This is a genomic window from Pseudomonas sp. Irchel 3H3, from assembly GCF_900187635.1.
Classification (GTDB): domain Bacteria; phylum Pseudomonadota; class Gammaproteobacteria; order Pseudomonadales; family Pseudomonadaceae; genus Aquipseudomonas.
The window spans coordinates 57,672-149,803 of sequence record NZ_FYEC01000013.1 but is presented as its reverse complement, the minus strand read 5'-3'; the positions used below and the strand labels follow the sequence as shown (position 1 = coordinate 149,803).

87 protein-coding genes and 1 pseudogene are annotated in these 92,132 nt (G+C 61.7%); 37 read left to right on the top strand and 51 right to left on the bottom strand.

Annotated elements, in window-relative coordinates:
* On the top strand, nt 1-908 hold a 908-nt coding region (locus CKW24_RS16070), incomplete at its 5' end, for an AMP-binding protein (protein ID WP_143501215.1).
* Nucleotides 909-1,061: 153 nt separating this feature from the next.
* Here CKW24_RS16070 and CKW24_RS16065 read toward each other — a convergent pair.
* Together CKW24_RS16065 and CKW24_RS16060 are read right to left on the bottom strand one after the other, a co-directional pair.
* Entirely contained in the window at nt 1,062-1,436 is a 375-nt protein-coding gene (locus CKW24_RS16065; RefSeq protein WP_095169164.1) for a tautomerase family protein, read from the bottom strand.
* 6 nt (nt 1,437-1,442) lie between these two features.
* Nucleotides 1,443-1,778, bottom strand: a complete 336-nt coding sequence (locus CKW24_RS16060; protein ID WP_095169163.1) for a carboxymuconolactone decarboxylase family protein — start codon at nt 1,776-1,778, stop codon at nt 1,443-1,445.
* Nucleotides 1,779-1,885: 107 nt separating this feature from the next.
* On the opposite strand from CKW24_RS16060, the gene CKW24_RS16055 reads away from it, so the two are divergent.
* Nucleotides 1,886-2,773 carry a LysR substrate-binding domain-containing protein gene (locus tag CKW24_RS16055; protein ID WP_095169162.1) on the top strand — a complete coding sequence of 296 codons (888 nt, stop codon included), beginning with the start codon at nt 1,886-1,888 and terminating at the stop codon, nt 2,771-2,773.
* Nucleotides 2,774-3,218: 445 nt separating this feature from the next.
* Here CKW24_RS16055 and CKW24_RS16045 read toward each other — a convergent pair whose 3' ends face one another.
* The 8 genes from CKW24_RS16045 to CKW24_RS16010 form a co-directional block, all read right to left on the bottom strand.
* Entirely contained in the window at nt 3,219-4,457 is a 1,239-nt protein-coding gene (locus CKW24_RS16045; RefSeq protein ID WP_095169160.1) for a serine hydrolase, read from the bottom strand.
* A gap of 5 nt (nt 4,458-4,462) precedes the next feature.
* Nucleotides 4,463-5,419, bottom strand: coding sequence for an ABC transporter ATP-binding protein (locus tag CKW24_RS16040; RefSeq protein WP_095169159.1), 957 nt, complete (start codon nt 5,417-5,419; stop codon nt 4,463-4,465).
* A 24-nt stretch (nt 5,420-5,443) separates the two neighbouring features.
* Nucleotides 5,444-6,475, bottom strand: coding sequence for an ABC transporter ATP-binding protein (locus tag CKW24_RS16035; protein ID WP_095169158.1), 1,032 nt, complete (start codon nt 6,473-6,475; stop codon nt 5,444-5,446).
* Nucleotides 6,475-7,359 (bottom strand): ABC transporter permease, encoded by an 885-nt coding sequence (locus tag CKW24_RS16030; RefSeq protein WP_095169157.1) that lies wholly within the window; start codon nt 7,357-7,359, stop codon nt 6,475-6,477. The genes CKW24_RS16035 and CKW24_RS16030 overlap by 1 nt, the downstream gene beginning before the upstream one ends.
* Nucleotides 7,356-8,372, bottom strand: a complete 1,017-nt coding sequence (locus tag CKW24_RS16025; RefSeq protein WP_095169156.1) for an ABC transporter permease — start codon at nt 8,370-8,372, stop codon at nt 7,356-7,358. Before CKW24_RS16025 ends, CKW24_RS16030 begins: the two co-directional genes overlap by 4 nt.
* A gap of 184 nt (nt 8,373-8,556) precedes the next feature.
* The gene (locus CKW24_RS16020) at nt 8,557-10,107 is read right to left on the bottom strand and encodes an ABC transporter substrate-binding protein (RefSeq protein WP_095169155.1); all 1,551 of its coding nucleotides are present in this window, start codon (nt 10,105-10,107) and stop codon (nt 8,557-8,559) included.
* 223 nt (nt 10,108-10,330) lie between these two features.
* Complete coding sequence (locus CKW24_RS16015) at nt 10,331-11,158, bottom strand: helix-turn-helix transcriptional regulator (protein ID WP_095169154.1); 828 nt, start codon at nt 11,156-11,158, stop codon at nt 10,331-10,333.
* A gap of 481 nt (nt 11,159-11,639) precedes the next feature.
* Nucleotides 11,640-12,533 carry a LysR family transcriptional regulator gene (locus CKW24_RS16010; RefSeq protein WP_095169153.1) on the bottom strand — a complete coding sequence of 298 codons (894 nt, stop codon included), beginning with the start codon at nt 12,531-12,533 and terminating at the stop codon, nt 11,640-11,642.
* Nucleotides 12,534-12,627: 94 nt separating this feature from the next.
* Here CKW24_RS16010 and CKW24_RS16005 point away from each other — a divergent pair, with 94 nt between their 5' ends.
* Entirely contained in the window at nt 12,628-13,794 is a 1,167-nt protein-coding gene (locus tag CKW24_RS16005) for an MFS transporter (protein ID WP_095169152.1), read from the top strand.
* 61 nt (nt 13,795-13,855) lie between these two features.
* Here CKW24_RS16005 and CKW24_RS16000 read toward each other — a convergent pair whose 3' ends face one another.
* A complete protein-coding gene (locus CKW24_RS16000; protein WP_095169151.1) occupies nt 13,856-14,347 on the bottom strand; it encodes an RES family NAD+ phosphorylase in 492 nt (163 codons plus the stop codon).
* Nucleotides 14,347-14,820: an antitoxin Xre/MbcA/ParS toxin-binding domain-containing protein gene (locus tag CKW24_RS15995; protein WP_095169150.1), complete on the bottom strand. Its 474-nt coding sequence runs from the start codon at nt 14,818-14,820 to the stop codon at nt 14,347-14,349. The genes CKW24_RS16000 and CKW24_RS15995 overlap by 1 nt, the downstream gene beginning before the upstream one ends.
* 626 nt (nt 14,821-15,446) lie before the next feature.
* Between CKW24_RS15995 and CKW24_RS15990 the strand changes: the two genes are divergently transcribed.
* Nucleotides 15,447-16,178 carry an ABC transporter substrate-binding protein gene (locus CKW24_RS15990; RefSeq protein ID WP_159987301.1) on the top strand — a complete coding sequence of 244 codons (732 nt, stop codon included), beginning with the start codon at nt 15,447-15,449 and terminating at the stop codon, nt 16,176-16,178.
* Between the two features lie 437 nt (nt 16,179-16,615).
* Here the strand turns inward: CKW24_RS15990 and CKW24_RS15985 are convergent, their stop codons facing one another.
* Nucleotides 16,616-17,311, bottom strand: a complete 696-nt coding sequence (locus CKW24_RS15985) for a helix-turn-helix domain-containing protein (protein ID WP_095169148.1) — start codon at nt 17,309-17,311, stop codon at nt 16,616-16,618.
* Nucleotides 17,312-17,414: 103 nt separating this feature from the next.
* Between CKW24_RS15985 and CKW24_RS15980 the strand changes: the two genes are divergently transcribed.
* Both CKW24_RS15980 and CKW24_RS15975 read left to right on the top strand, forming a co-directional pair.
* Nucleotides 17,415-18,356: a carbon-nitrogen hydrolase family protein gene (locus tag CKW24_RS15980; RefSeq protein ID WP_095169147.1), complete on the top strand. Its 942-nt coding sequence runs from the start codon at nt 17,415-17,417 to the stop codon at nt 18,354-18,356.
* A gap of 71 nt (nt 18,357-18,427) precedes the next feature.
* The gene (locus tag CKW24_RS15975; protein ID WP_095169146.1) at nt 18,428-18,862 is read left to right on the top strand and encodes a GFA family protein; all 435 of its coding nucleotides are present in this window, start codon (nt 18,428-18,430) and stop codon (nt 18,860-18,862) included.
* A gap of 64 nt (nt 18,863-18,926) precedes the next feature.
* On the opposite strand, the gene CKW24_RS15970 is transcribed toward CKW24_RS15975, so the two are convergent.
* Nucleotides 18,927-19,898 carry a TerC family protein gene (locus CKW24_RS15970; RefSeq protein ID WP_095169145.1) on the bottom strand — a complete coding sequence of 324 codons (972 nt, stop codon included), beginning with the start codon at nt 19,896-19,898 and terminating at the stop codon, nt 18,927-18,929.
* A 268-nt stretch (nt 19,899-20,166) separates the two neighbouring features.
* Here CKW24_RS15970 and CKW24_RS15965 point away from each other — a divergent pair, with 268 nt between their 5' ends.
* Nucleotides 20,167-21,084, top strand: coding sequence for a universal stress protein (locus CKW24_RS15965; protein WP_095169144.1), 918 nt, complete (start codon nt 20,167-20,169; stop codon nt 21,082-21,084).
* A 33-nt stretch (nt 21,085-21,117) separates the two neighbouring features.
* Here the strand turns inward: CKW24_RS15965 and CKW24_RS15960 are convergent, their stop codons facing one another.
* Nucleotides 21,118-21,561, bottom strand: a complete 444-nt coding sequence (locus CKW24_RS15960; protein WP_095169143.1) for a tautomerase family protein — start codon at nt 21,559-21,561, stop codon at nt 21,118-21,120.
* A 95-nt stretch (nt 21,562-21,656) separates the two neighbouring features.
* Here CKW24_RS15960 and CKW24_RS15955 point away from each other — a divergent pair, with 95 nt between their 5' ends.
* Entirely contained in the window at nt 21,657-22,631 is a 975-nt protein-coding gene (locus CKW24_RS15955) for a GlxA family transcriptional regulator (RefSeq protein ID WP_095169142.1), read from the top strand.
* Nucleotides 22,632-22,729: 98 nt separating this feature from the next.
* Here CKW24_RS15955 and CKW24_RS15950 read toward each other — a convergent pair whose 3' ends face one another.
* The 6 genes from CKW24_RS15950 to pstS form a co-directional block, all read right to left on the bottom strand.
* Nucleotides 22,730-23,365, bottom strand: a complete 636-nt coding sequence (locus CKW24_RS15950; RefSeq protein WP_095169141.1) for a hypothetical protein — start codon at nt 23,363-23,365, stop codon at nt 22,730-22,732.
* The gene (locus tag CKW24_RS15945) at nt 23,365-24,063 is read right to left on the bottom strand and encodes a hypothetical protein (RefSeq protein ID WP_095169140.1); all 699 of its coding nucleotides are present in this window, start codon (nt 24,061-24,063) and stop codon (nt 23,365-23,367) included. The genes CKW24_RS15950 and CKW24_RS15945 overlap by 1 nt, the downstream gene beginning before the upstream one ends.
* A gap of 100 nt (nt 24,064-24,163) precedes the next feature.
* Complete coding sequence (pstB, locus tag CKW24_RS15940; protein ID WP_045058436.1) at nt 24,164-24,925, bottom strand: phosphate ABC transporter ATP-binding protein PstB; 762 nt, start codon at nt 24,923-24,925, stop codon at nt 24,164-24,166.
* A gap of 76 nt (nt 24,926-25,001) precedes the next feature.
* Entirely contained in the window at nt 25,002-25,895 is an 894-nt protein-coding gene (gene pstA / locus CKW24_RS15935) for a phosphate ABC transporter permease PstA (RefSeq protein WP_095169167.1), read from the bottom strand.
* The gene (pstC, locus tag CKW24_RS15930) at nt 25,895-26,860 is read right to left on the bottom strand and encodes a phosphate ABC transporter permease subunit PstC (RefSeq protein ID WP_095169138.1); all 966 of its coding nucleotides are present in this window, start codon (nt 26,858-26,860) and stop codon (nt 25,895-25,897) included. The genes pstA and pstC overlap by 1 nt, the downstream gene beginning before the upstream one ends.
* Nucleotides 26,861-26,935: 75 nt before the next feature.
* Entirely contained in the window at nt 26,936-27,967 is a 1,032-nt protein-coding gene (gene pstS, locus CKW24_RS15925; protein WP_095169137.1) for a phosphate ABC transporter substrate-binding protein PstS, read from the bottom strand.
* Between the two features lie 180 nt (nt 27,968-28,147).
* Between pstS and ppk2 the strand changes: the two genes are divergently transcribed.
* Nucleotides 28,148-29,065, top strand: a complete 918-nt coding sequence (gene ppk2, locus CKW24_RS15920; protein WP_095169136.1) for a polyphosphate kinase 2 — start codon at nt 28,148-28,150, stop codon at nt 29,063-29,065.
* A 501-nt stretch (nt 29,066-29,566) separates the two neighbouring features.
* Here the strand turns inward: ppk2 and CKW24_RS28185 are convergent.
* The 5 genes from CKW24_RS28185 to katG all read right to left on the bottom strand — a co-directional run bounded on the left by CKW24_RS28185 (nt 29,567) and on the right by katG (nt 38,433).
* Entirely contained in the window at nt 29,567-29,743 is a 177-nt protein-coding gene (locus CKW24_RS28185; RefSeq protein WP_159987299.1) for a hypothetical protein, read from the bottom strand.
* 107 nt (nt 29,744-29,850) lie between these two features.
* Nucleotides 29,851-31,302, bottom strand: a complete 1,452-nt coding sequence (locus CKW24_RS15915) for an efflux transporter outer membrane subunit (RefSeq protein WP_095169135.1) — start codon at nt 31,300-31,302, stop codon at nt 29,851-29,853.
* Nucleotides 31,299-34,475, bottom strand: coding sequence for an efflux RND transporter permease subunit (locus CKW24_RS15910; protein WP_095169134.1), 3,177 nt, complete (start codon nt 34,473-34,475; stop codon nt 31,299-31,301). The genes CKW24_RS15915 and CKW24_RS15910 overlap by 4 nt, the downstream gene beginning before the upstream one ends.
* Entirely contained in the window at nt 34,472-35,638 is a 1,167-nt protein-coding gene (locus CKW24_RS15905; protein WP_095169133.1) for an efflux RND transporter periplasmic adaptor subunit, read from the bottom strand. Before CKW24_RS15905 ends, CKW24_RS15910 begins: the two co-directional genes overlap by 4 nt.
* A gap of 515 nt (nt 35,639-36,153) precedes the next feature.
* The gene (gene katG / locus CKW24_RS15900; protein ID WP_095169132.1) at nt 36,154-38,433 is read right to left on the bottom strand and encodes a catalase/peroxidase HPI; all 2,280 of its coding nucleotides are present in this window, start codon (nt 38,431-38,433) and stop codon (nt 36,154-36,156) included.
* A 390-nt stretch (nt 38,434-38,823) separates the two neighbouring features.
* Between katG and CKW24_RS15895 the strand changes: the two genes are divergently transcribed.
* Nucleotides 38,824-39,423, top strand: a complete 600-nt coding sequence (locus tag CKW24_RS15895; RefSeq protein ID WP_095169131.1) for a hypothetical protein — start codon at nt 38,824-38,826, stop codon at nt 39,421-39,423.
* 127 nt (nt 39,424-39,550) lie between these two features.
* Here CKW24_RS15895 and gstA read toward each other — a convergent pair whose 3' ends face one another.
* Nucleotides 39,551-40,180: a glutathione transferase GstA gene (gstA, locus tag CKW24_RS15890; protein ID WP_095169130.1), complete on the bottom strand. Its 630-nt coding sequence runs from the start codon at nt 40,178-40,180 to the stop codon at nt 39,551-39,553.
* 120 nt (nt 40,181-40,300) lie between these two features.
* Between gstA and CKW24_RS15885 the strand changes: the two genes are divergently transcribed.
* Both CKW24_RS15885 and CKW24_RS15880 read left to right on the top strand, forming a co-directional pair.
* Nucleotides 40,301-40,663, top strand: coding sequence for a helix-turn-helix domain-containing protein (locus tag CKW24_RS15885; RefSeq protein ID WP_095169129.1), 363 nt, complete (start codon nt 40,301-40,303; stop codon nt 40,661-40,663).
* A 95-nt stretch (nt 40,664-40,758) separates the two neighbouring features.
* Nucleotides 40,759-41,259 carry a GNAT family N-acetyltransferase gene (locus CKW24_RS15880; RefSeq protein WP_095169128.1) on the top strand — a complete coding sequence of 167 codons (501 nt, stop codon included), beginning with the start codon at nt 40,759-40,761 and terminating at the stop codon, nt 41,257-41,259.
* 7 nt (nt 41,260-41,266) lie between these two features.
* Here the strand turns inward: CKW24_RS15880 and CKW24_RS15875 are convergent, their stop codons facing one another.
* Both CKW24_RS15875 and CKW24_RS15870 read right to left on the bottom strand, forming a co-directional pair.
* Nucleotides 41,267-41,641 carry a cytochrome c family protein gene (locus CKW24_RS15875; RefSeq protein WP_095169127.1) on the bottom strand — a complete coding sequence of 125 codons (375 nt, stop codon included), beginning with the start codon at nt 41,639-41,641 and terminating at the stop codon, nt 41,267-41,269.
* Nucleotides 41,642-41,707: 66 nt separating this feature from the next.
* On the bottom strand, nt 41,708-42,667 hold the full coding sequence (locus CKW24_RS15870) for a GlxA family transcriptional regulator (protein ID WP_095169126.1): 960 nt from the start codon (nt 42,665-42,667) through the stop codon (nt 41,708-41,710).
* Nucleotides 42,668-42,820: 153 nt separating this feature from the next.
* Here CKW24_RS15870 and CKW24_RS15865 point away from each other — a divergent pair, with 153 nt between their 5' ends.
* The 16 genes from CKW24_RS15865 (at nt 42,821) to CKW24_RS15790 (ending at nt 59,688) form a co-directional block, all read left to right on the top strand.
* Nucleotides 42,821-43,369, top strand: a complete 549-nt coding sequence (locus CKW24_RS15865; protein ID WP_095169125.1) for a thioesterase family protein — start codon at nt 42,821-42,823, stop codon at nt 43,367-43,369.
* A gap of 75 nt (nt 43,370-43,444) precedes the next feature.
* Nucleotides 43,445-44,116: a GntR family transcriptional regulator gene (locus CKW24_RS15860; RefSeq protein WP_095169124.1), complete on the top strand. Its 672-nt coding sequence runs from the start codon at nt 43,445-43,447 to the stop codon at nt 44,114-44,116.
* A gap of 114 nt (nt 44,117-44,230) precedes the next feature.
* Nucleotides 44,231-45,163, top strand: coding sequence for a 4-hydroxyproline epimerase (locus CKW24_RS15855; protein ID WP_095169123.1), 933 nt, complete (start codon nt 44,231-44,233; stop codon nt 45,161-45,163).
* Nucleotides 45,160-46,275, top strand: coding sequence for an FAD-binding oxidoreductase (locus CKW24_RS15850; protein ID WP_095169122.1), 1,116 nt, complete (start codon nt 45,160-45,162; stop codon nt 46,273-46,275). Before CKW24_RS15855 ends, CKW24_RS15850 begins: the two co-directional genes overlap by 4 nt.
* Nucleotides 46,268-46,504 (top strand): (2Fe-2S)-binding protein, encoded by a 237-nt coding sequence (locus CKW24_RS15845; protein ID WP_095169121.1) that lies wholly within the window; start codon nt 46,268-46,270, stop codon nt 46,502-46,504. The genes CKW24_RS15850 and CKW24_RS15845 overlap by 8 nt, the downstream gene beginning before the upstream one ends.
* A complete protein-coding gene (locus CKW24_RS15840; RefSeq protein ID WP_095169120.1) occupies nt 46,501-47,757 on the top strand; it encodes an FAD/NAD(P)-binding oxidoreductase in 1,257 nt (418 codons plus the stop codon). Before CKW24_RS15845 ends, CKW24_RS15840 begins: the two co-directional genes overlap by 4 nt.
* 74 nt (nt 47,758-47,831) lie before the next feature.
* Nucleotides 47,832-48,581, top strand: coding sequence for an AraC family transcriptional regulator (locus tag CKW24_RS15835; RefSeq protein ID WP_095169119.1), 750 nt, complete (start codon nt 47,832-47,834; stop codon nt 48,579-48,581).
* Between the two features lie 441 nt (nt 48,582-49,022).
* Nucleotides 49,023-49,841 carry a transporter substrate-binding domain-containing protein gene (locus CKW24_RS15830; RefSeq protein WP_095169118.1) on the top strand — a complete coding sequence of 273 codons (819 nt, stop codon included), beginning with the start codon at nt 49,023-49,025 and terminating at the stop codon, nt 49,839-49,841.
* Nucleotides 49,842-49,851: 10 nt separating this feature from the next.
* On the top strand, nt 49,852-51,630 hold the full coding sequence (locus CKW24_RS15825) for an aconitase X (RefSeq protein WP_095169117.1): 1,779 nt from the start codon (nt 49,852-49,854) through the stop codon (nt 51,628-51,630).
* Nucleotides 51,623-52,288, top strand: coding sequence for an amino acid ABC transporter permease (locus tag CKW24_RS15820; RefSeq protein WP_095169116.1), 666 nt, complete (start codon nt 51,623-51,625; stop codon nt 52,286-52,288). Before CKW24_RS15825 ends, CKW24_RS15820 begins: the two co-directional genes overlap by 8 nt.
* Before the next feature lie 10 nt (nt 52,289-52,298).
* Complete coding sequence (locus tag CKW24_RS15815) at nt 52,299-52,949, top strand: amino acid ABC transporter permease (RefSeq protein ID WP_095169115.1); 651 nt, start codon at nt 52,299-52,301, stop codon at nt 52,947-52,949.
* Nucleotides 52,942-53,664, top strand: a complete 723-nt coding sequence (locus CKW24_RS15810) for an amino acid ABC transporter ATP-binding protein (RefSeq protein WP_095169114.1) — start codon at nt 52,942-52,944, stop codon at nt 53,662-53,664. The genes CKW24_RS15815 and CKW24_RS15810 overlap by 8 nt, the downstream gene beginning before the upstream one ends.
* Nucleotides 53,665-54,444: 780 nt before the next feature.
* Nucleotides 54,445-55,473: a proline racemase family protein gene (locus CKW24_RS15805; protein WP_095169113.1), complete on the top strand. Its 1,029-nt coding sequence runs from the start codon at nt 54,445-54,447 to the stop codon at nt 55,471-55,473.
* Between the two features lie 113 nt (nt 55,474-55,586).
* Nucleotides 55,587-56,504 carry a dihydrodipicolinate synthase family protein gene (locus tag CKW24_RS15800; protein ID WP_095169112.1) on the top strand — a complete coding sequence of 306 codons (918 nt, stop codon included), beginning with the start codon at nt 55,587-55,589 and terminating at the stop codon, nt 56,502-56,504.
* 71 nt (nt 56,505-56,575) lie between these two features.
* Nucleotides 56,576-57,967, top strand: coding sequence for a fosfomycin efflux MFS transporter AbaF (gene abaF, locus CKW24_RS15795; RefSeq protein ID WP_095169111.1), 1,392 nt, complete (start codon nt 56,576-56,578; stop codon nt 57,965-57,967).
* A 134-nt stretch (nt 57,968-58,101) separates the two neighbouring features.
* Complete coding sequence (locus tag CKW24_RS15790; protein WP_095169110.1) at nt 58,102-59,688, top strand: aldehyde dehydrogenase (NADP(+)); 1,587 nt, start codon at nt 58,102-58,104, stop codon at nt 59,686-59,688.
* 226 nt (nt 59,689-59,914) lie between these two features.
* On the opposite strand, the gene CKW24_RS15785 is transcribed toward CKW24_RS15790, so the two are convergent.
* A complete protein-coding gene (locus tag CKW24_RS15785) occupies nt 59,915-60,922 on the bottom strand; it encodes an Ldh family oxidoreductase (RefSeq protein WP_095169109.1) in 1,008 nt (335 codons plus the stop codon).
* Between the two features lie 106 nt (nt 60,923-61,028).
* Nucleotides 61,029-61,859, bottom strand: a pseudogene (locus tag CKW24_RS15780) (aldo/keto reductase); the annotation flags it as partial.
* Nucleotides 61,860-61,889: 30 nt separating this feature from the next.
* Here CKW24_RS15780 and CKW24_RS15775 point away from each other — a divergent pair.
* Nucleotides 61,890-62,654, top strand: a complete 765-nt coding sequence (locus tag CKW24_RS15775; RefSeq protein WP_095169107.1) for an alpha/beta hydrolase — start codon at nt 61,890-61,892, stop codon at nt 62,652-62,654.
* 30 nt (nt 62,655-62,684) lie between these two features.
* Here CKW24_RS15775 and CKW24_RS15770 read toward each other — a convergent pair whose 3' ends face one another.
* Together CKW24_RS15770 and CKW24_RS15765 are read right to left on the bottom strand one after the other, a co-directional pair.
* Nucleotides 62,685-64,241: a TerC family protein gene (locus CKW24_RS15770; protein ID WP_095169106.1), complete on the bottom strand. Its 1,557-nt coding sequence runs from the start codon at nt 64,239-64,241 to the stop codon at nt 62,685-62,687.
* 573 nt (nt 64,242-64,814) lie between these two features.
* Nucleotides 64,815-66,218 (bottom strand): MFS transporter, encoded by a 1,404-nt coding sequence (locus CKW24_RS15765; protein WP_095169105.1) that lies wholly within the window; start codon nt 66,216-66,218, stop codon nt 64,815-64,817.
* A 129-nt stretch (nt 66,219-66,347) separates the two neighbouring features.
* Between CKW24_RS15765 and CKW24_RS15760 the strand changes: the two genes are divergently transcribed.
* Together CKW24_RS15760 and CKW24_RS15755 are read left to right on the top strand one after the other, a co-directional pair.
* Entirely contained in the window at nt 66,348-67,280 is a 933-nt protein-coding gene (locus tag CKW24_RS15760; protein WP_095169104.1) for a LysR family transcriptional regulator, read from the top strand.
* Between the two features lie 56 nt (nt 67,281-67,336).
* Nucleotides 67,337-67,978 (top strand): alanyl-tRNA editing protein, encoded by a 642-nt coding sequence (locus CKW24_RS15755; RefSeq protein WP_095169103.1) that lies wholly within the window; start codon nt 67,337-67,339, stop codon nt 67,976-67,978.
* Between the two features lie 122 nt (nt 67,979-68,100).
* Here the strand turns inward: CKW24_RS15755 and CKW24_RS15750 are convergent, their stop codons facing one another.
* The 4 genes from CKW24_RS15750 to CKW24_RS15735 form a co-directional block, all read right to left on the bottom strand.
* Entirely contained in the window at nt 68,101-68,697 is a 597-nt protein-coding gene (locus CKW24_RS15750; RefSeq protein ID WP_095169102.1) for a LysE family translocator, read from the bottom strand.
* Nucleotides 68,698-68,748: 51 nt separating this feature from the next.
* Entirely contained in the window at nt 68,749-69,585 is an 837-nt protein-coding gene (locus CKW24_RS15745) for an AraC family transcriptional regulator (RefSeq protein ID WP_095169101.1), read from the bottom strand.
* 88 nt (nt 69,586-69,673) lie between these two features.
* Nucleotides 69,674-70,108 carry an MAPEG family protein gene (locus CKW24_RS15740; RefSeq protein WP_095169100.1) on the bottom strand — a complete coding sequence of 145 codons (435 nt, stop codon included), beginning with the start codon at nt 70,106-70,108 and terminating at the stop codon, nt 69,674-69,676.
* Nucleotides 70,105-70,431, bottom strand: coding sequence for a DUF2834 domain-containing protein (locus CKW24_RS15735; protein ID WP_095169099.1), 327 nt, complete (start codon nt 70,429-70,431; stop codon nt 70,105-70,107). Before CKW24_RS15735 ends, CKW24_RS15740 begins: the two co-directional genes overlap by 4 nt.
* A gap of 115 nt (nt 70,432-70,546) precedes the next feature.
* Between CKW24_RS15735 and CKW24_RS15730 the strand changes: the two genes are divergently transcribed.
* Nucleotides 70,547-71,368 carry a helix-turn-helix domain-containing protein gene (locus tag CKW24_RS15730; RefSeq protein ID WP_256585484.1) on the top strand — a complete coding sequence of 274 codons (822 nt, stop codon included), beginning with the start codon at nt 70,547-70,549 and terminating at the stop codon, nt 71,366-71,368.
* A 638-nt stretch (nt 71,369-72,006) separates the two neighbouring features.
* Here CKW24_RS15730 and CKW24_RS15725 read toward each other — a convergent pair.
* The 5 genes from CKW24_RS15725 to CKW24_RS15705 form a co-directional block, all read right to left on the bottom strand.
* The gene (locus CKW24_RS15725) at nt 72,007-73,107 is read right to left on the bottom strand and encodes a polyamine ABC transporter substrate-binding protein (protein WP_095169097.1); all 1,101 of its coding nucleotides are present in this window, start codon (nt 73,105-73,107) and stop codon (nt 72,007-72,009) included.
* Between the two features lie 236 nt (nt 73,108-73,343).
* Nucleotides 73,344-74,468 (bottom strand): agmatine/peptidylarginine deiminase, encoded by a 1,125-nt coding sequence (locus CKW24_RS15720; RefSeq protein ID WP_095169096.1) that lies wholly within the window; start codon nt 74,466-74,468, stop codon nt 73,344-73,346.
* A 29-nt stretch (nt 74,469-74,497) separates the two neighbouring features.
* On the bottom strand, nt 74,498-75,601 hold the full coding sequence (locus CKW24_RS15715) for an extracellular solute-binding protein (RefSeq protein ID WP_095169095.1): 1,104 nt from the start codon (nt 75,599-75,601) through the stop codon (nt 74,498-74,500).
* Nucleotides 75,598-76,512, bottom strand: a complete 915-nt coding sequence (gene aguB, locus CKW24_RS15710; protein ID WP_095169094.1) for an N-carbamoylputrescine amidase — start codon at nt 76,510-76,512, stop codon at nt 75,598-75,600. Before aguB ends, CKW24_RS15715 begins: the two co-directional genes overlap by 4 nt.
* Before the next feature lie 3 nt (nt 76,513-76,515).
* A complete protein-coding gene (locus tag CKW24_RS15705; RefSeq protein WP_095169093.1) occupies nt 76,516-77,568 on the bottom strand; it encodes an agmatine/peptidylarginine deiminase in 1,053 nt (350 codons plus the stop codon).
* 134 nt (nt 77,569-77,702) lie between these two features.
* Here CKW24_RS15705 and CKW24_RS15700 point away from each other — a divergent pair, with 134 nt between their 5' ends.
* Nucleotides 77,703-78,566 carry a LysR substrate-binding domain-containing protein gene (locus tag CKW24_RS15700; RefSeq protein WP_095169092.1) on the top strand — a complete coding sequence of 288 codons (864 nt, stop codon included), beginning with the start codon at nt 77,703-77,705 and terminating at the stop codon, nt 78,564-78,566.
* A 7-nt stretch (nt 78,567-78,573) separates the two neighbouring features.
* On the opposite strand, the gene CKW24_RS15695 is transcribed toward CKW24_RS15700, so the two are convergent.
* Nucleotides 78,574-79,239 carry a M24 family metallopeptidase gene (locus tag CKW24_RS15695; protein ID WP_095169091.1) on the bottom strand — a complete coding sequence of 222 codons (666 nt, stop codon included), beginning with the start codon at nt 79,237-79,239 and terminating at the stop codon, nt 78,574-78,576.
* Between the two features lie 143 nt (nt 79,240-79,382).
* Between CKW24_RS15695 and CKW24_RS15690 the strand changes: the two genes are divergently transcribed.
* Nucleotides 79,383-80,033 (top strand): TetR/AcrR family transcriptional regulator, encoded by a 651-nt coding sequence (locus tag CKW24_RS15690; RefSeq protein ID WP_371917595.1) that lies wholly within the window; start codon nt 79,383-79,385, stop codon nt 80,031-80,033.
* 12 nt (nt 80,034-80,045) lie between these two features.
* Here the strand turns inward: CKW24_RS15690 and CKW24_RS15685 are convergent, their stop codons facing one another.
* Together CKW24_RS15685 and CKW24_RS15680 are read right to left on the bottom strand one after the other, a co-directional pair.
* Entirely contained in the window at nt 80,046-80,438 is a 393-nt protein-coding gene (locus CKW24_RS15685; protein WP_095169089.1) for a GFA family protein, read from the bottom strand.
* Between the two features lie 104 nt (nt 80,439-80,542).
* Nucleotides 80,543-81,013, bottom strand: coding sequence for an Lrp/AsnC family transcriptional regulator (locus CKW24_RS15680; RefSeq protein ID WP_095169088.1), 471 nt, complete (start codon nt 81,011-81,013; stop codon nt 80,543-80,545).
* A gap of 124 nt (nt 81,014-81,137) precedes the next feature.
* Here CKW24_RS15680 and CKW24_RS15675 point away from each other — a divergent pair, with 124 nt between their 5' ends.
* Genes CKW24_RS15675 through CKW24_RS15665 form a run of 3 tightly spaced genes read left to right on the top strand, consistent with a single transcriptional unit; the run spans nt 81,138 to nt 86,222 of the window.
* Nucleotides 81,138-82,337 (top strand): methionine gamma-lyase, encoded by a 1,200-nt coding sequence (locus tag CKW24_RS15675; protein ID WP_095169087.1) that lies wholly within the window; start codon nt 81,138-81,140, stop codon nt 82,335-82,337.
* A gap of 12 nt (nt 82,338-82,349) precedes the next feature.
* On the top strand, nt 82,350-85,040 hold the full coding sequence (mdeB, locus tag CKW24_RS15670) for an alpha-ketoglutarate dehydrogenase (protein WP_095169086.1): 2,691 nt from the start codon (nt 82,350-82,352) through the stop codon (nt 85,038-85,040).
* Between the two features lie 48 nt (nt 85,041-85,088).
* The gene (locus CKW24_RS15665; RefSeq protein WP_095169085.1) at nt 85,089-86,222 is read left to right on the top strand and encodes a branched-chain amino acid ABC transporter substrate-binding protein; all 1,134 of its coding nucleotides are present in this window, start codon (nt 85,089-85,091) and stop codon (nt 86,220-86,222) included.
* Between the two features lie 274 nt (nt 86,223-86,496).
* Here CKW24_RS15665 and CKW24_RS15660 read toward each other — a convergent pair whose 3' ends face one another.
* The 6 genes from CKW24_RS15660 to CKW24_RS15630 form a co-directional block, all read right to left on the bottom strand.
* Nucleotides 86,497-87,513, bottom strand: a complete 1,017-nt coding sequence (locus CKW24_RS15660) for a succinylglutamate desuccinylase/aspartoacylase family protein (RefSeq protein WP_095169084.1) — start codon at nt 87,511-87,513, stop codon at nt 86,497-86,499.
* An 18-nt stretch (nt 87,514-87,531) separates the two neighbouring features.
* A complete protein-coding gene (locus CKW24_RS15655) occupies nt 87,532-88,503 on the bottom strand; it encodes a DMT family transporter (protein ID WP_095169083.1) in 972 nt (323 codons plus the stop codon).
* A complete protein-coding gene (locus CKW24_RS15650) occupies nt 88,503-89,201 on the bottom strand; it encodes an ABC transporter permease (RefSeq protein WP_095169166.1) in 699 nt (232 codons plus the stop codon). Before CKW24_RS15650 ends, CKW24_RS15655 begins: the two co-directional genes overlap by 1 nt.
* A gap of 5 nt (nt 89,202-89,206) precedes the next feature.
* Nucleotides 89,207-89,920, bottom strand: coding sequence for an ABC transporter permease (locus CKW24_RS15645; RefSeq protein ID WP_095169082.1), 714 nt, complete (start codon nt 89,918-89,920; stop codon nt 89,207-89,209).
* Nucleotides 89,921-90,204: 284 nt separating this feature from the next.
* Entirely contained in the window at nt 90,205-90,987 is a 783-nt protein-coding gene (locus tag CKW24_RS15635) for a transporter substrate-binding domain-containing protein (protein WP_095169080.1), read from the bottom strand.
* Nucleotides 90,988-91,014: 27 nt separating this feature from the next.
* On the bottom strand, nt 91,015-91,776 hold the full coding sequence (locus CKW24_RS15630) for an ATP-binding cassette domain-containing protein (RefSeq protein ID WP_143501217.1): 762 nt from the start codon (nt 91,774-91,776) through the stop codon (nt 91,015-91,017).
* Between the last annotated feature and the right edge of the window lie 356 nt (nt 91,777-92,132).

The window sequence follows — 92,132 nt, the reverse complement described above, 5'->3', positions numbered from 1 at the left end:
AGGTCAATATCCTCTACACCGCGCCGACCGCGATCCGCGCGATGATGGCCTCCGGCACTGCCGCCTGCGAAGGCACCGATGGCAGCAGCCTGCGCCTGTTGGGTTCGGTGGGCGAGCCGATCAACCCAGAAGCTTGGGACTGGTACTACAAGAACGTCGGACAATCGCGTTGCCCGATCGTCGACACCTGGTGGCAGACCGAAACCGGCGCCACCCTGATGAGCCCGCTGCCGGGCGCTCACGCCCTCAAGCCAGGCTCTGCGGCGCGTCCATTCTTCGGCGTGGTGCCGGCGCTGGTGGATAACCTGGGCAACATCATCGAGGGTGCGGCCGAAGGCAACCTGGTGATCCTCGACTCGTGGCCAGGCCAGGCCCGTACCTTGTACGGCGACCATGACCGTTTTGTCGACACCTACTTCAAGACCTTCCGCGGCATGTACTTCACCGGCGACGGTGCTCGTCGCGACGAAGACGGCTACTGGTGGATCACCGGCCGGGTGGATGACGTGCTCAACGTCTCCGGCCACCGCATGGGCACCGCCGAAATCGAAAGCGCGATGGTCGCCCACCCGAAAGTCGCTGAGGCCGCGGTAGTCGGCGTGCCGCACGACATCAAGGGCCAGGGGATCTATGTCTACGTCACCCTCAACGGTGGCGAAGAGCCGAACGAAGCGTTGCGCCTGGAACTGAAGAACTGGGTGCGCAAGGAGATCGGTCCGATCGCCTCGCCGGATGTCATCCAGTGGGCGCCAGGACTGCCGAAAACCCGTTCGGGGAAAATCATGCGCCGGATCCTGCGCAAGATTGCCACGGCTGAGTACGATGGCTTGGGTGACATCTCGACCCTGGCCGACCCGGGTGTGGTGCAGCATTTGATCGATACTCACAAGACCATGAACGTCGCGTAGGCTTTCTCAAGCTATCAGCCGGCGTCCATTTCGCTCGGTAAATCACCGCCTGAGTAGTGGACGTCGGTGCAGTCGGTCTCGAAGGCCAAGCGGCGCAATCTCCGGGGGAGTTCAAAGACCGCCTTTCGCTCGCAGATCTGGTGAATGCGCCCGCTAGTTACCCCGCCCTCCTCCAAACGACCACTCATCGCCGGCCGTAGTGGTGATTACTACCATGACATCCTCCGCGTTCAGGCCCGTCGCCCGCCCCAATTTTTCAACCAGATCGCGGTAAAACCGCTGTTTGGTCCCGACACTTCGAGGACGGCCTGCGGTAATCGCGATGAGCACAAAGTCATGGCTGCGCGGCCCGCCAAGGTAGTGGGGATCAAATATCAGCTCGCCGACCTCATGCTGGTGAATGGCCTGGAAACGATCTGTCTTCGGTACTTCGAAGCTCTCGACCAAGGCGTCGTGCAAACCTGCAGACAATGCCTGTAGATACTCGGCCGACTTCCCGCGGTGCAGTGAAATTCGTGCAAACGGCATCAACGGCTACTCCTGATGTTCTGGAAGACGAGCTTGAAGCTCACTAAGCACGTTCAGTGCCGAGGCAGCCGTCGGCCAACCGGAATAAAACGCCAGGTGGGTGATGACTTCGGACAGTTCGTCGACACTCAAACCGTTATCGAGTGCACGTTGAAAATGGAACGGCAATTGCTCAAGCCGGTACATCGCCACCAGCGCGGCCACCGTCGCCAGACTGCGTTCGCGGGGCCTCAATTGCGGACGTGTCCAGATGTCGCCAAACAATACGTTGTCAGTCAGTTCGGCAAACTTCTGCGGGTAGTTGCCCTGCTGTTCCCGCCCAGTGACCTTCGATGCACTCATGATGATTTCCCCTGATGTCCCAATTGACGGGAGAAAACTATCAAGTCGCAACAATTCCGAATATCAGATTTAATTGCAGCAATCATCCTGAATTAGTGGACTATTGAATGCGCCGTCCAACCTTCGATCTTGACGTATTGCGCACCTTCGTTACCGGCGTGGAGTACAACAGTTTTGCCAAAGCGGCGGATCGGCTCGGTCGATCGACGTCTGCCGTAAGCGCTCAATTGAAGAAACTCGAGGAACAGGTCGGTACGCCGGTACTGGCCAAATCCGGTCGCGGGCTGGTCTTGACCCCCATGGGAGAAACACTGCTCAGCCATGCCCGCCGGTTGCTGGAACTGAACGACGGCATTTTCCAGACGCTGCACGAAAACCAGACCGCCGAGACCATACGCCTCGGGCTACAAGAGGACTTCGGGGAACATTTTCTGAGCGATATCCTGCGAGGCTTCGTCAGGACTTACCCAAGGGTGAATCTCGAAGTCCGGATCGCCCGTAACACCGAGCTGCTTGCTCTGGTCGAAAGTGCAGAGCTGGACCTGGCTCTGACCTGGGACACCGGGCACATGTCGCCCTATGCCACGCGCCTGGGCGAAACCCAGATGCACTGGATCGGAGCCCCCGATACGCCAGTGCCGTCAGGCCTTGATGACTCACCGTTGCCATTGATCATGTTTGACGCGCCTTGCGTAATGCGCAGCGCTGCCACCCTGGCGCTGGATGCTGCTCACATACCCTGGCGGATTGCCCTCACCAGCCCCAGCGTGGGTGGAATCTGGGCGGCCGTCACCGCCGGATTGGGCCTGACGCTTCGCACCCGGATCGGACTGCCGCGCCATCTCACCGTAGTTCCTGGCCTGCCACCCGTGCCAAGCCTTGGCTACGTGCTGCACAACGGTGGCGACGACCCGACACCTGCCACCCAACTATTGGCGGCATTGATCAAAACCGGCCTGCAAGAACAGATCTTTCGTTTCACGATGACGAAATAATCGAAGGTACCAAGGGTTCATACGAGCGATACGAATGGAAAACAACGAAGCACTGAGGGGGGGCCCAGTGGAGGAGTATGGGGCGTTTGCTGCACCCCACGAAGGGCAGCTGTCGGCCAGGAGCGGCCATTCGCAGCTCCAGCAGCAAGGACCGTTCGTTGTCGAGCCACTGGGTCTGGATAGCAACTTAGTGTTTTCAACGCACAACGCCTACTTTTCGGCTCGCAACAAGCACTGATCAATGATCGTTTGGCTCAGTTGAGTGCAGCGTGAATTCGCATAGGCATTGAGCAGGAGTTGGGGGCAGCAGTCGGGGTGGGTGGTGTCGCAGGTACGGCCATGAATAATGTCGTATCAAAATGTTCAGTACAACGAGGTTGCACATGGCACCTCTTCACCAAGGCTAGGAGGTGCCTGACAAGCCGCGTTCATTCATACTCCCGCGTCAGCTGCGTTGCAGCTCTTCAACCACCGCGGCACAAGCACGGAAGGTATTCACCGTCCATTCTGGATTGATAAAGTCCGGCCAACTGGATAGTTTTACGATTGCCACTTCAGAAGCCGGATCCCAATAGATACTCTGCCCAAATACTCCGCGCGCCGAATAGATACCCTGTCCACTGTCCAATACCCAGCACTGATTACTATAAGCCGCACCCGGAAAGTGCTTGGTATAGTGGCCATAGAGGACTTCAAAAGCCGGTGTGGAACCACGGCCGCATGCACGCACAAACTCCTCTGGAACAATTTGCTCGCCGTTGAAACGCCCACCCTGAAGATACATCTGGGCAAAGCGCGCCAAATCACGCAGCGTGGCGCTCATCCCGCCATCGGCCAACGCAGTGCCAACACCATCTAGGGTGACGCTCGCGTCTTGTTCCGTGCCCAGCTTGGACCAGATCTCCCGACTGAGTAAAACTGGGAGCCGTTCGTCACAGGCCCGCTCACAGACCCAAGCCAACATATCGGTATCCACTGAGCGATACTCAAAGAACTGGCCATGTTCACGGTCTTTGCCCAGCGACTTCAACAAACCATAGATGCTATCAGGTGACTTGCTCTCCCCTCGTTCCCGCCAGCCTGAAGCGATATCCAGCTGGATGTACTCGGCATCTAGGTCGGTGTAGTCCTCCCTGAATCTCACCCCTGTGCGCATATCGAGCAAATCCTGCACGCGTGCATCGCCATAACCACTTGTCGAAAGCTCGGGTACATAGTGGCTGACCTGCGCGTGAGGGTCGATCCTGCCCTGACCAATCAGCCTGCCCACCAGGGCGCCAATGATGCTCTTGGACACGGACTGCAATAGGTGCAAGGTGTGCGGCTGCATACCGTTGAAATACTGTTCCGAAACCACCTTGCCTCGATGAAGCACCAAAAAACCATCGGTATAGCTATCGGTCAAGAAGGTCGCCAGATCGGTTTGCTCGCCGTCGACCCGCTGGAAATGTATGTCGTCCAGTGAGCGTTCGTTGCGCTCGAGTTCGGTAACCGTTCCGGGACTGCGATGAATAGCGGCAACCGGAAACAGCTGGCTCATGTGCTGGAACGACCAGCGGTTATAGGGCGGGCTGTCCCAGTTATGCTGGCCGACTTGCTTTTCCCGGGGCGGCGGATTGCCCTGCATCAGCCTTAAGTCCTGATAACCAATGCCGGGGGCGGTCATGTCTTTTTTATTGTACATAGGGTTCAGTTCTCATCGTTCAGAGGGTGGTGGCAAGAAAAGCGGTGGCCGTGAACCTCAGTCTCGGTTGGCACCTCTCGGCGACAACGCTCACTGACCCTCGGGCAACGGGGCGCGAAGTGGCACCCGGCAGGCCGGTTCAAAGGGCTGGGGATCTCGCCACTCAGGGTTTGCAACTGGTCACGGCGTTCCGGGTCGATGGAGGGCACTGAATTGAGCAGCGCACGAGTGTAGGGATGACAAGGTCGGCCGAACACCTGCTCCACAGGCCCAGCCTCGACGATGCGCCCCAAGTACATCACCAGCACCTGCTGCGCCAGATACTCGACCGTCGCAAGGTCGTGACTGATAAACAGGTAGCTAAGACCATTGTCGGTCTGCAGCGCCTTGAGAAGTTGCAGCACCTGGGCTTGGACCGACACGTCCAGCGCCGCGGTAGGCTCATCGAGGATCAGCAGTTTTGACTCCAGCGCTAGGGCCCGGGCGATAGCGATACGCTGCAACTGGCCACCGGAGAATTCATGGGGGTAGCGCTCCATGTGCTCCTCGCCCATCCCCACATTTCCAAGCAGCGTGAGAATGCGCGCGTGCAAGGCGCTACCGCGCAAACCAAAGGCAACCTTCAGCGGCTCGGCAATAATCGCCTTGATCGTCATTTTCGGGTTCAGCGAGGCGTAGGGATTCTGGAACACCATGCTCAAGCTCCGGCCCCGCGCCCTGGCATCAGTGGGCAGCGGCTGACCTTCTACCAGAATTTGCCCACTATCGGATGACAGCAGACCGAGCAAGGTCGCGGCCACCGTACTTTTGCCACAACCGGATTCCCCCACCAACGCGACCGTCTCACCTACCTGCACCTCCAGGCTGATGCGGTCGATGGCGGTCACCAGTCCGCTGCTGGTGGCGAAGGTCTTGTGCAGCTGATTAACGCTCAGCAGTGCGGGCTGTTTGTTGTTATTCATAGCCGTTTACCTTTCAAAGAAGCCTCACACCGTGACTAACGTGTTGTGGCAAGCTGCCCAGTGTCCATTGCTGATGGTCACCCTCGGCGCAGCCTGATGGCAGCGTCCGGTGGCCCGCTCACAGCGCGGATTGAAGGCGCAGCCTGCCGGCGGAGCCGCCATGTTCGGCACCTGCCCCGGGATGAAGTCCAGGGACTGTCGACCCTGTCCCAACTTGGGCACGGTCCCCATCAACTTGAGGGTGTAAGGATGTGCCGGTCGTTTGAACACCTGGCCCACCGGGCCACTCTCCACGACTTCTCCGGCATACATCACCGCCACCCGGTCGCAGAGCGAGGCCACGACACCTAGGTCGTGGGTGATAAACAGAATTGCCAATTCCTGCTCCCGTGCCAGCTTGCGCAGCAGGGCGATGATCTGAGCCTGCACTGTCACATCCAGCGCGGTGGTCGGCTCATCGGCGATCAGCAATTTCGGCCGACAGGCCAGCGCCATGGCGATCACCACCCGCTGCAGCTGACCGCCCGACATCTGGTGCGGATATTTGTTTAGCGCCAAATGGGGATCGGGCATGCTCACCGCTTCCAGCGCGCTCTGAGCCTCCGCACGGATTTGTGCCTTGCCGAGCGACCGATGGCAGCCGATCACATCGCACATCTGCCGCCCGACAGTGAAGAATGGGTTGAGCGCCTTCATCGGATTCTGGAAGATCATCGCCGCACCACCACCCCGCAATGCGGCCAGTTGTGACTGCGACGCGCCATTGACCTGCTGTCCCGCCACCTTGATGCGCCCTTCCAGCCGGGCTGACTCCGGCATCAATCCCAGGCAGGACATCGCCGTCATGGACTTGCCCGAACCCGACTCACCCACCAGCCCAAGGATCTCGCCGCGCTTGACTGTCAGGTCGATGCCCCGTACAGCTTTGACGGTTTGGAACAAACCAGGGAAGGACACGGTTAGCCCTTCCACTTCTAGTACAAGGTCTTCAGCCGCATCGGTATGCGTAGCGACGAGAGGCTCAAGTGCAGGGTGTAGCAAGGATTGTTCGATCATCAGCGAGTCCCCTTTTTCGGATCGAGCACATCGCGCAGACCATCACCCACCAGGTTTACGGCCAACACCAGGACAAAAATCGCCAGCCCTGGAAACAGCACCGTCCAAGGACTCTCCAGAAACTGCGAGCGCGACGACGCAGCCATCAGCCCCCACTCGACCATGGGTGGCTTGGCCCCCAACCCGATAAAACTCAGCGAGGCGGCCGCAAGAATGGTGTAACCAAAGTCCATGGAGCCCTGCACGATCACAGGCGTGGTGGCATTGGGCAGGACGTGGCGCAGCAGGATACGGCCATGACTGACACCCATGGAACGGGCGGCCTGGATGTAGGTTTCTGACCGAACCCGTACTACCGCACCACGCATGATCCTCGCGTACCAGGGAGACCAGGAGACAGCGAGCGCTAACATGGCGTTGGCCAAACCCGATCCCAGCGCAGCAGTGATAGCGATCGGCAACAACAGCGGCGGAAAGGCCAGGAACACATCTGAGAAACGCATAAGCAGCGTATCAACTCGACCACCGAAGTAACCGGAAGCAAGCCCAATCGGAATGCCGATCAGCATCGCAATCAGAGTCACAGTCACTCCGATGATCAGCGAGGTGCGTGCGCCGTAAAGCACCCGTGAAAGAATGTCGCGACCAAACTCGTCAGTGCCCATCCAGTGTGCCCAGTTGGGTGCCAGCAATTTCTGGGAAAAGACAATCTTGTTCGGTTCATAAGGCGCAAGCCAGGGGGCGAAGAGTGCCGCCAGGATGATCAGGAGCAATAACAGTGCACCGAATACAAACAACTTGTTATCGCTGGCAAACGCCCGGGTCTTGATACGCCATGATGGGGCTCGCGAGTGCATGGATAAGGAAACGTGTTGGATACTCATTGGACTCGCAACCTCGGATCAACAAGGTGATACAAGAGATCAACGATCAGGTTGATCGACAGATACGCCGTGGCCAACACCAGGGTGGCTCCCATCACGGCGGGGAAATCATTCTGGGCAATCGAAAACACCACGAAGCCGCCCAGGCCAGGCCAATCGAAAACGAACTCAACGACTACCGCACCGCCAAGTAGGTAACCGAAGGTCAGGCCCACCACGGTCAGGAGCGGAATCATTGTCGCCTTCAGGGCATAGGCGTAATGGATACGCCACTTGGGTACACCGTAAGAAACGGCGGTACGGATGTACTCCTCCGATAGCACCTCCACCATCATGTTGCGAGTAATCCGGGTGACAGTAGCCAAGGTCACGATGACCAGGGTGAGCACGGGTAACGTCAGGTGTTTGATCGCGCTCCACAGTGCTACGAAATTACCGGCCAGCAGAGTGTCGATCAGGTAAAAGCCTGTCACGCGTTCAAAGGGGGTATCGAGAAGAATGGAAGCATCTATACGGCCTTGCAGGGGCAGCCAGTTGAGTTTGCCGTAGAACACCAACTGCAAGCCCATGGCCAAGATGAAAACTGGAAACGCCATCCCGGCAATGGACCCCGCTCGTGCCGCATTGTCGATCACTGAGTTCTGCCGCGCCGCGGAGATCACACCGATAGGAACGCCCAGCACCACCACCCAGAACATCGCCAGGAATGTCAGTTCAAAAGTCGCGCCAACCCGCCTGGTCACTTCCTCCAGCACCGGCCGCCCGGTGCGCAAACTGGTACCAAAATCGCCCTGGAAGAGATCACCGAGGTAATTCAAATACTGGATCGGCATCGGCTTATCCAGCCCCAGCGCCGTGCGCGCGACAGCAATTTGCTCCGCCGTGGGGTGGTTCCCCAGCATCATCTCTACCGGCGAACCGGGAAGAGCCCGGCTCAGCGCGAAGGTGATGGTCAACACTCCCAGAAGAATGAAGAACATCATCATCAATCGCTGCGCTATAAACTTCGCCATTTGGTATACCCCTTGTGGCTAACTGAACTTGACTCTGAATTATTGCGCCCAACATGGAGCCACCAAGGTTTATCAAACCTTGGTGAAGCAACCAGGAAAGTTGACTGACATGTCCGGTTTATCCAGTGGCGTGGCGAATCAAAGGTGAAGCGGCGAATGCAACTTCACCTCGGAAAATTCACAACTAACGGCGCAAGCCATAGTAGAAGATCGCCTCATACGCAGGATTCAGGCTCCTCTGCATACCCTCGATGTCTTTGCGGGAGACGCGAATCTGCTGCAGGTCGGCGTACCAGATCGCAGGAGCGTCCTTGATCAGTTGCTGTTGTGCCTGCACGTACTTTTCAGTGGCCTGAGCCCGATCACTGCCTTCTAGTGCCGCCCCCTCTTCGATCAACTGGTCAAAGCTGGCGTTGCTGTAGTGCGAAAGATTGAACAGCGTCGTTTTCTCAGTATGGAACTCGCTGAACAGCCAATCGCTAGGGGTTGGATAAGCCGGCCACCAAGCCATGGACTGCATGTTGGGGGCGGTCTCCAGTTTCTTCGCCTTATCCCAGATTACGCCCCATTCGCCGGGGCGCAACTCCACCTCAACGCCGAGCTGAGACGCCGTCGCCTGGAACAGTTCGGCCGCGTTGGCGTAGTCCGCCTTGCCACTGATGTACTGTATCGAGACCTTCCAGTCCTGCTTGGGAACTCCGGAGGCTTCGAGCAACTGGCGGGCCTTGTCAAGATCATAGGAGGCCATGGGCACGCTGGCATGCCCCCAGATACTGGTAGGTAGAGGCCCCTTGGGAACACTGCCGTAGCCATGCAAAACATCTTTGGTGACACTTTCATAGTCCCAGAGGTACTGCAGCGCCTGACGGAACGCCAGGTTGTCCGTCGGGTATTTTTGAGTATTGATCAGGAACTGGTAGTTCTTCCACGAAGGCGCGGAGGTCACAGTGATGGCGGGGTCTTGCCCCAGCAGCTTGAGCTGATCGAGCGGGATATCCCAGGCGACACCGGCCTCGCCATTTTTTATCATTTGCGTACGAGTGGCGGCTTCGGACACCACCTTGACGATGACTCGATCAAACTGCCCTTCCTTCCAGCCACCCCAGTAGTCATCGAACCGCTCAAGGACCACTTGCTGCCCCTGCTCGACCTGCCCGAGCTTGTAGGGACCGGTACCGATGGCGTTGGGAGCCATCATCCAGTCATGCCCTTTATCGACCGCTGCCGGGGCAATGATGTAAGACGCATACTGACCTGCTGCGATCAAATTGGCCGGCGTGGGACTCTTGAACTTGAGCACTACCGTATCGTCAGCGAGGGCCTCGACGGTATCCAGACTTTTCCATACATACGCAGCGCCCTGTTTCAGCCCTTTGACGTAATCAATGGACTTTTTGACCGCTGCGGCATTAAAGGCCGAACCGTCATGAAATTTAACGCCCTGCCGCAGCTTGAAGGTCCAAGTCTTGCCGTTGTTGCTGCTTTCCCAGGACGTGGCGAGCCCGGGGGAAAACTCCTCCGCACTGCCTGGCGCGTTATATACCACTAGAGTCTCGTAGATATTGCCCAGCACCCGCACTTCTTCCGAAAAAGCCGAGGCCGGATCCCAATCCTTGAAAGAGGCTCTATCAGCGACAACCAAGGTATTGTTTGCCGCACACGCCAAACCACTGGTCAACGGCGCAGTAACGGACAGCGCCATCACCCCCGCAATCAATGTTCTTTTTACATTCATCGGTGTTCCTCTTATTTTTATGATAGGCGCAGCGGATCACTTGTAAAAACAGGCACTTATTAAAGTGGAATGAATGAAGTGAATGGCCGTTAGCGAAACTGACTTTTGAGTGGTGTAAGCCATTATTGATCTGGTGCACGGCCAACTCAATTTCGCGAGCGAGAAGCAAATAACGCGCAATGACGCCCTAAAGCGTCACCTAGCGTCTATTTTTAGAAAAAGGCTAAAACAGCGGAGGGACAAGGTTGAACTCACCTTCTGATGGACGTACCAGCAGCCGCGCCCTCACCTCGTCGGGAATCTCAGGGGCATCAATCGGAAAACAGCCGCAACTGGTGAGCGCGTTACGCAGGTCGATTAACTCGCCCAAGTGCTCAAACACAATCTGCGCACCAAAAGGACGGCGGAAATTGTCACCCGAAACACCCAGCACCAAGCCGTTGAGAAAACGGAAACGGCTGCGGTAGGAGGGATAAAGCGCCGACCAGATATAGCCCCGGGACGAGAGGTACTCCCGCTCGACGATGTAAATCAGATCCGATGAGGCAAAGCAGAATCCCCGATACTTATTGATACCGAAACTCTTTTGCTGACCATCACCCAACCTCATCCGCTCGTAGGTTTTACTCAGCATTTTGTTGCCAGAGCGGGTCAAGCGGGTAATCGACTTGATCACCTCCCCCGGCGCGGAAGGCGACATCAAATAGACAAAGTAATAACCCTGATACTTCGACAACGCCTGCGCGGAGCTCGGAAAAAAATCGGCTGGCACCGCGCAGTCAAGCTCTCGCCCCGTGCGCTGCCTGTTGAGCAAAGCGCGGAAGGCCTCATGTTCGGTGAATATCTCCTCCTCATCTACCCCAAAAAAAGCGCAGATCTTGCGCAGGGTAAAGGATGAAGGAGTCGCCTGCGCCCCCAAGTATTTGTTGAACTGCTGGCGGTTGATATCAAGGGAGCGGCACACCTTCGCCACCGATTTATAATATCCGCAGAGAAGGCGCAAGTTTTGACTGAAGTCTTGCGTCGACTGGGATGAACTGGAACTCACCATAAAGAATATTCCTAACGCCACAATTGACAACACGCTGAACTAATCATCGCTTGGGGTCACGGTTTCAAAAGCTGAGTGCAAGACAGTGGCGCAGATACTCGGCATTGCCAACCCGTGATCGACGTGAACATTGAGCCCGACCATAGCGCCTGGATGGTGGAATATTCAACAAATACACAAACTTATCCAGCGATTCCTGGTGCATCGCCGGGATTATCATCGGTTTCATCGACCGGTTGAACCCACAGTCGAATGCTGCCTGTCGCCACCGGCAGCGTTGGGTCGTTTTCTGCCCCTCACAATGGTCAGAAAACGGCCATTACCTGCCATTTACGACGTGCAGACGAGGCACCAATGCAATGGCGCCCTACTGTTCCATTCAAGGCCCCCCCCTGATAGCGCGCCCAACGATGTTTTGCTCACTACTTGCTTAACGCGAACAGCATCACGAGCCCCCTGAATGATCAGATGACGCAAGCGCTCACATCCGGTGATGTTCCAGCAAGAAATCCACGAACAACCGCACCCGCGCCGGCATTGTCGAACCCCCTACGAACACCGCATGAATCGGTTCCTGATCGCCTGGGTTCCAGGCTTCCAGCAGCGGTATCAGGTCGCCGCGTTGCAGATCCTCGCTCACGCTGAATTCGCCGATACGCGCAATGCCGGCACCTACTCGCGCGAGTTGTGCCAGCGCTTCACCACTGCTGCATTCGATGTTGCCGCTGACCTTCAGGGAAAACTCACGTGCGTCGCGGATGAACGGCCAATTGGGTTCTGCACGTCGGAAGTTGAAGCGTAGGCAGTTGTGCCGTAGCAGGTCTTCTGGTTCCTCGGGGATGCCGTGGCGCTGCAGATACTCGGGCGATGCCACCACTACCTGGCCGGTGGCGCCGATCCTGCGGGCGGTCAGCGGGCTGTCCGGCAGATGGCCAAAGCGTACCGCCACGTCGGCCTGACCGCCGAGAATGTCGACGACTTCGTCGCCGAGGGTGAGGTCGACGACGATGTTCGGGTAGCGAGCGCTGAATGCTGCCACCAAGGGAACGATGGCCAGCCGCCCATGGCCAAGGGCCGCGCTGACCCGCAATCGGCCCCTTGGTACGCCCTGGTCGGCGATGGCTTCTTCGACCTCGGCCATGTCGGCCAGGATCCGTCGGGCGCCCCGCAGGAACGCCTCGCCCTCTGCGGTGAAGGTGATCGCTCGGGTGGTTCGCAACAGCAGGCGGGTACCAAGACGTTGCTCGGTACGCGCGATGATCCGACTGACCGCCGAGGGTGTCAGCCCCAATGCACGCGAGGCGGCCGACAGGCTGCCTTCCTGCGCCACGGTGGCGAACACGGCCATTTCACCCGACTTGCCGCTGAAGTCCATTTGTGCCCCTTACGCAAAGGTGATTGCCAAAAATGCTATCTACCGCTTGAAAAGGCTGGATCGTAGCATTGGCAGCATAGATAAGGAGCCTTCCATGCGTATCAATCCACCACTAGTCGCACTCGCCATAGGTGCCTTTGGCATTGGCGTTACCGAGTTTGCCCCCATGGGCATGTTGCCGGGTATCGCTGCCGATCTCGGCGTTTCCATTCCCGCCGCAGGTCTGTTGGTCAGCGCTTACGCCCTGGGCGTACTGCTCGGCGCGCCGCTGATGACCCTGACCACCGGCAAGATTCCCCGGCGCTATCTGCTGATCGGACTCATGGCGATTTTCACCCTGGGTAATCTGATGTCAGCCCTGGCTACCGATTACTACAGCCTCATGGTCGCCAGGGTGGTGACCTCGCTGAACCACGGTGCGTTCTTTGGCGTTGGCTCGATCGTCGCCGCCAGCGTGGTCGCCCCTGAGAAGCGTGCCGGGGCGGTTGCGGCAATGTTCATGGGCCTGACCCTGGCGACCATCGGCGGTGTGCCGCTTGCCGCCTGGTTTGGCGAACTGTTCGGCTGGCGCACCGCATTCTGGGGTATCACCGGCCTCGGCGTGGTGGCCATGGCGGCGTTGTGGTTCGCCCTGCCCAACCTGCCGGCGCCGAAAAGCGTCGGTGTACTGGCCGAGATTCGGGCACTGGGCCGTGGCCCAGTGTTGGGGGCGTTGGCCCTGACCGTAGTCGGCTCGGGGGCAATGTTTACTGTCTTCACCTACATCGCGCCCATCCTCAGCAGCGAGACCCACGCGTCCACCGCTTACATCACAGCCATGCTGGTGCTGTTCGGTGTGGGGTTGACGCTGGGCAACATGTGGGGCGGGAGGGCCGCCGACCGCTCGATAGATCGCACCCTGATCGTTTCGCTGAGCGTACTGATTCTGGTCTTGCTGGCGTTCACCGTGCTGATGCGTTGGCCGCTGCCGGCCGCTGTGACCATCTTGATATGGGGTATCGCCAGCTTCGCCCTGGTACCGCCGCTACAGATGCGCGTCATGGAAGCGGCCAAGGACGCGCCCAATTTGGCCTCTGCGGTGAACATCGGAGCGTTCAACTTCGGCAACGCGATTGGTGCGGCGCTGGGCGGCGCGGTGATCAATGCCGGGTTGGGTTATCCAGCGATCTCCCTAGCCGGAGCGGCTATGGCGGGTCTGGGGCTGCTGATGGTGTTGGCGTATGCCTGGCGCTCCAGAGCGATTGCCGCAGCGCTTGTGTGACGATGATGTGAGGGGGCTGTTAGTCGCCATGGATGAGTGACGGCTAGCGGCCAGACACAACCTAGGGAGGATTGAGCCTGGTGTCCAAAGCGAATTGTTCTTGGCTAACGAGTTCAAACAGATCCTGCGCAGCAGCGGGATTCATCAGCACATTCCAGCTGTGCCGAGAAACCGCCGAAGGTATCAATACGAAGGGATGCTGAGCTAGGAGGCCGTCACCGAACTGCTGTTGGCCGCGGCCGGGGGAGCCTGGAAATAGCCAGTTGGCATTCGGTACCGAGTTCGGCATCACCCGGTGAACCAACTTGATTTTTTTTACCCGGGCACACGTCAAGACGTGTGGGACAGTGTCCAATGCCTGAAAGCCTTTATGCACCGCCACCTCAAGAATTGCCGTGGAAGGATCCGCCGAGCAATACACAGCCTTGCAACCTTTAGAGTTCCACCGGCCGCCGGCAATTTCAGCGCCTATACCGGACGACCAGGTGGACGCATGCTTCTCCTGATCAAGACGCCACAAATACAACTCACCATTGCCTGGCACTATCGTCATCAGGAATACACCCCATACTCCATGCGCGTCAAAAAGTCCTCGACAAGCTCGAAGCCCATTTGCGTGGTCAGAAGATCTATAGGCGCCTTCCCTTCAAGCCCCATTGCTGGCGACGTCATCCAATTAACCGCTTGCTGACGATCACCCAACACTTCTTCAGCCTTGCTCAACACCGTAGCCAAGCGCCAGGTGCCGTTTGTTTGTTCAGCGGTCAGCGGCTCAGGACTCTTGATCCGACGCTGCACCGTACGATCAGACAGGCCAATGATCTTAGAAAAAACGTGATGGTCACGGAACTGGCTGTACGATTGAACAAACGAGATGACCAGGTCCGACGGAAAGCCTTTCTCCATGAGCGCGTGAAGCTCAAATGCGCTGGTGGCTTTGAGCTTTTTCCCCTCACCGAACAGCAATTGCAGCGGACGTATTGGGTCGTACGCTATTGGATAGGACTCTTTGCCTGCAGCAATCATGATCGCACTCCTCTGCCATATGGCTAAAATATAGCGCCACTTGACAGAAATTGCCAGCTACGTCGAAAGAGGTCACTTCCCGATGATAGGACCGAAGGGGGACGGATTTATTAATAGGGCAGGCAGTCGCCTTTGGCCGATAGCTGCCCGTTACGAAGGGCCCCAATCGACCCATTGCTGCCAGTCGTGGCTGGCAGTCAATGATAGGTTTCAGGAAGGCTTTACATTCAATGCACCTAAGATTTGATCAGCTACGCTTGGTGTAAGACAAACTTCAAGGATGATGCTGTCCAACTGGCTAACCCAACCTCTGAAGGTGGCTCGAATTTGTCCTCGCGTGCTCAAGCACAATCTATTTCTTTGAATAAATACCCTCCGACCGTTTGCACTTGCTGACGAGATTAGACGAGGCTTCAGATGGCACCCGTTAGAAGACATTGGCATTCTGTCGCCGTTCGATGGGAATCGGAGGCCCAATCTGAGTGCCTGAAAACGCTGGCACCAATCGATGACCGTAGGGCGAGTTGTCGATGCTCACTGTCCACTTTAATCATCTGGTGACGCGTTTATAGTGACTCGAAGGATGAACAGGAGCAGCCCGAGTGGGATGTATGAAAAGGAGGATGTTGGCCGCGATTCTGGCTTTCAGCTCATCCCATGTTCTGGCCGATGAGTGGCAGGTATTGACGCACAGTACCGGCCTTGAGGTGTCCCGTACGAGCGGGAGCCTGCGCGGCGTGCCACATAGTGGGAAGCGCGCCTTCTACCTAGAGCTGGTACGAGCGTTGTTGTCAGAGCTCGGCGAGCCTATGGAGATTACCGAAGTGCCACTGGCTCGAGGCTTGGCGCTGGTACAACAAAACGAAGGCATTGCCTTTTTCAATGTAAGCCGAACGGCGGACAGGGAATCGACCGTCAATTGGGTAGGGCCGATTTCCAGCGAAACGGATCGGCTATATGAAAGCGCCGAACATCCAACCGGAATCAATACGCTATCTGATGCTCGCCATTTACCCGTCTGTGTGCTGAACCACAACGTGGATGATACTGCCCTTGTGAGCCAAGGTTTTACTGCCATCATCCGTAGCAATAGCTATTCGGGTTGCTTCAAGATGCTGCAAGCGGGCAGAGTGCTGCTTGTAGCTTCATCGATATGGGGCTTACAACATAAGCTGGCCGAAGCCAAGGTCTCTGCCTCTGCATTGCGTCTAACGCCGGTGACGATCCTCACCTCCGATGGATACATAGCACTGTCCAAAAGCACACCTGGTTCGGAAGTGGCTCGATGGCAACGGGCCCTCGACCAGATCAAACAGAGCGGCAAATATGACGACATATTGAGTCTTTATGCGGATTGATCGGGCTGTACGAGATCTATCCTACCGAGAAGAAAGCAGGCACAAAGGAAACGATTGATCTGAACTGATTTAACCGGTCGCGCATTTCACCAGAAAGGCTGGAGGATGCAGAAATCTAGATGTTTATTGCTCCGTGTATCGACGTCCAGCGCCAAAAAAAGCCTTTTAAATTGGCCTGTTGGTACTTCAATATCAACTTCAAACCATAGCCTGCGAAAACGCAGAGTGGGTGGCTCTGGTCATTGTCGACAAGCTCGGTGGGCTCTGGCGATCACATTCTTAGGTGTATTGTTCTACAACATGAGGATCTGCGAGCTACCCGGCTCAAGGTGCGAATTCGTGTTTACCTGAGTGACCGCTATTGGCCGATTGCTGCCCGATACTACAGGCAGAAATCGGTCAGAAGTGAACGTTCGAGTGCTTGCTTTTCTCGACGGCTATTGCAATGGCCCGATTGCAGCGCTGCGGGTCCCGGCGAACGCACTCGTGCCAAGCCAGCGCCATATGTTTTGCGCATCCTGTACAGCCCCGTCTACACGCAGTTCTTGCGACTGAAGAACCTCCCTTGGTGTTCGGTCGCCCGCCCAGACCTCGGTCAACGCGCGCACGCTAGAGTCCACGACGAGGGTGAGCTCGCGTCCGGGATCGTCGCGGCACAGATCTGCCACACCGTGTTCGACCACCAGCCACCAATCTTGCTCGCCGGCCCGCGCGTCGCGGAATCTGAAATGGATGACCACTGTCCTGGGCGGGAACATCTCGATGCGTGCGAACCGGCGCACGTCCCACATGAGCAAGCCCGCGTCGAGTTCGTTATCGCGAAGGCGACTGCCTATCCAACGCGCGCCCCAATGGCCAAGCGCCATAATGATCGGGCGCAACTCCTCGCCGGCCTCAGTCAGGCTGTACTCCCAGACGTTGCCTGTGGCCGTGCGATGTACGACACCGATATCTTCCAAGTGGCGCAACCGCTGTGCCAGCAAGCTGGTGGACATCCGGGGTACGCCTCGACGCAATTCATTGAAGCGCTTACTGCCGCATAGCAGCTCGCGCACGACCAAAGGCGTCCAGCGCTCACACAGTGCTTCAGCACCGCGCGCGACGGTGCAGAACTGACCGTAGCTTTCGTCCATCGCCTGTACTCCGCAACTCAACGCTTCAGATTCTGAACTAGTCCCGCGACGTCGCCGCGCGCACGCTGAACTCCTCGATAGCCCACCGCCACAGGAGAACGTCATGACCAAGATAGCCATCATTCAGCGCCCGCCAGTGCTGCTCGATCGCAGCGCGACGATCGCTCGAGCCGTGCAATCGGTCGCGGAAGCTGCGCAGGCGGGAGCCTCGTTGATTGTGTTGCCCGAATCGTTCATTCCCGGTTACCCGTCGTGGATCTGGCGGCTAGCGGCGGGAAAAGACGGCGCGACAATGGGCCAGTTGCATACGCGCCTGCTGGCGAACGCCGTTGATATCGCCAACGGAGACCTGAAGGAATTGTGCGAGGTCGCCAGCGCTCACGCCGTGACAATCGTGTGCGGCATCAATGAATGCGAGCGGCATAAAGGAGGCGGCACGCTATATAACAGCGTAGTCGTTATCGGTACCAACGGCGAAGTACTGAACCGCCATCGCAAGCTGATGCCAACGAACCCCGAGCGCATGGTCCATGGTTTCGGCGATGCGTCGGGGTTGCGTACGGTCGATACACCCGTCGGCCGCATCGGTACGCTCATCTGTTGGGAAAACTACATGCCCCTGGCGCGCTATTCTTTGTATGCACAGGGCGTGGAAATCTACGTCGCCCCCACGTACGACACCGGCGAGGGCTGGATTAGCACGATGCGTCACATTGCACTCGAAGGCCGTTGCTGGGTGCTCGGCAGCGGTACGTCGTTGCGCGGTAGCGACATTCCTGATGACTTCCCATCTCGTGCGCAACTGTTTCCCGATCCGCAAGAGTGGATCAACGACGGCGACTCGGTGGTGGTCAACCCTCAAGGCCGCATCGTGGCCGGCCCATTACACCGAGAGATGGGCATTGTGTATGCGGACATCGATGTCTCGCTCGTGGCGCCAGCACGGCGGACGCTTGACGTCACCGGGCACTATGCGCGCCCTGACATTTTCCAACTGCAGGTTCGACGCACGCCAGCAACTGCGGTGCACTACATTGACGGGTGAAGCCCGCTAACACGTTGACGGCCCCTCCCCACTCCGGCGGCAGCCGTAACCACTGATCAAGGAGTCATTCCATGAGCATAGAAAAGTCTTACAACGGCCGTTGTTTTTGCGGCGCGGTCGAGTTCACCGTCAGCGGTGAACCGGCCGCCATGGGCTATTGCCATTGCGAGTCGTGTCGACATTGGTCAGCGGGGCCGGTCAACGCGTTCACACTGTGGAAACCCGAGGCAGTGCAAGTCACTCGGGGTGCTGAGAGCATTGGCACCTACAACAAGACACCGCGCAGTTATCGCAAATGGTGCAAGCAGTGTGGCGGGCACCTCTTCACCGAACACCCGGAAATGGGGCTCATCGACGTGTATGCCGCGGTGATCTCGGATCTCGCGTATTCGCCAAGCGTCCACGTCCACTATCAGGAGACCAGACTGCCCATCAAAGATGGGCTGCCCAAGCTCAAGGATGTCCCCAGCGAATTAGGGGGATCGGGCATCAGCGTGGACGAATAGAGTTCGCACGGTAGCGTGGGGCGTGCCAACCTCGCTTGGGCCCGCCCTCGCCTCACATTCATCATTACTCTGGCGTAACTCGGGTTTTGCCCTGCGTCAAAGCCAGGCTCAACAGGACCGAAATCAACAGGATGCCGCCGACCATGGCCAGCGACCATTGGACCGGCAGATGCCACCACGGCGCGACCAGCATCTTGCTGCCGATGAACACCAGTACGACGGCCAGGCCATATTTGAGCAAGTGGAAACGGTAGGCCATGTCGGCAAGCAGAAAATACAGTGCGCGCAGGCCCATGATGGCGAAAATGTTCGAGGTGAAGACGATGAAGGGGTCGGTGGTCACGGCGAAGATCGCCGGGATGCTGTCGACCGCGAACACCAGGTCACTGGCCTCGATCAGGACCAGCACCAGGAACATCGGCGTCGCCCAGCGCAGGCCGTTCTGGCGCACGAAGAAGCGCTCGCCGTGAAAGCCGTCGGTGATCCGCAAATGGCTACGTAGCCAGCACAGCAAAGGGTTTTTATCGAGATCGGGTTGCTGGTTGGCGAAGATCAGCATCTTGACGCCGGTGATAACCAGGAAAGCGCCAAAGACATACAGCAGCCAGGCAAACTCCTGCACCAGCCAGGCACCGGCGAAAATCATCCCGGCGCGCATGATGATGGCGCCGAGCACGCCATAGAGCAGGACGCGGCGCTGCAACTCTGGCGGCACGGCGAAATAGCCGAAGATCATCACGAAAACGAACATGTTGTCGATCGACAGCGACTGCTCGATCAGATAGCCCGTGAGGAATTCGAGCGTTGTACGCTGGGCCACTTCGGCGCCGAACTGGCTGCGCAGATACCACCAGAGCAGCCCCGCGAAGACCAACGCCAAACTGCTCCAGGCGATGACCCAGGACAGCGCTTCACGCACCGAAACACGATGCGCCTTGCGCCCGCCGAAGACGAAAAGGTCCAGCGCCAGCATGGCGAGAACGAATCCGATGAAGGCGGCCCACATCCAGGACTGGCCGACGCTGATGGCGGTCATTCAACTATCCAGGTTTGGTCGATACTCATGCAGAGCGGCGCGATTACTCGCCTAATGTCAGTGATCATGCTATCGGGCATGTCGCAACAACAAAAATCGTTTATTCGTGGCTTGTTGTTCGTTTTTTCCGAAGTATTAAAGCCGGCAGTGCAGGCCTATATTGAATAGTGTCGATCCAGTTAGTTGACGCGTTAAGAGATCGCCAAGGGTGGACAAACGACAGTGCTGGGGGCGCTAGCGGATAACCCAGAATGTTTGGAGGTGCCACATGAGGAAGTATCAACAACTCTTTCTGATCGCAGGTTCAACCATGCGTCACTCGCCAGCGATGGAGCGGGCAATCGCACTGGCCGATGCCACCGGTGCAGCGCTGCATATCGCGGTGTTCATCGAAGACTTCGACCATATGCGGTTAATGAGCAACAGCGAACAACTGCATGAGCGTTGCCGGCAGGAGAACCAGCAGTGGTTGGCGGATGAGGCCGAACTCATGCGCAGCAAGGGCATCAATGTGACCACCGAAGTTGCTTTGACCCGCGACCCGCTGCAAGAGATCCTTGAACATGTGGCTCAAATGCAGCCCGACCTGGTGATCAAGGACGTCCATCATGAATCAGCGCTCAAGCGCGTATTCGTCACGCCTTTGGATTGGCAGTTGTTGCGCGATTGTCCGACGCCTGTACATCTGGTCAGCGAAGTCAGGTGCCCGCTTCCTCGGGTGATAGTGGCCGCGGTTGATCCATCGCATCCAGAGGGACAGATCCGCGCAATCAACGACAGCATCATTCAGGCGGCGAACGAATTGGCGGCGCAATGTGCTGCTCAGGTGCACCTGCTGTATGCCTATGAACTGACACACACCCATTTCTCTGATGCAGGTGCTGGTGCCGTGACGATGCCAGGCTTCAGCAACGACGTGCGGCGGTCACTTGAGAAGTGCTTCGTTGCCCTGGCTGAACGCTACGGCGTGCCACCTGAGCGCCAACACTTTATTGCGGGGCCGCCCACCAAAGCGATGGTCGACTTTGCGGCGCATACGCGAGCGGATGTCTTCGTCATGGGAAATACCCATCACCAAGGGGTGGCCAAGCTGCTTGGCAGTACCACGGAGCATGTCCTGTATCAGGTGCCCTGCAGCGTTTTGGCGATCAAGGTAGAAGGAGCAAGGAAAGCGGCCCGATGCTGACTACAATGTTGCTCTTTTGGGAATGCCATGACCCTACTGAGCGAGATGTCCATATCCAGCCGCGCGGGTGAAGTCGGCCAACTGCCAAACATCACCGTTCGCCCCCCACGTGCCATCAACCACATCCTGGATTTGTATTGAGGTCAGCAATTGGCGTTGATCGTCCGGCGCAAGGCTCGATTTTATTGCTCCGTGCAGTCCACGCACGTAGCGCTGGCGCATCGGTGCATCAAGGACGCCGGCAGGCACCTTGACCATGACAATGCAGGGGACAACATGGGCATGAGGACCCACGCCTCCACACAGCCAATTATCTGCCTGGACTTCTTCGATAAGCACCCAGCACAAAGCACGCTGCTGTGGGGCGTCACCCATCTGTTCATTATCCATCGCCACGTCACTCACGCTGCGGAGCAGTTGTTGGCGCTGAGTCGGATTGAACGCTTCGGTAGGCACCTTGATCAGGATGTTCGGCATGACAAAACCTCGTTGTTATCTGGAGGCGCCATTGAACCCGTTCCTTGTACTCAGGATAAGTGACCGATTCGTCTTCTTTCGGGCATAATCGGACAATGTACGATTTCACTATTGTGGTCATTCCCGGGGCGTTCGCCTCAAGTGTCGCGGCCACTCTGGATATCCTTTCCACCGCTGCGACACTTGCAGTGCGGCAAGGTTTTGCTGTGCCACGCTGGCGAGTGTGTGGACCACGGCCAGGGCTGATTCCCCTTGGGCAAGGCATGCTCCTGCAGGTCGACGAACTGACTACAGACGTCGAGGACAATTCCTGCTGGGTTATTCCCGGCCTTGGTATCAGCGATGTCGACGCGCTGCGCAACCGTCTTGAGGAAGACTGGGTACTTCAAACACTGCCCGCGCTGAGGGCACATGCGGCCCAAGGCAAGGACATTGCAGCTTCATGCTCGGCGGTTTTTCTGCTGCATGCCGCTGGATTGCTGAAAGGCCGACAGGTTACGACCACATGGTGGCTCGCCCCACAGTTGTCGAGCATCGCGCCTGACTGCCTCGTCGACCCCAATGTCATGGTTCTCTGCGATCCACCTCTGACAACCGCTGGTGCCGCCTTCGCGCAGACCGACCTGATGCTACATCTACTGCGCAGGCGCCTATCACCCGAGCTCGCCGACTATGTGGGCAAGATCCTTCTACTCGATGGTCGACAGTTGCAGTCTCCGTTCATCAACCCCGCGATCATGGCCCTGGGCAATTCGCTTGTCGCCAACCTCACCACCTACATAGAAGCACGGCTGCCCTATCCGCCCAGTGTCCCGAGTCTTGCGGCATACGCCGGCATGTCTGAGCGAACGTTGTCCCGCCACCTTCGAAAAGCAACCGGTCTTTCAACCCAGCATTTGATCCAGCGTGTGCAGTTGCACAGGGCCCGCGTGCTGCTGGAAACCAGCAGATATTCCGTTGAATCTATCGCCGAGCAGGTGGGCTACCAGGATGCCACGGCCCTACGGCGTCTGATGCGCCGCCTGTTGAACGTTTCGCCAAAACAACTGCGCCCGTCAGCGGGCATCTGATACATGGCAAAATTGCTGCGTGAGCCTGTCCGTCTAGCGGAGGGGGTTCAAGGTGGCGCTCTGGACGAAATGGCGTTGGATCGTGGATGTATCGAAACTCAAGAAGACAATACTTGCGAGTGTTGTTGTGCTGGGGCCTCGTGTCTGAGCGATTGCTGCCAGGTTAGCTGCTCCCGAACTTTAGCTACTGCATCCAAGACGCTCTGTGCCCAGTTCTCATCTTCAGGATGCACGACAACCACGCGAAAACCGTGATCATGCCCTTCAGTCCGCACGCCGTCGGAATCATCGACATGCAAGTCGATATCGAAGGCTGGCGGAAATTTCGAGGGCGAGTTCGCAAGCCCATGCGCCGTCAGGGCGTGGTAATGCCGAACACTGTTGACCACGCCATCGACGCGGATACCGTAGAGCAATAGCCAACGCCGGATGTAGGACGGAGTGCGGCCGGACGAGGTGTAGACCCAGATGCTGCAACCCTGGCGACGTAACTCTCGGGTCAGGGAACGCGTTCCGATACGCAACGGCTCCCCCAGCCAACGATGAACACAGGCCGGCAGCCAGCTTTTTTCAACTGCGCAGTGGTGCAGTTGGCAAGCCAGCGTGTCATCAATATCGAACGAAATCCGTATGCGCTGACGTCTGAACACGTGCATCGGGATGACACACTGGATTGCTTGCCATACCCGGCTACCGGAAGTTCGGCATTTTGCGAGCGTTGGATACCAGTTCATCAATGCCCTCTCTGATAGACGGGCGAGGGTTTGTCGCTCAGGAAAAATCTCATTGAATCAGGCGCCTGCTCTTCCAGGAAAGCTGCATACTTTTTCTTGATCTTGGGCAATTCGTACAATGCCTTGACACCATGCTTGGCGGAGTTTCGTATGACCGATGACGGGTTGAAGTAACCCTCGGCGTTGTCCAGTGCCAGCACGAACGGCGGCAGTCCTGCGCGCATCAGCAAGTAGCTGACGATCAGTGACCCGCTGCGGTTATTACCTTCAATGAACAATTGCGGCTTGCTGAGGATACGTACATAGACACCGGCCGCACGCTTCCAGACTGATTCGCTGCGATACGCGCCGTACCAATTGTATAAGTCCTTGATTCCTCCCTCTACATTGTTGAAGAAGTGCTCCTCAGTCGCAGCAAGATGCTGGGCATACTCCCGTCGGCGCGCTGGGTTTCGACCGCAGAGAACGGTGGCATTGATTTCCAGCATCAGGTTCAGTTGCTGAAGATCAAACAAGTCGACGCCACTTGCAACGTAGTCGTCGATCAGCGCATAGCCCTCGAGCACATTGTGCAGCACTTCATCAGTCAAGGGGTCACGCGCCTCTGTAAAGTGCCTGCTTAGCTCGGCAAAGCGGCTTTGCACCTCACGCAGTGCGTGCTCAATCGCTGGCAAATCAAGACGGCGCGTTGCAGACATTGGCAATCCCGAGAGACGGTAGAAAAGAAGGAAAAACGACCGGACGCCTCCAAAGCACTTTGACTTTTGGGGACATACGGTCTTGACCGGACGGTGTTACTTAACTGAACTTCCCGCTGATGTAGTCCTCAGTCATTTGTTCGCGCGGGCTGCCAAAAATCTGGGTCGTTGGGCCCATCTCAACTAGATAGCCGGTGCGCGTACCCTGAGAAATATCCACCGAGAAAAAAGCCGTCGTATCGGCAACACGGATCGCCTGCTGCATATTGTGGGTCACCAGAGCAATGGTGTAATCCTTCTTCAATTCGACCATCAACTCCTCGACCCGGCGGGTGGCGATCGGATCAAGCGCCGAACAGGGTTCATCCAGTAACAGCACTTCCGGTTCGGTTGCGATAGCGCGGGCGATACATAGCCGTTGTTGCTGCCCACCGGAAAGTGACAGGCCGCTGACCTTGAGCTTGTCCTTGACTTCATCCCACAGTGCGGCGCCTTGCAAGGCGTGCTTTACGCGGTCGCCCAGATCACCTTTGTAGCGATTGAGGCGCAGGCCAAATGCAACATTGTCGAAAATGCTCATCGAGAACGGGTTCGGCTGTTGAAATACCATGCCGATGTAGCGGCGCACGACCACCGGATCAACGCCCTTGCCGTAGACGTCTTGCCCGAGGAAATGCACATGACCCTCAAAGCGAAAGCCTTTGACCAAGTCGTTCATCCGATTGAGGCTGCGTAGCACGGTGCTCTTGCCACAGCCGGAAGGACCGATGAAGCCTGTGATCTTGTTTTTTTCGATCGGCACATGGCTGTCACGTACCGCCATGAAGTTGCCATAGAAAATCTTGTCCAGTTTGCAGTCCATGACCACAGGCGCCTTGGTGACAACCGGAGCGGCTTTTTGCGCAATTGATACGTTCAAAATTCAGATGCTCCCGCTCTCAATACTTGGGCTTGCCGAAAATACGGCTGATAACGTTCACGACCAACACGATCATCACCAGCACCAGCGAGGCCGCCCATGCGAGTTCAAGTTGGTTATCGAAGGGCATGCCGGAGAAGTTGTAAATCAGCACGGCAAGCGATGCCGTCGGATTCATCACCGCAAGGCTGCCATCGTGGTAGATCCAATAGTTGCTGAACAGCGCGGTAAACAACAACGGCGCTGTCTCACCCGCGGCGCGTGCCACGGCCAGCATCACGCCGGTGAGGATCGCCGGCAGGCCGGTAGGCAAGACGATTTTCCAGATCACCTGCGAGCGGGTGCAGCCCATACCATAGGCGGCATCCTTCATGATTTTGGGCACCATGCGCATCGACTCTTCGGCTGTCAGCACGACAATGGGCAGCATCAGTACCGCCAGGGCCACACCACCCGCAGGTGCCGAGTAGGTACCAGTGGTCATCACCACCAGGGCATAGGCAAATACCCCAGCCAAAATGGAAGGCAGTCCTGTGAGCATCTTGGCGGCAAAACGCGCAGCGTTTGCCAGCTTGCTGTCCGGCCCCAGTTCAGCCAAGAAGATGGCCGCCATGATGCCGACCGGCACCGCGATTGCGGCCGCGATACCGACCATGACAAAGGTGCCTGCCATCGCGTTGCCGAAGCCACCGCCAGTCTCGAAACCCGTCGGCGGCAGCTCGGTAAACACCTCCAGGCTCAGACGAGCCCCTCCACGCATAATCAGCATGTAGAGCACGGAAATCAGCGGCACGCTGGCAAGTAGAGCGCCGCCCCAAACCAGCGTGGTCAACACCAGGCTGCGCAGGGCGCGACCTTCAAACTTACGCTGAAGGCTTGGCAAATCGGTTATAGGGGAAGTGAGGTCAGTCATCATTTAGTACCACGTTGGGCATAGACCATAATCATGGAACCGATGATGTTCACCAGTAGCGTGATCAGCATCAGCACCAGTGCGGCGTACATCAAGACCTCGATCTCGTTTGGCCCGGCTTCAGGGAAATTCAGCGCCAGCAAGGCCGCCAGCGTATTGGCCGGAGCAAACAGAGAAAGGGAAATATTGTTCGCGTTGCCTACCAGCATGGCCAGGGCCATGGTTTCACCCAGCGCACGGCCCAGACCCAGTACCAGGGAGCCGAAGATTCCAGTGGCGGCGGATGGCACCATCACCTTGAGAATCGCTTCCCAATGGGTGGTTCCCATGCCATAGGCGGCCTGCTTGGTTTTCATCGGCACGCCGGTGAGGGCGTCCTGCGAGACAGCGGCGATGGTGGGCAGGATCATGATGGCCAGCACTAATGCCGCAGGGAGCAGTCCCGGCCCGCTCAAGGACGTGCCGAAAAAAGGTATCCAGCCCAGCTCACTGTTCAACCACGCCGTCAGCGGTCGAATCGCCGGAATCACCACATAGATCCCCCACAGCCCATAAACCACGCTGGGAATGGCGGCGAGTAACTCGACAATGGTGCGAAAAACGGCGGCAAGCTTGGCGGGCAGAAAATCCTGGGTCAGGAAAATCGCCATGCTGACGCCGAAAAAACCAGCAATCACCAGGGCGATCAGGGCGCTGTAGAGCGTGCCCCAAATGGCGGGCAGAATGCCGTACTTGCCTTGATTCACGTCCCAGACAGTGCCGAAAACGACGTCCAGACCGTGCTTGTCCATGCCCGGAATAGCCTTGCGCCCCACCTCAAATACCAGCGCAAACACCAACGCCAGAACGAGAACCACGCCTATGCGTGAGAGCGCACGGAAGGTGCGATCCACCAGATAGTCCTTCGTAGAAGGTGGTTGGCAGGCAGAGTCCGGGTTAACCGGTACGACAAAAGGTTTGCTCATTGGTTAATTCCGGAACAGGGGGAGGAACTCTCCCGGCATGAGTGACATGCACATACCGAAAGAGACTCACGAGCGTTACTGGATGTTGGCGGAAGCTTTACGAACCTGGTCGATGACCGATTGTGGCAAGGGGATGTAACCCATTGAGTCGGCAATTTTCTGCCCCTCGGTCAGGCTGTACTCGACCATTTCGCGCATGGCCTTGGCCTTAGCCGGATTCTCGTTCTGCTTACGGAAGATCATCCAGGTATAGGAAGTGATCGGGTAGGATTTGGCACCGTCCGGATCAGGCAACCAGGCCACCAGGCTCTCCGGCATCTTCACCGCCGCCAGAGCCTCGGCACCACTTTCGGCGTTTGGTACAACGTACTGGCCGGCTTTGTTCTGCAGTTGGGCAAAGTCAACCTTGGCCAGCTTGGCAAAGCCGTATTCGATGTAGCCAATGGCGCCCGGGGTCTGGCGTACGGTGGCGGTCACACCATCATTCTTGGGTGATTTGATGAATTTGTCGCTGGCAGGCCAGTTGACGGTGTTGCCCTCACCCAGCGCCTGCTTGAACTCTTGATTGATCGCCGCCAGGTGCTTGGTGAACACCGCAGTGGTACCGCTGGAGTCTGCGCGCACGACCACGGTGATCGGCGTGTCGGACAGTTTCAGGTCCGGGTTGGCTGCGATGATCTGCGGATCGTTCCAGCGAGTGATCTTGCCGAGAAAAATGTTGGAGTAAACGTCGCGTGGCAGTTTTAGCCCCTTAGGGTTGCCCGGCAGGTTATAGGCCAGCACGATTTCACCCGCCGTCATCGGCAGTAACTGAGCACCCTCGGAGACCTTGGCAATGTCTTCGTCTTTCATGGCCGAGTCACTGGCAGCGAAATCAACGGTTTTGTTCAGGAAGTCCTGTACACCCGCACCACTGCCCTTGGATTGGTAATCCACCGTGACACCTTCGGTTTTCTTGCTGAAATCTTTGAACCAAGTGAGGTAGATCGGTGCCGGGAAACTGGCTCCGGAACCTGTTAGGCGGACGCTCTCACCAGCGAAAGCCACCGAGGTGGCACAAAGAGAAACCGTAATAGCGAGCGCAGCAGACTTCATCAAACATTTCATTAAAAAACTCCTTGTCATGACGGGCTCAGGGAGTCTGCGATAATCCTGTTACGTTTTTATGAAAGACGATGGCAAAACACTAGCCCGCCCCCATACCGTCGCCGCAATGCCTTCTGATGTAATTACTCCGTAACAAATTGCGACTAAGACTTTTCCATCCCTTACGACGGAATTTCTCCCATGTTCTCAACTGAAGAGACCCTGATACAGCGCATCCACCGCGAGCTGCTTGATCACAGTGACGAAGAACTGGAACTGGAATTATCCGAAGACGGGCACGACCTGAATGCACTGTTCGATGAACACGCTCAGGAAGGAAGTGCACGGGAGGCCCGACGACTTTATTTCAGCGAACTGTTCCGCCTGCAAGGTGAGCTGGTGAAGCTGCAAAGCTGGGTCGTCAAGACTGGCCACAAAGTAGTGATCCTGTTCGAAGGGCGCGATGCCGCCGGCAAAGGTGGCGTGATCAAACGCATCACCCAACGACTCAATCCACGGGTATGCCGTGTCGCGGCCCTGCCTGCGCCCAACGACCGCGAACGCACGCAATGGTATTTCCAGCGCTATGTTTCGCATCTGCCAGCAGCGGGCGAAATCGTGTTGTTCGACCGAAGTTGGTACAACCGCGCCGGGGTCGAAAAGGTCATGGGGTTTTGTGATGACGATCAGTACGAAGAGTTTTTCCGTACAGTGCCAGAGTTCGAGCGGATGCTCGCTCGCTCCGGTGTACAACTGATCAAATACTGGTTCTCAATTTCCGACCAGGAACAGAACTTGCGTTTTCTCAGCCGCATTCACGACCCGCTCAAGCAGTGGAAACTCAGCCCAATGGATCTGGAGTCCCGTCGGCGTTGGGAGGCCTATACCAAGGCCAAGGAGATCATGCTCGAACGCACTCACATTGCCGAAGCGCCGTGGTGGGTGGTGCAGGCTGATGACAAGAAGAAAGCGAGGCTCAACTGCATTACCCATCTACTGGCGCAAATGCCCTATGAGGAGGTGGAACTACCGGTGATCAATTTACCGCAACGTGAGCGGCAGGAAGACTACTTTCGTAGTCCAACGCCAGCCGAAATAATCGTGCCTCAGGTTTACTGATATTCATTACCGGATTGTTATATCAGCTTTGCGAGTGACTGCACTGTCGTGCAACAAATGAACGGGTATTGCCAGGGTTCTGCCAACCTCCCTTCTAGACGCCGCGATCTAACTCGAATCGCCTTCACTGGCGCGTAACAAGGGTCACCGGAGATTGTCTTGAAAGATTCATGCAGTCTATTTTGTGGCAGATTTGTTTTAAAAAGATCCATCTCACATGCCTGCTGGATAAAGTATTTTTAATGAAAAGGGTTAGAAGGCAGCTCAGTAACATACTTTAAGTAATATTGGCTCGAGGACTAATTTTATTTGGCCAACGCCTCGTAAACAGGAACCTCATTGGAAATGCAGCACGAAGGCAATTCCCCCTCCCCCTCCTGCTCAACCTCCGCTGGAACTGCCTGGCTGCGCGATGCCTCGGCCAGGCAATAGTAAGCACATTTGGTGTTCACCCCGCCGATGGCTGAACAACGGCGAGGTGAAGTTGATGGAGCGAAGGCTTCAGGACGCGGCGGGAACCGTCACGAGGAAAGGCACTGTACGAATCTTGTCGCCGCCCTTGAATTGAATCCACAAGGCATAGGGCCCCGCATGCGCAGGTTTGGCATGCAGCATCAACTGCGCCGACACCGCGCCTGGCACCGCCAGGCCAACGGTCAGAACCTGTTTGGTATCCATATGGGTGACTCCTCATTCGATAAATGGTGGCTGGCGACAGGAAATCTGCCGCACAGCCGTCCTTCGCCGAACACCGCAAGCACAGCGCTCGCGGACAATAACGATGTCTAACGCAGCGCGGCGGCACCGCTGCACACCTGCCCTGCCTGCTCGCAGATTTGCCAGCCACCACCCAGTGCCTTGTAGATGCCGACCACCGCCAAGCGCTGCTCCGTGCGTGCCACGGTCAGTGCGCGGCGGCTGGTGAAGTCCGCTCGCTCGGCCTCCAGCACGTCCAGATAGATCCCCTCACCTTCCGTGAAGCGCGTGCGTGCCAGGTTCGCCGCCTCGCGATTGGCCGTTGCCTCCAGCAGCCGCAAGCCCAGAGTACTGCCCGCGCTGCTGTTGGCCTGGAACGCGTCATCGGTTTCCTGCAGGGCGCGCAATACGGTCTGGTCGTAGGTAATCAACGCCGCCTGGGTACGCGCCTCGCTGGCGGCGATCCGCGCGCGCACGCGACCGGTGTCCAGCAGCGACCAGCGAATGACCGGAGCGATAAAGCTCGACTGCATGCCTGCATCGCCCAAGGCGCCGAGGCTTCCCGCCAGCAGCCCGATAGAACCCTGCACCTGGATATCCGGATACAGGCCGGCTGTTTCCACGCCGATCTGCGCGGTCTCGGCCGCCAGCGCACGTTCGGCCGCGGCGATATCGGCGCGCCGGGCCAGCAAGCCGGCCGGATCGCCCACCTGCAGGGTGCGCAGGTTCAAGGTCTCTCGACCGGGGCCGGCCAGCGGTGGCTTGAACCCTTGCGGCGCTTGGCCCAACAGCACGGCCAACGCGTTGGTGGTCGTTACGCGACGCTGCTCAAGGCCGGGTGCTACCGCCTCGACATTGCGCAGCAATGCCTCGGCACGCAGCCGATCAAATTCGGTGGCGGCCCCTACGCTGACCAAGTGCTCCACCAGACCCAGGCTGTCGCGCTGGCTTTGACTGATGTCCGCTACCACCGCCTGTTCGGCTTCGATCCCTTGCAGCTCGAACCAGGTCGCGGCGACGGTGGCGGCGACGCTCGCCTGCACGCTGCGCAGTAGCGCCTGACGCGATCCCGCCTGGGCCTGCGCGGCCTCCACCGAGCGCCGGACGCGGCCAAACAAGTCGATTTCCCAGGCGGCATCTACTGCCGCACGAGTGGTTTCCACTGAGCGCTGCTGGCCGAACGGGGTCTCGACTTCGCTGCGCTGTCGGTGCTCATAACCGAGGGCTGCACCGCCGCTGGGCAAGAATCCCTGGCGGCTCTCGCGCAACATTGCCTTGGCTTCGTCGAGCCGCGCGGCGGCGATGCCGATATCGTGGTTGGCCGCCAGCGCCTGCTGGATCAATTGGCTGAGTGCGGGCTCATCAAACACACGCCACCACTGCACCTCGACATCGCCCGTACCGAGGCCGGCGATGGGCGCACCGAAACTCGCCGGCCGTTGCGCGGCGGGCAGCACGGGCGCGGAATAATCAGGCCCCACCGCAGCGCAGCCGGACACCAGGAGCGACGACAACAGAAACGCTTGATAGGCCAGTTTCATGACACGCGCTCCTCCATCTGCACCTTCGGACTCGAACCCTTGCGCTCCAGGCGCAGCGCAAGGCTGCGCATCACCACGTAGAACACCGGCGTCAGGAACAGGCCGAACAGCGTCACCCCCAGCATGCCGGCGAACACTGCGACTCCCATGGCATGGCGCATCTCGGCCCCGGCGCCGCTGGCGAATACCAGGGGCACCACGCCAGCGATGAACGCCAGCGAGGTCATCAGGATCGGCCGCAGGCGCAACTGGCACGCATGGATAACCGCTTCCAGCGGGCTGGCACCTTCGGCTTCAAGGCTGCGCGCGAACTCGACAATCAATATGGCGTTTTTCGCAGCCAGGCCGACCAGCACCACCAGCCCGATCTGCACGAACACATTGTTGTCGCCGTCCACCAGCCAGACCCCGATGATCGCGCTGAGCAGGCACATGGGCACAATCAGCAAGACCGCCAGGGGCAGCAGCCAGCTGTTGTATTGCGCGGCCAGGATCAGGTAGGCCAGCAACACACACAACGGGAAAATGAACAGGGCCGATGACCCTGCGAGCTTCTGCTGGTAGGTCAAGTCCGTCCATTCATAGGTCACGCCTTCGGGCAGCACCTCTTGCGCCAGACGCTCCATGAGTGCCACGGCCTGCCCAGAGCTCACACCGGGCATCGCTCCGCCGGAGATGTCGGCCGAGGGATAGCCGTTGTAGTGAATCACCCGATCGGGGCCGGACCCCGGGGTGACGGTGACAAACGCCGACAACGGCAGCATGTCCCCGTCCGCATTGCGCACCTGCAGGCGGCCGATGGCTTCGGCTTGCATGCGGTGGTCCGCATCCGCCTGGGCGGTCACTTTGTAGGTGCGGCCGAAACGGTTGAAGTCGTTGACGTACAGCGAACCGAGGTAGACCTGCAACGACTCGAACACATCCGCCAGGCGCACACCCTGGCTCTTGACCTGGGTGCGGTCGATATCAACATTCAACTGGGGCGCGTTGACGTCCAGACTGGTCATCAACCCGACGACCTGACCCGACTCGGTGGCTTTCGTCATCAGCATCTGGGTCTGCTGCACCAGCGCCTGGAGCCCGACCCCGCCACGGTCCTCGACCTGCAGCTTGAAGCCTCCGGTGACCCCAAGGCCGGGCACTGGCGGCGGCGGGAACACGCCGAGGAAACCGTCGGGAATGCTTGCGAATTTGGCTTGCAGGCGCCCGGCGATGGCGACCGCCGTCATGTCGGGAGAGGTACGCTCCTTGAACGGATCGAGCATGACGAACATCACCGCGGCATTCGGGACATTGACGAAGCCGTTGACCGACAGCCCAGGGAACGCCACCACGCTTTCGACTCCCGGTTCATCCAGGGCGATTTTCGACATCTGCCGCACCACCGCATCGGTTCGATCCAGCGAAGCCGAATTGGGCAACTGGGCGATGCCGACCAGGTAGTACTTGTCTTGCATCGGCACGAAACCGGCCGGTACAGCACTGAAGCCGAACCAGGTCAGCGCCAGCAACCCGGCATAGACCAACAACGCCGCGCCGCGACGGCCCGCCACCTTGCGCACCGTGTTGCCATACGCCTGCGGTGCGCGGTGAAACGGCCGGCTCAGCACCTGCACCAGGTGCGCGGCGCGACCGCGCAGGCTGCGCGGGTCATGCACCACCGCTGCGCCGCGCGGGCGCAACAACAGTCCGGCCAGCGCCGGGCTGAGGGTCAAGGAGTTGACCGCCGACAGGATCGTGGAAATCGCGATGGTCAGCGCGAACTGCCGGTAGAACTCGCCTTGCAGGCCACTGAGGAACGCCGTGGGGATGAATACGGCAGCGAGTACCGAAGTGATAGCGATGATCGGTCCGGTCACCTCGCCCATCGCTCGCCGCGCCGCCTGCGCAGGCTCCTCGCCATTCTCGATATGCCGCTCGACGTTCTCGACCACCACGATTGCATCGTCGACCACGATCCCGATCGACAGCACCAGGCCGAACAACGACAGGGTATTGAGGGAAAAACCCATCAGGTGCATGACCGCGAAGGTGCCGATGATCGACACCGGCACGGCCATCAACGGGATCAGCGACGCGCGCCAGTTACGCAGGAACACCACCACTACGAGGACCACCAGCAGGATCGCTTCCATCAGGGTGATGGCCACTGACTCCAGCGATGCCCGCACAAACACGGTCGGGTCGTAGGCAATCCGTGACACCAGCCCCTCGGGGAAGTTGGCCTCCAGGCGCTGCATGGTATCGCGCACCGCCTGCGCCACATCGAGCGCGTTGGCGCCCGGGCTCTGGATGATCTGCAAGGCAACGGCCGGCTCGCCATCCAAAAGGCTGCGCAGTGCGTAGGCATCGGCGCCCATTTCGATGCGGGCCACATCGCGCAGACGCGTCACCTGGCCGTTATCGCCGGTGCGGATGATGATGTCGCCGAATTGTTCCTCGTCCGTCAGACGGCCGAGGGTATTGACCGTGACCTGGAATGCCGCGCTGGAATCAGGCGCCTGGCCGACCGAGCCGGCCGCCACTTGCACGTTCTGCTCACGCACCGCCGTAATCACATCGCCTGCGGTCAGGCCACGCGCGGCGATCAGGTCCGGGTCGAGCCACAGACGCATGCTGTACTCGCCCGCTCCCCACACCAGCACGTCGTTGATTCCCGGTATCCGCGACAGCTCGTCGCGCACCTGGAGGTAGGCATAGTTGGAAATGTAGAGCGGGTCATATCGTTGATCGGGCGACAGCAGATGGACCACCATCAGGATGTCTGGGGACGTCTTCTGCGTCACCACGCCCAGGCGCTGTACCTCTTCGGGCAGGCGCGGCAGGGCCCGCGAGACGCGGTTTTGCACCTGGATCTGCGCCATGTCCGCGTTCGTGCCCTGGGCAAATGTCGCGGTCAGGATCATGCGGCCATCGGTCGCCGATTGCGACGTCATGTACAGCATGCCCTCGACCCCGGTGATCACCTGCTCAAGTGGCGCCGCTACCGTCTCGGCGATCACCTGTGGGTTGGCGCCCGGATAAGAAGCGGTCACTTGCACAGTGGGCGGCGTCACGGCCGGGTATTCGCTGAGCGGCAAATGAAAGAAGGCGACGATGCCAGCGATCATCATCAACACCGACAGCACGATGGCGAAGATCGGCCGGTCAATGAAAAAGCGTGGGAAGTTCATTGCACGCCCCCCAGGACCAGCGGCGCCTCCAGCAGCGCCCCCTCAATGCTGGCGGCCAGCGGTGTCACCTGCATGCCGGGGCGCACCAGCCCCTTGACGACAATGCGGTCCCCCGGTTGCAGGCCCTGCTCAATCACCCGCAGGCCGTTGGCCATCGGCCCCAGCTCGACGGGACGGTACTCGGTCTTGTCACCTGCGCCGACCACCAGCACATAGCGGCGGCCTTGGTCAGTGCCAATGGATTGGTCGGCCACCAGCACCCGGGGTTGCGGCGCGCCAGTGTCCAGCTTGACCTTGGCGAACAGCCCGGGCGTCAGGCGCCCATCCGGGTTGTCGACCACGGCACGCGCGCGCACGGTGCCGGTCTTGCGATCGGCCGCGTTCGCCAGGAAGTCGACACGCCCGGCCCGTGCATAACTTGCATCGTCGAGCATCGCCACCATGACCTTGGCGGCCTTCTCCCCTTTCGACGCGGCAACCTCCCGAGTCGCGGCAAGCGAGCGCAGGTAGGTGCGCTCGTCAACATCGAAATACACATGCAAGGGGTCGATGGAGACGATCGTCGTCAGCGGCGTCACCCCACGGGTGACGTAGTTGCCCTCGGTGACAAGGGCACGATCGACGCGGCCGCTGATGGGCGCGGTAACGCGGGTATAGCTCAAGTCCAGTTGCGCGGCGTCCAGTGCAGCTTTGGCGGCGTCGACCTGAGCCCTGCCCGCATTCAGCGAGGCAATGGCGGTGTCGAGGCGATCCCGTGCCACCACTTTCTTGGCGAACAGCTGCTCGGCCCGGCCATGCTCGGCCTGGGCCAGCAACGCGTTGGCCTCAGCCTCACGCAAACGCCCCTTGGCAGCGTTCAGCGCCGCCTGAAACTCCCGCGGGTCAATCACAAATAAAAGACTGCCCCTGGCTACCGATTGCCCCTCAGGCACGCTGACACTTTGCAGGTAACCACTGACCCGCGGACGCAGTTCAACCTGATCAATCGCGGTCAACGAACCGGTGTATTCGACAAACGGAGTCACCGCCTGCGCAACCACCTCGGCCACCGGCACGCCAGGCGGCCTGGCAGCCTCGGCCGCAGGCGCGCCCTCCTTGCAGCCACCCAGCGTGAACACGCCCGCTACCGCCACAGCGACCAGGGTTAATCGCTTGCCATACATCGCGTACCTCCTTGTGATTTTCAGGACGAACCTAGATTTGAGGTTTTATCCGGCTTGTCATTAGGGAAAGGTCAAGCGGTATGCGGATGGGGGTGTTTGGCAGCAGCCAGGGGCGAAACGTGGCCGCAACTGCAGTTCTCTTTCTGGACAGGTCTACGACCTAGCGAACTGATCGCCCTGGAATGGGGGGATCTCGATTGGATCGCGGGGGAGATAAGGATCGTCAGGGCCAAGACGCGGGCTGCAAAGGAGAGTCGACCAAGACGTTAGCTGGGAGGCGCACAGTGAAGTTGCTGGCTCCGGCGCGAGAAGCGTTGCTCAAGCAGAAGGAGTTGACCTTCCTCGCTGGCGGCAGGGTGCGAGAATCCAATGTGGGTCGCCAAGCACCTCGGCCACCAAGACTGGACCATGATCGCCAAGGTGTATGGTCGCTGGATGCCCTCCGCTGATGTAGGAGCCGGAGGGCAGCCGAGGCACTTCCAACGGGTATTACCAGGGTTCTGCCAACCTTCCTTCTAGACGCCGCGATCTAACTCGAATCGATCCAGGTTCATCACCTTGGTCCAGGCCGCCACGAAGTCCTTGAGGAACGTCTGTTGGCCGTCGCTGCTGGCGTACACCTCCGCCAGCGCACGCAGTTGCGCGTTGGAGCCGAAGACCAGGTCGACGCGGGTGGCGGTCCATTTCACTGCCCCGCTATTACGGTCGCGGGCTTCGAAGGTCTCGTTGCTGTCCGAGGTGGGTTTCCACTCCACGCCCATGTCCAACAGGTTGACAAAAAAGTCGTTGCTCAGGGTTTGCGGCCGTTGGGTGAAGACACCGTGGGCGGTGTGGCCGACGTTGGTGTCGAGCACGCGTAAGCCGCCCACCAGGGCAGTCATTTGCGGTGCGGTGAGGGTCAGCAACTGCGCCTTGTCGATCAGCAACGCCTCCGCCGACACCCGGTAACGGGTCTTGAGGTAGTTGCGAAAGCCATCGGCGATCGGTTCGAGGAAGCCGAACGACTCGACATCGGTCTGCTCCTGGCTGGCATCCATGCGCCCCGCAGTGAACGGCACCGTCAGGCTGTGCCCGGCGTTTTTTGCCGCCTGCTCGATCCCGGCGCTGCCGCCCAGGACAATCAGGTCCGCCAGGGAGATTTTCTTGCCACCGGCCTGGGCGTTGTTGAACTCGCGCTGCACGGCTTCGAGTTTGCCCAGCACCTGGGACAGTTGCTCGGGTTGATTGGCCTGCCAGAACACCTGTGGCGCCAGGCGCAGGCGCCCGCCATTGGCGCCGCCGCGTTTGTCCGAGCCACGGAAGGTCGAGGCCGCGGCCCAGGCGGTGGACACCAGTTGCGCCACGCTCAGGCCCGAGGCCAGGATTTTACCCTTGAGCGCGGTGACATCGCTGTCGTCGACCAGGGCGTGGTCAAGCGCAGGAATCGGGTCTTGCCACAGCAGCTCTTCGTTGGGCAGTTCCGGGCCGAGATAGCGCGAGAGCGGGCCCATGTCGCGATGGATCAGCTTGAACCAGGCGCGGGCGAAGGCGTCGGCCAGTTGCTCGGGATTGTCGAGGAACCGACGCGAGATTTTTTCGTAGATCGGGTCGAAACGCAGGGCCAGGTCCGAAGTGAGCATGCTCGGGTTGCGCCGTTTCGAGGGGTCATGGGCATCGGGAATGGTCCCGGCACCGGCACCGTTTTTCGCCGTCCACTGGTTGGCGCCCGCCGGGCTTTTGCTTGGCTCCCAGTCGAAACCAAAGAGGTTTTCCAGGTAGTTATTGCTCCAGCGGGTCGGTGTGGTGGTCCAGGTCACTTCCAGCCCGCTGGTGATGGTGTCGCCGCCCTTGCCGGTGCCGAAGGTGCTTTTCCAGCCCAGGCCCTGCAACTCAAGGCCGGCGGCTTCCGGTTCGGCGCCAACATGATCGGCTGGGCCTGCGCCGTGGGTCTTGCCGAAGGCGTGGCCACCGGCGATCAGGGCCACCGTTTCTTCATCGTTCATGGCCATGCGCGCGAAGGTTTCGCGGATGTCCTTGGCCGAAGCCAATGGGTCCGGATTGCCCTCGGGGCCTTCCGGATTGACATAGATCAGGCCCATTTGCACAGCGGCGAGCGGGTTCTCCAGGTTGCGCCCCTGGTCGGTGCGGCTCTCTTCCTCGCCATGCAGGTCAGGCTCGGCCACCAGGGTGCCGTCGCCAGGTTCCTGCATCGGTTCCTGATCCTTGCCATAGCGTGTGTCACCGCCCAGCCACTTGTTTTCCGAGCCCCAGTAGACATCTTCATCCGGTTCCCAGACGTCCGCTCGCCCGGCGGAAAAACCGAAGGTCTTGAAGCCCATGGACTCCAGCGCGACGTTGCCAGTGAGGACGATCAGGTCGGCCCAGGAGATGTTTTGCCCGTACTTCTGCTTGATCGGCCACAGCAGGCGGCGTGCCTTGTCGAGGCTGACGTTGTCCGGCCAACTGTTGAGCGGGGCAAACCGCTGCTGCCCGGAACCCGCCCCGCCCCGGCCGTCACCGGTGCGGTAGGTGCCTGCGGCGTGCCAGGCCATGCGGACAAACAGCGGCCCGTAGTGGCCGAAGTCCGCCGGCCACCAGTCCTGGGAGTCGGTCATCAGTGCGTTGAGGTCTTGTTTGAGCGCCGCAAAGTCGAGGTTTTTGAACGCCTGGGCGTAGTTGAACCCCGGGTCCAGCGGGTCGGACAGCGAAGAGTGCTGGTGCAGGATGTTCAGGTTCAGTTGGTTCGGCCACCAGTCGCGGTTCTTCGTGCCACCGCCAGCGGCGTGATTGAACGGGCATTTCGATTCAGTTGCCATGTGTGAGCTACCTTTGGTCGAATTCATCCAGCTATTCGGCCCGGGATGGGCGCGATATAGCGACGAGCGAAATCAATGACATAGGCTGCAGGGCCGAGAGCTCGATCAACCGATCGGGAGGGTCACACGGCAAAACATGCGCGCGGCAATCAGCTTGCCGGCAACGGTGACCAACGTTAGGCCTGGTAAACGTGCAACGTCTTCCTGTCTCCTAGTCAGCGCTAATCCGGCCGGCTCGCGCCAGCGCAGGATTAAGGCTAGTCCCCAGTCATGGACAGGGCAAATAGCGCCAGTATTGCTTGGCGATAGAGATAATCTTTTATCCGCGCCCATAACGCCGTGCAAGCATCAAGGCTGTCAGCGTTCTGCTGTACGGGCGAGGTCCCGACCATGAATACGCGCGCATGCTCCACGGCATTCCACGAAGCGGGCCATGCCTTGGCTTTCTGGTGGAATGGCCGGCCAATCGAACGGGTCACCGTTCGCACCCCGGCCGAAGCCGCCAGCGGCCCGATGCTGGATCTGCACGGCAATCTGCAGCAGGTCGAGGGCCTGGTGGAAGCCAGCTATTTTGTCCTGCGTCCGTCCGCCGAGGCCCCCGGGGTGGCGGAATACCTGCCGTCGATGGTGGAGTGGATCGAGCGTGACCTGCTCAACTGTTTTGCCGGCCCGATAGCTGAAGCGATCTACCAGCAAGCACCGCCCGAGCAGTGCTTCAAGAGTGGAGGCCGAGGGGACTGGCTGCGGGGCGAAGAGTTGATCAGCCTGCTGCCTGCCCGAAAGTTGCTCGACGCCCACTCCCGCGCCATCGCCCGCTCCCAGTGCCTGCTGCAGCGCTATTGGCCGGCTGTCAGCACGCTGGCGCAGCGACTACAAACCCAGGGCACGCTAGACGGGCAAACCATCACCGCACTGTTGTGGGAGCTCAGTGGTGAATCCCCCGAGCGCCGCGATCACACCCTGGCGAGCCTCGACCGGCCTGGCGGTTGATTGCCTGCTTGTAGGAGCGGGTGCCCGCTTGCGGCCTGCTCGCGAAAAACCTGAGAGCGCCGCATTTACTCAGGAAGCACGCGTCATCGTTGACGACCATCGCGGGCAAACGGAGCGCTCCCACCACTCATTCCAACCCCTCCTGCAACAGCGCCCTCCTCACCGCCGGCCGCTGATAGACCCGGGCGTACCACCCCTCGAGATGGCTCAATCCGTCGAAGTGAATATCGGCCTTGTAGTAAGAGCGCAACCACCCCGCCTGGCCCCAACCGATGAGGGCAAACAGGTAGGCATCGGCGACCGTGAACCGCTCGCCGAGCAAATACTCACGGTCCGCCAGTTGCTCGTCGATCCAGGCAAAACGCTGTTCAAGCTTGGGCTTGGCGGTGTCCACATACTTGCCGGCCAACCCGGCATACAGCAACGGGATGAAGCCTTTGTGGATCTCCGAGGAGAGAAAACTCAACCACTCCTGCAACCGGTACCGCGCAAGCGTGCCATTGGCGGGTGCCAGCGCGGATTCGGGCCGCTGATCCGCCAGGTACTGCACAATCACCGGCCCCTCTCGCAACCGCGTGCCATCGTCCAGTTCCAGGATCGGCACATAGCCCAGCGGGTTGACCTGCAGATAATCACCTTCGCCCACCACCGTGTGCTGGCGGTGATCGACCTTGAGCAACTGGACGTCCAGCCCCAGTTCATTAATCACGATATGCGGCGACAGCGAGCAACTACCGGGGATGTAATACAGCTTCATGGGCGACTTCCAAAAAGGGTGAAGCCACATTCTTGGCGATCAGGTATATAAACGGAAGAAGGCACTTTTTTATCATCTAGGTACATAAAATATACCTGCCCGCACCCTGAGGAAGGCTCGATGAAACACAACGTGACCGGCTGCTCCGTCGAAGAAGCCATGCGCCTGCTCGGTGGCCGCTGGCGCTTGCTGCTGGTGTCCTACCTGCTCGATGGCCCCAAGCGCTTCAATCAACTGCGCCGTGACGTCCCCGGGATCTCCCAGCGGATGCTGACCCTGGACCTGCGCGCCCTGGAAGACGTCGGCCTGGTCAAACGCACGGTGTACCCGAGCGTCCCGGTCAAAGTCGAATATGAACTGACCGAAGACGGCAACCGCCTCCGCCCGGTGGTGGCGGTGATGCAGGAATTTGGTGTGTGGCTCAAGCTCAGCGGCCGCGCACGGATGCCAGTGGAGACTGCAGGACTGGCAGCAGAGGGATGAACCCTGGCTGTGGCAAACTGCGGCTCGATCGGCACAGCACAACTCTTCACTCACCATTCAACAGCAGGACTGCTCAAGCAAGGAGAAACAAGCCAATGCCAACCGTGCGCGTTCGCCCACTGCTCAAGACTGACATCCAAGCCTTGCTCAGATTTGAAATCGCCAACCGCGACTGGTTCGAATCGCAGATCGATCCGCGCGCCGCTGACTTCTACTCAGTGCCGGGGATTACCGCGCACGTCGAGGACTATCTGCGCGGGTTTGCCGAAGGGACCTGGCAGCCCCTGGTGCTCGAAGAAGCCACGCAGGGCATTGTCGGGCGGGCCAACCTGAAAGATATCGACTCGACCCTGGGCTGTGCAGAGGTCGGTTATCGGATCGATCACCGCTTCTGCGGCCAGGGCCTGGCCACCCTGGCCCTGCGGCAACTGATCCACCAGGCCCGCGAGCGCTGGCAACTGCAGCACCTGCTGGCGGATGTGTACAAACGCAATGTCGGCTCAAGCAAGGTGCTTGAACGCTGCGGATTTGTCCTTGAACCACGACCCGCCGCAGACCCACGCAAGCTCGATTACCGCCTGGTCCTGGGGCGCTGATGAGCGGTCACTGCGCCTGGAAGGTCTGCAGGTAGGCCAGCAGGTTGTCGATTTTCTGCGGATCGCTCAGGCCCCAGAAAATCATGCGGGTGCCCGGCACGACTTTTTTCGGCGCCTCCAGATAGGCGGTGAGGGTTTCGCGGGTCCAGACGAGGTTGGCCGCGCGCATGGCGTCGGAGTACTGATAATCCGTGGTGCTCGCGCTGGGGCGGCCGAAAATCGAGTTCAGCTGCGGGCCGAACGAGGCGCGCGCCGATTCGCCGACCTGATGGCAGCCGCCGCATGTGCGGTTGAACAGCTTCTCGCCGGCCGGCACATCGCTCGCGGCCCAGGCGCCGGTGCTGAGCAGCCAGGCGAGCGTCAGTGCTACGGTGTTCTTCATCCTGTGGATCCCATCGGTTATTGCTGACCAGCAGTGTGGGCGGCTATTGGAGCACGCGACCCGGCCTCAGCCCAGTCTCGGCTGAAATTTCTTGCGGTAGGCCGCCGGCAACAGGCCAACCCGTTGCTGGAACAGTCGGCGAAAAGAATTGCCATCGGCGTAACCCACCGCGTAGGTGATGCTGTCCAGGGTCATGCGGGTGGATTCCAGCAGTTGCTTGGCCTTTTCCAGGCGCAGAGTTTGCAGGTAGGCAATGGGCGTAGAGCCGGTGGCTTCCTTGAAGCGCCGCTTGAAGTTGCGCACCCCGAAGCCGAATTGCCGGGCGATGTCGTCGATCAACAGCGGCTGGGCAAAACGCTCCTCCAGCCACTCCTGGACCCGCAGGATCTCGCCATCGCCATGGTTCTTGGGCAAGGACCACAGCGCGTACACCGTTTGCTCGCGGCGCACGTTATCGATCAGCAGGTACTTGCCACAGGTGTGGGCCAGCTCCAGTGAGGCAAAGCGGCGGACCAGGTGCAGCAGCAGGTCAATCGCCGCACTGGCCCCTCCGCTGGTGATCAACTGCTGGTCTTCACAGATCATCTGGTCCTCGTCGAGATCGACTTCGCGGTAACGCCGGCGCATGTAGTCGGCAAACGCCCAATGGGTGGTGGCGCGCCGACCATCCAGCAAACCGCTCTCGGCCAGCATGAACGACGCGGTGCAAATCGACGCCATCACGGCGCCCTGCTGGTGCTGTTGCCGCAGCCACGGCCCATAGACGGCGAAGGTCGGCAAGGCATCCTTGAGGGTGAAGAGGAACCCGGGAATCAGCACCAGGTCGGTGCGGTGGATCTCGGCCAGCCCATGATCGACCCGCAACATCTGCCCTCCCCCAGCGGCAACAGGAGCGCCGTCGAGCGAAGCGCTGACCACCTCAAATGGCGGACTGTCGCTGAACAGGTTGGCCGCATTCAGCACTTCCAGGGCAATGGTGGCGGCGACGGCAGAACAGTGCTCGGCCAGTAGCAGGGTGATATGCATGGAGGACTCGTTTGCGCTTTTCGCATGGTTTAAGTCATTTGTGCACCTAGCTTAGCCGATTGGCCAGCTCTACAGTGCAGCGATTGTTTTCCTGGCTCCCGTTTCCGGGAATACGCTTTCGCTGGCCAACCAGCTCCATAAAAGGTACCTCGTATGAATCTGTGGTTTCGCTTGCTGTGCATGCTGTTTCGTCGACCGTGGCGCCAACCGGTGAACGGCCTGGCCACCACCGTCGTGCGCATGCGCGTCTGGCCGCTAGACCTGGACCTCAACCGCCACGTCACCAACGGTCGCTATTTCACCCTGGCCGATGTCGGGCGCATGGACTACGTACTGCGCAGCGGGGCATTTCGCGTGGCCCTGCGGCACAAGGCGGTGCCGATAGTCGGTGATGTCTGGGGCAAGTTCCGCCGCGAGCTGAAGCTGTTCGAACGCTTCGAGATCCACACGCGGATACTCGCCTGGGACGCCAAATGGAATTTTATGGAGCACCGCTTCGTCAGCAACGGCCGGGTGGTGGGCGTGGTGGTGATGCGCGGGCTGTTCCGGTCCGGCAAAGGCACGGTAGCGCCCAGCGAGTTCGTCGAGGAGATGGGCCTGGCTCCGCAGTCACCGTCGCTGCCCGAGTGGTTGGCCGCCTGGTCCCAGAGCTGTGACGACCTGAGCCTGCAACTGCGCGACGAGGAACGGGTCACGGCCTGAGGTGCTGTGGGGTGAAAGGAAGAAAAACCGAATTTCGTATACCCTATAGCAACCTCATTCCGAAGATTCGCCGCCGTGACCCAATCCAGACTCAACGCTCCCGACCTAGGCAATACGCCTTCGACTTCGGAAATCATCACCCGCCATCTGCGCGACGCCATTGTCGCCGGGCATTTTGCCGAGGATGAACCGATTCGTCAGGATGACATCGCGCGCCAGTTCAACGTCAGCAAGATCCCCGTGCGCGAAGCCCTCAAGCGCCTGGAGGCCGAAGGCCTGGTGATGTTCCAGCGCAATCGCGGGGCGATGGTCACGCGCATCTCCGATGCCGAGTTGGCGCAGATGTTCGAGGTGCGCATGCTGCTCGAAGACAAGGTGCTGCGCCTGGCCATTCCCAACATGACCGAAGCCACCTTCGCCCGGGCCGAGAGTATCTGCCAGGAGTTCATTGGCGAAGATGACGTCGGGCGCTGGGCCGAGCTCAACTGGCAACTGCACGCCTGCCTCTACGAGCCGGCGCAACGGCCCTTCCTGGTCAGCCTGATCCGCTCGGTCAACGACAAGCTGGAACGCTACCTGCGCATGCAGATGAGCCTGTCGGCCGGTAAGGAACGCGCCGACCACGAACACCGGGAAATCCTCGCGGCCTGCCGGGCCGGCGACGTCGACCTGGCGGTAAAGCTGCTCGATGAGCACATCGCCGGGGTCTGCCAGACCTTGTTCGAGCACCTGCCCCACGCCCATTGACTTTGCGCTGCACTGTGCCGATTTCGTCATCGGCAGCAGGTAAATCCATCAAGCCGGCACCCCGCTGCAAAGGCCACTCTTCTGTTCACTCATCTGAACGGACGTGGCCCTCCCATGAAACGCATCACCGTGATCGACTCCCACACCGGCGGCGAACCGACCCGCCTGGTCACCGCCGGCTTTCCTGATCTGGGCCGTGGCAGCATGGCCGAGCGGCGCCAGCTGCTGGCCGAGCACCACGACCAATGGCGCGCCGCCTGCGTCCTCGAACCACGGGGCAGCGATGTGCTGGTGGGCGCCCTGCTCTGCGAGCCAGTGGATCCGAGCGCCTGTGCCGGGGTGATTTTTTTCAACAACACCGGCTACCTGGGCATGTGCGGCCACGGCACCATCGGCCTGGTGGCATCCCTGGCGCACCTGGGCAAGATCGGCCCCGGTGTGCACAGCATCGAGACCCCGGTGGGCACGGTGCAGGCGACCCTGCACGAAGACCAATCGGTGAGCGTGCGCAACGTCCCGGCCTACCGCTACCGCAAGGCGCTGGCGCTGCAGGTGCCCGGTATCGGCCAGGTGGTCGGCGATATCGCCTGGGGCGGCAACTGGTTCTTCCTGATTGCCGAACATGGCCTGGCCATCGCCGGCGACAATCTGGAGGCCCTCACCGCCTACACCTACGCCGTGCAGCAGGCGCTGGAAGTCCAGGGTATCCGCGGGGAAGACGGCGGCCTGATCGACCATGTCGAACTGTTCGCCGCCGACCAGGACGCCGACAGCCGCAACTTCGTGCTGTGCCCCGGCAAGGCCTACGACCGCTCTCCGTGCGGCACCGGCACCAGCGCCAAGCTGGCGTGCCTGGCGGCCGACGACAAATTGCCGCCCGGACAGATCTGGCGCCAGGCCAGTGTCATCGGCAGCCAGTTCGAAGGCTCTTATGAATGGCAGGGCGAACGCATTATCCCGACCATTCGCGGGCGGGCCTTCATCAGCGCCGAAGCCAGCCTGATCATCGAGCAGGACGATCCGTTCGCCTGGGGCATTCGCCCGTGAGCGAGGGCCAGGTAGCCGATGTGATCGTGATCGGTGCCGGCATCATCGGCGCCGCCTGTGCCCAGGCGCTGGCCCGACGTGGCTTGCGGGTGCTGGTGCTGGACGCCGGCCTGCATGGCGCCACGGCGGCCGGCATGGGCCACCTGCTGGTGCTCGACGACAACCCGGCCGAACTGGCCCTGAGTCAGTATTCCCTGCAACGCTGGCGTGAACAGGCGCCGGCCCTGCCCGACAGTTGCGCCTACCGCAGCAATGGCACCCTGTGGCTGGCGGCCAATGCCGAGGAAATGGCCGTGGCCCATGGCAAATTCCTCAACCTGCGTGCCCAGGGCGTGGCCTGCCAACTGATCGGCGCCAGCGACCTGCGCCGACGCGAACCCGAGTTGCGCGAGGGCCTGGAGGGCGGGCTGCTGATCAATGGCGACGGCATCCTCTATGCCCCCGCCACCGCCGACTGGATGCTGCAAACACCGAACATCCAGCAGCGTCGGGCACGGGTCAGCGAACTCGACGGCAACCGCGTGCGCCTGGAAGACGGGCAATGGCTGAGCGCTGCAGCGGTGGTGTTGGCCAACGGCGTGCAGGCCCCCGAACTGTGCCCGGAACTGCCGATCGAACCGAAAAAAGGCCATCTGCTGATTACTGATCGCTACCCCGGCATCGTCACCCACACCCTGGTGGAGCTGGGTTACGTCACCAGCGCGCACAACGCCAGCGGCCCGTCGACTGCCTGCAACATCCAGCCACGGCCGACCGGGCAATTGTTCATCGGCGCCTCCCGGCAGTTCGGCACCAGCGATCCGCAGGTCGAGGGCTGGATGCTCGCCAAAATGCTCAGGCGCGCCTGTGACTACATGCCGGGGCTGACCCAACTCAATGGCATTCGCGCCTGGACCGGCTTGCGTGCGGCCAGCCCGGACGGCCTGCCGCTGGTGGGCCAGCACCCACAACAACAAGGCCTGTGGCTGGCGGTCGGTCACGAAGGCCTGGGGGTGACGACGGCCCCCGGTACCGCCGACTTGCTGGTGGCGCAACTGTTCGACGAACCCTCGCCCCTGCCCGCCCAACCCTATCTGCCGCAACGTTTTCTCGGAGAGCCCGTGTATGCCTGAATTGATGCTCGACGGTCGCCGCCTGCAGGTCAACGAGGGCACCAGCGTGGCCGCCGCGCTGGCCCTGGGTGGCGACGGCTGCAGCCGCACATCGGTCACCGGCCCGCGCCGCGCGCCCTTGTGCGGCATGGGCATTTGCCAGGAGTGCCGGGTGACCATCGACGGCCGCCGGCGCCTGGCCTGCCAGACCCTGTGCCGGGATGGCATGCAGGTGGAGACCCGCCCATGAAGCACTACGCCGACTTGCTGATCATTGGCGCCGGCCCCGCCGGCATCAGCGCCGCCCTGGCAGCCGCGCCCAGTGGCGCGCGCATCGTCCTGCTCGACGACAACCCGCTGCCGGGTGGGCAAATCTGGCGCGACGGCCCAGAGGCCCATCTGCCGCGCCAGGCCCGTAACCTACGGCAGCGCCTGGACGCCTGCAGCAACATCCGCATTCACTCCGCCACCCGGGTGATCGCCAGTAGCGGGCCAAAACAGTTGCTGGTGGAAGACCCGGAGCATGGCTGGCTGATCGAGTACGACAAGCTGATCCTGTGCACCGGGGCCCGCGAATTGCTGCTGCCCTTCCCTGGCTGGACCCTGCCCGGCGTCACTGGCGCCGGCGGTCTGCAGGCGCTGATCAAGGGTGGCCTGCCGGTGCAGGGCGCAACCCTGGTGATCGCCGGCAGCGGCCCACTGTTGCTGGCCAGCGCCGCCAGCGCCAAACAACACGGCGCACATGTGCTGCGCATTGCCGAGCAGGCCTCGCGCAGTGCGGTGGCCGGGTTCGCCACACAACTGCCGCGCTGGCCGGCCAAGCTGCTGCAGTCGTTGCGCCTGTTCGATCCGCAGTACCGCACCGCCAGCCATGTGCTCGCCGCCTTGGGCAGCGAACGCCTGGAAGGGGTGCGTCTGCAACAGCAGGGCAAAATCGTTGAACTGCAATGCCAGCGCCTGGCTTGCGGTTTTGGCCTGATCCCCAATATTCAGCTAGGCCAGGCCCTGGACTGCGCCATCGACGGCCAGGCCATCGCCGTGGATGCCTGGCAGGCCTGCAGCCGTACCGATCATTACGCTGCCGGGGAATGCACCGGGTTTGGTGGTAGTGAACTGGCGCTGGTGGAAGGCGCGATTGCCGGACATGCAGCGGTGGACGAGCGCCAGGCGGCCCAGCAGCTGTGGCCGCGTCGGGCGCGTTGGCAGGGATTCGCCAAGGCCTTGAACAACGCATTTGCCCTCGACCCGCAGCTCAAGACATTGGCCCAACCGGACACCCTGGTGTGCCGCTGCGAAGACGTGCCCTATGCGGCGCTGACCGAACACCACAACTGGCGCTCGGCCAAGCTGGCCACTCGCTGCGGCATGGGCGCCTGCCAAGGCCGGGTCTGCGGCGGTGCGGTGCAGCACCTGTTCGACTGGCCGGCCGCGGCACCCCGCCCACCCTTCAGCCCGGCGCGAATCGAGACCCTGCTGTGCCTGGATGAGCAGTCGGCGCCCTGAATCCCGTGCCGGCACTTTGCGTTGGACCGCCTTGCCACTATGATCCCGAGGGTCGCCACCAGACCCTCAGCGCCATGTACCCCACCCTCAACAGCTTCAAACCCTGCGACCTGCCGACCTTGCTCAGCAGCCTGCAAGCGATAACGCCGCTGCTCGACTCCCTGGCGGACGTGGTGTTTTTCATCAAGGACCGCGAGGCCCGCTACGCCTTCGTCAACCAGACCCTCGCCCGGCGCTGCGGCAAAAAACACAGCGACGAGTTGCTCGGGCTGACCGCCGACAGGGTGTTCCCGGCGCGCTTCGGCCCGCTGTACACCGAGCAGGATCGCCGGGTCCTGGCCAGCGGCCGGGAACTGTCCGACCAGCTTGAGCTGCACCTTTATTACGGCAACCAACCGGTCTGGTGCCTGACCCACAAACTCGCCTTGCGCGACCTGCAGGGGCAAATAGTCGGCCTGGCCGGCATTTCCCGCGACCTGCAGCTGCCCCAGGCCAACCATCCGGCATTCCACAAACTCGCCGCGGTGGACGCCCATATCCGCAGCCACTTCGCCCGCCCCATCAGCCTCGCCGAACTGACCGCGATCGCCGGGTTTTCCGTGGCGCAACTGGAACGCCACTGCAAGCGGGTGTTCCAGCTCACCCCACGGCAGATGATTCACAAGGCGCGGCTCGAGGAAGCTTCGCGACTATTGCTGGACAAAGACCTGCCCATCACCGAAATCGCCCTGCGCTGCGGCTACACCGACCACAGTGCCTTCAGCCGCCAATTCCGCGCCCTGACCAGCCTGTCGCCAAGCCAGTATCGCGATAACCAACCCTAACCAGCTTGAGACCGCTATCGCGAGCAAGCTCGCTCCCACAGGTTTGGTGCCTGCAACATCCGCGAGTACCCGAAACCACTGTAGGAGCGGGCGCCCGCTTGCGGCCTGCTCGCGAAGAACCCCATTACGCCGCGCTGAATCAGGTGCCACGCGCTGTCGTTGCGGTGGAACATCCGACAGCTCTCTCCCCTTGCCCCAGGTGTTCCTAAAAGGGGCGTGCGCCCACCCATTGCTCCCATATGTAACACCGCCCCCCCACCTCACCCGACGGCCATGCTGTCACTCTGCCTCCAGCCAATTCGCCGCAGCACGCCTACCGCAAGGGCTGAGAAAAAAATCTGCTTTTACACTGGAAACAGGCACGTTGATTGCTATTGTTAATATCGTATACGAAATCCCCAATACGCTACCCAACAGCACTTCACCCATCACGAGGCCTCTATGAAAAACCCCGCATTTGCCGTAGCCCTCAGCGCTGTGCTCAGTACCTCCTTTATTGCCACCGCCCAGGCCGACAAGCTCGACGACATCGTCGGTTCGGGCAAGCTGCGCTGCGCCGTGACCCTGGACTTCCCGCCCATGGGTTTTCGCGATGAAGGTAACAACCCGGCGGGTTTCGACGTGGACTATTGCCACGACCTGGCGAAGATCCTCGGGGTCGAGGCTGAAGTGGTGGAGACGCCGTTCCCCGACCGGATTCCGGCGCTGGTCTCCGGGCGTGCCGACGTGATCGTTGCCTCCACTTCCGACACCCTGGAGCGGGCCAAGACCGTCGGCCTCACCGTGCCGTACTTCGCCTTCCAGATGGTGGTGCTGACCCGCGACAACACCGGCATCAACAGCTTCGACGACATCAAGGGCAAACCCGTCGGCAACACCAGCGGCACCTATGAAGCGATTGCCCTGGAAAAGGACGTGAAGAGCTGGGGCAGCGGCAGCTTCCGCGCCTACCAGTCGCAGAATGACACCTTGCTGGCGGTCGCCCAGGGCCACATCGACGCCACGATCGTGACCAACACAGTTGCCGCCGCGACCATTAAGTCGGGCAAATACAAGAACCTGAAAATCGCCGGCAACGCACCCTACGTGATCGACTACGTGTCGTTGGGCGCCAAGCGTAACGAGTACGGCCTGCTCAACTACCTCAACCTGTTCGTCAACCAGCAGGTGCGCACCGGGCGCTACAAAGAGCTGTTCGTCAAATGGGTCGGCACCGAGATCCCGCCGACCAACCTGACCGTGCCTCAGGTCTACTACTAAGGTGTCCGGCATGCCTAGGCTCACTTCTCTGACCGGGCGCTGTCTGGTCCCGGGCGCCGCCGAAGGCGCCTTGCTGTTCGCCGATGTCGGCCTGAGTTTCTGGGGCGGGGTCGATCCGTGCAGCGGTGAGGTCATCGACCGTCACCACCCCCTCAGCGGCCAACACCTGGCCGGCCGGGTGCTGGCGATTCCCAGCGGCCGCGGCTCCTGTACTGGCAGCAGCGTGCTGATGGAGTTGATCAGCAACGGTCATGCCCCAGCGGCACTGGTGCTGGCCGAACCGGATGAGATCCTGACCCTGGGCGTGCTCGTGGCGCAGACGATTTTCCAACGTTCCCTGCCGGTGCTGTGCATCGGCCGGGAGGCCTTTGCCACCCTGCGCGGCATGGCGGTCGCGCGGGTCGAAGACAGCGCCCTGAGCCTGTTCGAGCAAGCACCCGGAGATGCCTGGCAGGCACCCGACAACGCCCTGCGCAAACCCGACAACCACAGCACCCTGGAACTCAGCGAACTGGATCAGGCACTGCTCGCCGGCCACCATGGCCAGGCCGCGCAAGTGGCGATGCAGATCGTCCTGCGCATGGCCCGGTTGCAGGGCGCGCAACGCCTGGTGGATGTCACCCAGGCGCACATCGACGGCTGCATCTACACCGGTCCGGCCAGCCTGCGGTTTGCCGAACAACTGGTGCAGTGGGGCGCGAAAGTGCGCGTGCCCACCACCCTCAATTCGATCTCCGTGGACCAGCGCCGCTGGCGCGAACTGGGCATCGATCCTGCCCTCGGCGTACCGGCCAGTGCCCTGGGAGATGCCTACATGGCGATGGGCGCACAACTGAGCTTCACCTGTGCACCGTACCTGCTCGACAGCGCCCCCCAGGCCGGCGAGCAGATTGTCTGGGCTGAATCCAATGCCGTGGTCTACGCCAACAGCGTGCTCGGCGCACGGACCCTCAAGTACCCGGACTACCTGGACATCTGCATTGCCCTCACCGGTCGTGCGCCCCTGATCGGCTGCCACCTGGACGCCCAGCGCAAGGCCGGTCTGCAGGTGCAGGTACCCGAACTGGCGGACCTGGACGACGCGTTCTACCCGCTGCTCGGCTACCACATCGGCGCCCTGGCCGGCAGTCGTATTCCCCTGGTGCTGGGTCTGGAACAGCGCCAGCCGAGCCTGGATGACCTCAAGGCCTTTGGCGCGGCGTTCGCCACTACTTCGGCGGCGCCGATGTTCCATATTGCCGGGGTCACCCCCGAGGCGCTCGACCCGCGCCAGGTGCTGGAGGCCGATGTCCTGCTCCCCCAGGAAAACATCCACCTGCAAGACCTGCTGGTGAGCTGGCGTGAACTCAACAGCGCCCGCGACAGCCGGGTCGATATGGTCTCCCTGGGCAACCCGCACTTTTCCCTGAGTGAATTTGGCCACTTGGCGCGTTTGTGTCGCGGCCGGCACAAGCACCCCGCGGTGGTGGTCGCCATCACCTGCGGCCGTGCGGTGCTGGAGCAGGCGCGAGCCGCCGGGCACATCGCGGTGATTGAAGCCTTCGGCGCGACCCTGGTCACCGACACCTGCTGGTGCATGCTCGGCGAGCCGGTGATCCCGCTGGCGGCTACCACCCTGATGACCAACTCGGGCAAATACGCCCACTACGCACCCGGCCTGGTGGGGCGCAAGGTGCACTTCGCCAGCCTCAAGGAATGTGTCGAAGCCGCCTGCACCGCCACAACCAGCGGGCGCCTGCCGGCCTGGCTGCAACCTGCTGCCCGCCTGGAGAATCCTGCGCATGTTTGACTACAGCTTCCAATGGCGCTCGGCCCTGCGCGCCCTGCCGGACATGCTTGCCGGCGCCCTGGTGACCTTCGAGACGGCAGCCCTGTCGATGATCTTCGGGGTGCTGATCGCCCTGGCCCTGACGGTGATGCGCGAAACCCGCAACCCGCTGCTGCGCGGGATCGGCAACGGCTGGGTATCGATTGCCCGCAACACCCCGTCGCTGTTCCAGATCTACGTCCTGTACTTCGGCCTGGGTTCGCTCGGCTTGCATGTCAGTTCGTGGTTCGCCCTGCTCGCCGGGATCACCTTCAACAACGCCGGCTACCTGGCGGAAAACTTTCGTGGGGGCCTCAAGGCCGTGCCCGACACCCAGGTGCGCGCCGCACGCTCGCTGGGCATGAGCGCGTTCCAGGCCTATCGCCTGATCATCGTCCCGCAACTGCTGCGCATCGTCTTCTACCCGCTGACCAATCAAATGGTCTGGGCGGTACTGATGACCTCGCTGGGGGTGATCGTCGGGCTGAACAACGACCTGACCGGGGTGACCCAGGACTACAACGTCAAGACGTTCCGCACCTTCGAGTACTTCGCCATTGCCGCGGTCCTGTACTACCTGATTGCCAAGGCGATCGTCGCGGTGGCCCGACTGCTGTCGTGGCGGCTGTTCCGTTACTGAGGAAGTGAGCATGTTTACCACCAGCTTCTCGATCAATGACCTGCTGTTCCTGCTCAACGGTGCCTGGGTCACGCTGCAACTGACGTTCTGGTCGATCATCCTCGGCACCGTGGCCGGGCTGCTGTTTGGCTTGCTGCGCGCCCTGATGCCACGGGCCAGCCTGCCCCTGGCCTGGGTGCTGGACGTGTTTCGCAGCGTGCCGTTGCTGATCCAGTTCGTGCTGTTCAACTCGCTGAAAAGCATCGTCGGCCTGAACATCAGCGCCTTCAGTGTCGGCTGCATCGTGCTGGGGGTGTACGCCGCTGCGTACTTCACCGAAATCGTGCGTAGCGGTGTGCTCTCGGTGCCCTACACCCTGCGCCGCGCCAGTCGCTCCCTGGGTCTGAGCTACCTGCAGGACCTGCGCTGGATCGTCCTGCCGATGGCTACCCGCGTGGCCTTCCCCGGCTGGCTGAACCTGGTCCTGAGTGTGATGAAAGACACCGCGCTGGTGATGTGGATCGGCATCGTCGAACTGCTGCGCGCCTCGCAAACCATCGTCACCCGCATCCAGGAGCCGTTGTTGGTGCTGTGCGTCGCGGGTCTGATCTATTACGTCATGAGCCTGGTGGTTGCCCGCCTGGGCGCTCGTCTGGAAAGAAGGTGGCAAGAAAATGATTGAGATCGACAACGTACACAAATCCTTCGGCGACCTGGAAGTGGTCAAGGGCGTCAGCCTGACGGTGAACAAGGGCGAGGTGGTGTCGATCATCGGCGGCTCGGGCTCCGGCAAGTCGACCCTGCTGATGTGCATCAACGGCCTGGAACCGATCCAGAAAGGCAACATCCGCGTCGACGGCATCGAGGTCCACGGCAACGGCACCGACCTCAACCGCTTGCGGCAGAAAATCGGCATCGTGTTCCAGCAATGGAACGCCTTCCCGCACCTGACGGTCCTGGAGAACGTGATGCTGGCGCCGCGCAAAGTACTGGGCAAAAGCAAGGCCGAGGCTGAGGAGCTGGCGGTCAGGCAACTGACTCACGTGGGCCTGGGCGACAAGCTCAAGACCTTCCCCGGCAAGCTTTCCGGCGGCCAGCAACAACGCATGGCCATCGCCCGCGCCCTGGCGATGTCGCCGGACTACATGCTGTTCGACGAAGCCACCTCGGCCCTCGACCCACAGTTGGTGGGCGAAGTCCTGGACACCATGCGCATGCTCGCCGAAGACGGCATGACCATGGTTCTGGTGACCCACGAAATCCGCTTCGCGCGGGATGTCTCCGACCGCGTGGCGTTCTTTCGCAACGGCCTGGTGCACGAGATCGGCTCGCCGGACCAGGTCATCGGCAACCCGCTGCACGCAGAGACCGCGACGTTTCTCAAATCGGTGAAATAACCCCAATCCTGTGGGAGCTGGCTTGCCAGCGATGGTCGTCAACGATGACATGTGCAGTCTGGATAAACGCGTCGCTCTTGCGACCATCGCGAGCAAGCTCGCTCCCACAGGGTTGGGTGGTGTACACAAAATCGATGGCCGCCACAGATCAATGTGGGAGCGGGCTTGCCAGCAATGGTCGTCAACGATGACATGTGCAGTCTGGATAAACCCGTCGCTCTTGCGACCATCGCGAGCAAGCTCGCTCCCACAGGGTTGGGTGGTGTACACAAAATCGATGGCCGCCACAGATCAATGTGGGAGCTGGCTTGCCAGCGATGGTCGTCAACGATGACACGTGCAGTCTGGATAAACGCGTCGCTCTTGCGACCATCGCGAGCAAGCTCGCTCCCACAGGGTTGGGTGGCGTACACAAAATCGATGGCCGCCACAGATCAATGTGGGAGCTGGCTTGCCAGCGATGGTCGTCAACGATGACACGTGCAGTCTGGATAAACGCGTCGCTCTTACGACCATCGCGAGCAAGCTCGCTCCCACAGGGTTGGGTGGTGTACACAAAATCGATGGCCGCCACAGATCAATGTGGGAGCTGGCTTGCCAGCGATGGTCGTCAACGATGACACGTGCAGTCTGGATAAACGCGTCGCTCTTGCGACCATCGCGAGCAAGCTCGCTCCCACAGGGTTGGGTGGTGTACACAAAATCGATGGCCGCCACAGATCAATGTGGGAGCGAGCCTGCTCGCGATGAGGCCCAAACAGACAACAACAGGAGGACAGCATGCGTTCATCAAAAGTCATTCACGTCGTCAGTTGCCACGCCGAAGGCGAGGTCGGTGATGTAATCGTCGGTGGCGTTGCACCGCCACCCGGCGCCACGCTGTGGGAACAGTCGCGCTGGATCGCCCAGGACCAGACCCTGCGCAACTTCGTGCTCAACGAACCGCGCGGCGGGGTGTTCCGCCACGTCAACCTGCTGGTGCCGGCCAAGGACCCGCGGGCGCAGATGGGCTGGATCATCATGGAACCGGCCGACACCCCGCCGATGTCCGGGTCCAATTCCCTGTGCGTGGCCACCGTGCTGCTGGACAGCGGCATATTGCCGATGACCGAACCACAAACCCGGCTGGTACTCGAAGCCCCGGGCGGCCTGATCGAAGCGGTCGCCGACTGCCGGGACGGCAAGGTGCAACGGGTGGAGGTGAAAAACGTGCCCTCCTTCGCCGATCGCCTCGACGCTTGGATCGAAGTCGAAGGCCTGGGATCGCTGCAGGTCGATACCGCCTACGGCGGCGACAGTTTTGTGATCGCCGATGCCCAAGCCCTGGGTTTCTCGATTCGTCCCGATGAGGCGGCGGACCTGGTGGCGGTCGGGCTGAAGATCACCCGCGCGGCCAACGAGCAATTGGGCTTCGTCCACCCGCTGAACCCAGAGTGGTCGCACATTTCCTTCTGCCAACTAGCAGCCCCGATCGTGGTGGAGAACGGCATTGCCACTGGCGCCAACGCGGTGGTGATCCAGCCCGGCAAGATCGACCGCTCGCCCACCGGCACCGGCTGCTCGGCACGCATGGCCGTGTTACACGCCAAGGGCCTGATGCAGGTCGGCGAACGCTTTATCGGCCGCTCGATCCTTGACTCCGAGTTCCACTGCCGCATCGATTCGCTGACCGAAGTCGCCGGACGCGCTGCCATCTACCCATGCATTTCCGGGCGGGCCTGGATCACCGGCACCCATCAACACCTGCTCGACCCCAGCGACCCGTGGCCACAAGGCTATCGCTTGTCGGACACCTGGCCCGGCGCCTGAGTCTGCCCGGACCAACGGCAGCAAAACCCCTGTTTATTTTGCAAAAAGCACTAGCCGAGCTTCGGCATTTAAAATATCGTATACGAAATACAAAAAACCAATCGGAGGCAACAATGAGCAAGCGCATTAACTGGAGTGGCGTCTTCCCCGCGGTGACCACCCAATTCAACGATGACTTCTCGATCAATCTGGAAAAAACCCACCAGGTGATTTCCAACGTGATTCGCGATGGCGTATCCGGGCTGGTGGTCTGCGGTTCGGTAGGCGAAAACACCTCCCTGACCGCGGAAGAGAAAATCGCCGTGACCGAAGTCGCGGTCGACGCTTCCCGCGGTCGGGTCCCGGTGATCTGCGGCGTGGCCGAGTTCACCAGCGTGCAAGCGGCCAAAGTGGCCAACGCCGTGCGCCGGGTCGGGGTCGATGGCGTGATGCTGATGCCAGCGCTGGTCTACGGCTCCAAGCCGTTCGAGACCGCCGAGCACTACCGCTACGTGGCGAAAAATGCCGACGTGCCGCTGATGGTCTACAACAACCCGCCGATCTACAAAAACGACGTGACCCCGGACATCCTGATTTCCCTGGCCGACTGCGACAACGTGGTGTGCTTCAAGGACTCCTCCGGCGACACCCGGCGCTTCATCGATGTGCGCAATGAAGTCGGCGATCGCTTCGTGCTGTTCGCCGGCCTCGACGACGTGGTCCTGGAAAGCATCGCCGTGGGTGCCGAAGGCTGGGTCTCGGGCATGTCCAACGTGTTCCCCAAGGAAGGCGAAACCATCTTCCGCCTGGCCAAGGCCGGGCGCTTCGCCGAAGCCATGCCGATCTACGAGTGGCTGATGCCGATCCTGCACCTCGATGCCCGTGCCGACCTGGTGCAGTGCATCAAGCTGTGTGAAGCCATCGCCGGTCGCGGCAGCGCACTGACCCGTCCGCCACGCCTGGCCCTGCCGGAAGCCGATCGGGCATTCGTCGAGCAGATCATGGCCAAGGCCCTGGCCAACCGTCCGGAGTTGCCGGACGTCGGTCTCTGAGTGAGTGCCGGGCGGACCTTCGCAGGTCCGGCCCGGCTGCCTGTTTTTGCGCCCCTACAGGAAACGCCAGCATGTCCAACGCTCAACCCACTCAAAGCGCAACCACCCCCGCAGGACTCAAACGTGTCGTCGGTGCCGCCATGGCCGGTACCGTCGCCGAATGGTATGAATTCTTTCTCTACGGTACGGCCTCGGCACTGGTCTTCGGCCAGCTGTTCTTTCGCCAGACCGACAGCCCCATCGACGGCATCATCGCCGCCTTCGCCCTGTACGCCGTAGGCTTTCTCGCCCGTCCCCTGGGTGGCCTGGTGTTCGGTCACTACGGCGACAAATTCGGCCGCAAGCGCCTGCTGCAACTGAGCCTGGTGGTAGTCGGTATCACCACCTTCCTCATGGGCTGCCTGCCCGGCTTCGACCAGATCGGTTATGCCGCGCCGGTGTTACTGGTGCTGTTGCGATTGATCCAGGGCTTCGCCTTTGGTGGTGAATGGGGCGGCGCGATCCTGCTAGTCTCCGAACACTGCCCGGACAATCGCCGTGGGTTCTGGGCCAGTTGGCCGCAAGCCGGGGTTCCGGCGGGCAACCTGGTGGCCACGGTCGCCCTGCTGCTGTTGTCGTCGAACCTGTCCGAGGAGCAATTCCTCGCCTGGGGCTGGCGCGTGGCGTTCTGGTTCTCGGCCGTGGTGGTACTGATCGGCTACTGGATTCGCACCAGCGTCGACGATGCCCCGATCTTCAAGGAAGCCCAGGCTCGCCAGGCGCAGACCAAGCAGCAACAACTGGGGGTGGTGGAAGTCCTGCGCCATCACTGGCGTGCGGTGCTGGTCGGGATCGGCGCACGGTTTGCCGAGAACATCCTCTACTACACGGTGGTGACCTTCTCCATCACGTACCTCAAGCTGGTGGTGCACAAGGACACCTCGGAAATCCTGTTCCTGATGTTCGGCGCCCACCTGCTGCATTTCTTCCTGATCCCGCTGATGGGCTACCTGTCGGATATCGTCGGACGCAAACCGGTGTACCTGACCGGGGCGGTACTCACCGCGTTCTGGGGCTTCATCGGCTTCCCGCTGATGGACACCGGCAACAACTGGCTGATCATGGCGGCGATTACCCTGGGCCTGGCCATCGAGTCGATGACCTACGCGCCCTACTCGGCGCTGATGGCCGAGATGTTCCCGACCCATGTGCGCTACACCGCCCTGTCGCTGTGCTACCAGGTGGCGCCGATCTTCGCCGGTTCGCTGGCTCCGCTGATCGCCATCACCCTGCTGAACAAGTACCACAGCTCGACACCGATCGCCTGGTACCTGGTCGGCGCGTCGCTGATCTCCATCGTGGCCGTCGGCCTGACTCGGGAAACCCGTGGCAAGTCCTTGCACCTGGTGGATGCCGAATCCGCGGCACGGATCGCCGCCCTCGACCCGAACGCCACCCCACGCCGCGCCGACTCACTGGCGTAACCCGGTCTGTCTGTTGGGGCGGGCTCCCGCTTGCGGCTCCCGCTTGCGGCGCCTGTTTGCGGTGCCCGCTTGCGGCGTGTTCCCGCCCCGACAAAACCAGCAGAGCCGACCCCATTTTTCACAGGAGCTTTTGCATGTCCGACCTTCTCGGCCACAACTACATTGGCGGTGCCCGCAGCGCCGCTGGCAGCCAAACCTTGCGCAGTTACGACGCCAGCACCGGCGAGCCCCTGTCCTACGCTTTCAGCCAGGCTACCGAGGCTGAGGTGGACGCCGCCGCCCAGGCCGCCGCGAGCGCCTATCCGGCCTTTCGCAGCTTGGCGGCCAGTCGCCGCGCCGAGTTCCTCGAGGCCATTGCCGAACAACTGGAGGCGCTGGATGAACAGTTCATCGCCCTGGTCAGCCGCGAGACCGCGTTGCCGACAGCGCGCATTCAGGGCGAACGGGGTCGCACCAGTGGCCAGATGCGTCTGTTCGCCCAAGTCCTGCGCCGCGGCGATTTTTATGCCGCGCGCATCGACCGCGCCCTGCCCGATCGCCAGCCATTGCCCCGCGTGGACCTGCGTCAGTACCGGATCGGTGTGGGTCCGGTGGCAGTGTTTGGTGCCAGCAATTTCCCCCTGGCCTTCTCCACCGCCGGCGGCGACACGGCCGCAGCCCTGGCCGCCGGATGCCCGGTGGTGTTCAAAGCCCACAGCGGGCATATGGCGACGGCCGAACGAGTCGCCGATGCGATCATCCGCGCCGCCGAACAGACCGGCATGCCCAAGGGTGTGTTCAACATGATCTACGGTGCCGGGGTCGGTGAAACCCTGGTCAAGCATCCGGCGATCCAGGCAGTCGGCTTTACCGGTTCATTAAAAGGCGGTCGGGCCCTGTGCGACATGGCCGCCGCACGCCCGCAACCGATCCCGGTGTTCGCCGAGATGAGCAGCATCAACCCGGTGCTGGTGCTGCCCGACGCCCTGCGGGTACGGGGTACGACAATCGCCAGTGAACTAGTGGCCTCGGTGGTCCAAGGGTGCGGGCAGTTCTGCACCAACCCAGGCTTGGTGATCGGGATTCGCTCTGGCGAATTCAGTGCCTTCATCGAGCAGCTCAGTGCCCTGATGGCCGAGCAGCCGGGGCAAACCATGCTCAACGCCGGCACGCTGGCGAGCTATACCCGGGGGGTCGAAGCGTTGCACGCGCATCCGCAGGTCAGCCACCTCGCCGGCCGCGCGCAACAGGGTCGCCAGGCCCAGCCGCAGTTGTTCAAGGCTGACAGCCGTCTGTTGCTCGAGGGTGACCCGCTGTTGCAGGAGGAAGTCTTCGGTCCGACCACCGTGCTGGTGGAAGTGGCCGACGCCGCTGAATTGCAGCGCGCGCTGCACGGCTTGCACGGTCAACTGACGGCGACGCTAATTGCCGAAGCCGCTGACTTGCAGGCCCATGGCGAGCTATTGCCGTTGCTGGAGCAGAAGGTTGGCCGGGTGCTGTTCAACGGCTACCCGACCGGGGTCGAGGTGTGTGACGCGATGGTCCACGGCGGCCCTTACCCTGCCACCTCCGATGCTCGAGGCACCTCGGTCGGCAGCCTGGCCATCGAGCGTTTCCTGCGCCCGGTGTGCTACCAGAACTGCCCCGACCAGCTACTGCCCGAGCCCCTGAAAAACGCCAACCCACTGGCCATCAACCGCCTGGTTGACGGCAAACAGCAACGTGAAGCCATCAGCCAATAAGCGGGTTGCTCCAGGTGAGCGGGTGTATGCGGAACCTGTGGGCACCTAATATCACTGTAGGAGCGGGCGCCCGCTTGCGGCGCCCGCTTGCGGCTTGCTCGCGATGGTCGTCAACGATGACGCGCAAAGCCTGATTCACCGCGCCGTCATTGAGTCCTTCGCAAGCAGGCCGCAAGCGGGCGCCGCAAGCAGGCGCCGCAAGCGGGAGCCCGCTACTTCTAAGGGTTCAGGCCAACAACGCCTTCAGGTCGTGGTACAGCGCCTCGGGGATCTGCACACCTTCTACCTGGCTGCGGGCTCGCGCTTCATAGCGGCGTTGCGATGGCAAACGGGCGCCTTGGCCTTCGATACTCTGGAACAGGGTTTCGGCACGGGCCAGGTGTTGCTCGGTGGCGTCGCCAAGGAAGCGCCGTGGGTCGAGGGCGATGATCAGTTCGCCGTGGTACGGCGAGGATTTGCTGCCCGCATCGTAAGCCAGGGATTCGGCGCTGGTCAGGTCACCAATCAATGGCCCGGCGATCAACTCCACCATGGCCGCCAGTGCCGAACCCTTGTGCCCACCGAAGGTCAGCATCGCACCGCTGTCGAGCACCACGTTGGCATCGGTGCTCGGCTGCCCCTGCCCATCCACGCCCCAGCCTTGGGGAATCGCCTTGCCGGCCCGGCGGTGCAATTCGATATCGCCGCGGGCGATTGCACTGGTGGCGAAGTCAAAGACAAACGGCTCCTGGCCCGCGCGCGGCCAGCCGAAGGCAATCGGGTTGGTGCCGAACACCGGCTGACTGCCGCCAGCCGGTGCGACCCAGGCATGGCTCGGGTTGCAGGCCAACGCCACCAGGCCGGCCGCGGTGAGTTGCTCGATCTCCACCCACAACGCGGAAAAATGCACACAGCGATTGATCGCCAGGGCAGCAATCCCGTTGGCCCGGGTTTTCGCCGCCAGCATCGGCAACCCGGCCTGGAACGCCAGTTGGGAAAAGCCGCCGGCCGCGTCGACCCGCACGATCGAGGGCGCCTGGTCGATGACCTGGGGCTCGGCATCGGCCGAGACCTTGCCGGCCCGCAGTGAATTCACGCAGCCGAGAACCCGGTACAAACCGTGGGAGGCGCAGCCATCGCGCTCGCCGGCGATCACCGTGTTGCTCACTGCCTGGGCGTGGGCGGAGTTAAAACCGTTGTGCAGCAGGATCGATTCGGCCAGCTCGCGGGCTTCGGCCAGGGACAGTCGGATCATAGTCAGCTCCTTGAACAGACCGTCCAGACTCGCCCATTCCACCGCCCCCGGCTTGATCGCTTTAAGCCTGGGCGATGACGATTTCGGCACAACCTGGCGCAATCCGTCAGTCGATCAGATCAATCAACTGCTCACGCTGAGCCCCCGTCAGCATCGAGCCAAAACCGGCACCGGCGTTTTCGCTCATCAAGCGTGGGTGGCGAGTGCCAGGGATCACGCATGTCACCGCGGTATGGGACAACACAAACTTCAGCGCCAGTTGCGCCCAACTGCTGACCTGCACCTGTGCCGCCCAACCCGGCAGCGGCTTGCCTTTGAGCCTGGTCAGCAAGTCACCCCCGCCAAACGGCCGGTTGCAGATCACCGCCACCCCGTGCTCGCGGCACAACGGCAACAGGCGCTTCTCAGCGGCCCGGTCATCGAGGGCATAGTTGATCTGCAGGAAATCCAGTGGCTCGGCCTTGAGCAGGGCCTCAATCTCGTCATAGGCGCTGGCGGTGTAATGGCTGACGCCGATGTAGCGAATCCGCCCGGCAGCCTTCCACTCTCGCAGCGTCGGCAGATGGCTCTGCCAGTCCAGCAAGTTGTGGATCTGCATCAGGTCGACACGGTCAGTCTGCAGCAAGCGCAAGGACTGCTCCATTTGCCGAATGCCTTCATCGCGACCTCGGGTCCACACCTTGGTCGCCAGGAAGGCCGGCGAACGCGGCTCGTGGATCGACAGCAACTCGCCACTGGTCTGTTCGGCCCGACCATACATCGGCGAGCTGTCGAGCAGCGTGCCGCCCTTGGCGAACAGCGCACTGAGCACTGCCGGCAGTTGCTGGTAGGGGGCCTCTCCTGGCGCGGCATCAAAGCCGCGATAGGTGCCCAACCCGACGATGGGCAAGGGTTCGGAGCTGGAAGGAATGGCGCGGGTCAGCATGTTCATGCCTCCTGGTCCGATCGATGTACTAACGTTAGACGAATGTCGCGCATCCTGATGTCCATCGTGCTCATCGCTGTAGCGCTGTACCTGGCGCTCTGTGCGGGACTGTGGGTGTTCCAGCGCGCGCTGATCTACTACCCGCAAGCGCGTTCCGCTGACAGCGCGACAACCCTAGTGAGGCTTGCGGTGGATGAGACCCAGGTGCTGGTCAGCGTCCGTCAGCGCGACGCTCCCCAGGCCCTGATCTACTTCGGCGGCAATGCCGAGGATGTCTCGGCGAACCTGCCGCAGTTTGCCCAGGCCTTTGCCGATCACGCCCTGTACCTGATGCACTACCGGGGTTTTGGCGGCAGCGGCGGCTCACCTTCGGAGGAAGCGATTGCCGCGGATGCGCTGGCACTGTTCGATCAGGTCTACGCCGAGCACCGACAGGTTGTGGTGGTCGGTCGCAGTCTAGGCTCTGGGGTCGCGGTGCGCCTGGCCAGCCAACGGCCGGTGGCGCGACTGATCCTGATTACCCCCTACAACAGCCTGGAAGAGCTGGCCGCCCGCCAGTTGCCAATCTTCCCGGTGCACTGGCTGCTGCGCGACCGCTACGACTCCTGGAAGTACGCCCCGCGCATCCAGGTGCCCACCCTGCTGCTGGCCGCCGAACATGACGAGGTCATCCCCCGCGCCAGCACCGAGCGTCTGCTACGCCAGTTCGCCCCCGGCGTGGCCAGGCTCGAGGTCATACCCGGCACGGGACACAACTCCATCGCCGCCAGCCCCAGGTACCTGCCGTTGCTGCGCGATGGGATGTGAGGGCTGCGTCAACGGCCGTAGGACGTTCATTCAACTTGGCAACACTGGGCTAAGTAATACCCGCGTCACCCGCCGCTCTTCGACCTCGACCACGGTCAGGTTCCACCCTTCCCAGGTGAGTGTGTCGCCAATCACCGGCAGGCGATCCAGCAGGCTCATGACCAGTCCCGCGAGGGTCTGGTAGTCATCCGTGGCCTTGGCCTGGAAGCCGATCTGCTGGCGAATCTGGCTCAGGTTCAAGGCGCCGCTGACCAGGAAACCATTGCCCTGGGCCACGATGTTCGGGCCTTCGATTTCGCTGGCGTCCGGCAACTCGCCGGCGATCGACTCAAGGATGTCGGTCATGGTCAGCAAACCAATGAAGTCACCGAACTCGTTCACCACAAAGGCGATGTGCGTCGACTCCTTGCGCATCTGTTCCAGCGCATTGAGGATCGAAAAACTCTCCAGCAGGTTGATCGACGTGCGGGCCATGGCTTCCAGGTTGGGCTGGTGGCCTGCGAGCAATTCCTTGAGCAGCTCTTTCTTGTGGACGAAGCCCAGCGGCTCATCGATGCGACCCTCGCGGATCAACGGCAACCGCGAGTACGAGGAGTGCATCAGTGTGGTCCGGATCGCCTCGGCCGAGTCGGCCAGGTCAATGTAATCGACCTCCGCCCGCGGCGTCATCGCGCTGCGGATCGGCCGCTCGGCCAATTGCAGGACGCCGCTGATCATCACCCGCTCGCGGCGATCGAAGACCTGATCGGCGTCAGTGCCTTCGAGCATGTCGGCAATTTCCTCGCCCACTTCATCGGCGTGCAAGCTGCGCCCGCCGAGCAAACGCAACACTGCGTGAGCAGTGCGCTCGCGCATCGGCCGGTGCCCTTGCAGGCTCTTCTTGCGCCGCGCCCGCGCCAACTGGTTGAACAGCTCGATCAGGATCGAGAAGCCAATGGCCGCGTAGAGGTAGCCTTTGGGGATGTGGAAACCCAGGCCCTCGGCAGTCAGGCTGAAGCCGATCATCATCAAAAAGCCCAGGCAGAGCATGATCACCGTCGGGTGGCCGTTGACGAAGCGCGTCAGCGGCTTGCTGGCGATGATCATCAGGCCTATGGAGAACACCACGGCAATCATCATCACCGACAGGTGTTCGACCATGCCCACCGCAGTAATGACCGCGTCCAGCGAGAACACCGCATCCAGCACCACGATTTGCGCCACGATCGGCCAGAACAGCGCATAGGCGGCCGTCCCGGTGCGGGTGGCAACGTGGCCTTCGAGGCGTTCGTGCAACTCCATGGTCGCCTTGAACAACAGGAACACACCACCGAACAACATGATCAGGTCGCGGCCAGAGAAGACCTTGTCGAACACCTCGATCAAAGGCTCGGTGAGGGTCACCATCCACGAAATACTCGCCAGCAAGCCCAGGCGCATCAGCAATGCCAGCGACAGGCCGATGACCCGGGCACGGTCACGCTGCTCGGGCGGCAGTTTGTCGGCCAGGATGGCAATGAACACCAGGTTGTCGATGCCGAGCACCAGCTCCAGCACAATCAGGGTCAACAGGCCAAGCCAGGCCGTGGGATCTGCAATCCATTCCATAGGGATTATTTACTCTCTCGAATCAGCTTGAACGATTGACGCGCACGCGAGTACGACGCCCTGCAACGCACAATGGGGGCGGTTTGGTTCGGGATAAAGGGTGCTGCGCAACAGGCGAGTAAGGTGCCTGGGCGGTTCAACGCAACCGTGATAGGCGCGATGGACCTACGGGCGCTGACTGAGGGAAACGAGGCTGCAAGGTGAGCGAAGCGACTGGGAGGCTCCAGGAGGGTGTTCATACGGACCTGTAGAAAATTGGGTCCATGATCCTACAGTGCGGCAGGGTTTTTCTGCCGCGCAGAGTTATTACAAGATTTGACACGATCGACCAGTGATTACACCGGGGAAATGGTGGCAAGGGCGCCGATCATGATTGTCAGCAGCAAGAATCCACCGAGAAACATCGCCATCTTGAACATCGCGCCTCCAAAAAATTGTCCAGGGTTACGCCCCTATTGTGGCGCCCCGGCTGTACCGGAAACAGCGTCAGGTACAGATGAAAAATACGTATCAGATGGCGCTGTACGGCTTGGTTGAAGGCGAGCTCGTCGAGACGCTCGACCCTGATCAAAATCAGTCGGGAGTGCCTGACTGACCGCGTTTGCCCAGCGCAAAATGGCTTATCAGCAACGCCAGAATGATCAACACGGTGGCCACCGCGAAGCTGGCGTGCAGCCCCTGGGCCAATGCGGGCGCAGACGCAACCGACACATCCGCCGCCGTGGCGAAGGCAAACAGCGCGCCCATGCACGCCGCCCCGCTGATCAGCCCCAGGTTGCGCGACAGGCTGAGCAGGCCTGCCACCACGCCCCGTTGTTGCGGGTCGATGCCGGCCATGATCGAGGTATTGTTGGCCGCCTGGAACAACGCATAACTGGCGGTCAGCAACAGCATCGGCATGAGGTAGCCGGGCACTGCGCTGGCGCTCGGCAATAGCGCCAGCGCCGTGGCGCCAAGCGCCATCCCCAACAGCCCGGCCTGGGTCATGCGGCGCGTGCCCCAACGGTCGACCAGGCGCCCCGCCGGCACACCGCTGAGGGCCGCGACTGCGGGCCCCGCCGCCAGCACCAACCCCACTGCCAGGGCATCGAGCCCCAGGCCGCGAGCCAGGTAAAACGGCCCGACCACCAGAGTCGACATGATCACCGTGGACACCAGCAGGCTCATGGCCAGACCCGCGCTCAATTGCCGATCGCCCAGCAGTTGCAGGCGGACCAAGGGTACCGCCACCCGCCCCTGGCGCCAGACAAACAGCCCAGCGCCCGCGGCTGCCAGCAGCAACAGCACCCAGTGCCCCTGGGTCATGGCCAACGCGTAGGCACCCAGGGTCAACGCCAGCACCAGGCTCCCCGACAGATCAAAACCGCGCGGTTTGCCTTTGGCGAACGGCCCATCCGCCGGCAGGTAGCGCCAGGCCAGCCAGCCATTGAGCAGGCCCAGCGGCACGCTGACCAGGAAGATTGCCTGCCAGCCGCTGGCGACCAGCAACACCCCGCCCAGCGCCGGACCCAGCGTGGTGCCGATCGCCGACAGGCTGCCCAGCAGGCCCATGGCGCTGCCAATCCGCGCCTTGGGCACAGTCTCGCCCACCAGCGCCAGGGTCAGGGCGAGCATGATCGCCGCGCCAAATCCCTGCAGCGCCCGTGCTGCGATCAGCCAGCCAAGACTGGGCGCCAGACCGCAGAGCAATGAGGCCAGGGTGAACAGGCTGATGCCACACAGCAGCAGGCGTCGCCGCCCCATGAGGTCACCGAGGCGACCGGCACTGACCAGCAAGGTGGTGATGCTCAGCAGGTAGGCCAGGACAATCCATTGCACCTGGGCAAAAGAGGCCTCGAACGTCCCGGCCAGGGCTGGCAGGCCAGCATTGGCGATACTGGTATCGAGTGACGGCAACAGCATCGACAGTGACAGGCTGGCCAGTGCCCAGCGGCTCGGTGGCGCTTGGGCGGCGGTTGTTGGGGAGAGAGTGTTCATGGATTAGGCCTTGCGCTCGGTGATGGGCGAAAGCCTATGCCTGAGTGAGATAAGGCGGAAGACGCAGCATTTGCACTTTATAGCTGCAGCAAACGCCATCCCAGGTGCGCAGCGTGCTACCGTTGCCCAATGTCGACGCCTGATCTGAACCTGCTGATTACCCTGGACGCCCTGCTCGCCGAAGGCAGCGTGGCGCGCGCGGCCCAGCGTTTGCACTTGAGCCCCTCGGCGATGAGCCGGGCCCTGGCTCGTTTGCGCACCACCACCGGCGACCCGCTGCTGGTGCGGGCCGGGCGCAGCCTAGTACCGACGCCACGGGCCATCGAGCTGCGCGAACAGGTGCGCCAACTGGTGCAGGACGCCAGCGCCGTGTTGCGCCCCGTCGAACAGCTGGACATCGGGCATCTGGTGCGCACTTTCACGCTGCGCACCAGCGACGGATTTGTCGAAAACTTCGGCCCGGTATTGATCCAGCGCCTGGCCGCAGAGGCGCCCGGTGTGCGCGTGTACTTCCTGCAAAAGCTCAGCAAGGACAGCGCCCCCCTGCGCGAGGGAAGCGTCGACCTGGACACTGGCGTGGTCGAGCCTGGGACCAGCCCCGAGCTGCACACTCGCCTGTTGTTCGAGGATCGTTTTGTCGGCGTGGTACGCCACGGGCACCCCTTGAGCCAGGGCCAAATCACCGTTGCCCGCTACATGGACGGGCAACACGTGCTGGTTTCCCGTCGCGGCCTGGCCAAGGGGCTGCTGGATCAAACCTTCAATAGCCAGGGTCTGCAACGCAACATCGCGACCCTGGTCAGTGGATTCGCTGCCGCATTGGCGCTGACCCGCGACTCGCAGTTGATCGCCACGGTGCCCGAGCGCCATACCCGGCACTTGCGCAGTGAGCTGTTCAGTTTCACCTTGCCGCTGCCCACCCCGGCCATCGGCCTGTCGCTGATCTGGCACCCACGAATGGACGCCGACCCTGCCCATCGCTGGCTGCGCGGCTGCATACGCGAGGTGTGTACCCAGGTGCTTGCTCAACCCGACACGTTGAGCAAGATCGTTCAAGCCTGAAGCCAACAACCCTTCTATGATTTCGCCATCAACCTGCTCAAGGACGGTGGCAAACCATGGCGACGCACAAGCTCTTCTGGCAAGACCCTTATCGAACCGAGCTGCAAACGCGGGTCACCGCGGTCGAGGGGGATGCGGTGTGTCTCGAACAGACAGTGTTCTTTGCCTTTTCCGGTGGCCAGGAGAGTGACAGCGGAACCCTCGCGGGCCTTGCAGTGCTGGCGGCGGAAAAACACGGCCTGGAGATTGTCTACACCCTGCCCACCGGGCATGGCCTGCAGGTGGGCAGCGAGGTCGAGATGCGCATTGACTGGGCGCGGCGCTACCGCTTGATGCGCCTGCATTTTGCCGCGGAAATGGTCCTGCAACTGGTCTACCAGCTTGAACCGGACATCACTCGCATCGGTGCCCATATCTCGGCCGACAAGGCGCGCATCGACTTTGCCCGCGAGACCAGCATCGCCACCCTGTTCCCGCAGATCGAGTCCCAGGTCGCTACCTTGTTGAGCGCCGACTTGCCCATCATCACCGCCTTCAGCGATGAAGCCGCGCAGCGCCGCTACTGGCACGTCGAAGGATTTGCGCGAATGGCCTGTGGTGGCACTCACCCACGCTCCACCGGGGAAATCGGCGCCCTCAAGCTCAAGCGCAAGAACACCGGCAAAGGCAAGGAGCGCATCGAAATCACGTTGCTCTAGGCGTCGCTGGCAAGCCAGCTCCCACAGGTTAAGTAGGTGTACCCAAAATCTGCGAACACCCAGAACCACTGTGGGAGCGGGCTTGCCCGCGATGGGGCCGGCCCATTCAACATCGATGATGCCTACACCAACACGCCCAACCAGGCCGACATCAGCAGCAACACCGCCAACCCACGGTTCATCCGCACAAACGCCCGGGGCGAACGCAATACCCGGGCGCTGCCCACGCCCAACAGCGCCCACAGGGTCATGCACGGCAGGCAGGTCAGGAGGAACAACAGTGACAACAGCAGCATCCGCGGCGCCTGTTCCCCGTCGCCGGCAAACACGCTCGCCACGGCCACCGCCATCATCCAGACTTTGGGGTTGATCACTTGCAGGGCCGCGGCGCCGAGCACGCCCATACCGGCGTCGCGCGTGTCGGTCGAATCCAGCGCAGGCGGTGGACTGCGAAAGATCTGCCAGGCCAACCAGCTCAGCCACAACGCCCCGGCCCAGACCATCGCCTGTTGCACGCGCGGGAACCGCAGCAGCGTCTCACCCAGCCCGAGCCCGACACTCAACACCACCAGCGCCGCCGCGACACAGGCGCCGAGAATAATCGGCAGGGTGGCAACCAGTCCGCGCCGGGAACCGTGACTCAGGACCAGGATATTGAGTGGCCCCGGGGTGATCGAGGCCACGAAGGCAAACAACAGAAAAGGCAGGAACGACAGCATGGCAGGGACTCCTTGATCAGACAGGGGTCCATGCTCGCGCGCCGGCGGGGTTCAGTCTGGAAGGTTTGAGCAGCGCTTGCGGTAATCGGCCGGGGTGAGCCGATAGGCACGGCGGAACCAGCGCCCCAGATGACTCTGATCGGCAAAGCCCAGGGCGCTGGCAACCTGCGCCGGGGTTTCGCCCCGCGCCAGCCACAAGCGCGCCCGGGCCAGGCGCAGCTGGATCAGATAGGCATGGGGCGCCAGCCCGAACGCCGCCTTGAAGGCGCGGCTCAGGCGAAAACGGTCGACGCCACAGACCTGGGCCAATTGATCCAGGCCGATGTCTTCAAAGGCGTGGGCCTGCAGGTAGTCACGCGCCACCTGGGCCACCCGTGGCAGGCGCGGATCAAAGGCCTGGCGCTGACGCCAGTCGAGGTGCCGGGTGAGCGCAGCCAACAGGTTGTCGGTGGCGCTCTGGCGCACGATACGCAACTCGCCCCGGTGCAGCGCCTGGAAAGCCTGGCCAATGCACATTGCCAGGCCCGGGTCCTGGCTCAGGGTATCGGCGAAGCCCAACTGGCTGTGCTGCGGCACCTGCTCGAACAGCAAGCGCAGTTGCTGCTCCAGCCACGCCGGATCGAAGTACAGCATGGAGTAGGTGAAACCTTCCTCGGTCGGGGCCTGCCCATCGTGGATTTCCCCCGGCTCCAGCATGAACACCTTGCCGGGCGTACTGAGGTGGCGCACCCGCCGGCAATTGAACTGCTGCACGCCCTGCTCGGTGATTCCCACCAGGAAGCTGTCGTGCCAGTGCGGGTCATAGGCGTGGCCCTGGAAATGCGCGCGGATCGACTCGATCCCAGTGTCGGGATCCTGGGACAGTTCGATCCAGTGGTGATCGTCCATGGTGCCTCCGGCGCCAGCACTGGGCAAAAAAATTCGGGCAATCAACTTACCGCGCTTTGCATCACGCTGTTTAGAAGATTTGTGCAGCTCATCCCGCCGCCGGAAAAATCCTCGCAGCCACCAGGCCGGCCATTGCCAGCAGGCAAGCCAGCCCTAGCCCATAGGCAATCGTGCGCCATGGCTGCCAGCCGCCGAGGTACATCAGGGTGTGCAGCACCCGGGCACTGGTGAACAGGCAAAACAACCCGGGTGCGAGCTGGCCATCGGCATCCAGGGCCAGACACAAGCCGCCCAGCACAAAGAACAGCGGAATGTTTTCCAGGTCATTGGCCCAGGCTTTGCCGGCCCGTTGTACCTGGGGCAGTTCCTGGATTAGCGCCGGGCGCTGGAAAAATCGCGCATCCTCAGCGTTGGTGAACACCCGGTGGCGGATACGATAGAACCCCTGATAGCAGGAGATGGCCAACATCTTCCCGAACAACAGCAGCACACACAGGGCATAGACGTGCAGCGTGCTGTTCATCCCTGCCCCCTGGCGCCGGGCTTGGCGCAAAAGCCATTGACCACCAGGTACAGCAGCGGGCCGATCGAGACGAAGATCGCGGTGAGCAGCAAATACGGCAGCACCGATACCAAGGAGCGGCCCTTGGCCCGGACGTCCCGGTACATCCAGACGCCGGCCATGCCCGCCAGCAGGTAGAGATCGATGACCACCTGGGCGGTATCCGGCCGGGACAAAAGGCCCATCCCGAACGCCAGCAGCGATTGCTCGGCGATCAACAGGGTCCAGCCGGTGTACAGGGAAAATCCGCTCAAGGCGGCCAGGGCGAGATAGGGTCGAGACATGCGGTGCTTCCTGCAATCGGCGGTTGATGAGCAGCAAGTTAGTGCTATCGTCGCCCGGCCCTCAATGACCTCTGAGGTCATGGACGCCTACCCCTCGCACGGCCAGAGTCAACGTATGGATATCCGCCCCTTTCCCCGCACGACACCCCCGACCACCGCCGGCGAGCAGTTGCGCCTGCTGCGCCGCCAGGCCCGCCTGAGCCAGCTCGACCTCGCCTTGATCGCGGGGGTTTCCCAGCGTCACCTGAGCTGCATCGAAACCGGCCGCGCCCAGCCGAGCCCCGGCACCCTGCACAACCTGCTGACCGCCCTGGAGGCACCCTTGGAGCAGTGCAACCGCGTGTTCCTGGCATCCGGTTATGCGCCGCGCTACGAAGCGACGCCCCTGACGGCGCCGCCCATGGAGGCGGTGCGCGGCGCGATCAGCCATGTCCTGCACGCCAACAATCCCGCACCGGCGATTGTCCTGGGCAGCCACTGGCAAGTGCTGGCCGCCAACGCCAGCACTGCCGTGCTCTTCGATCTGGTGGGACTGCCGGCCGTTGCGGCGGTGGAGCTCAACCTGCTGGTGACGCTGCTGCAACCGGGCGGACTGGGCGACCATTTGCGCAACGCCGAGGAGATCCGCAGCCTGGCCTGGCAGCGGGCAACCCGCGAGGCCCTGGCCAACCCGACCCTGGCCCAGCTCCTGGACACCCTGCCCGCCCCGGTCAACCCGCCGCCGATGACAGCCGAACTGCCGCCGCTGGTACTGACGCGCATCGACTGCGCCCAGGGCGAATTGAACTTCCTGTCGACCTTCACCACCTTCGGCATGCCCCAGGACATTACCCTGAGCTCACTGCGCATCGAACACCTGATTCCAGCCGATGTCCAGACCTGGCAAATCATGACCCGGGCGTACGAGCAGTCGTTGCAAGGCAACACCGAGGGGTGAGCTGCGCTCCCACAGGTCTGGTGGCCGTATGCAAAATCTGCAAGCAACCAAAGCCACTGTGGGGCTGGGCCGGGCGGCGCTCCGCTAGCCCGGGAAGGCGGTGTGCCAGGAACCATAAATGTTGGCTGTAGCGGCCCCATCGCGGGCAAGCCCGCTCCCACAAAGGAAATTCATACACTAGGAAAAAAGCAGGCCGGCCGGTAGGCCGCCTCGCCCGCCCTTACCACTCAGGCCGACTGGCAGGTCGCCGTGCTTTTGCTCTTGATCTTGATCTTGATCTACTCGCCCCATCGGCAGGCTGAGCGAAGGTGTCCATCTGGGGGGAGGCGCGTAGCGCCGTGCGGCGAAGCCGCATACATCGAGAGGAGGTGCAGCGAAGCAAACCGGAGGCGATGCCCCCGGATGGATACCGTAGCGAAGGGACCCCGAGCCTTGGCGAGGGGCCGAACGCTGGGGCTGAGACTTTTTGGGTACTTTTGTGTCGTTTGACAAAAGTGCCTCGCCGTAAGGGCGAAACCCTAAGCCGCCATCACCGCAGCAACGGATATACCCATAAAACCAGGACTTCACCCACTGCGCTGTAGACCGCTTCTAACCTGCCAGACCGCCACCTTGCGTGGCGGTCCAGGGCCATGGCCTTACTTGTCGGTCTTGATACTGGTCCAGACCCGGGTACGCACCCGCTCCAGCTTTTGTGGCAACGGCTGCACCACATACAGGGTTTTCAACGCCTCGCTGGTGGGCGTCAGGTTGGGGTTGCCGGTAATTTCCGGGTTGATCAGCGCCAGTGAGTCCTTGTTGGCATTGGGGTAACCGAGGAAGTCACTGATGGGGGCGATGACTTTCGGGTCCAGCAGGTTGTTGAGAAACTCGTGGGCCTCGGAGACATTTTTTGCGCTCTTGGGGATGGCAAAGGTGTCGAACCAGATCGGTGCGCCCTCCTTGGGCAGGCGCCAATCGACCACCACGCCGTTGCCGGATTCCTTGGCGCGGTTGCCGAACTGATAAAAGCTGCCGGAGTAACCGATGGCCACGCAAATATCGCCATTGGCGATGTCGGTCATGTACTTGGCCGAGTTGAAATAAGCCACGTAAGGGCGAACCTTGAGCAGCAGGGCCTTGGCCTTCTCGTAGTCATCCGGGTTCTGGCTGTTGGGGTCCAGCCCCAGGTAATGCAGGGCCAATGGCAGGATTTCCGTCGGCGAATCGAGCATGGCCACGCCGCAGGCTTTCAACTTCTCCATGTTCTCTGGCTTGAACACCAGGTCCCAACTGTCCACGGGGGCATTTTCACCGAGGGCGGCCTTGACCTTGGCCGGGTTGAAACCAATCAGCACCGTGCCATACATGTACGGCACGCCGTACTGGTTGCCCGGGTCGTTCTGGTTCAGCAGCTTGAGCAAGACCGGGTCCTGGTGCTGCCAGTTGGGTAACTTCGACTTGTCGAGTTTCTGGAACACCCCGGCCTTGATCTGGGTCTCGAGAAACTGGTTGGAGGGCACCACCAGGTCGTAACCCGAGTTGCCGGTCAGCAACTTGGCCTCCAGGGATTCGTTGGTGTCGAAGGTGTCCCAGGTGACCTTGATGCCACTTTGCTTGGCAAAGTCCTTGGGCACGGACGGCAGGATGTAGTCCGCCCAGTTGTACACCCTCAATTCGCGCTGTTCGGCGTGCACGGCGCTGGCCAGCAGCGTCAGCCCACACAAGGTGGCGCCCAGAATACGGTTCATCGTGACCATGAATGGTTTCCCCAAATGCGGCGTTAGTTCGACGGTTTTTATGTTCTGTAAACGGCAGCGGGTTAAACGATAGCCAAGGGCAGGCGAATCCGGATTCTAGTTAGGGTTTGAGTGTACGTTCCGGGATCGGCCAACTGCCCCGATTGTTGCCCAGGGCCGCAGCGGGACACAGTGCGGCCTTGGCCAAAAGGGGATCGTAATGGCCAAAATAAATGGCCATTTGGCTCAATGCGCGGCTATACCTGCGGCTGGTGGCTGGTCACGCAATGGATGCCGCCACCGCCGGCGCTGATCGCGTCGATGTCCAGTTGCACCACTTCGCGGTCCGGGTAGAGCTGGGTCAGCAACTCAAGGGCCCGGCGATCGGCCGCCCGGTCACCAAACTGCGGTGCCAGCACGGCGCCGTTGATCACGAAGTAGTTGATGTAGCCGGCGGCAAAATCCGGGTTGTTTTTACTGAACTTGTTGTTGCGCGGCTTGAGCGGCGGCGACAGGGTGTGCACCTGCAGCTTGCGCCCCTGGGCATCGGTGGCCTGGCGCAAAATTTTCAGGTGGGCCAGCGTCACTTTGTGGTCGTAGGACTCGGGGTCCTGGTCGAGGTTGGCAATCACCACGCCGGGTTTGACGAAGCGCGCATAAAAATCGACGTGGGCGTCGGTGATGTCCTTGCCCTTGATACCCGGCAGCCAGATGATCTTGCGCAAACCCAGGCGCTGCTTGAGCTCTTGTTCAATCTCGGCCAGGCTCCAGTCGCGATTGCGGTTGCGATTGAGCCAGCAGCTTTGGGTCATGATCGCCGTGCCCTGACCATCGACTTCGATCCCGCCACCCTCGCCCACCAGCTCACTGCGCAGGTACTCGGCCTCGGCCAATTCAGCCACCTGCGCGGCCACCTGCGCATCTTCGGCGTGCTGCTGTTTGTTGCCCCAGCCGTTGAAGTTGAAATCCACGGCGCCCAGCCCACCCTGCCCATCAACTACAAAGTTGGCGCTGATATCGCGCATCCAGATGTCGTCCAGTGCGGTCTCGACGTAGGTGATGTTGGCCGTGCCGCAGTGCTGCTCGGCCAGTTGCCGTTGATCCTCGCGACACAACACTGTCAGGGGTTCATAGCGGGCGATGGTCCGGGCGATCCGGCCGAGGGCCGCCTGCACGTCGGTGGTGAAGTCTTCCCAGATCGCGTCCTGTGCGCCAAAGGCGATGAAGGCGCGCTGGTGCCGGTCGCCTTCGTCCGGCATGCGCCAGGAACCCGAAGTAGCCGCCCGCGCGGGCAACGGGCCAAGGCCCAGGCCGACGGACGCCACGGCGCCCCATCCGGCAACCAGCGAAACTTGCTTGATGAAGTGGCGACGGGTCGACATGAAATATTTCCTGAAAGGGCTAGCGGTAGTCATTGGGCAGTGGCTGTCTTGAATTTGGTCCAGGTGCGCATCCGCGCACGCATGTCGGCCTGGGGAATATCCCGGCCCGGAATCAGCCGCTGATAAGTGGCGGCGTCGAGGTAGATGTCCGGATTATTGCGCATGCTCGCATCGACACCTGCACGCGCCTTGGCGTTGGAGGTGGGATAACCGGTGGCGTTACTGATGGCGGCCATGTTTTCCGGACGCATGACAAAGTTGATAAAGGTATAGGCGTATTCCGGGTGTTTGGCATCGACCGGAATCGCCATGGTGTCCATCCACACCGTGGTGCCTTCGCGGGGCACGCGGTACTGGAAGCTATTGTGCTTGCCGGCACTCTCAGTCGTGCGTTGCGCCTGGGTCATGTCACCGCTGTAGCCCAGGGACAGGCACAGGTTGCCGTTGACCAGGTCACTCACCGGCTGCGACTGGAACTTGCGGATGTGCGGCCGCAACTGACCCAGCAGCTCACTCGCCGCCGCCAGGTCCGCCGGCTTGGCACTGCGCGGTTCCCGTCCCAGGTAATGCAGGACCACCGCCAGCACTTCGTCGGGCGAATCGATGATCGAGATGCCACAGTCGGCAAAGCGCCGAGCCAGTTCCGGCTTGAACAGCATGTCCAGGCTGTCGACCGGCGCATCGGCCATGCGGTGGCTGATCTGCTCGGCATTGTAGGTCAGGCCGATGGTGCCCCAGGTATAGGGCACGGTGGCCTGGCTGGAATGCACATAATGGCTGCGTAACTGCTGCAAACCCGGTTCGATGTCGTCCAGGGCGGTGAGCCTGGCGCGATCCAGCGGCAACAGGCTGCCGGCGCGCATCAAGCGCTCGGCCACGGTGTCGCCAGGGAAGATCAAGTCATAGCCGCTGCCACCGGCCAACATTTTCGCCTCCAGGGTCTCGCTGCCCTCCATGACGTCGTAGATCACCTTGATCCCGGTCTCGGCGGTGAACCGCGCGAGGGTGTCCTCGGCAAAATAGTCGGCCCAGTTGTACAGCCGCAGGGTTTTTTCTTCGGCGTGCAGCGCCGGCAGGGTCATGCTCAGCGCCAGTCCCAGCGCGCCGAGCAACAGCGGATTGGAGGTGCTCATGCCAGGTCTCCTGAAGTATGCCAGCGGGTATTGAGGTGGCGCCCGTCCTGGCTCAACAGCGGTCCGTACATCTCCGGCCGGCGGTCGCGGTAGATCCCCCAGCTCAGGCGTTCCTGTGCCATGGCCGTAAGGTCCAGTTCATGCAGGAGGATGCCGGCCGTGTGGCGATCCGCTTCAGCCAGCAACTGGCCCTTGTGGTCGCAGATGAACGACGAGCCATAGAAACTCATCGCAAGGCTCGGGTCGGTGGTTGCCACTTCTTCACCGATACGATTGGCCGCCACCACTGGCAGCAGGTTGGCCGCCGCATGGCCACGCATGGTCATCTGCCAGTGGTCACGGGAGTCCAGGCTCGCGCAGCCCGGCTCCGAACCAATCGCGGTCGGAAACAACAGCACCTCAGCCCCCATCAATGCCAGGCAGCGCGCGGTCTCGGGAAACCACTGGTCCCAGCAGATGCCCACGCCGAGCCGCCCGAAGGCCGTGTCCCAGACCCGAAAACCGGTGTCGCCGGGGCTGAAATATTCCTTCTCCTGGTAGCCGATGGCGTTGGGAATATGGGTCTTGCGATACACCCCCAACAGGCGTCCATCGGCATCCGCCACGCTCAGGGAATTGAAGTAGGCGTTGCCGGCCTTCTCGAACCAACTCAACGGCAGCACCACTCCCAACTCCCTGGCCAGCGCCGCAAAGCGTTGCAGGATCGTGCTCTGGCCATACTCCTGGGCCAGTGCCAAGTGCGGGTGGTGTTGCTCGATACAGAAATAAGGCGTGGCAAACAGTTCCTGCAGCAAGATGACCTGGGCACCTTGGGCCGCGGCCTCACGCACCCGTTGTTCGGCCTGGTCGAGGTTATGGGCCAGGTCCCAACTGCAGGGCATCTGGGTGGTGGCGATGGTTAACCGGCTCATGCATCAACCCTCCACCGGCCAGGCCGGTTGTTGCTGGGTGATGCAATGCACACCGCCGCCGCCATGGGCCAGGTGGTTGATCCGCACGGGCACCACGGTGCGCCCCGGGAACGCCCGGGCCAACACCTCGGCCGCCGCCTGGTCTGCACCAATGCCATATGCCGGCATGATGATCGCGCCATTGGCGATGTAGAAGTTGGTGTAGGAGGCACAGAACACTTCGGCCGTGGCATCCACCGCCTCGCTGGCCTCATACAGTTCGATCAGTTCGAAGCTGCGCCCATGGGCATCACTGGCCAGTTCCAGGGCGCGCCGGTTCTCCCGCACCACCTCGGCGTACACCGAGCCGCGGTCGTGGGTCGCGTCCACCAGCAACACCCCGGGACGGGCAAACGCACACACGCCATCGACGTGGCCATCGGTCATGTCGCCGGTCACCGAGTCCGGATCGCCGGGCAGCCAGATAGTCTTCTTGATGCCCAGCAGGCGGGCGAATATCTGCTCGATCTCGGCCTTGGTCATTCCCGGATTGCGATTGGCATTGAGCAGCACCGATTCGGTGGTGATCAGCGTGCCTTCGCCGTCGACATGAATGGCCCCGCCTTCGTTGCACAGCGGGGTGCCAAAACACCCCAGCCGCAGATGATCGAGGGCCCGACGCGCCAGGCTGGCGTCCAGCTCATGGGCCGACTTCCCGCCCCAGGCATTGAAGCGCCAGCTCACCCCAGCCACACCGTGCTGCGGGTGGCAGACGAAGCTCGGGCCGGAATCACGGCACCAGCTGTCGTTGACCGCCAGCTCGATCAGTTCGATGTTCGGCCCACACCAGGCCTTGGCGCTGGCGAGCGCCGAGGGATCGACCACCATCTTCACCGGCTCAAAGTGCGCAATGGCATTGGCCACGCGAGCGAAGTCTTCTTGCACCTGGGGCAACGTGACGCCCCAAGCGGATTCCCAAAGTGCCTGGTTGTGCGGCCAGACCATCCAGGTGGCGGCGTGCTTGGCCCACTCGGACGGCATCCACCAACCGTCGTTCAATCGTTCGTTGTGCTGCATGACAAATACCTTTGAGTTAAGTCATTGTGTTCAATGAAAACTGCCTACGAGGTCTTGGCATGCATGCTACGGCTGGTAAAACGGGCAAACAAACGATGGATTTTGTGTATAAGTGATTAGAGGAGCTTATCAATATGCTCAAGCATTGGCCGCCGCTCAGCACCCTGCGCGGCTTTGAAGCCGCCGCCCGGCTGGGCAGTTTCCACAAGGCCGCCACCGAACTGCACCTCACCCAGTCAGCCATCAGCCAGCAGATCCGCAGCCTGGAAGCGTACCTTGAACAACCATTGTTTTTTCGCAGTGGGCGCAGCGTTGCGCTGACCGATGCCGGACACGATCTGCTCAGTACCACCCAGGCGTTGCTGCAACAACTGGCCGTGGGGATCCGCCGCCTGGATCAGTACCAGAAGCCCAACCAACTGGTGCTCAACACCACGCCGGCGTTCGCCCGCCACTGGCTGTTGCCGCGCCTGGGGGATTTTCGCCGCCAGCACCCGGGCGTCGACCTGTGGCTGTTCAGCACCGATGAAGTGCCTGAGATGAGCAGCCAGACCATCGACCTGGCAGTGCGCGATGACCTCAGCGCCCAGGCCGAGTGCAGCTTCAAGGTACTGCACGCCGACCGCCTGTTCCCGGCATGCCATCCAAGCCTGCTGGCGGTGCCCGACGCGCAGCGCAGCACCCTGCACGGCGAGCGGGAAATGGACTGGAGTCATTGGGCAGTGGAGGCCGGGATCGATGTCGGCCAGCAGGCGCAGGGGTTGAATTTCTCCGATCCCGGCCTGCTGCTGGACGCCGCCTGCGCGGGGCTGGGCATGGCGTTGGTCAGCCAGTTGTTGAGCCGCCAGGCCCTGGCCAATGGCTCATTGAAACCCTTGGTCGAACAGACGATTCGCGGCCCGAAATGGGCCCTGCTGACCCATCGCGACAGCGAGAACAACCCGCTGGCGCGCAGTTTCAGCGAGTGGTTGGTGAACAATCTGCAAACGCCACAATGAGCCCTGATCAGAGCAACAGGTCTTCATAGAACGCGCCAAACGGACGTTCCGGGTGGGCGATCTGGATTTCCAGGATCCACAGACCGGTATTGGGGTACTGGGCAAAATCGCCGAGGTCACCGCCTCGGTGGATCGCATGGGGAAAATCGCTGACCCGGTGGCCCTTGATGTCCAGGTTGAGCCTCCAGCCCATGCGCTGGGCTTCATCGGCGGCGTAACGGTATAGCTCGCTGCCGGCGACTCGCTCGCTGCGCCAGAACCCTTCGACCCGCTGGAACAGCTCGCGGGCGGCCGCTGCGCAGGCGCTCATCTGTGGTTCGGAGCCCGTGGTGAAGGTGGCCCCGGCATCTCCTTCGTGGCCTTGCCAGACCACGCCCATGTCGACGAAAAAAATATCGTCACGCCCCAACTCCGGGTCGCCATCAGAGCGCTGCTTGAAGGTCTTCAGGGTATTGGCGCCGAAGCGGATCAGTAGCGGATGCCAGATCCGGTCCATGCCCAGCTCGCCGAGGACCCGCTTGCCCAGCAACTGCGCTTCGGACTCGCGCATGCCCGGAGTGATCGCCGCCGCAATCTGCTCGATAGCCCGCCACGTCATCTGCTGCGCATGGCGCATGGTCTCCAGCTCATACCGCTCACCTACTGCTTCTTTGTTGCCCTGGGCCGTTGCCATCAGTCACTTCCTTGGAAAAAACCACCTATCGCTATATAGTTTTGTATATTGCGATAATCGTCAACCAAGGTATAGCCATGACCACGGCTTCGCTGCACCGCCCTGCCCCCGCGCTCGAGCCTAATCTGCCGGCGCCGACGCGGGTGCGCCCGGCGGACAGCATCCGCCAGCGCAACCAGCAATTGATTCTGCAGGCCGCCAGTGAGGAGTTCGCCGCCAGGGGTTTTGATGCCACACAGACGCGCGACATCGCAGCGCGCGCGGGACTGCCCAAGGCCAACCTCTATTACTATTTTCAGAGCAAGGACAATCTGTACGCCCGAGTGCTGCTGCGGTTCGTCGAACCACTGCTGGAAGCCTCGGCAAAACTGCGTGAAAGCGACGACCCGCGCGTGGGGCTGCAGGCCTACATCGAAGCGCGGATCCGCATCACCCGCGAGCACCCGCTGACGTCGAAAGTCTTCAGCCATGAGTTGCTGCTCGGCGCCAAACAGCTCCCTGAGCAATGCCGCGACCTGTTGCGGATCGAAGTGCAGCGCAATGTCGAATGCCTGCGCAGCTGGATCGAGCGCGGCCTGTTGGCGCCCGCCGACCCGGAACACCTGATGCTGTTCATCTGGTCCGCGACCCGAACCTACACCAACCTCGGCTGGCAGATCGCCCAGATCACCGGCACCCAGACTCCGCAAGAGGCCGACTATCGCGCAGTTGCCGCGACCCTGACGCAAATGGTCCTGCGTGGCGTGGTGGGCCAGCCGGCAGTGGGGAAAAAGCTGGCCCGATTCACTACCTGAGACCGGGGAGACCTACTCTTCCAGACGCCCGCTGCCCTCGCGATCCTGCCGGTAGTGCCGGGCCAGGGGAAATGCCGGCAACCAGGACTCGCGACGGATCACCCAGCTTTCATAGGTGGGCATCAACTGGTCAGGGGCATCCAGGGAACCCAGGTTGACTTCCACTTCGTCGGCGCTGCGGGCGAACACCGACGAGCCGCAGCGCGGGCAGAAAAACCGCCCGGCGTAATCCCGCGTTTCGCCAGTGATGGTCACCGCCGCTTCGGGAAATATCGCAGAGGCGTGAAACAGCGCGCCGTGATGCTTGCGACACTCCAGGCAATGACACAGCCCAACCCGATAGGGCTGGCCCGCCGCTTCGATGCGTACATCGCCACATAGGCAACCGCCGGTGAATCGGTGCATGCTGCTGCTCCTGATGCAAGTCATCGATCAGCGCAGCCGAGTGACTCCCCGGTGCGATCCTGTCGAGGGTAAAAATAGCAGTTGGACAACCGTGCCGGATCGCATCAGCCCAATACCGGAATCACCCGCGACGGCTTCACCGACTTGAACGAAAAACTCGAATAAATCTCCTTCACCGCCGGCAAGGTCTGCAGCACTTCGCGGGCGAATTCGCCGAAGGACTCCAGGTCCTTGGCCACCACTTCCAAGAGGAAATCGTAGCGTCCGGAGACGTTGTGGCAAGCGACGATTTCCGGGATCTGCAGCAGACGCTGTTCGAATGTGCGGGCCATTTCCTGGTTGTGGGACTCCATCATCACGCTGACAAAAGCCGTCACGCCGTACCCCAGGGCCTTGGGCGAGAGGATCGCCTGGTAGCCAGTGATCACCCCGCTTTCCTCGAGGATTTTCACCCGACGCCAGCACGGCGAAGTGGTCAGCGCTACCTGGTCCGCCAGTTCGGCGGTAGTCAGGCGGGCGTTGCCTTGCAGGGCGTTCAGCAGGGCTTTGTCAGTACGATCCAGGCCGACGGGCATATCTTGCCTCTTAATCTTGTTTTTATGGGTTTGTATTCCAATTAGCCGTTTATAAACGGGCAAGTTTGGAATTTATCGCGTTGAATTTGAGCATAGCATTGTAGGAAATCAGGGAGCGTTAACCATGAACAATAAAAACAACGAACTTGGCTTTTCTACCCGTGCGATTCACCACGGCTACAACCCGCTGGATAACCAGGGGGCGTTGATCCCGCCGATCTACCTCACGTCCACCTTCACCTTCCCCACCGCCGAATACGGCGCCGGCTGTTTTGCCGGCGAACAACCCGGGCATTTCTACACGCGGATTTCCAACCCGACCCTGGCGCTGCTGGAGTCGCGCATGGCGACCCTGGAAAACGGCGAGGCGGCCGTGGCCTTCAGTTCCGGCATGGGCGCGATTGCCGCGACCCTCTGGACCTTGCTGCGCCCGGCGGACGAAATCATCGTCGACCGCACCCTGTATGGCTGCACCTTCGCCCTGCTGCACCACGGCATCGGCGAGTTCGGGGTCAAGGTGCGGCATGTCGACCTGTCCAACCTCAGCGAGTTGCGCGCAGCGATCAGCCCAGCCACGCGGATGATCTACTGCGAAACACCGGCCAACCCGACCATGCAACTGGTGGACATCGCCGCCGTGGCCGAGATCTCCCGGCAGCACCCGCAGGTCACCCTGGTGGTGGACAACACCTATTGCACTCCTTACCTGCAACGCCCACTGGAGCTGGGCGCGGATGTGGTGGTGCACTCGGCCACCAAGTACCTCAGCGGCCATGGCGATATCACCGCCGGGATCGTGGTCAGCAGCCAGGCACTGGCTGACCGTATCCGCTTGCAGGGCCTCAAGGACCTGACCGGCGCGGTGATGTCGCCCCAGGATGCCTTCCTGCTGATGCGCGGGCTCAAGACCCTGGCCCTGCGCATGGAGCGCCATTGCAGCAACGCCCAGGTGATCGCCGAATATCTGCAGGCGCACCCGGCAGTCGAGTGGGTGACCTACCCTGGCCTGGCGTCCTTTCCCCAGCACCAACTGGCCTCACGGCAAATGAAATTGCCCGGCGGCATGATCGCCTTCGAACTCAAGGGTGGCCTGGTCGACGGCCGGCGCTTCATGAACGCCCTGCAGCTGTTCAGCCGCGCGGTCAGCCTGGGCGACGCAGAGTCCCTGGCCCAGCACCCGGCCAGCATGACCCACTCCACCTACTCCCCGGAGCAACGTGCCGAACACGGCATTTCCGAAGGGCTGGTACGTTTGTCGGTGGGCCTGGAGGACATCGCCGACCTGCTGGCCGACGTCACCCAGGCCCTCGACGCTTGCGCCTGAGGGAGGCCAACGATGACTACCCCAGACCTGCTCCATCAGGGCCTGCCCTGCGCCCAGGATGAAGACCCGCAAGAAACCCGCGAGTGGCTCGACGCCCTGGCCTCGACCCTCGCCGCCTGTGGCCCTGAGCGCGCCCGCTACCTGCTCAAGCGCCTGCAAGAGTACGCCGGCGAACACGGCATCAACCGCGACGCCCAGGCCTTTTCCGCCTATCGCAACACCCTGTCGCTGGAGCAACAGGGCACCTACCCCGGTGACCTGCTGCTGGAAGAGCGCATCACCGGCCTGCTGCGCTGGAACGCCCTGGCCATGGTGGTCCGGGCCAACCATGCCTACGGTGAACTGGGCGGCCACATCGCCAGTTACGCTTCGGCGGCAGAGATCTTCGAGGTGGGTTTCCAGCACTTTTTCCGTGGCGATGGCGACAATGGCCAGCGCAACGCCGACCTGGTGTTTTTCCAGCCGCACTCGGCACCCGGGGTCTATGCCCGGGCCTTTCTCGAAGGGCGCTTGAGCGAGGAGCAACTGGCCAACTACCGCCAGGAAATCAACGGTCCCGGACTGTGCTCCTACCCTCACCCGTGGCTGATGCCGGACTTCTGGCAGTTCCCCACCGGCTCCATGGGCATCGGCCCGATCAGCGCGGTGTACCAGGCGCGGTTCATGCGCTACCTGCAGCACCGCGAGTTGCTGCAGACCGAGGGCCGGCATGTCTGGGGGGTGTTTGGCGACGGCGAGATGGACGAGCCCGAGTCCATCGCCGGCCTGTCCCTGGCAGCCCGCGAACAACTGGACAACCTGACCTTTATCGTCAACTGCAACCTGCAACGCCTGGACGGCCCGGTGCGCGGCAACGGCCAGATCATCCAGGAACTCGAAGCGCTGTTCGCCGGTGCCGGCTGGAATGTGATCAAGGTACTGTGGGGCTCGGAGTGGGATGCACTGTTTGCCCGCGACACCGACAACGTGCTGCTCAAGCGCCTGGCAGCCACCCCGGACGGCGAATACCAGACCCTTGGCGCCCATGACGGTGCCTATAACCTGGAGCACTTTTTCCAGAAAGACCCGCAAGTGCGGCGCCTGGTGGAACACATGAGCGTCGAGGAGATCAATGGCCTGAAACGCGGCGGCCACGACTTGCGCAAACTGCACGCCGCCTTCGCCGCCGCCAAGGCCTGCAAGGGCCGGCCGACGGTAATCCTGGCCAAGACCAAAAAGGGCTATGGCATCGGCGCGGCCGGCGAGTCGCGGATGACCGCGCACCAGGCGAAAAAACTCGATGTCGCCGCCCTGCTGGCGTTCCGCGACCGCTTCCATCTGCCGCTGTCGGACCAGGATGTCGAGCAGTTGCGCTTCTATCGTCCGCCCGAGGACAGCGCCGAAATGCGCTACCTGCGCGCCCGGCGCCAGGCCCTCGGCGGTCCGCTGCCGGCGCGCAAGAGCGCTGCGCCGCAGATTCCGGTGCCGGCGCTGGCGTTGTCGGGCGGCTTTGCGCTCCAGGCGCAAGGCAAGGAAATGTCCACCACCATGGCCGCCGTGCGCCTGCTGACGGCCTGGCTCAAGGCGCCAGAGCTGGGGCCGCGCGTGGTGCCGATCGTCGCCGATGAAGCGCGCACCTTCGGCATGGCCAGCCTGTTCCGCCAGATCGGTATCTACTCGCCCCACGGCCAGTTGTACGAACCGGAAGACAGCGGCTCGATCCTCTCCTACCGGGAGTCGCGTAATGGCCAGTTGCTGGAAGAAGGCATCACCGAGGCCGGCGCCCTGTCCTCCTGGGTCGCGGCCGCGACCTCCTATTCAGTACACGGCGTGCCGATGCTGCCGGTGTACATCTACTATTCGATGTTCGGCTTCCAGCGGGTCGGCGACTTGATCTGGGCCGCCGCCGACCAGCGCTCCCGGGGCATTTTGCTCGGCGCCACGGCGGGCCGGACCACCCTCGGTGGCGAGGGCCTGCAACACCAGGACGGCTCCAGCCTGGTGATGGCGGCGATGGTGCCCAACTGCCGTGCCTGGGACCCGTGTTTTGCCGGGGAACTGGCGGTGATCCTCGACCACGCGGCCCGGCGCCTGCTGGAACAGCAGTGCGACGAGTTTCACTACGTCGCGGTGATGAACGAAAACTACCCGCAGCCGAGTCTCGACGACAGCCAGCACGCCGATGTCCTGCGCGGCCTGTATCGCTATTCGCGCAGTTGCACCGAGCCGTCGCAAATTCGCCTGCGCCTGGTGGGCTCCGGGGCGATATTGCGCGAAGTACTCGCGGCCAGCGAGTTGCTCGCCAAGGACTGGGGCATTCACACCGAGGTGTTCAGCGCCACCAGCTTCAGCGAACTGGCGCGCGAGGCCCGCGAGGTCGAGCGCGACAACCGCCTGCAGACCGGCGAGCCGCCCAGCAGCCATCTGCAGCAACAGCTCGGCGGTCGCCAACCGATCATCGCCGCCAGCGATTACGTGCGTGCCTGGCCGCAACTGATCGGCCAGTACCTGGAGGCGCCCTACACCACCCTGGGCACCGACGGGTTTGGCCGCAGCGACAACCGCGCCAACCTGCGGCAGTTCTTTGAGGTGGATCAGCACAGCATTGTCCTGGCCGGATTAAAAAGTCTGGTGGACCACGATGGCCTCGACGCTGGCATACTCAGCGAGGCGATCGGCCGCTACTGCCCCGATCCAGCGCGCAGCGCGCCCTGGGATCGCTGAATCAACTGCAAGACCTTTATGAGTCATTACCCACAGGAGTGGAACACCATGAGTCGTATCAATAAAAAAACCACCCAACTGCTCAGCGCCATGATCCTTGCCGGCCTGTCCTGCCATGCCCTGGCTGAGGACACCATCCGCATCGGCATCGCCGGACCGAAAACCGGCCCGGTAGCGCAATACGGTGACATGCAGTTCAGCGGTGCCCGCATGGCCATCGAGCAGATCAACGCCCGTGGCGGCGTCGACGGCAAACAGCTGGTGGCCGTGGAATACGACGATGCCTGCGATCCCAAGCAGGCGGTGGCGGTAGCCAACAAAGTAGTCAACGACGGCATCAAGTACGTGGTCGGGCACCTGTGCTCCAGCTCCACCCAGCCAGCTTCGGATATCTATGAAGACGAAGGCATCGTGATGATCACTCCGGCCGCGACCAGCCCGGAACTGACCGCTCGCGGCTACAAGATGATCTTCCGCACCATCGGCCTGGACAACGCCCAGGGCCCGGCAGCGGCGCGCTACATCGTCGGCCTGAAACCGGCCAATGTCGCGGTGCTGCACGACAAGCAGCAGTACGGTGAAGGCATCGCCACCTCGGTGCGCGAGATCCTCGGCAAGGAAGGCATCAAGGTGGCGATGTTCGAAGGCATCAACGTCGGCGAACGCGACTACTCCTCGATCCTGACCAAGCTCAAGCAGGCCAATGTCGACTTCGTGTACTTCGGCGGCTACCACCCGGAAATGGGCCTGCTGTTGCGCCAGGCCAAGGAAAAAGGCCTCAGCGCCCGCTTCATGGGCCCGGAAGGCGTGGGTAACGACTCGATCTCGCAGATCGCCAAGGACGCTGCCGAAGGCATGCTGGTAACCCTGCCTAAATCCTTCGACCAGGACCCGGCCAACCAGGCGCTGGTAGCGGCCTTCACCGCGAAACAGGAAAACCCCAGCGGCCCGTTTGTCCTGCCGACCTACTCGGCGGTGGACGTGATTGCCGGCGCAATCGTCGCGGCCAAGAGCGAAGACCCGGAAAAAGTCGCCGCGGCGATCCACAGCGGCACCTTCAAAACCCCTACCGGCGACCTGAGCTTCGACGAAAAAGGCGACCTCAAGGACTTCAAGTTCGTGGTCTACGAATGGCACTACGGCAAGCCGAAGACCGAAGCTGGGCAAAGCGCCGGTCTCTGAAGCTATGCCGAAACTGTAGGAGCGGGTGCCCGCTTGCGGCGCCCGCTCCAGGTTCAGTGGTCGTATGTGGATTTTCCGAACACCCAAAAAACACTGTAGGAGCGAGCCTGCTCGCGATGGTCGTCAACGATAACGCGCGCTGCCTGAAACAACGCGTCGCTCTTGAGATCATCGCGAGCAAGTTCGCTCCTACCTATGTCTCACAAAAAACACCGGATCTTCGCTTGATGCCGATCAGTTAAGCAATTTGCGCAGTACCTGTAGCATCTGTCGCTTAATTAGGGTCCAGCAACCCACCGTGCCAGTTACGCGATACCTGGCTGCCGGTGAACTTCGCGACCACCGTGCCCTGGGCCACCAGGCGGTCCCGATAGCGGGTGACCATCCGCCCGGCCTGTTCGGCCAACAGCACCACCTCGGAAGACGGATCACCCGGACGCCCGATAATCCGCGCAAATCGCTGCCCTTGCTCGACGAAATCCCCCAGCGCCTTCTCAAACACCAGCACCCCCGGCTGCGGCGCCAGGATGGTTTCCATCTGGCCCATGTCCATGGCCTCGACAGGCCAGTCCACAGGCTCACGCGCCTCATCGATGACGCCATGGCCACACAGCCAGGCATACAAGCCCTCGGCGTCCTGCGCGGCATCGGCATCGCTGACATCGCCCTGCCCACGCAGCTCCAGGGTCGCGGCCATTTGCCGCTGGTTCACGCCTGCACGCAGCCAGGGGCTGATCAGGGTTTCTTCGAAAGAACCGTCACCGCCGTCATCCCAGATGATTGCCACGTCCATGCGCATCGCCGCCGCCAGCGCGCGGCCGCGAGGCCAGAAACTGCGGTGCAGGTAGAGGTATGGCAGGGCTTCGTCGTCGGTGTGCAAGTCCAGCACCACGTCGGCGCTGGAGGCCAGTTGCACCAGGTTTTTTTGCCAGTGCTGGACCACGGTCGACGGCTGGGCCATCGCCGCCGACTGGTCGAAACCGCGGTTGAAATTGTGTCCCGTGGCATCGTGGAAACGCCCGAGAATCCGCCCCTGGCGAAACTGCCCGATGCCCAGTGGATTGGCCTGGGGCACCACCGTCACCGAGCCTTTGAGCCGACCTGCGGCTTGGGCCCGGGCCAAACTGGGCATCAGCAGGTGCAGCACCAGCATGCCGGCGATTTCATCGGCGTGCACCCCGGCCTGCAGGTGCACGGCCGGGCCCTGGCCGGCGCCGGCGAAACGCCAGGCACCGACCCGCACCGGGTCGCCGTTATTGTTCGGCACACTGAATGAAATATCCTCGACCATCCGCCCCTCCTCCCCTGTTCATGGCTGTTGCTCAATGGATTGCCGGTCGCGTTCGGCCTGCTCCGACGTCGCCGGCGGATACAGCGGCTGCGAGACCGAACACTCGGCCCCGACCACCTCCTGGCTGCCATGCCGCCCAAAGATCATCGCCAGGGTGCCGCTGACCGCGATCAAACCGGCGCCGATGATCAGCGAGCCATCCAGCAGCGTGCCCCAGACCAGGCTCGACAGGGCAAACGCCCAGATCAGCCCGGTGTATTCGAAAGGTGCGAGCAAGGTCGCGGTGGCCCGCTGGAAGCTGGCGAACAGCAGGAACTGGCCGATCCCCCCTACCAGCCCCGCCGCAAGCATGCCCAGCCAGGCCGGGGTCGGCGCCGGGGTGTGGGTCCAGGGCAACGCCACCAGCATGCACACCACAAACACCACATTGGTGATCAGCATCTGTTCCAGTACCGAGGTCTGTTCATCGACCTGGCGCAACTGGATGTAGGTGAAGGCCCAGCACATGGCGGCCAGCAGGGTCAGTACCACCGGCCAGGGGTCCTGGATCTGGGTCGGGCGGCAGGCGATCACCACCCCGACAAAACCAATGATCAGGCTCAGCCACTGCCAGGCGTTGGCGCGCTCCTTGAGCATCACTGCCGCCAGCACCGTAACCATGATCGGCGCCGAGAAATACAGGGTGGTCATCTCCGCCAGGGTCAGGTCGCGGGCGGCGGTGTAATACAGCAGCCAGGCGACAATCGACAGCAAGCCGCGCACCACCAGCAAGCGCCGGCTTGGCGAGCGCCAGGCCCGTTGTACCAGTTGCAGGCGGCCCACCAGCAGGCAGGCAACGACCACCACCAGGCTGCGCCAGAACAGGATGCTGACCACCGAATAATCGGCCACCAACCACTTGATGCCGGCGTCCTGCAGGGCCAGGAAGGCGTAGCCCAGGGTGCACAGGCCAATGCCTTGCAATGAGCGGTCGACCCGCGAGCTACTCATCACACCGACCTGCGCACGGGAGTGCCACGGCGCTCGGCGAAGGCAAACAGCGCCTCGATCAGGAACGTCAGGCAGACATACACCAGTGCCACCAGCAGCAACGGTTCATAGACCTGCAGGGTCTGGGCGCGCACGACGTTGGCGGCGCCCAGCAGGTCGATCACCGCGATGGTCGAGGCCAGCGCCGTGGACTTGAGCAGCATCACGCACTCCCCGGCCAGGGTCGGCAACAGCAGGCGCATGGCCCGGGGCAGGCGCACTCGCAACAGCGCCTGGCGCGCCGTCATGCCAAAGGCCGAGGCCGCTTCCATCTCGCCCTTGGGCACCGCCAGCAGGCCGCCGCGAATCACTTCACCGACATAGGCCCCCACCGACAGCACCAGAGCGAACACGATGTACCAGTAGCCATCGCGCAGGTAGGGCCACAGGAAGCTGGCGCGCAGCAGCGGGAACTGGGCAAACAGGCTGCCCAGGCCGTAGTAGAAAATGTAGATCTGGATCAGCAGCGGCGTTCCGCGCCACAGGCTGGTGTAGAGCAGGCTGGCCTTGGCCAGCAGACGGTTTTTCGAGATCCGCGCCAGGGCCACCAGCACCGCCAGGACGATGCCCAGCACGCTGGCGATCAGCAGGATGCTGATGGTGGTCTGCAACCCTCGGCCCAACAGGGCGGCGTACTCGATTATCCACGCTGCAATCATCTCATTCACTCAGCCAAAGGCATCCAGCGACGAATGCGTCGCTCCAGCCGTCCCGACAGGTAGTTGGACAGTAGCGTCACCGCGTAATACAGCGCGGCGGCGGTGAGGTAGAACAGCAGGTAGTGGCGGGTCGATCCCGCGCCCTGCTTGGCGGTGTACAGCAACTCGTTGGTGCCGACCACGCTGATCAGGGCGCTGTCCTTGATCAGGTTGATCCACAGGTTGGCCATCCCGGCCATCGCATAGGGCGCCATGATCGGCAGGGTGACGCGACGGAACAGGCCAAAGCCGCTGAGGCCGAAGGCTCTTCCCGCCTCGATCAGGCCAAAGGGGATTGCCTGGATCGCCGCGCGGAAAATCTCCGAGGCGTACGCCCCCTGCACCAGCCCCAGGACGAGGATCGCCGCCAGCGGCCCGCTGACGTCTATCGCGTCGTAGCCCATGTGGGCCATGAGTGCGTTGAGCAGCATGGAGCCGACGTAGTACAGCAGCAGGATCAGCAGCAGCTCCGGGATCGCGCGGAACAAGGTGGTGTAGCCGCGCATCAGGGCCGCGATCGGTTTCGGCGCGCCCAACTTGAGGCAGGCCACCACCAGCCCGATCAACAACCCGACCACGAACGCCCCGGCGGATATCTGCAGGGTCATCCACAACCCACGCAACAAGGCCCCACCCCATCCTCGTTCGCTGAAGCCGATCAATTCGAACATTGCAGGCATTTCACTCTCCGGTTACTGACCTTCAACCGCCTGTGGCGGTCTGGCCCCATCGCGGACAAGCCTGGAGCGAGCGCCCGCTTGCGGCTTGCTCGCGAAGGACTCAGGAGCGCCGCGTTGAATCAGGCTCGGCGCGTTATCGTTGACGACCATCGCGAGCAAGCTCGCTCCCACAAAGAGCGGGTTCACAGCATCAGCATGTGCACCGCCGCACCCCTTGTGGGAGCTGGCGCCCGCTTGCGGCTTGCCAGCGATGGCGGCCTCAGCCACGGCGACCCGGTTTGTCGTCAGAAGGCAGGTTTCACGCTGGTTCCGAAATAGTGCTGCGACAGGTCGTCATAGTCCTTGCTTGCCAGCAGGGTCTGGATCGCCTGGTCGAGGCGCGCCTTGAGGGCGGCGTCGTCCTTGCGCAGGCCGGCGCCGACGCCTTTGCCGAAGATCGGGTCGTACGGCACGGTGCTCAGGTACGCGAGGTCCTTGGCATCGGCAGTCTTGACGAACTCGGTCATGGCGGTGCCGTCGGCCATCATCAGGTCGAGACGCCCGGCGATCAGGTCGGCGTTGGCCGAGTCCTGGGTGTCGTAGTACTTCACGTCGGCGATTTTTTCGTATTTGGCCTTCAGGTAGCTGGCGCTGACGGTGGAGTTCTGCACGCCGATGATCTTGCCCTTGAGGTCATCCGGGTACTTGCTCACCGAGCTGCCCTTGGGCCCGACCACGGCGATCGCCGAATCGTAGTAGGCCTTGCTGAAGGCGATCTGTTTCTCGCGTTCGGCGGTGACTGACATCGAGGAAAAAATCACGTCGATCTTCTTTGCCAGCAGCGAAGGAATGATGCCGTCCCACGCCACCTCCTTGATCTCGCACTCGGCCTTCATCGCGCTGCACAGCTTGTGGATCAGGTCGACTTCAAAACCCTTCCACTCACCGTTGGGCTGCTTCTCGGTGTACGGCGGATAGGGTTCGGCCGCCACCGCGAACCTGATCGGCTGTGCCTGCGCGGCGCTCATGCCGGCCAGCATCACGCAGGCCACGCCCGTCAACCAGTTTGCCAAACGTCGATTTGCCATGATGTTTCCCCGTCTTGTTATTGTGTTTTAGCGAGTCTGATGAGCGTTGACGAACTGTCGGCAACGCTCGCTGCGTGGGTGTACAAACACTTGGTCCGGCGTACCGGTTTCCTCGATCAGCCCCTGGTGCAGGAAGGCGACATTGGATGAGACATCGCGGGCGAAGGCCATCTCATGGGTCACCAGGATCATGGTCCGGCCTTCTTCGGCGAGCGAGCGGATCACCCGCAACACTTCGCCCACCAGTTCCGGGTCGAGTGCCGAGGTCGGTTCATCGAACAGCATGACTTTGGGCCGCATGGCCAGGGCCCGGGCGATGGCCACCCGCTGCTGTTGGCCGCCGGAAAGAAACGCCGGGTACTCGTTGCGCTTGGCCGCCAGCCCCACCCGTTCGAGCAGGGCTTCAGCGCGTTCGGTGGCCTCGGCCCGGCTCTCGCGCAGGACCTGGGTCGGCGCCTCGATCAGGTTCTCCAGCACCGTGCGATGGGGCCAGAGATTGAAGTTCTGGAACACCATGCCCAGGCTCGAGCGAATCCGCACCAGTTGCCTGGCGTCGGACACCAGCGGTGCACCGGGACGGGAATGGTTGAGGCGGATGCTTTCACCGTCCACCAGGACGCGCCCCTGGTCCGGCACTTCGAGCATATTGATGCAGCGCAGCAAGGTGCTTTTGCCTGAGCCACTGGCGCCGATCAGCGAGACCACTTCGCCTTCGCGGGCCGTCAGCGAGACGCCCTTGAGCACCTCGATGTTGCCGAAGCGTTTATGCAGGCGATCGACTTCGATCATTGTCCGGGCGGCCTGAGGAATCTCCCCGACGTCAGCATCCGGGCCTGGGATTCGCTCTACCAAGGGTGAAAACCGCATGCCAGTGCCTCATTCGAAGTGAAGAAAGCCAAGCCCGCAACCAGCCGGGAACAGAGGGTGCGCTCAACATAGTTCAAGCTGAACAGTCGTTCAACAGAAAACTCAGCGCGGTTCGCGTTCGATGCCAACAGGTCGTTTTCACGACAGTCCGGGCGCTTTCCCGATGCCCACAGCCGATTCGGCTGTGGGCCCGGGGTATTCGACCGCAACCGCTGCGCCATGGCCACGGATTGGCCGAGATAGACCGGCGCTTACCCCGACAATGGCGCTATGGCCAA

Coding starts and splice junctions, on each gene's coding strand:
- CKW24_RS16065 (WP_095169164.1), bottom strand. CDS start 1,436: ATGCCGTTTGCACGAATTTCACTGCACCGCGGGAAGTCGGCCGAGTAT.
- CKW24_RS16060 (WP_095169163.1), bottom strand. CDS start 1,778: ATGAGTGCATCGAAGGTCACTGGGCGGGAACAGCAGGGCAACTACCCG.
- CKW24_RS16055 (WP_095169162.1), top strand. CDS start 1,886: ATGCGCCGTCCAACCTTCGATCTTGACGTATTGCGCACCTTCGTTACC.
- CKW24_RS16045 (WP_095169160.1), bottom strand. CDS start 4,457: ATGTACAATAAAAAAGACATGACCGCCCCCGGCATTGGTTATCAGGAC.
- CKW24_RS16040 (WP_095169159.1), bottom strand. CDS start 5,419: ATGAATAACAACAAACAGCCCGCACTGCTGAGCGTTAATCAGCTGCAC.
- CKW24_RS16035 (WP_095169158.1), bottom strand. CDS start 6,475: ATGATCGAACAATCCTTGCTACACCCTGCACTTGAGCCTCTCGTCGCT.
- CKW24_RS16030 (WP_095169157.1), bottom strand. CDS start 7,359: ATGAGTATCCAACACGTTTCCTTATCCATGCACTCGCGAGCCCCATCA.
- CKW24_RS16025 (WP_095169156.1), bottom strand. CDS start 8,372: ATGGCGAAGTTTATAGCGCAGCGATTGATGATGATGTTCTTCATTCTT.
- CKW24_RS16020 (WP_095169155.1), bottom strand. CDS start 10,107: ATGAATGTAAAAAGAACATTGATTGCGGGGGTGATGGCGCTGTCCGTT.
- CKW24_RS16015 (WP_095169154.1), bottom strand. CDS start 11,158: ATGGTGAGTTCCAGTTCATCCCAGTCGACGCAAGACTTCAGTCAAAAC.
- CKW24_RS16010 (WP_095169153.1), bottom strand. CDS start 12,533: ATGGACTTCAGCGGCAAGTCGGGTGAAATGGCCGTGTTCGCCACCGTG.
- CKW24_RS16005 (WP_095169152.1), top strand. CDS start 12,628: ATGCGTATCAATCCACCACTAGTCGCACTCGCCATAGGTGCCTTTGGC.
- CKW24_RS16000 (WP_095169151.1), bottom strand. CDS start 14,347: ATGACGATAGTGCCAGGCAATGGTGAGTTGTATTTGTGGCGTCTTGAT.
- CKW24_RS15995 (WP_095169150.1), bottom strand. CDS start 14,820: ATGATTGCTGCAGGCAAAGAGTCCTATCCAATAGCGTACGACCCAATA.
- CKW24_RS15985 (WP_095169148.1), bottom strand. CDS start 17,311: ATGGACGAAAGCTACGGTCAGTTCTGCACCGTCGCGCGCGGTGCTGAA.
- CKW24_RS15980 (WP_095169147.1), top strand. CDS start 17,415: ATGACCAAGATAGCCATCATTCAGCGCCCGCCAGTGCTGCTCGATCGC.
- CKW24_RS15975 (WP_095169146.1), top strand. CDS start 18,428: ATGAGCATAGAAAAGTCTTACAACGGCCGTTGTTTTTGCGGCGCGGTC.
- CKW24_RS15970 (WP_095169145.1), bottom strand. CDS start 19,898: ATGACCGCCATCAGCGTCGGCCAGTCCTGGATGTGGGCCGCCTTCATC.
- CKW24_RS15965 (WP_095169144.1), top strand. CDS start 20,167: ATGAGGAAGTATCAACAACTCTTTCTGATCGCAGGTTCAACCATGCGT.
- CKW24_RS15960 (WP_095169143.1), bottom strand. CDS start 21,561: ATGCCGAACATCCTGATCAAGGTGCCTACCGAAGCGTTCAATCCGACT.
- CKW24_RS15955 (WP_095169142.1), top strand. CDS start 21,657: ATGTACGATTTCACTATTGTGGTCATTCCCGGGGCGTTCGCCTCAAGT.
- CKW24_RS15950 (WP_095169141.1), bottom strand. CDS start 23,365: ATGAACTGGTATCCAACGCTCGCAAAATGCCGAACTTCCGGTAGCCGG.
- CKW24_RS15945 (WP_095169140.1), bottom strand. CDS start 24,063: ATGTCTGCAACGCGCCGTCTTGATTTGCCAGCGATTGAGCACGCACTG.
- pstB (WP_045058436.1), bottom strand. CDS start 24,925: ATGGACTGCAAACTGGACAAGATTTTCTATGGCAACTTCATGGCGGTA.
- pstA (WP_095169167.1), bottom strand. CDS start 25,895: ATGACTGACCTCACTTCCCCTATAACCGATTTGCCAAGCCTTCAGCGT.
- pstC (WP_095169138.1), bottom strand. CDS start 26,860: ATGAGCAAACCTTTTGTCGTACCGGTTAACCCGGACTCTGCCTGCCAA.
- pstS (WP_095169137.1), bottom strand. CDS start 27,967: ATGAAATGTTTGATGAAGTCTGCTGCGCTCGCTATTACGGTTTCTCTT.
- ppk2 (WP_095169136.1), top strand. CDS start 28,148: ATGTTCTCAACTGAAGAGACCCTGATACAGCGCATCCACCGCGAGCTG.
- CKW24_RS28185 (WP_159987299.1), bottom strand. CDS start 29,743: ATGGATACCAAACAGGTTCTGACCGTTGGCCTGGCGGTGCCAGGCGCG.
- CKW24_RS15915 (WP_095169135.1), bottom strand. CDS start 31,302: ATGAAACTGGCCTATCAAGCGTTTCTGTTGTCGTCGCTCCTGGTGTCC.
- CKW24_RS15910 (WP_095169134.1), bottom strand. CDS start 34,475: ATGAACTTCCCACGCTTTTTCATTGACCGGCCGATCTTCGCCATCGTG.
- CKW24_RS15905 (WP_095169133.1), bottom strand. CDS start 35,638: ATGTATGGCAAGCGATTAACCCTGGTCGCTGTGGCGGTAGCGGGCGTG.
- katG (WP_095169132.1), bottom strand. CDS start 38,433: ATGGCAACTGAATCGAAATGCCCGTTCAATCACGCCGCTGGCGGTGGC.
- CKW24_RS15895 (WP_095169131.1), top strand. CDS start 38,824: ATGAATACGCGCGCATGCTCCACGGCATTCCACGAAGCGGGCCATGCC.
- gstA (WP_095169130.1), bottom strand. CDS start 40,180: ATGAAGCTGTATTACATCCCCGGTAGTTGCTCGCTGTCGCCGCATATC.
- CKW24_RS15885 (WP_095169129.1), top strand. CDS start 40,301: ATGAAACACAACGTGACCGGCTGCTCCGTCGAAGAAGCCATGCGCCTG.
- CKW24_RS15880 (WP_095169128.1), top strand. CDS start 40,759: ATGCCAACCGTGCGCGTTCGCCCACTGCTCAAGACTGACATCCAAGCC.
- CKW24_RS15875 (WP_095169127.1), bottom strand. CDS start 41,641: ATGAAGAACACCGTAGCACTGACGCTCGCCTGGCTGCTCAGCACCGGC.
- CKW24_RS15870 (WP_095169126.1), bottom strand. CDS start 42,667: ATGCATATCACCCTGCTACTGGCCGAGCACTGTTCTGCCGTCGCCGCC.
- CKW24_RS15865 (WP_095169125.1), top strand. CDS start 42,821: ATGAATCTGTGGTTTCGCTTGCTGTGCATGCTGTTTCGTCGACCGTGG.
- CKW24_RS15855 (WP_095169123.1), top strand. CDS start 44,231: ATGAAACGCATCACCGTGATCGACTCCCACACCGGCGGCGAACCGACC.
- CKW24_RS15845 (WP_095169121.1), top strand. CDS start 46,268: ATGCCTGAATTGATGCTCGACGGTCGCCGCCTGCAGGTCAACGAGGGC.
- CKW24_RS15840 (WP_095169120.1), top strand. CDS start 46,501: ATGAAGCACTACGCCGACTTGCTGATCATTGGCGCCGGCCCCGCCGGC.
- CKW24_RS15835 (WP_095169119.1), top strand. CDS start 47,832: ATGTACCCCACCCTCAACAGCTTCAAACCCTGCGACCTGCCGACCTTG.
- CKW24_RS15830 (WP_095169118.1), top strand. CDS start 49,023: ATGAAAAACCCCGCATTTGCCGTAGCCCTCAGCGCTGTGCTCAGTACC.
- CKW24_RS15825 (WP_095169117.1), top strand. CDS start 49,852: ATGCCTAGGCTCACTTCTCTGACCGGGCGCTGTCTGGTCCCGGGCGCC.
- CKW24_RS15820 (WP_095169116.1), top strand. CDS start 51,623: ATGTTTGACTACAGCTTCCAATGGCGCTCGGCCCTGCGCGCCCTGCCG.
- CKW24_RS15815 (WP_095169115.1), top strand. CDS start 52,299: ATGTTTACCACCAGCTTCTCGATCAATGACCTGCTGTTCCTGCTCAAC.
- CKW24_RS15810 (WP_095169114.1), top strand. CDS start 52,942: ATGATTGAGATCGACAACGTACACAAATCCTTCGGCGACCTGGAAGTG.
- CKW24_RS15805 (WP_095169113.1), top strand. CDS start 54,445: ATGCGTTCATCAAAAGTCATTCACGTCGTCAGTTGCCACGCCGAAGGC.
- CKW24_RS15800 (WP_095169112.1), top strand. CDS start 55,587: ATGAGCAAGCGCATTAACTGGAGTGGCGTCTTCCCCGCGGTGACCACC.
- abaF (WP_095169111.1), top strand. CDS start 56,576: ATGTCCAACGCTCAACCCACTCAAAGCGCAACCACCCCCGCAGGACTC.
- CKW24_RS15790 (WP_095169110.1), top strand. CDS start 58,102: ATGTCCGACCTTCTCGGCCACAACTACATTGGCGGTGCCCGCAGCGCC.
- CKW24_RS15785 (WP_095169109.1), bottom strand. CDS start 60,922: ATGATCCGACTGTCCCTGGCCGAAGCCCGCGAGCTGGCCGAATCGATC.
- CKW24_RS15775 (WP_095169107.1), top strand. CDS start 61,890: ATGTCGCGCATCCTGATGTCCATCGTGCTCATCGCTGTAGCGCTGTAC.
- CKW24_RS15770 (WP_095169106.1), bottom strand. CDS start 64,241: ATGGAATGGATTGCAGATCCCACGGCCTGGCTTGGCCTGTTGACCCTG.
- CKW24_RS15765 (WP_095169105.1), bottom strand. CDS start 66,218: ATGAACACTCTCTCCCCAACAACCGCCGCCCAAGCGCCACCGAGCCGC.
- CKW24_RS15760 (WP_095169104.1), top strand. CDS start 66,348: ATGTCGACGCCTGATCTGAACCTGCTGATTACCCTGGACGCCCTGCTC.
- CKW24_RS15755 (WP_095169103.1), top strand. CDS start 67,337: ATGGCGACGCACAAGCTCTTCTGGCAAGACCCTTATCGAACCGAGCTG.
- CKW24_RS15750 (WP_095169102.1), bottom strand. CDS start 68,697: ATGCTGTCGTTCCTGCCTTTTCTGTTGTTTGCCTTCGTGGCCTCGATC.
- CKW24_RS15745 (WP_095169101.1), bottom strand. CDS start 69,585: ATGGACGATCACCACTGGATCGAACTGTCCCAGGATCCCGACACTGGG.
- CKW24_RS15740 (WP_095169100.1), bottom strand. CDS start 70,108: ATGAACAGCACGCTGCACGTCTATGCCCTGTGTGTGCTGCTGTTGTTC.
- CKW24_RS15735 (WP_095169099.1), bottom strand. CDS start 70,431: ATGTCTCGACCCTATCTCGCCCTGGCCGCCTTGAGCGGATTTTCCCTG.
- CKW24_RS15730 (WP_256585484.1), top strand. CDS start 70,547: ATGGATATCCGCCCCTTTCCCCGCACGACACCCCCGACCACCGCCGGC.
- CKW24_RS15725 (WP_095169097.1), bottom strand. CDS start 73,107: ATGGTCACGATGAACCGTATTCTGGGCGCCACCTTGTGTGGGCTGACG.
- CKW24_RS15720 (WP_095169096.1), bottom strand. CDS start 74,468: ATGTCGACCCGTCGCCACTTCATCAAGCAAGTTTCGCTGGTTGCCGGA.
- CKW24_RS15715 (WP_095169095.1), bottom strand. CDS start 75,601: ATGAGCACCTCCAATCCGCTGTTGCTCGGCGCGCTGGGACTGGCGCTG.
- aguB (WP_095169094.1), bottom strand. CDS start 76,512: ATGAGCCGGTTAACCATCGCCACCACCCAGATGCCCTGCAGTTGGGAC.
- CKW24_RS15705 (WP_095169093.1), bottom strand. CDS start 77,568: ATGCAGCACAACGAACGATTGAACGACGGTTGGTGGATGCCGTCCGAG.
- CKW24_RS15700 (WP_095169092.1), top strand. CDS start 77,703: ATGCTCAAGCATTGGCCGCCGCTCAGCACCCTGCGCGGCTTTGAAGCC.
- CKW24_RS15695 (WP_095169091.1), bottom strand. CDS start 79,239: ATGGCAACGGCCCAGGGCAACAAAGAAGCAGTAGGTGAGCGGTATGAG.
- CKW24_RS15685 (WP_095169089.1), bottom strand. CDS start 80,438: ATGCACCGATTCACCGGCGGTTGCCTATGTGGCGATGTACGCATCGAA.
- CKW24_RS15680 (WP_095169088.1), bottom strand. CDS start 81,013: ATGCCCGTCGGCCTGGATCGTACTGACAAAGCCCTGCTGAACGCCCTG.
- CKW24_RS15675 (WP_095169087.1), top strand. CDS start 81,138: ATGAACAATAAAAACAACGAACTTGGCTTTTCTACCCGTGCGATTCAC.
- mdeB (WP_095169086.1), top strand. CDS start 82,350: ATGACTACCCCAGACCTGCTCCATCAGGGCCTGCCCTGCGCCCAGGAT.
- CKW24_RS15665 (WP_095169085.1), top strand. CDS start 85,089: ATGAGTCGTATCAATAAAAAAACCACCCAACTGCTCAGCGCCATGATC.
- CKW24_RS15660 (WP_095169084.1), bottom strand. CDS start 87,513: ATGGTCGAGGATATTTCATTCAGTGTGCCGAACAATAACGGCGACCCG.
- CKW24_RS15655 (WP_095169083.1), bottom strand. CDS start 88,503: ATGAGTAGCTCGCGGGTCGACCGCTCATTGCAAGGCATTGGCCTGTGC.
- CKW24_RS15650 (WP_095169166.1), bottom strand. CDS start 89,201: ATGATTGCAGCGTGGATAATCGAGTACGCCGCCCTGTTGGGCCGAGGG.
- CKW24_RS15645 (WP_095169082.1), bottom strand. CDS start 89,920: ATGCCTGCAATGTTCGAATTGATCGGCTTCAGCGAACGAGGATGGGGT.
- CKW24_RS15635 (WP_095169080.1), bottom strand. CDS start 90,987: ATGGCAAATCGACGTTTGGCAAACTGGTTGACGGGCGTGGCCTGCGTG.
- CKW24_RS15630 (WP_143501217.1), bottom strand. CDS start 91,776: ATGATCGAAGTCGATCGCCTGCATAAACGCTTCGGCAACATCGAGGTG.